Annotated in this window: 109 protein-coding genes, 1 tRNA gene and 2 pseudogenes (1 of these 112 only partly in view); 57 read left to right on the top strand and 55 right to left on the bottom strand. The window is 67.7% G+C overall.

Annotated features, from left to right (window positions below):
• The 4 genes from IU459_RS05655 to IU459_RS05640 form a co-directional block, all read left to right on the top strand.
• On the top strand, positions 1-679 hold the 3' portion of the coding sequence (locus IU459_RS05655; RefSeq protein ID WP_195128387.1) for a helix-turn-helix transcriptional regulator. It extends 209 nt beyond the left edge of the window; 679 of the gene's 888 nt are visible here — the last part of the coding sequence; the start codon falls outside the window, past its left edge; its stop codon occupies positions 677-679.
• A gap of 433 nt (positions 680-1112) precedes the next feature.
• The gene (locus tag IU459_RS05650) at positions 1113-2021 is read left to right on the top strand and encodes an EamA family transporter (protein ID WP_195128386.1); all 909 of its coding nucleotides are present in this window, start codon (positions 1113-1115) and stop codon (positions 2019-2021) included.
• Positions 2022-2221: 200 nt separating this feature from the next.
• Positions 2222-2620: a hypothetical protein gene (locus IU459_RS05645; protein ID WP_195128385.1), complete on the top strand. Its 399-nt coding sequence runs from the start codon at positions 2222-2224 to the stop codon at positions 2618-2620.
• Between the two features lie 94 nt (positions 2621-2714).
• On the top strand, positions 2715-3620 hold the full coding sequence (locus IU459_RS05640) for a universal stress protein (protein WP_195128384.1): 906 nt from the start codon (positions 2715-2717) through the stop codon (positions 3618-3620).
• 3 nt (positions 3621-3623) lie between these two features.
• On the opposite strand, the gene IU459_RS05635 is transcribed toward IU459_RS05640, so the two are convergent.
• The gene (locus IU459_RS05635; protein ID WP_195128383.1) at positions 3624-4079 is read right to left on the bottom strand and encodes a hypothetical protein; all 456 of its coding nucleotides are present in this window, start codon (positions 4077-4079) and stop codon (positions 3624-3626) included.
• Between the two features lie 153 nt (positions 4080-4232).
• Here IU459_RS05635 and IU459_RS05630 point away from each other — a divergent pair, with 153 nt between their 5' ends.
• Positions 4233-5195, top strand: coding sequence for a GlxA family transcriptional regulator (locus tag IU459_RS05630; protein ID WP_195128382.1), 963 nt, complete (start codon positions 4233-4235; stop codon positions 5193-5195).
• A 119-nt stretch (positions 5196-5314) separates the two neighbouring features.
• Positions 5315-5929: a dihydrofolate reductase family protein gene (locus tag IU459_RS05625; RefSeq protein ID WP_195128381.1), complete on the top strand. Its 615-nt coding sequence runs from the start codon at positions 5315-5317 to the stop codon at positions 5927-5929.
• Between the two features lie 71 nt (positions 5930-6000).
• Here IU459_RS05625 and IU459_RS05620 read toward each other — a convergent pair whose 3' ends face one another.
• Positions 6001-6441 carry a MarR family winged helix-turn-helix transcriptional regulator gene (locus tag IU459_RS05620; RefSeq protein ID WP_195128380.1) on the bottom strand — a complete coding sequence of 147 codons (441 nt, stop codon included), beginning with the start codon at positions 6439-6441 and terminating at the stop codon, positions 6001-6003.
• Positions 6442-6548: 107 nt separating this feature from the next.
• Here IU459_RS05620 and IU459_RS05615 point away from each other — a divergent pair, with 107 nt between their 5' ends.
• Complete coding sequence (locus IU459_RS05615; RefSeq protein WP_228837417.1) at positions 6549-7715, top strand: MFS transporter; 1167 nt, start codon at positions 6549-6551, stop codon at positions 7713-7715.
• Here the strand turns inward: IU459_RS05615 and IU459_RS05610 are convergent.
• The 5 genes from IU459_RS05610 to IU459_RS05590 all read right to left on the bottom strand — a co-directional run bounded on the left by IU459_RS05610 (position 7712) and on the right by IU459_RS05590 (position 12315).
• Complete coding sequence (locus tag IU459_RS05610; protein ID WP_195128378.1) at positions 7712-8632, bottom strand: hypothetical protein; 921 nt, start codon at positions 8630-8632, stop codon at positions 7712-7714. The two genes, IU459_RS05615 and IU459_RS05610, sit on opposite strands and share 4 nt — an antisense overlap.
• A gap of 67 nt (positions 8633-8699) precedes the next feature.
• Positions 8700-9215, bottom strand: coding sequence for an ester cyclase (locus IU459_RS05605; RefSeq protein ID WP_195128377.1), 516 nt, complete (start codon positions 9213-9215; stop codon positions 8700-8702).
• Between the two features lie 46 nt (positions 9216-9261).
• Positions 9262-9810 (bottom strand): thioredoxin family protein, encoded by a 549-nt coding sequence (locus IU459_RS05600; protein WP_195128376.1) that lies wholly within the window; start codon positions 9808-9810, stop codon positions 9262-9264.
• A gap of 139 nt (positions 9811-9949) precedes the next feature.
• Positions 9950-10888, bottom strand: coding sequence for a threonine/serine dehydratase (locus tag IU459_RS05595; protein WP_195128375.1), 939 nt, complete (start codon positions 10886-10888; stop codon positions 9950-9952).
• Positions 10879-12315, bottom strand: a complete 1437-nt coding sequence (locus IU459_RS05590; protein ID WP_324198753.1) for a bifunctional lysylphosphatidylglycerol flippase/synthetase MprF — start codon at positions 12313-12315, stop codon at positions 10879-10881. Before IU459_RS05590 ends, IU459_RS05595 begins: the two co-directional genes overlap by 10 nt.
• 307 nt (positions 12316-12622) lie before the next feature.
• On the opposite strand from IU459_RS05590, the gene IU459_RS05585 reads away from it, so the two are divergent.
• Both IU459_RS05585 and IU459_RS05580 read left to right on the top strand, forming a co-directional pair.
• Entirely contained in the window at positions 12623-13132 is a 510-nt protein-coding gene (locus tag IU459_RS05585; protein WP_195128374.1) for a hypothetical protein, read from the top strand.
• A 98-nt stretch (positions 13133-13230) separates the two neighbouring features.
• Positions 13231-13944: a helix-turn-helix transcriptional regulator gene (locus IU459_RS05580; protein ID WP_324198752.1), complete on the top strand. Its 714-nt coding sequence runs from the start codon at positions 13231-13233 to the stop codon at positions 13942-13944.
• Positions 13945-14020: 76 nt separating this feature from the next.
• On the opposite strand, the gene IU459_RS05575 is transcribed toward IU459_RS05580, so the two are convergent.
• The 3 genes from IU459_RS05575 to IU459_RS05565 form a co-directional block, all read right to left on the bottom strand.
• Positions 14021-14425 (bottom strand): VOC family protein, encoded by a 405-nt coding sequence (locus tag IU459_RS05575; RefSeq protein WP_195128372.1) that lies wholly within the window; start codon positions 14423-14425, stop codon positions 14021-14023.
• Positions 14426-14479: 54 nt separating this feature from the next.
• Entirely contained in the window at positions 14480-14893 is a 414-nt protein-coding gene (locus IU459_RS05570; protein WP_195128371.1) for an arsenate reductase ArsC, read from the bottom strand.
• A 235-nt stretch (positions 14894-15128) separates the two neighbouring features.
• On the bottom strand, positions 15129-16037 hold the full coding sequence (locus IU459_RS05565) for an oxygenase MpaB family protein (RefSeq protein ID WP_195128370.1): 909 nt from the start codon (positions 16035-16037) through the stop codon (positions 15129-15131).
• Positions 16038-16143: 106 nt separating this feature from the next.
• Here IU459_RS05565 and IU459_RS05560 point away from each other — a divergent pair, with 106 nt between their 5' ends.
• Positions 16144-16890, top strand: a complete 747-nt coding sequence (locus IU459_RS05560; RefSeq protein WP_195128369.1) for an SIR2 family NAD-dependent protein deacylase — start codon at positions 16144-16146, stop codon at positions 16888-16890.
• 42 nt (positions 16891-16932) lie between these two features.
• Here the strand turns inward: IU459_RS05560 and IU459_RS05555 are convergent, their stop codons facing one another.
• On the bottom strand, positions 16933-18231 hold the full coding sequence (locus IU459_RS05555) for a D-arabinono-1,4-lactone oxidase (protein WP_195128368.1): 1299 nt from the start codon (positions 18229-18231) through the stop codon (positions 16933-16935).
• Positions 18232-18285: 54 nt separating this feature from the next.
• Positions 18286-18963, bottom strand: a complete 678-nt coding sequence (locus IU459_RS05550) for a TetR/AcrR family transcriptional regulator (RefSeq protein ID WP_195128367.1) — start codon at positions 18961-18963, stop codon at positions 18286-18288.
• Between the two features lie 113 nt (positions 18964-19076).
• On the opposite strand from IU459_RS05550, the gene IU459_RS05545 reads away from it, so the two are divergent.
• From IU459_RS05545 to IU459_RS05525, 5 genes are all read left to right on the top strand, one after another.
• Positions 19077-20576, top strand: coding sequence for an MFS transporter (locus IU459_RS05545; protein ID WP_195128366.1), 1500 nt, complete (start codon positions 19077-19079; stop codon positions 20574-20576).
• Positions 20577-21013: 437 nt separating this feature from the next.
• The gene (locus IU459_RS05540; protein ID WP_195128365.1) at positions 21014-21373 is read left to right on the top strand and encodes a DUF190 domain-containing protein; all 360 of its coding nucleotides are present in this window, start codon (positions 21014-21016) and stop codon (positions 21371-21373) included.
• Positions 21370-21630: a hypothetical protein gene (locus IU459_RS05535; protein WP_195128364.1), complete on the top strand. Its 261-nt coding sequence runs from the start codon at positions 21370-21372 to the stop codon at positions 21628-21630. Before IU459_RS05540 ends, IU459_RS05535 begins: the two co-directional genes overlap by 4 nt.
• 47 nt (positions 21631-21677) lie before the next feature.
• Positions 21678-23321 carry a phosphoglucomutase (alpha-D-glucose-1,6-bisphosphate-dependent) gene (gene pgm, locus IU459_RS05530; RefSeq protein WP_195128363.1) on the top strand — a complete coding sequence of 548 codons (1644 nt, stop codon included), beginning with the start codon at positions 21678-21680 and terminating at the stop codon, positions 23319-23321.
• Positions 23311-24654, top strand: a complete 1344-nt coding sequence (locus IU459_RS05525; protein WP_195128362.1) for an MFS transporter — start codon at positions 23311-23313, stop codon at positions 24652-24654. Before pgm ends, IU459_RS05525 begins: the two co-directional genes overlap by 11 nt.
• 358 nt (positions 24655-25012) lie before the next feature.
• Here IU459_RS05525 and IU459_RS05520 read toward each other — a convergent pair whose 3' ends face one another.
• Positions 25013-25411, bottom strand: coding sequence for a GNAT family N-acetyltransferase (locus IU459_RS05520; RefSeq protein ID WP_324198751.1), 399 nt, complete (start codon positions 25409-25411; stop codon positions 25013-25015).
• A gap of 277 nt (positions 25412-25688) precedes the next feature.
• Between IU459_RS05520 and IU459_RS05515 the strand changes: the two genes are divergently transcribed.
• Both IU459_RS05515 and IU459_RS05510 read left to right on the top strand, forming a co-directional pair.
• Positions 25689-26390: a DsbA family protein gene (locus IU459_RS05515; RefSeq protein ID WP_195128361.1), complete on the top strand. Its 702-nt coding sequence runs from the start codon at positions 25689-25691 to the stop codon at positions 26388-26390.
• 402 nt (positions 26391-26792) lie between these two features.
• Positions 26793-26865, top strand: a tRNA-Ala gene (locus IU459_RS05510).
• 253 nt (positions 26866-27118) lie between these two features.
• Here the strand turns inward: IU459_RS05510 and IU459_RS05505 are convergent.
• A complete protein-coding gene (locus IU459_RS05505) occupies positions 27119-27958 on the bottom strand; it encodes a LysR family transcriptional regulator (RefSeq protein ID WP_195128360.1) in 840 nt (279 codons plus the stop codon).
• 105 nt (positions 27959-28063) lie between these two features.
• Between IU459_RS05505 and IU459_RS05500 the strand changes: the two genes are divergently transcribed.
• The 8 genes from IU459_RS05500 (at position 28064) to IU459_RS05470 (ending at position 34250) form a co-directional block, all read left to right on the top strand.
• Positions 28064-28789 carry an SDR family oxidoreductase gene (locus IU459_RS05500; protein ID WP_195128359.1) on the top strand — a complete coding sequence of 242 codons (726 nt, stop codon included), beginning with the start codon at positions 28064-28066 and terminating at the stop codon, positions 28787-28789.
• A gap of 67 nt (positions 28790-28856) precedes the next feature.
• Positions 28857-29780 carry an NADP-dependent oxidoreductase gene (locus IU459_RS05495; protein WP_195128358.1) on the top strand — a complete coding sequence of 308 codons (924 nt, stop codon included), beginning with the start codon at positions 28857-28859 and terminating at the stop codon, positions 29778-29780.
• A 97-nt stretch (positions 29781-29877) separates the two neighbouring features.
• Entirely contained in the window at positions 29878-30126 is a 249-nt protein-coding gene (locus tag IU459_RS40020; protein ID WP_369123090.1) for a Scr1 family TA system antitoxin-like transcriptional regulator, read from the top strand.
• 82 nt (positions 30127-30208) lie between these two features.
• Complete coding sequence (locus IU459_RS05490) at positions 30209-30391, top strand: hypothetical protein (RefSeq protein ID WP_195128357.1); 183 nt, start codon at positions 30209-30211, stop codon at positions 30389-30391.
• A 60-nt stretch (positions 30392-30451) separates the two neighbouring features.
• Complete coding sequence (locus IU459_RS05485) at positions 30452-31444, top strand: alpha/beta hydrolase (RefSeq protein ID WP_440446462.1); 993 nt, start codon at positions 30452-30454, stop codon at positions 31442-31444.
• Positions 31445-31803: 359 nt separating this feature from the next.
• Positions 31804-32883, top strand: coding sequence for an amidohydrolase family protein (locus IU459_RS05480; RefSeq protein WP_228837415.1), 1080 nt, complete (start codon positions 31804-31806; stop codon positions 32881-32883).
• Positions 32884-32902: 19 nt separating this feature from the next.
• A complete protein-coding gene (locus IU459_RS05475; RefSeq protein ID WP_195128356.1) occupies positions 32903-33697 on the top strand; it encodes a class I SAM-dependent methyltransferase in 795 nt (264 codons plus the stop codon).
• The gene (locus IU459_RS05470; RefSeq protein ID WP_195128355.1) at positions 33684-34250 is read left to right on the top strand and encodes a TetR/AcrR family transcriptional regulator; all 567 of its coding nucleotides are present in this window, start codon (positions 33684-33686) and stop codon (positions 34248-34250) included. Before IU459_RS05475 ends, IU459_RS05470 begins: the two co-directional genes overlap by 14 nt.
• 36 nt (positions 34251-34286) lie before the next feature.
• Here IU459_RS05470 and IU459_RS05465 read toward each other — a convergent pair whose 3' ends face one another.
• Both IU459_RS05465 and IU459_RS05460 read right to left on the bottom strand, forming a co-directional pair.
• Positions 34287-35795, bottom strand: coding sequence for a lipase maturation factor family protein (locus IU459_RS05465; protein WP_195128354.1), 1509 nt, complete (start codon positions 35793-35795; stop codon positions 34287-34289).
• 240 nt (positions 35796-36035) lie between these two features.
• The gene (locus IU459_RS05460) at positions 36036-37400 is read right to left on the bottom strand and encodes a flavin monoamine oxidase family protein (RefSeq protein ID WP_195128353.1); all 1365 of its coding nucleotides are present in this window, start codon (positions 37398-37400) and stop codon (positions 36036-36038) included.
• A 244-nt stretch (positions 37401-37644) separates the two neighbouring features.
• Here IU459_RS05460 and IU459_RS05455 point away from each other — a divergent pair, with 244 nt between their 5' ends.
• From IU459_RS05455 to IU459_RS05435, 5 genes are all read left to right on the top strand, one after another.
• The gene (locus tag IU459_RS05455; RefSeq protein WP_195128352.1) at positions 37645-38901 is read left to right on the top strand and encodes a cytochrome P450; all 1257 of its coding nucleotides are present in this window, start codon (positions 37645-37647) and stop codon (positions 38899-38901) included.
• A 130-nt stretch (positions 38902-39031) separates the two neighbouring features.
• Positions 39032-40288 (top strand): cytochrome P450, encoded by a 1257-nt coding sequence (locus IU459_RS05450; RefSeq protein WP_195128351.1) that lies wholly within the window; start codon positions 39032-39034, stop codon positions 40286-40288.
• Positions 40289-40352: 64 nt separating this feature from the next.
• The gene (locus IU459_RS05445) at positions 40353-41297 is read left to right on the top strand and encodes a metal ABC transporter substrate-binding protein (protein ID WP_195128350.1); all 945 of its coding nucleotides are present in this window, start codon (positions 40353-40355) and stop codon (positions 41295-41297) included.
• Entirely contained in the window at positions 41294-42049 is a 756-nt protein-coding gene (locus IU459_RS05440) for a metal ABC transporter ATP-binding protein (RefSeq protein ID WP_195128349.1), read from the top strand. The genes IU459_RS05445 and IU459_RS05440 overlap by 4 nt, the downstream gene beginning before the upstream one ends.
• Positions 42050-42074: 25 nt before the next feature.
• Positions 42075-42959, top strand: coding sequence for a metal ABC transporter permease (locus IU459_RS05435; RefSeq protein WP_195128348.1), 885 nt, complete (start codon positions 42075-42077; stop codon positions 42957-42959).
• 122 nt (positions 42960-43081) lie between these two features.
• Here the strand turns inward: IU459_RS05435 and IU459_RS05430 are convergent, their stop codons facing one another.
• From IU459_RS05430 to IU459_RS05410, 5 genes are all read right to left on the bottom strand, one after another.
• Positions 43082-44332: an ABC transporter substrate-binding protein gene (locus tag IU459_RS05430; RefSeq protein ID WP_195128347.1), complete on the bottom strand. Its 1251-nt coding sequence runs from the start codon at positions 44330-44332 to the stop codon at positions 43082-43084.
• Positions 44322-45293 (bottom strand): branched-chain amino acid ABC transporter permease, encoded by a 972-nt coding sequence (locus tag IU459_RS05425; RefSeq protein ID WP_324198750.1) that lies wholly within the window; start codon positions 45291-45293, stop codon positions 44322-44324. Before IU459_RS05425 ends, IU459_RS05430 begins: the two co-directional genes overlap by 11 nt.
• Before the next feature lie 104 nt (positions 45294-45397).
• A complete protein-coding gene (locus tag IU459_RS05420) occupies positions 45398-46279 on the bottom strand; it encodes a branched-chain amino acid ABC transporter permease (RefSeq protein ID WP_195128346.1) in 882 nt (293 codons plus the stop codon).
• Positions 46280-46281: 2 nt separating this feature from the next.
• On the bottom strand, positions 46282-47001 hold the full coding sequence (locus IU459_RS05415) for an ABC transporter ATP-binding protein (protein ID WP_195128345.1): 720 nt from the start codon (positions 46999-47001) through the stop codon (positions 46282-46284).
• Positions 46998-47756, bottom strand: a complete 759-nt coding sequence (locus IU459_RS05410; protein ID WP_195128344.1) for an ABC transporter ATP-binding protein — start codon at positions 47754-47756, stop codon at positions 46998-47000. Before IU459_RS05410 ends, IU459_RS05415 begins: the two co-directional genes overlap by 4 nt.
• Before the next feature lie 225 nt (positions 47757-47981).
• Between IU459_RS05410 and IU459_RS05405 the strand changes: the two genes are divergently transcribed.
• On the top strand, positions 47982-49283 hold the full coding sequence (locus IU459_RS05405) for a PucR family transcriptional regulator (protein WP_228837414.1): 1302 nt from the start codon (positions 47982-47984) through the stop codon (positions 49281-49283).
• On the opposite strand, the gene IU459_RS05400 is transcribed toward IU459_RS05405, so the two are convergent.
• Positions 49263-49913, bottom strand: a complete 651-nt coding sequence (locus tag IU459_RS05400; protein WP_195128343.1) for a TetR/AcrR family transcriptional regulator — start codon at positions 49911-49913, stop codon at positions 49263-49265. The two genes, IU459_RS05405 and IU459_RS05400, sit on opposite strands and share 21 nt — an antisense overlap.
• 129 nt (positions 49914-50042) lie before the next feature.
• Here IU459_RS05400 and IU459_RS05395 point away from each other — a divergent pair, with 129 nt between their 5' ends.
• From IU459_RS05395 to IU459_RS05385, 3 genes are all read left to right on the top strand, one after another.
• On the top strand, positions 50043-51527 hold the full coding sequence (locus tag IU459_RS05395; protein ID WP_195128342.1) for a long-chain-fatty-acid--CoA ligase: 1485 nt from the start codon (positions 50043-50045) through the stop codon (positions 51525-51527).
• Positions 51524-51976 carry a MaoC family dehydratase gene (locus IU459_RS05390; RefSeq protein ID WP_195128341.1) on the top strand — a complete coding sequence of 151 codons (453 nt, stop codon included), beginning with the start codon at positions 51524-51526 and terminating at the stop codon, positions 51974-51976. The genes IU459_RS05395 and IU459_RS05390 overlap by 4 nt, the downstream gene beginning before the upstream one ends.
• Before the next feature lie 197 nt (positions 51977-52173).
• Positions 52174-53316 carry an alpha/beta fold hydrolase gene (locus tag IU459_RS05385; RefSeq protein ID WP_195128340.1) on the top strand — a complete coding sequence of 381 codons (1143 nt, stop codon included), beginning with the start codon at positions 52174-52176 and terminating at the stop codon, positions 53314-53316.
• An 82-nt stretch (positions 53317-53398) separates the two neighbouring features.
• Here the strand turns inward: IU459_RS05385 and IU459_RS05380 are convergent, their stop codons facing one another.
• The gene (locus IU459_RS05380) at positions 53399-53956 is read right to left on the bottom strand and encodes a sugar O-acetyltransferase (RefSeq protein WP_195128339.1); all 558 of its coding nucleotides are present in this window, start codon (positions 53954-53956) and stop codon (positions 53399-53401) included.
• 229 nt (positions 53957-54185) lie between these two features.
• Between IU459_RS05380 and IU459_RS05375 the strand changes: the two genes are divergently transcribed.
• Positions 54186-55265 carry an ADP-ribosylglycohydrolase family protein gene (locus tag IU459_RS05375; protein ID WP_324198749.1) on the top strand — a complete coding sequence of 360 codons (1080 nt, stop codon included), beginning with the start codon at positions 54186-54188 and terminating at the stop codon, positions 55263-55265.
• 13 nt (positions 55266-55278) lie between these two features.
• On the opposite strand, the gene IU459_RS05370 is transcribed toward IU459_RS05375, so the two are convergent.
• A complete protein-coding gene (locus IU459_RS05370) occupies positions 55279-56196 on the bottom strand; it encodes a LysR family transcriptional regulator (protein WP_195128337.1) in 918 nt (305 codons plus the stop codon).
• Positions 56197-56329: 133 nt separating this feature from the next.
• On the opposite strand from IU459_RS05370, the gene IU459_RS05365 reads away from it, so the two are divergent.
• Positions 56330-57793, top strand: coding sequence for an MFS transporter (locus tag IU459_RS05365; protein WP_324198748.1), 1464 nt, complete (start codon positions 56330-56332; stop codon positions 57791-57793).
• A gap of 26 nt (positions 57794-57819) precedes the next feature.
• Here IU459_RS05365 and IU459_RS05360 read toward each other — a convergent pair whose 3' ends face one another.
• Positions 57820-58440, bottom strand: coding sequence for a TetR/AcrR family transcriptional regulator (locus tag IU459_RS05360; protein ID WP_228837413.1), 621 nt, complete (start codon positions 58438-58440; stop codon positions 57820-57822).
• 78 nt (positions 58441-58518) lie between these two features.
• Between IU459_RS05360 and IU459_RS05355 the strand changes: the two genes are divergently transcribed.
• Complete coding sequence (locus IU459_RS05355) at positions 58519-59946, top strand: MFS transporter (protein ID WP_195128336.1); 1428 nt, start codon at positions 58519-58521, stop codon at positions 59944-59946.
• 48 nt (positions 59947-59994) lie between these two features.
• Here the strand turns inward: IU459_RS05355 and IU459_RS05350 are convergent, their stop codons facing one another.
• Entirely contained in the window at positions 59995-60948 is a 954-nt protein-coding gene (locus tag IU459_RS05350; protein ID WP_324198747.1) for an alpha/beta hydrolase, read from the bottom strand.
• Positions 60949-61411: 463 nt separating this feature from the next.
• Here IU459_RS05350 and IU459_RS39940 point away from each other — a divergent pair.
• Both IU459_RS39940 and IU459_RS05345 read left to right on the top strand, forming a co-directional pair.
• Positions 61412-61636: pseudogene (locus IU459_RS39940) on the top strand (IPT/TIG domain-containing protein); the annotation flags it as partial.
• A gap of 27 nt (positions 61637-61663) precedes the next feature.
• Positions 61664-63130 carry an IPT/TIG domain-containing protein gene (locus IU459_RS05345; RefSeq protein ID WP_228837412.1) on the top strand — a complete coding sequence of 489 codons (1467 nt, stop codon included), beginning with the start codon at positions 61664-61666 and terminating at the stop codon, positions 63128-63130.
• A gap of 122 nt (positions 63131-63252) precedes the next feature.
• Here IU459_RS05345 and IU459_RS05340 read toward each other — a convergent pair whose 3' ends face one another.
• From IU459_RS05340 to IU459_RS05310, 7 genes are all read right to left on the bottom strand, one after another.
• Complete coding sequence (locus IU459_RS05340) at positions 63253-64209, bottom strand: alpha/beta hydrolase (RefSeq protein ID WP_228837411.1); 957 nt, start codon at positions 64207-64209, stop codon at positions 63253-63255.
• A 52-nt stretch (positions 64210-64261) separates the two neighbouring features.
• The gene (locus IU459_RS05335) at positions 64262-65191 is read right to left on the bottom strand and encodes an NAD-dependent epimerase/dehydratase family protein (RefSeq protein ID WP_195128333.1); all 930 of its coding nucleotides are present in this window, start codon (positions 65189-65191) and stop codon (positions 64262-64264) included.
• Positions 65192-65352: 161 nt separating this feature from the next.
• Entirely contained in the window at positions 65353-65754 is a 402-nt protein-coding gene (locus IU459_RS05330; protein WP_195128332.1) for a DUF6463 family protein, read from the bottom strand.
• Positions 65754-66299: a TetR/AcrR family transcriptional regulator gene (locus IU459_RS05325; RefSeq protein WP_195128331.1), complete on the bottom strand. Its 546-nt coding sequence runs from the start codon at positions 66297-66299 to the stop codon at positions 65754-65756. The genes IU459_RS05330 and IU459_RS05325 overlap by 1 nt, the downstream gene beginning before the upstream one ends.
• 253 nt (positions 66300-66552) lie before the next feature.
• Complete coding sequence (locus IU459_RS05320) at positions 66553-67074, bottom strand: DoxX family protein (RefSeq protein ID WP_195128330.1); 522 nt, start codon at positions 67072-67074, stop codon at positions 66553-66555.
• Positions 67074-67520, bottom strand: a complete 447-nt coding sequence (locus IU459_RS05315) for an ABA4-like family protein (protein WP_195128329.1) — start codon at positions 67518-67520, stop codon at positions 67074-67076. Before IU459_RS05315 ends, IU459_RS05320 begins: the two co-directional genes overlap by 1 nt.
• Entirely contained in the window at positions 67517-68479 is a 963-nt protein-coding gene (locus tag IU459_RS05310; RefSeq protein WP_195128328.1) for a hypothetical protein, read from the bottom strand. The genes IU459_RS05315 and IU459_RS05310 overlap by 4 nt, the downstream gene beginning before the upstream one ends.
• A 109-nt stretch (positions 68480-68588) precedes the next feature.
• Between IU459_RS05310 and IU459_RS05305 the strand changes: the two genes are divergently transcribed.
• From IU459_RS05305 to IU459_RS05290, 4 genes and pseudogenes are all read left to right on the top strand, one after another.
• Complete coding sequence (locus IU459_RS05305; RefSeq protein WP_195128327.1) at positions 68589-69248, top strand: MerR family transcriptional regulator; 660 nt, start codon at positions 68589-68591, stop codon at positions 69246-69248.
• 58 nt (positions 69249-69306) lie between these two features.
• Positions 69307-69873, top strand: coding sequence for a type 1 glutamine amidotransferase domain-containing protein (locus tag IU459_RS05300; RefSeq protein ID WP_195128326.1), 567 nt, complete (start codon positions 69307-69309; stop codon positions 69871-69873).
• 187 nt (positions 69874-70060) lie between these two features.
• Positions 70061-70525, top strand: a complete 465-nt coding sequence (locus tag IU459_RS05295; RefSeq protein WP_195128325.1) for a PaaI family thioesterase — start codon at positions 70061-70063, stop codon at positions 70523-70525.
• A gap of 879 nt (positions 70526-71404) precedes the next feature.
• Positions 71405-71737, top strand: a pseudogene (locus tag IU459_RS05290) (transglycosylase family protein); the annotation flags it as partial.
• Between the two features lie 329 nt (positions 71738-72066).
• On the opposite strand, the gene IU459_RS05285 reads toward IU459_RS05290, so the two are convergent.
• The 6 genes from IU459_RS05285 to IU459_RS05260 form a co-directional block, all read right to left on the bottom strand.
• Complete coding sequence (locus IU459_RS05285; RefSeq protein WP_195128323.1) at positions 72067-73116, bottom strand: ABC transporter ATP-binding protein; 1050 nt, start codon at positions 73114-73116, stop codon at positions 72067-72069.
• On the bottom strand, positions 73113-73925 hold the full coding sequence (modB, locus tag IU459_RS05280; RefSeq protein ID WP_195128322.1) for a molybdate ABC transporter permease subunit: 813 nt from the start codon (positions 73923-73925) through the stop codon (positions 73113-73115). Before modB ends, IU459_RS05285 begins: the two co-directional genes overlap by 4 nt.
• On the bottom strand, positions 73922-74698 hold the full coding sequence (modA, locus tag IU459_RS05275) for a molybdate ABC transporter substrate-binding protein (RefSeq protein ID WP_195128552.1): 777 nt from the start codon (positions 74696-74698) through the stop codon (positions 73922-73924). The genes modB and modA overlap by 4 nt, the downstream gene beginning before the upstream one ends.
• 5 nt (positions 74699-74703) lie before the next feature.
• Positions 74704-75102: a TOBE domain-containing protein gene (locus tag IU459_RS05270; RefSeq protein ID WP_195128321.1), complete on the bottom strand. Its 399-nt coding sequence runs from the start codon at positions 75100-75102 to the stop codon at positions 74704-74706.
• Positions 75103-75193: 91 nt separating this feature from the next.
• Positions 75194-75880 carry a hypothetical protein gene (locus IU459_RS05265; protein ID WP_195128320.1) on the bottom strand — a complete coding sequence of 229 codons (687 nt, stop codon included), beginning with the start codon at positions 75878-75880 and terminating at the stop codon, positions 75194-75196.
• Positions 75881-75932: 52 nt separating this feature from the next.
• Positions 75933-77180 carry a PucR family transcriptional regulator gene (locus IU459_RS05260; protein WP_195128319.1) on the bottom strand — a complete coding sequence of 416 codons (1248 nt, stop codon included), beginning with the start codon at positions 77178-77180 and terminating at the stop codon, positions 75933-75935.
• A 272-nt stretch (positions 77181-77452) separates the two neighbouring features.
• On the opposite strand from IU459_RS05260, the gene IU459_RS05255 reads away from it, so the two are divergent.
• From IU459_RS05255 to IU459_RS05230, 6 genes are all read left to right on the top strand, one after another.
• Positions 77453-78589: an esterase/lipase family protein gene (locus IU459_RS05255; RefSeq protein WP_195128318.1), complete on the top strand. Its 1137-nt coding sequence runs from the start codon at positions 77453-77455 to the stop codon at positions 78587-78589.
• Positions 78590-78755: 166 nt separating this feature from the next.
• On the top strand, positions 78756-80144 hold the full coding sequence (locus tag IU459_RS05250) for a lipase family protein (RefSeq protein ID WP_195128317.1): 1389 nt from the start codon (positions 78756-78758) through the stop codon (positions 80142-80144).
• A gap of 137 nt (positions 80145-80281) precedes the next feature.
• Complete coding sequence (locus IU459_RS05245; RefSeq protein ID WP_228837410.1) at positions 80282-81646, top strand: glutamine synthetase family protein; 1365 nt, start codon at positions 80282-80284, stop codon at positions 81644-81646.
• The gene (locus IU459_RS05240) at positions 81627-82373 is read left to right on the top strand and encodes a gamma-glutamyl-gamma-aminobutyrate hydrolase family protein (protein ID WP_195128316.1); all 747 of its coding nucleotides are present in this window, start codon (positions 81627-81629) and stop codon (positions 82371-82373) included. Before IU459_RS05245 ends, IU459_RS05240 begins: the two co-directional genes overlap by 20 nt.
• On the top strand, positions 82370-83731 hold the full coding sequence (locus IU459_RS05235; protein WP_195128315.1) for an aldehyde dehydrogenase family protein: 1362 nt from the start codon (positions 82370-82372) through the stop codon (positions 83729-83731). The genes IU459_RS05240 and IU459_RS05235 overlap by 4 nt, the downstream gene beginning before the upstream one ends.
• A complete protein-coding gene (locus IU459_RS05230) occupies positions 83728-84522 on the top strand; it encodes a 3-oxoacyl-ACP reductase (protein WP_436838032.1) in 795 nt (264 codons plus the stop codon). Before IU459_RS05235 ends, IU459_RS05230 begins: the two co-directional genes overlap by 4 nt.
• A 368-nt stretch (positions 84523-84890) precedes the next feature.
• Here the strand turns inward: IU459_RS05230 and IU459_RS05225 are convergent, their stop codons facing one another.
• Positions 84891-85928, bottom strand: a complete 1038-nt coding sequence (locus IU459_RS05225) for a HEAT repeat domain-containing protein (protein ID WP_195128313.1) — start codon at positions 85926-85928, stop codon at positions 84891-84893.
• Positions 85922-86599, bottom strand: a complete 678-nt coding sequence (locus IU459_RS05220) for a HEAT repeat domain-containing protein (protein ID WP_195128312.1) — start codon at positions 86597-86599, stop codon at positions 85922-85924. The genes IU459_RS05225 and IU459_RS05220 overlap by 7 nt, the downstream gene beginning before the upstream one ends.
• Before the next feature lie 499 nt (positions 86600-87098).
• Here IU459_RS05220 and IU459_RS05215 point away from each other — a divergent pair, with 499 nt between their 5' ends.
• Positions 87099-88391 carry an MFS transporter gene (locus tag IU459_RS05215; RefSeq protein WP_195128550.1) on the top strand — a complete coding sequence of 431 codons (1293 nt, stop codon included), beginning with the start codon at positions 87099-87101 and terminating at the stop codon, positions 88389-88391.
• A gap of 59 nt (positions 88392-88450) precedes the next feature.
• Here the strand turns inward: IU459_RS05215 and IU459_RS05210 are convergent, their stop codons facing one another.
• Positions 88451-88615, bottom strand: coding sequence for an HNH endonuclease (locus tag IU459_RS05210; protein ID WP_324198746.1), 165 nt, complete (start codon positions 88613-88615; stop codon positions 88451-88453).
• 118 nt (positions 88616-88733) lie between these two features.
• Between IU459_RS05210 and IU459_RS05205 the strand changes: the two genes are divergently transcribed.
• Positions 88734-89150 (top strand): hypothetical protein, encoded by a 417-nt coding sequence (locus IU459_RS05205; protein WP_195128311.1) that lies wholly within the window; start codon positions 88734-88736, stop codon positions 89148-89150.
• Positions 89151-89772: 622 nt separating this feature from the next.
• Complete coding sequence (locus tag IU459_RS05200) at positions 89773-90960, top strand: AAA family ATPase (RefSeq protein WP_324198745.1); 1188 nt, start codon at positions 89773-89775, stop codon at positions 90958-90960.
• Between the two features lie 62 nt (positions 90961-91022).
• Here the strand turns inward: IU459_RS05200 and IU459_RS05195 are convergent, their stop codons facing one another.
• The 3 genes from IU459_RS05195 to IU459_RS05185 all read right to left on the bottom strand — a co-directional run bounded on the left by IU459_RS05195 (position 91023) and on the right by IU459_RS05185 (position 92295).
• Complete coding sequence (locus IU459_RS05195; protein ID WP_195128309.1) at positions 91023-91259, bottom strand: hypothetical protein; 237 nt, start codon at positions 91257-91259, stop codon at positions 91023-91025.
• The gene (locus IU459_RS05190) at positions 91256-91639 is read right to left on the bottom strand and encodes a hypothetical protein (protein WP_195128308.1); all 384 of its coding nucleotides are present in this window, start codon (positions 91637-91639) and stop codon (positions 91256-91258) included. Before IU459_RS05190 ends, IU459_RS05195 begins: the two co-directional genes overlap by 4 nt.
• 86 nt (positions 91640-91725) lie before the next feature.
• On the bottom strand, positions 91726-92295 hold the full coding sequence (locus IU459_RS05185) for a TetR/AcrR family transcriptional regulator (RefSeq protein ID WP_195128307.1): 570 nt from the start codon (positions 92293-92295) through the stop codon (positions 91726-91728).
• Positions 92296-92394: 99 nt separating this feature from the next.
• On the opposite strand from IU459_RS05185, the gene IU459_RS05180 reads away from it, so the two are divergent.
• On the top strand, positions 92395-92832 hold the full coding sequence (locus IU459_RS05180) for a DoxX family protein (RefSeq protein WP_195128306.1): 438 nt from the start codon (positions 92395-92397) through the stop codon (positions 92830-92832).
• A gap of 311 nt (positions 92833-93143) precedes the next feature.
• Here the strand turns inward: IU459_RS05180 and IU459_RS05175 are convergent, their stop codons facing one another.
• The 7 genes from IU459_RS05175 to IU459_RS05145 are packed head-to-tail and all read right to left on the bottom strand — an operon-like array spanning position 93144 to position 106386.
• Entirely contained in the window at positions 93144-93947 is an 804-nt protein-coding gene (locus IU459_RS05175; RefSeq protein WP_195128305.1) for an SDR family oxidoreductase, read from the bottom strand.
• Positions 93948-93958: 11 nt separating this feature from the next.
• Positions 93959-94921: a DUF1702 family protein gene (locus IU459_RS05170; RefSeq protein WP_195128304.1), complete on the bottom strand. Its 963-nt coding sequence runs from the start codon at positions 94919-94921 to the stop codon at positions 93959-93961.
• A 15-nt stretch (positions 94922-94936) separates the two neighbouring features.
• Positions 94937-95440 (bottom strand): flavin reductase family protein, encoded by a 504-nt coding sequence (locus IU459_RS05165; protein ID WP_195128303.1) that lies wholly within the window; start codon positions 95438-95440, stop codon positions 94937-94939.
• The gene (locus tag IU459_RS05160; protein WP_195128302.1) at positions 95437-96603 is read right to left on the bottom strand and encodes an enediyne biosynthesis protein; all 1167 of its coding nucleotides are present in this window, start codon (positions 96601-96603) and stop codon (positions 95437-95439) included. Before IU459_RS05160 ends, IU459_RS05165 begins: the two co-directional genes overlap by 4 nt.
• Positions 96600-98612, bottom strand: a complete 2013-nt coding sequence (locus IU459_RS05155; protein ID WP_324198744.1) for a CRTAC1 family protein — start codon at positions 98610-98612, stop codon at positions 96600-96602. The genes IU459_RS05160 and IU459_RS05155 overlap by 4 nt, the downstream gene beginning before the upstream one ends.
• A complete protein-coding gene (locus tag IU459_RS05150) occupies positions 98609-100066 on the bottom strand; it encodes an aminotransferase class I/II-fold pyridoxal phosphate-dependent enzyme (RefSeq protein WP_195128301.1) in 1458 nt (485 codons plus the stop codon). The genes IU459_RS05155 and IU459_RS05150 overlap by 4 nt, the downstream gene beginning before the upstream one ends.
• Positions 100063-106386, bottom strand: coding sequence for a type I polyketide synthase (locus IU459_RS05145; protein WP_195128300.1), 6324 nt, complete (start codon positions 106384-106386; stop codon positions 100063-100065). The genes IU459_RS05150 and IU459_RS05145 overlap by 4 nt, the downstream gene beginning before the upstream one ends.
• A 450-nt stretch (positions 106387-106836) precedes the next feature.
• Between IU459_RS05145 and IU459_RS05140 the strand changes: the two genes are divergently transcribed.
• Positions 106837-107385: an ester cyclase gene (locus tag IU459_RS05140; protein ID WP_195128299.1), complete on the top strand. Its 549-nt coding sequence runs from the start codon at positions 106837-106839 to the stop codon at positions 107383-107385.
• A gap of 9 nt (positions 107386-107394) precedes the next feature.
• On the opposite strand, the gene IU459_RS05135 is transcribed toward IU459_RS05140, so the two are convergent.
• Positions 107395-108117, bottom strand: coding sequence for a TetR/AcrR family transcriptional regulator (locus tag IU459_RS05135; RefSeq protein WP_195128298.1), 723 nt, complete (start codon positions 108115-108117; stop codon positions 107395-107397).
• 717 nt (positions 108118-108834) lie between these two features.
• Here IU459_RS05135 and IU459_RS05130 point away from each other — a divergent pair.
• Complete coding sequence (locus IU459_RS05130; protein WP_195128297.1) at positions 108835-109980, top strand: MAB_1171c family putative transporter; 1146 nt, start codon at positions 108835-108837, stop codon at positions 109978-109980.
• On the opposite strand, the gene IU459_RS05125 is transcribed toward IU459_RS05130, so the two are convergent.
• Positions 109955-110356, bottom strand: a complete 402-nt coding sequence (locus tag IU459_RS05125) for a PaaI family thioesterase (RefSeq protein ID WP_195128296.1) — start codon at positions 110354-110356, stop codon at positions 109955-109957. The two genes, IU459_RS05130 and IU459_RS05125, sit on opposite strands and share 26 nt — an antisense overlap.
• 180 nt (positions 110357-110536) lie before the next feature.
• Between IU459_RS05125 and IU459_RS05120 the strand changes: the two genes are divergently transcribed.
• Positions 110537-111409 carry a cyclopropane mycolic acid synthase family methyltransferase gene (locus IU459_RS05120; RefSeq protein WP_195128295.1) on the top strand — a complete coding sequence of 291 codons (873 nt, stop codon included), beginning with the start codon at positions 110537-110539 and terminating at the stop codon, positions 111407-111409.
• Here the strand turns inward: IU459_RS05120 and IU459_RS05115 are convergent.
• Positions 111406-111777, bottom strand: coding sequence for a hypothetical protein (locus IU459_RS05115; protein ID WP_195128294.1), 372 nt, complete (start codon positions 111775-111777; stop codon positions 111406-111408). The two genes, IU459_RS05120 and IU459_RS05115, sit on opposite strands and share 4 nt — an antisense overlap.
• A 483-nt stretch (positions 111778-112260) precedes the next feature.
• Between IU459_RS05115 and IU459_RS05110 the strand changes: the two genes are divergently transcribed.
• Positions 112261-113604 (top strand): N-acetylmuramoyl-L-alanine amidase, encoded by a 1344-nt coding sequence (locus IU459_RS05110; protein ID WP_195128293.1) that lies wholly within the window; start codon positions 112261-112263, stop codon positions 113602-113604.
• Positions 113605-113699: the final 95 nt, after the last annotated feature.

The following is a 113699-nucleotide window of genomic DNA, read 5'->3' as shown; positions in this document are numbered from 1 at the left end:
GCTGGCGCGGGTGTTCGCGTTGGACGACGAGGGCACGGCGCATCTGCGCGAGCTGGCGCGACCCGCGGCGAAGCGGCCGAGAGGGCCGCGCCGCCCCGAACGCGTCGCGCCCGGATTGCTGCGGTTGATGAACGCGTGGCCGCACACACCCGCACTGGTGCTCGGCAAGTACCTGGACGTGCTGGCGGCGAACCCGCTGGCCGAGGCCGTCAACTCGTGCTCGGTTCCCGGGGTCAACCAGGTGCGCATGGTCTTCCTCGATCCCGAGGCGCGCGACCTCTACTCCGATTGGCCGACTATCGCGGCCGATACCGTGGCGAGCCTGCGGGCGACCGCGGGCGCCGACCTCGACGATCCGCGCCTGACCGAACTGGTCGGCGAGTTGTCGCTGAAGAGCGAGGATTTCCGGCAGCTTTGGGCGCGCCACGACGTCCGGGTGAAGACCGCGGGGGTGAAACGTTTCCGCAACCCGATGGTCGGCGAGCTGACGCTCTCGTACGAAACGTTCAGCGTGAACGGGGCGCCGGGGCAGATGCTCATCGCCTATCATGCGGAACCCGGTTCCCCCTCCGAACGCTCACTCGCCTTGCTCGGCAGCCTGATCGCGGACAAGGCGTCCGACGAGTACGGGGACGAACAACATTCCGCCCGGCAACTCGGTGCCCAGCAAAAGGATTGAGCTGAAGGGTCTCCATCCCGATTGTTGATGCGGTCCGGGGCGGCACGCCCCTTGTCGGCGTCCGCGCCGACGGCAAAGAACCGTTGCCGCATCAGCGAGTCATGACCGGCACTGCGAGCTGCGCCGGTGTCTGCCACGCAAGAGGCCGATTCCCGCATCGCTGCTCGTACTTTCGATGCCGGACAGCGATCGCCGATCTCCTCGCGGCGCGGGTTTGCACGCAGCTTCGTCGCCTTCCCTGTGGCTCTTGCCGATCTCCGATGGCGGCACGGCGTCCAGGTGATCTGCGCCGCGGGCGAGCCGGCCGGATGAATCGAGGACGGGAATGCGGCCTACAGACGATGTTTTCCAGGACGGGTGCGGCGCGGTTGGCCTTGTCGTACCCGCGTGATTGGCTGTGCTGAGCAGTCTTTCGAGTACGACGGAGGTGGGCGTGGTAGCGATCGACTTCGAGCGGGCGGGACGCGGGATCACTCCGGTATCGATCTGGCGTTCGATCACCGCTCAGGGGCTCGGTGGCGTGCCGCCCACAGCGCTGGTGCTGGCGGGGATCGTCAGTGTGCAGGTGGGGGCCGCGCTGGCGAAGCAACTGTTCTCGGCGACCGGTGCGGGCGGAGCGGTCATGTTGCGGCTGGTGTTCGCCGGCGTCGTCCTGCTGGTGTTCTGGCGCTCTTCGCTGCGGGTCGCGCGCGGTGCGCTGCCGGTGGTGCTCGGGTATGGCGCGGTGCTGGCACTGATGAACCTCTCCTTCTATGCGGCGATTGATCGGATTCCGCTCGGAATGGCGGTGACGATCGAATTCCTCGGACCGCTGACGGTCGCGCTGGCAGGGTCGCGGCGCTGGATCGATCCGGTGTGGGCGATGCTGGCCGGTGCCGGCGTGCTGCTGCTGACCAGGGCGGACGGCGACGTGGACTGGGTCGGCGTGCTGTTCGCGCTGGCCGCGGCGGTGTGCTGGGCGGGTTACATCCTGCTCAGCGCCGCACTCGGGGAGAGAACCGATGGCGGCGGCGGACTGGCGCTGGCCATGGCCTTCGGCGGGGTGATCATGCTGCCGGTCGGCATCGCCGACGCGGGGACCGCGCTGCTGCAGCCGGCGGTGCTCGCCGCCGGGTTCGCGGTGGCGATGCTGTCCTCGGTGCTGCCGTACTCCGTGGAGTTGGAAGCGTTGCGGCGGATTTCACCCCGCGTGTTCGGTGTGCTGATGAGCTTGGAACCCGCGGTTGCGGCGGTCGCGGGCTTGGTCGTTCTCGGCCAGGTGATGAATCTCGGACAGTGGACGGGTGTGGCGTGCGTGGTCGCGGCGTCCGCGGGCGCGACGCGGACCGAAGCGAAGGATTGACTCAACGGTTGCTCCGCTGCCGTATGTGGTGGCTGAGCGGCAGCCCGCCGCGAAGCGCGCCGTATCGCCCCAGCGGACGCCGCGGAGGTCGATGTTCGGCGGTTCGGACCCGGCGAGGCCGGGTGGGAAGGAGGATCTAGGTATCTCGCCGGTGCTGGTGCCCGGCGCCTGGACGACTAGCGAAGGGTAGGACCACCGGGATGCGAATGCGAGTTGGCGCGGCAGCGGCGGTATTCGGAGCGGCGGTGGCCGTCACGATCGGGGGCATGCCGACGGCGGGAGCCACGGTGACGCAGGTCGGGATGTATCCCGGCATCAACTACGGGTTGGGGACGAACTACGGAACCGGTTGCACGTACACCGCACGGGCCACCGTGACCGACGTCGTCACACCGGTCGTCTTCTACGACAACGGTGTTCCCTTCGGCGTGGTCCGCCCCTCCGGCGCCGTCGCTTTGATCAACTGGGTGCCCGCCACTCCCGGCCCCCACACCGTCAGCGCGGTGCAGGGGTCGGACGCGTCGTTCGTGGCGAGCATCGATATCGCCGTGGGCAACGGGGTCCATCTGGGGTACGCCTGCGCCGTTTTCGGCGGATGACCGAACCCTAGGGTTCGCCGGTCCATGCCCTGTGCCCCGGTAATGTCGATTCCGCGGTGCTGAGCTCGACCTTTCGTACTGGAAGGAAGTGATCATGCGAACCAACGGATCGATCGTGGTCGGAGTGGACGGGTCCGCGGGATCGGCGGCGGCGATCGCGTGGGCGGCGCAGGCCGCCGCACAGCATCGAGCGCCGCTGCATCTGGTGCACGTCCTCGATCCGGTCGCCGACTACGGGCCCGGCATCACCGAACCGCTGACGAGCACCGACTACGCGCGGATGGAGAGCCACGGCCGCTGGGTACTGGACACCGCAGCCCAAGAGGCGCTGATCGCGGTCCGCGGACTGCGCGACATCGAGGTGACCACCGAATTGGTGCACGAGCCGGTCGGTCCGGCACTGCTGGACCGCACGGGGGAGGCCCGGATGATGGTGGTCGGCACCCGCGAGCGCGGCACCATGCGGCGCGCCTTGCTCGGCTCGGTCAGCGCGGCGCTGGCACGGCGGGCGCACTGCCCGCTGGTCGTGGTCCGGGAGGGCGCGCCGCTCACGCAGGAAGCCAGGAAACAGCCGATCATCGTCGGGGTCGACGGCACCGAAATCAGTGAACCCGCCATCGAGGCGGCGCTGCAGGAGGCATCGGCGCGGGGCGTGCCGCTGCTCGCACTGCATGTGTGGACCGGTGTCGAACTGCCCGCGGCGGACGCCGAGCGCACAGCCGATCCGGAGAAGCAGCTCGTGCTCGCGGAAAGCCTGGCCGGATGGCAGGAGTGTTTTCCCGATGTCGAGATCCACCGGGAGATCGTCACCGACCGTCCGGAACGCTGTCTGCTGGAACGCTCCGAGCGGGCGCAGCTGCTGGTGGTCGGCAGCCGGGGTCGCGGCGGGTTCGCCAGCATGCTGTTCGGCTCCACGAGTCAGGCGCTGCTGCTGTCGGTGCAGTGTCCGATCATGATCGTTCGAGACCGCACGATCACGGTGCGGCACTTGCCCGACTGAGTCTCACGCGCCGGTCGTCGAGCCAGGGCGCACGATCATCAGGACGGTGACCACCGACCACAGCAGGTTGAACACCCCCGTGTCCCTGGCGAGGCGGCGGATCAGCGCCGGAGTGGCGCCGGTGAGGTCGGCGAGGATCTTCTGCTGGCCGGGCAGCACGAGCAGGGCGAGCACGCCCGCCGCGGCCGCGGTCAACCCGATCGACACCACCAGCCACGCGTCCCCGAGCACGCCGAGGCTGAGCGCGGTGAGCAGACCGAACGCCGGGACGATGATGCCGATCAGGGCATAGACCCGGCAGATGCGATGCAGTGTGCCGAGGACGGCAGGGCTGTGGTCGGTCGCGGTCGCGGCGAGGGCACGGCGGGTGGTGGCGGGAAACATGCTGGCCGCGACCGTCACCGGGCCTACGGCGATGATCGCGGCGAGCACATGGACCGAGAGCAGGAACTTCGTCACGGCGGTCGAGACTAGCCGGAGCGGCGTATCGAAGGAATTGGCGGAACTGCCATATATCGGTCGATTCTCGCCAAGTAGAGCGAACTGGGGCGATATGCGTATTGCCAGCTCGAATGCATTGGCTGGAATCGACCGAATTACTACGCTATGGCCATGCACACCGTGGCCGTACTCGCCTTGGACCAGGTGATCGCGTTCGACCTGGCCACGCCCGTCGAGGTGTTCGGTCGCACACGGCTGCCAGACGGGCGGCGCGCCTATCGCGTGCGGGTCTGCGCGAACCGATCGACCGTCGATGCCGGGGTGTTCACGCTGCGAGCGCCGTGGGGGCTCGAGGCGCTGGACGAGGCGGACACGATCATCCTGCCCGGCTGCGCGGATCCCGGCCTACCGGTGCCGGACGAGGTGATCGACGCGTTGCGCCGCGCCGCGGCCGCTGGTACCCGCATCGCCTCGATCTGCTCCGGCGCCTTCATCCTCGCCGCGACCGGATTGCTGGACGGTCACCGGGCGACCACGCATTGGCTCGCCACGGCGCAACTCGCCGCCGGCTATCCGGACATCGAGGTGGACCCGGACGTGTTGTACGTGGACAACGGATCCCTGGTCACCTCGGCGGGTGCGGCGGCGGGAATAGATATGTGCCTGCATCTGATTCGCCGCGATTACGGCTCGGCCGTCGCGGCCGACGCGGCCAGGACGTCGGTCGTCCCGCTGGAACGGGAAGGGGGACAGGCGCAATTCATCGTGCACGACCAGCCGCCGACGCCGCGCGGCTCGGCACTGGAACCGGTGCTGCGATGGATACAGGACAACGCCGCGCAGGATCTGTCCCTCGACGACATCGCCGCACACGCCGGGATGAGCACCCGCACACTGAACCGCCGCTTCCGCGAGCACACCGGGACGACGCCGTTGCAGTGGCTGCTGCGCGCGCGTATCCGGCAGGCCCAGCACCTGCTCGAAGCCACCAGCCACCCGGTGGACCGGATCGCCGGCCAGGTCGGATTCGGGTCACCGACCGCGTTCCGCGATCGCTTCAAGCGGGTGGTCGGCACCAGTCCGCACAGCTACCGCGCGGCCTTCCACGGCTCCGGCGGAGACCGACCTGGGTAGCGGTCGCGGCCGGTGCGTGAAACCGGCAAGGGCCGCGGCGTGTCGGCGACCGATGAATTCCCGCGTCACACTCCGTCGGATCAAGCGACACACGCACACACTGATCCAGGAGTAACGCGATGAGGAAAATCACCGCAGGTCTGTTCGTTGCGCTCGACGGCGTCGTCGAGGACCCGCAGGACTGGCACTTCCCGTATTTCGACGACGACATGGGCGCGGCCGTCGACGCCCAGCTCGGCGCCGCCGACACGCTCTTGCTCGGGCGCAAGACCTACGACAGCTTTGCGGGCGCATGGCCGGAGCGGGAAGCCGCGGGCGGACCCGACGCGCCGTTCGCCGAGAAGCTGGGCAACGCGCGCAAAATCGTGGTGACACACCAGGATCTGGAGTTCGGCTGGCGCAACTCCGAAGTGCTGAAGGGCGATCTGGTCGAGGCAGTGACCGCGTTGAAGAGCGAGCCGGGCGGCGAAATCGGTATGAGCGGCTCGGTTTCGGTGGTTCGTCAGCTCCTGGACGCGGGCCTGCTGGACGAACTGCACCTGCTCGTCCACCCGATCGCAGTCGGCAAGGGCGAGCGTCTTTTCGAGGACGGCGGGCCCACTATCCCGCTGCGCCTGCTGTCGTCGCAGACTTTCGCAACCGGCGTGCTCCACCTGGTCTACACCCGCGACGAGGCTGCGCCCGCCGGAACCTACGAGGACGCGAAAACGCATCTGTCGCAAGGCGACCAGTAGCGGCCAGGACGTGCGCTGCGGCGGGTGCGAGACCGGGGTCCAGGGCATTGCCGGTACGGATCGGCTTCCGGTCAGCGCTCGGCGTCGGCGGCCATGGTGAGCAGCAGGTCGCGTAACGCCTGCTGCTGAGTTCCGGTGAGCGAAGTCAACGGGGAGCTCGCGCCGAGCAATTCGAGCGCGTCATCGCGTCGGCGCCGACCGGCTGGGGTCAGCACGATCTGTTTGGCCCGGCGGTCGGTGGGGTGTGGCTCGCGGCGGATCAGATCTTGCTGCTCCAGCCGGTCCAGCACGAACGTCGCGTTCGACGGCTCACAGGACATCCGCGCCGCCAGCTCCCTCGCGGTGATCGGTTCGGACAATTCGCGCAGCGCGATCACCTGCGAGGGGGTGAGTTCCAGCTGTTCGGCGACGCGGCGGACGTGCACATCGAGCCGATGGGTGAACTGATGCACCAACTTGCACACATCGCGGTCGAGTTCGGTGTCCACCACGGGATCGGGCTGCCGCGTCATTGCTCCGAGTCTAGCGCCTTCTGTTCGAACTGTGATAGTTCTAGTTCGTATCATTCGAGTCATAACTATCTGGAAGGCATGTGATGCGGCCCGCAGTGTTTTCTCTGATGCTCGTGGTGTTCAGCCTGACGACCGGCGAGTTCGTGATCGCGGGCATCTTGCCCGAGGTCGCGAGCGGCCTGGCGGTTTCGGTGGCGTCCGCGGGAGCGCTGGTGACGGCCTATGCGATCGGCATGATCATCGGCGGTCCGGTGGTGACGGTGCTGACCGCCAAGGTGGCGCGCAAGCCTTTGGTCATCGGATTGGTGTCGATCGCGATACTGGCCAATCTGGGCTCCGCCTTCGCGCCGAATTACGCTGTGCTGCTGGCCATGCGAGGTGCGGCGGGCTCGGTCGTCGCCACCTTCTTCGCGGTCGCGGTCGCCACCGCGGTGTCGACCGCCCAGCCGGGTGCCGAGGCCACGGCGGTGGCACGCGTTGCTCTCGGCATGAACCTGGGTATCGTACTCGGCACTCCGCTCGGCGCGGCCATCGGCCAAAGCCTGGGCTGGCGAGCGACTTTCGCAGCCGTCGCCCTCTGCGCGGCGGCCGCGTTGCCGCTGGTGCTGCGTTTCCTGCCCGATCAGCCGGGCTCGGCGGCGGCCTCGATCGGAAATGAACTGCGCGTTTTCGCCGACCGTGACGTGCTGTGGGCGATCGCGCTCACCGCCGTCGGGAATGTCGGAGTCGTCATGGTCTTCACCTACATCACGCCGCTGTTGACCGAAGTCGGCGGCTTCCCCACGGGCGCGGTGCCGATGCTGCTGCTGGTCTACGGCGTCGGCGCCGTGCTCGGCAACCAGCTCGGCGGCAAGCTCGCCGACCGGTCCTTGTTGCCCTCGGTGACCGGGCTGCTGGCCGCGCTCGCCGGAGTGCTGGTCCTGTTCTGGTTGGCGGGAGGTGTCCGGATCGTCGCGGCCGCGCTGACTTTCGTGTTGGGCGCACTGGCCTTCGCCATCATCCCCGGCATGCAGGCGCGAGTAGTAGCCACGGCCACGGCCGCGCCGACCTTGGCCATCGCGGTGAACGCCTCCGGATTCCAGCTCGCTGCGGCGGGCGCGGGACGGATCGGCGGATGGGTGATCGGCGACGGCGCGGGCCTGCGGTCGCTCTATCCGGTGGGCGCGGTGCTGACCGGATGCGGGGTCGCCGTGGCGGGTTATCTGCTGTGGCGGGACCGCCGAGTGCGGTCGCGCCGCGAACCGGACCGGCAGCCGGAATTCGAGAACAATTAATGCCCGAGCGCTTTCGCGACGATGCCGCCGGTGACGGCTTTCGTCAGATAGTTGGTGGAGTCGTGCGGCGACGCGCCGTTGTCGAAGTGCTGCTCGGTGACCGGGGTGACGGCGGCGCCGGGGCAGGGCGGAAAGAACGGGGCCAGGTCGAGGTGGGCGGCAACGAGATCGTCCTCGTCGACCACGTTGTGCCAGCCCGTCACCGATTTCGGCACGGTGCTCGGCTGCGGGCGCAATCTGTCGTAGACGACGGTGCGCAGGCCGAGCGGCGACCCCATGGTCAGCAGGGTTACCGGGTGCTCGGCGCGGTGCAGGGCCTCATAGGCGACCACGCTGCCGAGCGAATGGGCGATGACCAGCCGGGTGTCGGGACCGACGTGGCCGAGCACCTGCTGCTGGGCATACGCCCGGACCTCGTCGTCGGTGAAATAGCGGGCGACTTGGGACAGGGCGCTGATGACGAACTTCTGCGCCAGCCCGAAACCGAACGGCGCGAACCAGCGCAATCGCATCAGCGCGTTGAGGGCGGGCCGCAGTGTCGCCTGCGCTCCTTGCGCCACCGCGTCCGGCGGCGGGGGAGTGCCGAGCCTGCGGGCGGTCGCACGGTCGCGTGCGTCGCCGGCGTGCACGGCCGCCGTCGCCAGCCATTCGCCGGCGAGCGCTTCCATCAGGTCCAGTTGTGCGTCGTCGAGTTCCGTCCCGGCGCCCTGGGCGCCCTTGGTCAGGAATTGATCGCCGTAGAACGCCATCCGGGCCGAGATATCTCCAGCAGACCCATTGCGCCACAGTCGATCCGCCAGGTCCGGTGCACCGTGGTTGCGTACGCCTCCCGCGAGGCCGGGCAGCCAGCGCGCCTCCAATGTGTCGGCCGATTCCTGTTCTTGCGCTATGCCGTGTACGAGGACGATCGTCGCCAACGTCCCACCCCTTCTATGTCCCCGGTGTCTTGGACAGTGTCCCTCATCGGAGCCGGAATCGGCAGGGCTATTTTCCAGACCGGGTGCGGGAACGGATCGCTTTGCCCAGCGGGGCAATGGAATTGGCGAGCCCGAACAGTACTCGCTCGGCGATCGAATGCTGCGGCGGCAGAACGGCGAGCTGCCGGGCGAGGTCGAGTCCGTTGACGATCGCGGTGTTCGAGACGATCAGCCCGTCGCGGACGACGAATACGTCGGTGCCGAGGAGGTCGAGCTGTCTTCCGTTCGGTGCCAGCCCGATCAGCGGCGCGGTCCCGTCGAACCGGCCGCGCATCCGCCAGTGCACCACGGCGCGCTCGTCCTGTGCGGTGACCGAGACTATCTCCAGTGTCAGGTCCGGCAGGGCGGCATGGACATCCCGGAAGAAGGCCACTATCTCGTCGGGAGCGCGCAGGTCCGCGACGCCGACGAACACGTCGAGCGCGCCGGACTGCCAGCACTCCGCCACGGTCTCCCAGTCCTGCGCGCCGATCGCCTCGAGGTAGCGGCGTGCGACCGAGCCCGGGTCGGCTGGTTTCGTCACCGATGGTCCTCTCGTCGCGAGGTGATGCGGTCGGTTTGCCGTGGCTTCAGGCGTCCCGCCATTTGATCGAGCAACCCATGCTGGGCCGGTGCGGTTCCGGGACCGGCTTGCCGTCCAGCACGGCCTCGACAGCGGCGCGCAAGTCGTTGCCGGTCAACGGTTTTCCATTGCCCGGGGTCGACTCGTCGAAGGCGCCGCGGTAGGCGAGTTCGAGGTTCGCGTCGTAGAGGAAGAAGTCCGGGGTGCACGCGGCGCGAAACGCCCGGCCGACCTGCTGGTCCTCGTCGACGAGATAGGGGAAGGTCCAGCCCGCCCGGATCGCTTGGTCGCGCAGCCGCAGCGGCGCGTCGTCCGGGTAGGCGATCGCGTCGTTGCTGCAGATCGCCACGGTCGGCATGGACGGCAGCGAGTCGATCAGTTCGCCGAGCGCCGCCTCGATGTGTTTGACGTAGGGGCAGTGGTTGCAGGCGAAGACCACCAGCAGTCCGGGTCCGCCCGCGAAGTCGTCGCGGGAGTAGATCCGCTGGTCGAGGTCGGGAAGCGAGAAATCGGGTAGTGCGGTGCCTAGGGGAACCATGAGAGAGGTATGTGCCATGGTGTGCCTTCCGTCCGGATCGAAGACGACAGCCGGAGCCTAACCCCGTGTCGTCCGATTCGTCGGAAATACGCTGATGAACCGTCACACGGCGTGGCGAGAGTTCGAGCCGGAGCGAATGCGGAGGGCGGAGGTACGCCTACCGGGCCAAGTCCGAAGGATCGGTATTCGCCCCGCAGAGCACCACGCACACCCGCTCGCCGGGGGCACGCCGGAACGTCGGTTCATCGCCGAGAATCGCGGCCAGAGCGGTCGCCGCCCCGTACTCGACCGCGATGCGGCGCTCCTCCCACAGTGTTCGGCGGGCGGCGATGATCCCGGGTTCCTCGACCAGCACCGACTCGACGTCATACCGTCGCGCGGCCGCCAGCGCCATCTCCGAGGTTCGCCGGGCGCCGAGCGAGTCGGCGGCGATCGAGTCGACCTCCACGTCGACGACCCGTCCCGCCGCGATCGCGGCATGCAGAGCGCGGCAGCGGGCGGGCTCCACGGCGACGGTGCGGACGCCGTAGTGATCGGCCGCGGTGGCGACGCCGGAGAACAATCCGCCTCCGCCGACCGCGACGACGACGGTGCCGAGATCAGGGATCCGCTCGTTGACTTCCGCCATGAGCGTGCCTGCTCCCGCCGCGATGAGCGGGTTGTCGTAGGCGTGCGAGGGCAGGGCGCCCGTGTCGTCGGCGAACTCGCGGCTGGCGGCGAGCGCGTCGGCGTATTCAGTACCCACCAATCGGACTTCGGCGCCATAGGACGTGAGCCGCTCCACCTTGACCCGCGGGGCCGTGGTCGGCACGAATACGGTCGCCGGAATGCCCTGGTTGCGAGCCGCCCACGCGCAGGCCAGCCCGGCGTTGCCGCCGGAGGCGATCGTCACGCCCACTGGCGGCAGCGTGCCGTTCTCGCGGTGGGTGAGCAGGAAGTTCAGCGCCCCCCTGGCTTTGAAGCTTCCGGTGTGCTGCAGGAACTCCAGCGCGAACCACAGCTCGCCCGCGCTGTCGGCCTGCGCCACGGCGACCGGCCTGACCCGGCCCGTCACTCGCTCGGCCGCGGCTTTCACGTCGCTGTGGGTCAGTTCCATGACGCTCCTCCGGATCCGGTCGGGGTGCCGCGGGGGTACTCGCGGCGGTGCGGCGCGAACTCCAGTGTCAGCAGGGCCGCGGCGGCGACCACCACCTCGCGCCAGCGGACCAGAACATAGCGCGGCCGCGACAGCGCGTGGAATTTGCGCAGGAACCGGTAGAGCGATTCCAGCCGGACCAGCGGGTCGCACAGGTGCACCACCAGGAAGAGCAGCTTGGCCGTGCGCGATCTCCGCTTCTCGGCGAACAGTTCCGGAAACGGCGCGAAAGCCAGCGAGATCCGGTGGATGTCGTGCGCTCTCGCGTAGTCGACCAGATCCAGGATCATGCGTTCGTCCAGCCCGTTGGGCGCGTCCTTGCGCCGCCACGGGACGTCGAGGCTCAGCTCCCGCCCGTGCCCGGAGGTGCCGTAGCGCTGGAAGCCCGCGGCGCGGCCCTCCGGATGATCGGCGATGACGATCAGCATGCCGGGATGCCGTCCGTCGAGCAGGTGATCCAGGATCATCGAGAAGCCGCGGTTCTGCCTGCCCTGTCCCCATTCGTCGACGATGGAGAGCAGTTCCCGGCGTCGTCTCTCGCTCAGCGCCGACTCGTGCACCACCTCGGTGGTGACACCGGCGTTCTTGGTGCGGCTCACGGCTTGGCGCAGGTTGCGGAACTTGCGCCCGACGAGAGCGAAACCGTCGACGTCGAGCACCACATCGCGGCCGATCGGCACCGCGTGCAGCCCGCGGTGCTCCAGCGCGCGCAGCCGCCACAGCGCGGCCAGTTCGGGGCTCGCCCCCATGACGGCGACGCGCCAGCCGCGGTCGGCGGCGAATTCGGAGAACGCCGTGACCAGCTCGGGGAACGCCGCGCGGTCGCCGATCGGGTCGCCCGCGACGGCCGCGATGCCGAAGCGGGTCCGATAGCCGATCGCCGCGGTAGACGACGCGTCGAAGAAGTAGGACTTGGACGAATGCAGCGCGAACGGCGCCAGCGGGTCGCCCTCGGTGCGGCCGACCAGTTCGGCCACCCGAGCCAGCTCCTCGGGCTGTGGTCTGCTCGACAGCGGCAGCACCAGCACGAAGCCCGTGGCGGACAGCAGGACGAAGCCCGCACCGGGATGTTCCGCCTGGTAGGCGAGGTGGGCGAGCACCAGAACCAACACCGCGGACGTGCCGTGCGGGAGGGTGACCGGACGACGCAGATGCAGCCCGCGGGCGACGAACACGCCGGAGAGCGCGAGAGCGGCGAACCAGCTGCGATCGACGCCGTCGTACGAGGTCGTCCGGGCCTGGTAGGCCAGTACGACGGCGATCAGGAGCACCGCGATGATCAGCACCGCCCGCGCGGCGGGCGTGACGGTGACCGCGGCTTGCCGGTAGCCGCTCAGTGTGGTGGTGCGCAGCGTGCGCGAGCCGGTCATGCCATGTCCGTCAGACACGGGCGTGCTCCGCCCGGCGTCCCCCCGCCCACGAATGTGTCGCCATTGTGGCCTCCCGATGATCACCTCACCAACCCACTATGCAGACCCGGCGGCGTCAGGGGCAATGCCCTTCTGGGACCCCGGCCGCGGATGCGACGGCCGGAGTCACCGAAAAGCACGGTCGAAAGGCGATTCGGACGATTGCCGCCCAATTGCCGATTTCTCGGCGTGTAGCCAGGATTTTCCCTGTAGACGTTGTCATGCTCAGTGCTCCGGCTGATCCGAACCAATCGCCTGGCGAGCGGGCGCGACGAGAGGTCCGACTGTGAAACTGAGCTGGCTGGCGCTTCCCGCGCTGTTCGTCGTCACCGTGGCGGGGTGTTCCGACGACTCTCCCGCGAGTAAGGAATCAGCGGCGACGAGCGCGGTCGCCGCCGCGAGTGCCGCGGCGACGACGACAGCCGCACGCGACCATGACGAACCGGGTGGCGTGGTCCGCGTTTTGCTCGGTGAGACCAAAAAAGTCCCGGTGCCCGCCGACGCGGTGCTCGATATCCGGGTACCGGCCACATGGGGGCAGGCCGCCAACGGTATTCGCTGCACGGTTACCGCTAGTTCCGGACAGAATGAAGATCTGCGTTCGTCGGACGTGAAGAAGATCGAGATGGTCGGCGGGACGGAATGGATGACGCTGTGGACGTTTTCCTCCGCGCCGGACGGCGACGTCATCGTTGTTTGCAAGGATCCGGCATCGAAAATCGCCGCTGCCCACCCCCATCCCTACCTTCGGGTGGTCCCGCGCGCAATCGTCCCGATCCCTCCGCCGGCTCGCTGATCCCGACGTCGACGCCGACCTCGGAGGAGGTCGAGGTCGCGCCGAATGCGCGGGTGAGGGCGGGCGTCATGTCGGTGGGCCGGCGTAGCGTCCGCAGGGTGAACGAGGTGGGTGCCGGCGCTTACCGGGAGCGGAGATCGCGGTACGAGGGCGCCGTGCTGTGGACCAAAACCGTCGACGGCCGCACCTCGGCACTGCCCGTGCTGCCCGACGGGTGCATGGATCTGATCTGGATGGCGGGACGGCTGGTAGTCGCGGGTCCGGACACGCAGGCATACCACCCTGCCGAGCCGCGCACCGGCCGGTACGTCGGCATTCGATTCTTCCCGGGTACCGCGCCCGCTCTGCTCGGCGTCCCGGCGCATGAACTGCTGAACCAACGGGTCGATCTCGCGGACCTGTGGCCTTCGGCGGCGGTCCGGCAGCTGATCGGTCAGCTCGAGCGCGCCGACGATCAGAGCACGGCGCTGGAACGAATCGTGCTGCGGCGGTCGACCGAGGCCGAATCGGCCGATCCGCTCATGCGGCGAGTGGCCGCCGCGCTGGCGACCGGCCGGTCGGTGGCCGCGGTCGCCGAGGCGGCGGGGCTCGGCGAGCGGACCCTGCACCGGCGCTCGCTGGCCGCCTTCGGCTACGGCCCGAAGACTCTGGCCAGGGTGCTGCGCCTGCAACGTGCGCTGGCCTCGGCGCGCGACGGTGTTCCGCTCGCGGAAACCGCGATGCTGGCGGGATTCGCCGACCAGGCGCACCTGTCCCGAGAAGTGCGCGCACTGGCCGGAATTCGGTTGGGGGAGTTGCTCGCCCGGTCCTAGGCGGGCCGAGCGCACCTGGTCCGCTGGTGGTGACCGAGGCTATCGGCGCGCCGACTTAGACGGCCGTGGCAGGCGGTTATCCGGCGGCCGTGGGAAGCGCGGCGTACAAGTCGACGCCGTTGCCGTCCGGGTCGTGCACCACCGCGTACCGCTGCCCCCAGAAGGCGTCCCACGGCTTCAATTCGCCGTGGTATCCGGCGCCCACCAGCTCCGCGTACACGGCGTCGACCTCTGCGGGGTCGGCGCAGCGGAACGCGATGCCGAGGCGGCCGGCTCGGGTCGGAGGCGTCCACTCGGAGTGGAACGACTTGATGACGGCCTCGGTGTCCAGCGTGAGCCGCAAGCCATTCGGCAACGCTGCTTCGGCGTGTCCTTCCTGTTCGGAACCCGCGGGGAAATCGAGGCCGAGACGGCGGTAGAAGGCCACCGAGGCGGCCATATCGGTGACGATGATGCCGATGACGTCGAGTTGTGGAGTCATACCGGCAGGGTAGGCAGCGGCGCGCCGGACAGTCTTGAACGAATCGGACAGTGCTCAGCGCGCGGGCGCGGGAACCAACTCGGCGATCAGGTTCTCCACCAGGATGCGGATGCGGTCCCGGATGGTGCGCACCACGTCGATGCTCTGGTCAGCGGGGTCCGGCAGCACCCAGTCGCGGTAGCTGATGCCGGGGAAGAACGGACAGGCATCCCCGCAACCCATGGTGATCACCACGTCGGAGATGCCGACCGCGTCCATGGTGAGCGGCTTGGGTGCGTAGCCGGAGATGTCGATGCCGATCTCGGCCATAGCGTCGACCACGGTGGCGTTGAGTTTCTCGGCGGGTTCGCTGCCCGCCGATCGCACGTCGAACCGGTCCCCGGCGAGGGCGGTGAGAAACCCGGCGGCCATCTGCGAGCGGCCCGCGTTCTGCACGCAGACGAACAGCACACTGGGCTTGTGGGACATGCGAACGCCTTTCGATGAACAGGGTAGAGCCTGCGTGTGCCGGCCGTCGGACGGGCCGTCCGGTGTGGTGGTGGAGCCGAAACGCTGTCGTAGCGTATGAGATACGTATACCAGCGTGCCGCGAAGTGTTACCGCTGGCCGTGCGTTGACGCGACTAAGCACGGAAAGATCGCAGGTCATCGGCCCGAAGGCGTTGTCGCGCAGCTGTTGCTGCGGTGTGGTGTGGCGAAGCGCGTCAGATCGGACGCATATCGATCATCTTGCGCAGTCGCAGGCGGTCGCGTTCCAGGCGGCGTGCTTCATAGGCGATCGGGAAGTAGCGCAGCCGTTCCGGCAGCAGCGGGACGATCCGTGCGATCAGCCAGCCGAGTGCCCGAAGTTTGCGCTCATCGGACGCCGTCCAAGTCAGCCCCAGCTTCTCGCGCGCGGCCTCGGGGGTGGTGCCCACCGTCACGAAGTACTGGAGCCATCCCACGGGGGCCACCGCCGCCTTCCAAGCCGGTCGTAGGGCACGCGGCAGCTGCCTCGGTGGCGCGACCGACCGGATCACCCGGAGGTAATCCCGTGCGGTGCCGGTCGCCACCAAGTGGTTGGCGACCATGTCGGCGAAGAATTCCTCGAACGCGGCGTAGTTCGCCGGAATCTCCTTGGGCGGCACGGCGAAATTGCGCATCAGCTGCACCGTCTCCTGCAAGTACGCCTCCTTTTCGGCCGCGGTGAGCGGGCGGCGGGCGAAGTACTCCGCGCTCTCGGTGAACGCGAAGGTCCCGGTGTGCAGCACCCAGGCCCACGGGCCGCTGGACAGCGCGGTGTGCCGCACGCCGTGGGCGTCGGTGGTGTTCAGCGACGCGTGCAGTTCCCGGAGCCGGTCGGCCTCGGCGAGTGCCTCGTCGCCGCCGTAGATCCACATCATCACCGAGGCGAGGCTGCGCGCGGCACGGCCCATCGGGTCGGTGCGGAAGGTGGAGTACTCGTCGACCACCGCCGAGATGGTCGGCTCCATGGTCTGCAACAGGAAGGCCGAGCCCGCGGTGAGCGAGAACGTGATCAGCCCGGTCTCGTCCCACATCCGAGTGCCGGGTTGGATCGGGCGGCGGGGCGGAAGCGTGCGTTCGGTGGCTGCGCGCGCGACGGACGCGGTCATCGTGATCTCCCTTGATCGACGAGCTCAAGACAGTGAGATGATAACAGTAACAATCTCTCATCGTCTATTCCTGCCACGTCGCCCGGCTGCTCCTAGGCTGGCAGGCATGACGACCGAGTGGCGCAGTCGTACCGGCCGGATCGGAGTGCTCACCGGCGCCGGTATCTCCACCGATTCCGGTATCCCGGATTTCCGCGGCCCGCGCGGGGTGTGGACGAAAGACCCGATCGCCGAACTGCTTTCCACCTATCAGAACTATGTGGCCGACCCGGATCTGCGGAAGCGGGCTTGGCTGGCCAGGCGGGACAATCCGGCGTGGCGAGCGGTACCGAACCCAGCGCACAACGCGCTGGCCGATCTGGAACGGGCCGGTCGGGCGGTCACCATCATCACGCAGAACATCGATCGCTTGCACCAGCGGGCGGGGTCCTCGCCGGAGCGGGTGGTCGAGATCCACGGCAACATGTTCGACGTGGTCTGCATCGGCTGCGACTACCAGACCACGATGGCGGCCACTCTCGAGCGCGTGAACGCGGGAGAGCCCGATCCGCCCTGTCCCGACTGCGGCGGCATCCTCAAGGCCGCCACCGTGATGTTCGGCCAGCAGATGGACCGGCGCACCATGGCAAAGGCCATCATCACCGCGGAGACCAGCGACATCTTCCTGGCCATCGGAACGTCGCTGCAGGTGGAACCAGCAGCGTCGATGTGCGCGGTCGCCGTGCGCGGCGGCGCCGACCTGGTCATCGTCAACGCCGAGCCGACGCCGTACGACGAACTGGCCACCGAGATCGTCCGCGAGCCGATCGGAACCGCCGTCCCCCGACTCGTGGCCGAGATTCTCGCCGTCTGATCGCTGAATCCGCCAATGGCCGCGGCCCTGGCGTCTCTCGCGTCAGCCGACCGGGCCGAGCACCCGATCGAGGTAGGCGTTGGCGAAACGTCCCTTGGGGTCGAGTCGGCGGCGCACCTCGGCGAACCGATCCCAGTACGGGTAGCGGTCGCGCAGGGTCGCGGCGGTCTGGAAGTGGCGCTTGCCCCAGTGCGGACGTCCCTGGTAGCGATCGAAAACCGCTTCGCAGGCACGGAAGTACGGTTCGAAGTCCATGCCGCGGTACTGGTGCACGGCGATGTAGCAGGTTTCCCGGCCGCCCGCGGGGGAGAGGAACGCGTCGTCCGGCGCGACCCACCGCACCTCGATGGGCATCGGCGTGTCGAATCCGGTGGCCAGTTCCTTGATCTCGCGGATGGCGTCGGCGGAGTGCTCGCGCGGGATGGCGTACTCCATCTCGGTGAAGCGGAGCAGCCGCGGCGACGCGAACACGCGGTAGGACCGGTCCACCTGGCGGCGGTAGCTGCCTGCATAGGCGGCGCTGCGGTGGATCAACGGGACCAGGCGCGGCTGTCTGCGGCTCAACTTGCACAGGCCGTCGAACAGATAGTTGGACATCAGGATGTCGGCGAACCAGTCGACGGACTTGGCGCGCGGCCGCTCCGGCAGGGTCACGCGGTTGTTGCGCTTGGTCAAGGCCAGCGAGCTGTGCGCGAACATGTAGAACTCGAAATGCTCGTTGCCGTCGACGAACGAATCCAGGTCGGCGAGCACGTCGTCCACCGGGACCGGGCGCTCGATGCCTTCCAGCACGAAAGAGGGCGCCATTCGCAGCGTCACGGCGGTGACCACACCCAGGGCGCCGACGCTCACCCGCGCCGCGCGCCAGCCGTCCGGGTCGGTTTGCTCGTTCAGCTCTACCCGGCTGCCGTCCGCGAGCATCAGTTCCACGGAATGCACCGCGGCGGAGAGATTCTGCAGCCTCGCACCAGTGCCGTGGGTGGCGGTGGCGGTGGCGCCTGCCACGGTCTGCACGTCGATGTCGCCGAGGTTCGGGAAGGCGAGGCCGTGTTCGTGTAAGGCGGTGCTCGCGGCGTTCAGGGTGATGCCCGCCTCGACCCGGACGAGGCCGGTCGCGCGGTCGACATCGAGAACGCGGTTCAGTCGCTCCAGGCTCAGCAGCATGCCGTCGGTGAGGACGGCGTCGCTGAACGAATGACCGGCGCCGGCCACCCGCACGGTGTGTCCCTCGGTCTCGGCGTTGCCGAGCAGATCGGCCAGTTCGTCGACCGAACGCGGCGTGGCCACAATCGCGGGCGCGCACTGCTGATCGCCGGCCCAGTTCACCCACGAATTGGTCATGTGACCAACTCTACGGGAGCGATCGTGACGCGCGCTACTTATGTGGTGATTTCGCTACCGCTTGCGGCTTCCGCAGGCGTGCTGCTTGGCGTGTTCGACTTCCTCGTCGGTCAGCGGCGGGACGACGAGATGCTGGCGCGGCGTGCCGTCCGCGCGTACGCCGTTCAGCGCGATGGCCATATAGCGCTGCCACACATCGGGATTGACCGGCCTTGCGAACTCGGCGACGCCGTCGACCATGTGCACGAGCGCGAAGAAGTCCGACGGCTCGATGCCCTCGGCGAGGACTCCCGCGTCGCGCGCCCGGGCGCAGATGGCCGTCACGGTGGGCTTGATTCGATCACGCACGACGACGAAACGGTCGGTCTCGTCGTCCTCGAGTTCGAGCATCACCTCGCTGAACCCGCGATTGGTGGCCATGTGCCGGCAGGCGTATTCGAAGAACTCGACCAGCCCGAACCAGGGATCCGGATGTCGGTAGGCGGCGTCGGCGGCATCGGCGAAATCGTTCAGGTTCTGATCGAAGACTTCGACGATCAGTTCCTTCTTGTTCGCGAAGCGGCGGTAGACCGTGCCGACGCCGACACCAGCGCGCTCGGCCACGTCGTCGAGGGTGATCTCGAGCCCGTGGTCGGCGAACAGTTCGCGCGCCGCGGCGATGATCCGCTGTTGATTGCGCGCGGCATCGGCCCGCAGGCGCCGGGGTGGAGAGGCGACCGTGGCGTGATTCACATAGCCATTCTATCAATCCCCGGGATTAAGTGGAGGCGTTGTCTCCGTTAAAGTGATAGATTCCATGGTAAGCGGAGGTAGTGCCTCCGGATCATCTTCAGACAAGGGGACACATGACTACCGCGATCGACCGTGGGGCGCCCGCCCCCGAGAAGACGGGAAGCGGCAGGCGCGGCTCGCACGCGCTGCGCTGGTGGGTCCTCGCCGTCCTCGGCGTCGCTCAGCTCATGGTCGTGCTCGATGCGACCGTGGTGAACATCGCCCTGCCCGCGGCACAGCAGGACCTCGGCTTCAGCGACGGCGACCGCTCGTGGGTGGTCACCGGATACGCGCTGGCGTTCGGCAGCCTCCTGCTGCTCGGCGGACGTCTCAGTGACCTGTTCGGCAGGCGCAACACCTTCATCGTCGGCCTGGTCGGCTTCGCGGTCGCCTCCGCCGTCGGCGGCGCGGCCACCAGCTTCGAGATGCTCGTCGCGGCACGCGTCGGTCAGGGCGTCTTCGGCGCGCTGCTGGCGCCCGCCGCCCTGTCGCTGCTCACCGTGACCTTCACCGAACCCTCCGAGCGCGCCAAAGCATTCGGCATCTTCGGCGCGGTCGCCGGTACCGGCGGCGCCATCGGCCTGCTGCTCGGCGGCGCTCTCACCGAGTGGGCGTCCTGGCGCTGGGTGATGTTCGTCAATCTGGCCTTCGCCGCCGTCGCGTTGGTCGGCGCGGTGCTGCTGCTGGCCAAGCACGCGAGCACCGAGCGGCCGAAGCTCGACATCCCCGGCACCGTCGTGGTCACCGCGGGCCTGTTCGGCATCGTCTACGGGTTCTCGCACGCGGAATCGGACGGGTGGACCAACGGAGTGACCCTTGCCTTCCTGATCGGTGGCACCGCGCTGCTCGCGGTGTTCGCCTGGCTGGAGACGCGGGTCGCGCATCCGCTGCTTCCGGTGCGGATCGTGCTCGACCGGATGCGCGGCACCTCCTACCTGACGGTCTTCGTCATGGGCATCGGGATGTTCGCGATCTTCCTGTTCCTCACCTACTACATGCAGCTGACGCTGGGCTACTCGCCGATCATGACCGGTGTGGCGTTCCTTCCGATGGTCGCCGCGATGATCGCTTCGTCCACGACCACCCCGTCGCTGCTGCTGCCGAAGATCGGACCGAAGATCGTGGTGAGTGGCGGCTTCCTGGTCGCGGCGGCGGGCATGCTCTGGCTGACCCGGATCGGTTTGGACACCGGCTACACCACCCACATCCTGCCCGCCCTGATCCTGTTGGGTCTCGGCCTCGGCGGCGCGATGGCGACCGCCTTCCAAGGCGCGACCTCGGGCGTGCAGCACGAGGACGCGGGCGTGGCCTCGGCCATGATCAACACCAGCCAGCAGGTCGGCGGGTCGATCGGCACGGCGCTGCTCAGCACCATCGCCGCCTCCGCGGCCAGCGACTACCTGTCCGCCCGGAAGCCGGATCCACTGACCATCGCGCAGTCCGCGATCGAGAGCTACACCACCAGCTTCTGGTGGGCCACCGCGATCTTCGTCGCGGGTGGCGTCCTCACCGCGGTGCTGATGCCGAGCACGGTACCCGTGCCCGCCGAGGGTGAGCCGGTCCTCGCTCACTGACGGAATACGGCGCCGTCGATCCGGCGCACGAAGCAACGGCCGCCGCTCCCGCGATCTCGTCGCAGGGGCGGCGGTCGTTTGTCTGGATCGGCCTCGCCCAACGGCGGGGAGACGCCCCCGTCCGACTCACACCGTAATTGTCGTGGGATGCTTTGCAATCGGAATCCCGATGATTCCGGCCGCCGCGGCGTGGGTAGCTAAAAGACTGCTACGTCCCCTTCTGGGGCACCGGCGTGCACGGCGGCGGCACCACCCTCTCCACCCGACCCGCGAGGTTCGTAGACTCCTCGGATCTACCGCGGTGCTCCTCGCGCTCGTCCGCCAGGGAGTGGCGGTGGCGTAGCCGGGGCGTCGAAGCCCGGCGCGGGGCAGGCACGGCGGCTACCTGGTTCGGCTCGGCGATCGACGGGAACGGCACGACGAAAGGGGGTCAGGCAGTGAGTAGTCCGCAAACGGGTTCCCCAGCGGGACAGTGGCGGCCGGCGGCACGGCTCACCGTGCTGCTCGACGAGGACGACAAGTGGCGGCACACGCCCCTGTACCACGAGATCGTGCGGCGGGCCAGGGACGCCGGACTGGCGGGTGCCAGCGTGTGGCGCGGCATCGAGGGATACGGCGCGTCCTCGCACGTCCACACCACCCGGATCCTGGATATGGCCGACCATCTTCCGCTCATGCTGGTGCTGGTCGACGAGCCGGACCGCCTGCGCGCGTTCGTCGAGCAGAACGCGGAACTGTTCGCCTCCGTCAACGTCACGATGGCACCGGTGGAACTGTGGCAGGGAGGTGGGCGATGACAGTACCGTGCGGCGTACCAGCGGATTTCGACGCGCCGATGCCGAAGGGGGCTTCGACCGTTACCATTGTCGGTTCGGCGCGGCTCGGCGATCGCAGCGACGCGAGGACTGGCATGCGGCGGTTCGCCGCCGCGGGACCGGATGCCCGCACCGCGCCGACCACGTGCAGCACGTTCGGCTACCAGAGGATCCGGCTGGTGGCCGACGTGATCGACGTGGCCGTGGGGTCGGCGGTGACCAGGCGGTCGTGGACATGATTCTGATGACGAGCCGGGCACAGCCGATCCGGAAGGGAGACCCGAGCATGGCCCACGATCGAGCCGGGCGTCCCGCACGTCCCACCGATCTGGAGGACATCGCGCGTCTGGTGACCGCGTACTACAGCCGCGTCCCCGATGTGCTGGACCCGGCCCAGCGTGTGGCGTTCGGTACCTCGGGGCATCGCGGCTCCAGCCTGGACAGCGCCTTCAACGAAGCGCACATTCTGGCGATCACCCAGGCGATCGTCGAATATCGCGCCACCCGCGGCATCACCGGACCGGTCTACCTGGCCCGGGACACCCACGCGCTGTCCGAGCCGGCGTGGACCACCGCGCTCGAGGTGCTCGCCGGCAACGACGTCACCGCGGTGATCGACGCGCGCGATCGCTACACCCCCACCCCGGCGCTGAGTCATGCTGTGCTGCGGCACAATCGAGGGGGCGCCAAGCACCAGGCCGACGGCATCGTGGTCACCCCGTCGCACAACCCGCCGCGCGACGGCGGCTTCAAATACAACCCGCCACACGGCGGCCCGGCCGACAACACTGCCACCGACGCCATCGCCGCCCGCGCCAACGAACTGCTGCTCGGCGGGCTGGCCGAGGTCAAACGCACCGCACTGCGGCGTGCGCTGGAAACCGGCGTGGAACGCTACGACTACCTCGGCCACTACGTCGACGACCTGCCCAACGTGCTGAACCTGGACGCCATCCGCGGCGCGGGCATCCGGCTCGGCGCCGACCCGATGGGCGGAGCAAGCGTCGACTACTGGGAGGAGATCGGTCAGCGGTTCGACCTCGAACTCGAGGTGGTCAACCCGTTCGTGGATCCCACTTGGCGGTTCATGACGCTCGACAGCGACGGCAAGATCCGGATGGACCCGTCCTCGCGCTACGCGATGGCTTCGCTGATCGCGATCAAGGACGACTACGACATCTCCACCGGCAACGACGCCGACGCGGACCGGCACGGCATCGTCACGCCCGACGGCGGGTTGATGAATCCGAACCACTTCCTGGCGGTGGCCATCGAATACCTGGTCGCCAACCGGATGGGCTGGGACGCGCTGACCAAGATCGGCAAGACCGCGGTGACGTCGTCCATGGTCGACCGGGTGGTCTCCGTGCTCGGCCGGGACGTGCACGAGGTGCCGGTCGGATTCAAGTTCTTCGTGCCCGGATTGTTCAGCGGCAGCCTGGCTTTCGGCGGCGAGGAGAGCGCGGGCGCGTCGTTCCTGCGGATGGACGGCACCGTGTGGACCACCGACAAGGACGGCATCCTGCTGGCACTGCTCGCGGGGGAGATCGCCGCGGTCACCGGGCAGAGCCCCTCGGCGCGCTACGTCGAACTGGAACGCCGCTACGGCAGCCCCGCCTACGCGCGGATCGACGCTCCCGCCACCGCGGAACAGAAACAGCTGCTCGCGAAGTTGACTCCGGACATGATCACCACGAAGGAGATCGCCGGAGAACCGGTCACCGCCGTGCTCACCAGGGCGCGGGGCAACGGCGCGCCGCTGGGCGGCCTCAAGGTGACCACCGAGAACGCGTGGTTCGCCGCCCGCCCCTCCGGCACCGAGGACAAGTACAAGATCTACGCGGAGTCGTTCCACGGCCCCGAGCACCTCGCCGAGGTGCAGACGGCCGCGGAGGAATTGGTCGGGCGGGCGCTGTCCGGTGACCAGTAGATCCAAGCCCCTGCCCACCGAGATCTGGGTGCTGGTCGGGGGCGCGTTCGTCATCGCCATCGGGTTCGGTCTCGTCGCGCCGGTGCTGCCGCAGTTCGCGCGGGGGTTCGGCGTCGGCGTCGCGGCCGCTTCGGCGATCGTCTCCGCGTTCGCATTGATGCGGTTGCTGTTCGCGCCGGTGAGCGGGCGGCTGGTGCAGCGGCTGGGGGAGCGGTCGGTCTACCTCGGTGGACTGCTGATCGTCGCGCTGTCCACCGGCGCCAGTGCGCTGGCCCAGAGTTATTGGCAGCTCATGGTGTTGCGGTCGCTCGGCGGCATCGGGTCGACCATGTTCACCGTGTCGTCGCTGGCGCTGGTGATCCGGATGTCTCCGCCCGAACAGCGCGGCCGGGTATCCGGGCTGTGGTCGACCAGCTTCCTGGTCGGCTCGGTGAGCGGTCCGCTGGTCGGCGGCGGGCTGTCCGGCCTCGGGTTGCGGTGGCCGTTCGTGATCTACGCGGTCGCGCTGCTCGTCGTCAGCGTCGTCGTGCACCTGAGCCTGCGGAATTCGGCATTGGCCGCGCCCGAGCCGGTCGGCGGCGTTCGGATGATGTCATTCCGGGAGGGATGGGCGCGGCCGGAGTACCGGGCGGTGCTGCTGTCGAACTTCGCCAATGGCGCGGCCGTGTTCGGTGTGCGGATGGCGTTGGTGCCGCTGCTCGTCGTCGAGGTGCTGCACCAAGCGCCAGGAATGGCAGGCGTTGCGCTGACGGTGTTCGCGGCGGGCAACGTCGCGGTGCTCTTCGCCTCGGGACGGCTGTCCGATCGGTGGGGACGGAAACCATTCGTGATCGTCGGCTCGCTGGTGTGCGCGGCGGGCACCGCGGGACTCGGCATGGCGACGAGCCTGCCGTGGCTGCTGGCCACCTCGTTCCTCGCCGGACTCGGTTCCGGCATGTTCACCCCGACCCAGCAGGCGGCGGTGGCCGACATCATCGGCCCCAAAGCGCGCGGCGGGCCGGTTCTGGCCGGTTTCCAGATGGCCGCCGACCTCGGCACCGTCGTCGGCCCGGTTGCCGTCGGCGCCCTCGCGCAGCAGGTGTCCTACGAGCTCGCCCTCGGCGTTACCGGTGCGCTGCTCGCTGTCGCCGCGATCGTCTGGTCCGTCGTTCCCGAGCCGCTGCGCCGCCGTCCCGTGCATGCGGAAAGCCCATCGGATCGGCTCGGCGGTGATTTTCAGGCCACGGCTGTCGGCGAGGCGGTGAGCGGCCCGTCCGGCGCTTCGGTGGCCGACGAGCCGGTAGCGGCGGGGTCCGGAACGTGCGTGCGGTTCGTCGGGAGACTCGGCGTGTGATCCTGGAACAGCGACGGTTGATCACCGAGCGGTGCTGGGTGAGCCCGCGACGGTCGGCGGTGGACAGGACGCGCTGGCAGGTAGACAAGGCGATCGTCCAGCGGTAGGAAGCGATTTCCGAGCAGCATTGGCCGGGCCTGGTACAGCAGTTGCCGAATCGGAAGTGTCACCCACCACTCCGCGCCGTGCGATCTCCCGCCGCGAACGCCGACGTTCCGTCCCACGAGGCGGTCGCAATCGGTGAAGCGAATCTCGTGATCGTCGCCGCGCCCATGCAACGGCAGGTTGCCCTCGCATGAGGAGGGCCGGGAAGGAGGACATCGAGCGGTCGCGGCATTCGTCGCGGCCTTGTTCGAGGTCAGTTCAGGCGTAGCAAGCCCGCGTCGGTGGTCCGGAATCCGCATGTGTCGCGATAGAAGCTGTCGAGGTGCGGTTCGTAATCGACGTGGAGCCATTCGATACCGCGTTCGCGTAGGTCGCCGATGAGAGCCGCGACCAGGCTGGTTCCGATGCGCAGGTGCCGGAGGTCCGGGGCGACCATGGTGTCGAGGAGGAACGCATGTCGACCGCCATCCCAGACTGCGTGCACGAACCCGACAAGCCGATCGCCGATGAATGCGCCGACCCACGATCTGCTGTGCCGTTCCAGACGCGCTCTCCAAGGGCTCAGCACGTGGTCAGCGCCGAATGCGTAAGCGTGGAGCTGCGAGAGCATCTCGTCGTCGACAGGGAAACGGATGCGGAGGTCCGCGATCACGCGGGGGTCCTCTCAGCGCAGATCGTGATGACGAATGGAATCGGATCACCGTGGCAGCACGGCGATCGAAGATCAACCTCTTTTGCAAGGGCTGTGTGGCTCAGGCCGTGGCGGACTTCGCAGTGGCGGTGGGCCCGCAGCGTGCCTCCATACGTGCTGCCACATCAAAGGAATGCAGCTGCCGTTTGCGGATGTACCGCCCGACGGCGGCTGGGGAGGTTCGGTGGGGCAAAGTGTCAATGTGAGCGAATCTCGTTCGAACTACACGCCGCGGCCGATGTCCAGTACGACTACCTATGCGTTGGCTGCGGTTGCCCTCGCGTTGATCGTGTTGATCGTGATCGCGGCGATCCGCTGGGGTCGGGACGAACCGACGGTCCGCAATGACGGCTACGGTCCGGTGCGGGATCTGGCGGTGCACTCGGTGCTCGAGCCGAATGGCTCGATCCTGCTCGGCCGCCCGGACGCGAAGAAGACCATCGACATCTTCGAGGACCCGCTGTGTCCCGGCTGTGGCAACCTGGAGCGCATCTACGGCCAGGAAATAGCCCAGAAGATCGATACGGGCGCGCTGGCGGTCCGCTACCGCCTGGTGAACTTCCTCGACGCCCGCTCCCAGAGCAAGGACTACTCCACCCGCGCAGTCGCCGCGAACCAGTGTGTGGCCGAAGCCGGATCCGGCCCGGTCTACTCGAAGTTCCACACGGAGCTGTTCATCACGAAGCGCCCCAGTGAGGGCGGCAGCGACCTGAACAACGAAGCACTCGCGGCCATCGCCCGGGACGCCGGTGCCCCCCAACCGGTGCTGCAGTGCATCACGACCGGTGCCAAGCTCGACTTCGCACGAACCACCGCCATGGCGCAGACCGCCGCACTCGGCGAGGCACTCGGCGGCTCCGCGGCCACACCAGCGGTCTTCGACGGCACGACCAAGGTCGACGCCAACGACGAGAACTGGGTGATCTCACTCACCCAGTGATCTGTGGATGCTTCCGCGGCCCCTGGTGTACGGGACATCCGCTCGACCCAACGGAAGGGCCGGGACGCCGATTCCACCAAATCGACGCCCCGGCCCACTCGACGGCGCAATCCGACCTCCCAGCCCCCGAGATCGCCCACCGAGCTTTCAGTTGGTCAAGGGGCCGGGCGTCGGCTCCACCTGCCGACACCCGGCCCGCGCACTCGACAGCCCGGTCTCACCCCCTGTCCAAGACCGCACCTCGAGGTGCCATATCGCTCCCCACCCATGATCGAACACATGTTCGACTATACATCGTTGGTTCAGCTCTGTCGCCCCCGAATCGAGGCGATTTGGTCGCCGACACACCGGTGGTGTAACTTCATTCAAGCGCGGCGGGGAAGCCCGGAGCGCAACCCACCAGGGGCTATGGCGCAGCTGGTAGCGCACCACACTGGCAGTGTGGGGGTCAGGGGTTCGAGTCCCCTTAGCTCCACAGAAAACCTAGGTCAGGACCGGTATTGCACCGGTACTGACCTGTTTTTATTTGGCCCAACCCCACGAAAATCTCACGGCTTGCATTCTGGTTCGTATCGGATGGGCCGGTGGGTGTGGTGATCCTAGGCATCCGAAAGTGCACAGCCGAGTTTCGGTGCGCCCGGTATGCGGCATTTCCAGATGTATCCCGAATCCGGATGTATCACGAAGGATTGGTGATGCTCGATACGGTCGGCGAACAGTGGTGTCGGTTAGAGGCGTGTCGCGGTGTGGACGAGGTCGGCAATGGCTTTGGATCTGCTGTGTGGCGGCCAAGCGATGACGGTCGTGACGGCCGGTGCGTCTGGCACGGGCACGACGGCATGATCCTCGCGTAGCTGGGTTCGCAGCGACTCGGGCACGACCGCGCAGGCCAGTCCGAGCGCGATCAGTTGGAATAGTTGGGTATGGTCGCGCACCTGCGGGCCGGGGCCGTCCGGATAGCTGCCATCCCGTCCAGGCCAGCGCGGCAGGGGCAGGTTCGTCAGGGTGTTGACCTCGGCCAACGTCACATGCGCCCGGTTGGCGAGGGGATGCCCCGCAGGCAGGACAACGACCTGCTGTTCGGTGCTCAGATCCTCGGTGTCGAATCCGGCTGTCGTGTCGTAGGGCCGGTGGAGCAGAGCAACGTCGGCACGCCCGTTGCGCAGCAGACTTTCCGGCTGGCCTGGGCCGCACAGCATCACCTCGACTGCCACGGCGCCCGGTTCGGCGGCGTAGGCGTGCAGCAGCTTCGACAACAGTTCGCTGGACGCTCCGGCCTTGGTGGCCAGCACCACACCGGGCTGGTCGGCCGCGGCACGGCGGGTTCGCCGCTCGGCGGCTTCGACCGCGTCGAGCGCGGTCCGGGCCTCCCGCAGCAGTACCGCCCCGGCCTCGGTCAAGGTGATGGCGCGAGCGGTGCGGTGCAGCAGGACGACTCCGAGCCGCCGTTCGAGCTGCTGGATGGCTCGCGATAGTGGTGGTTGCGCGATCGCGAGCCGTTGTGCCGCCCGCCCGAAGTGCAACTCCTCGGCGACGGCGACGAAGTATCGCATCTCCCGCGTCTCCACCGGGTCATGGTATCCGGCGATGACCACGACCAATACCCGTGCGGTATCGCCGCCCACCCGATCGGTCTTGGACGCTGCACCCGGAGCCGCAGCAGGATCGGCGGTGTGAGTGAACAGACGATTGCGCTGGTGACCGGCGCGAACAAGGGAATCGGATACGAGATCGCCGCTGGCCTGGGCGCGCTCGGCTGGCGCATCGGTGTGGGCGCGCGCGATCGGCAACGCCGCGACACCGCGGTGGAGAAGCTGCGCGCGGCCGGGGCCGATGCGTTCGGTGTGCCGCTCGACGTGACCGACGACGCAAGTGTGGCCGCGGCGGCCGAATTGATCGCCGACCATGCAGGAGGGCTGGATGTCCTGGTCAACAACGCCGCGATCACCGGCGGTATGCCGCAGACACCGACCACGGTCGATCCCGCGACCGTGCGAGCTGTCGTGGAAACCAACGTGATCGGGGTCATCCGGGTCACCAACGCGATGCTGCCGATGCTGCGCGCCTCGGCCGCACCGCGGATCGTCAACATGTCCAGCAGCGTCGGCTCGCTCGCCCTGCAAACCACACCCGGCATCGACATGGGCCAGGTTCCCGCCGCCTACTTGGCCTCGAAGACCTTCCTCAACGCCCTCACCATCCAATACGTCAAGGAACTGGGTGATACCAACATCCTGATCAACTCCGGCTGTCCCGGTTTCACCGCCACCGACCTCAACGGCTTTCGCGGCGTCCGTACACCGCAACAGGGCGCGGCCATCGCGATTCACCTCGCGACCCTGCCCGACGACGGACCGACCGGCGGATTCTTCGACGACGCCGGAACGGTGCCCTGGTGACCGGCACACCGGTGCCCCCATTCCCGTTCCCGAGGTCAGCCGCGCGTCGCACATCGGAGGAGAAGCAATGGCAAAGGCAGTCAGATACGACGAGTTCGGCGGAATCGAGGTCTTGCGGGTCGACGATGTCGACCGCCCCGTGCCCGACGACGGGCAGGTCCTGGTTCGGGTAAAGGCGGCAGGCATCAACCCCGGTGAGGCGGCCATTCGGACCGGCGCGATGGCCGGCATCTTTCCCTCGACGTTTCCGTCCGGGCAAGGCAGCGATCTTGCCGGGGTTGTCGCCGAGGTCGGCGTCGGAGTCGACCGATTCTCGGTCGGCGACGAGGTGATCGGGTTCTCCGAGAAGCGGGCCGCCCAGGCCGAGTTGGTCCTGGTCGACGTCGAAAACCTGACACCCAAACCGAACGGCGTCCCTTGGGCGGTGGCCGGCGGCCTGTACGTCGCCGGCGTGACTGCCTGGGGGGCAGTACATTCCTTGCAACTCGGCAAGGGGGAGACCGTTGTCGTCTCCGCAGCAGCCGGAGGAGTCGGCTCGCTCGCTGTTCAGCTCGCTCGTCGTGCCGGAGCCACTGTCATCGGCCTGGCGAGCCGGCACAACCACGAGTGGCTGCAAAGCCACGGCGTGATCCCGGTCGCATACGGTGACCGCGCCATCGACCGGATCAAGGCCGCCGCACCAGGCGGCATCGATGCCTTCATCGACACCCACGGCGGCGGGTACGTCGAACTGGCCCTCGCCCTCGGCGTCGCTGTCGAGCGGATCGACACCATCGCCGATTTCGCAGCGGCCGCGAAATACGGAGTCAAGACCGAACCCGGAACCAACGCCAGGCCGGGCGCCGAGGTACTCGCCGAATTGGCCGCCCTGATCGCCGAGGGACACCTCGAAGTCCCGATCGCGAACGTCTACCCGTTGACACAGGTCCGCCAGGCCTACACCGAACTCGAACGCCGGCACACCCACGGCAAAATCGTGCTCGAGCCCTAACCTGTACCAACACAATGCAGCCCGCTACGAGCGAACCTGCACAGCTGCGCTCGATCCCATTCGGGCGCGGTGCTCACGTCTTGGTCGATCCATCCGAATGCGGTCGGGCGCATCGTATCCCCTCGATGACCTGGACACTGCCGTCGCGGCACGGATGGCACGCCAGGACATATTGCGTACGCGCGTGGCCGTGCTGGTCCACGAGGCGGCGCTATACACCACGCTCGGCGACGATGAGGTGACCGCCGGGCAATTGCGGCATCTGCTCGATGTGGCGTTCGATAATCCCCGCCTGTTCTTTCGGTGTCATCCCACTATGAGCCGGGTTCGTCCACCTCTCCGGTAGCTTCCACCTGTTCGATCGTCGGCAAGCCCTGATCGAAACCGCCAGCGCCGAACTCAGCATCACCGCGCCGAGCGAGTTGGAGTTGTACGAACGTCTGTGGGGCGGGCTGCGTGTCCACGCCGTCTACGGAGACGCCGCCCGCTCGCTGATCACGTCAGCGCTGGAGGGGCGGCGCGGCTCCCACCTGATTCAGAAGTACGAGCACCTGGATTGCAGCCTTGTGGTCTTCCCGGTCGTGGGCGGGGCGCAAACCCGCAGGAAGTAATCTGAACAACAACCGATTCGGATATCTTCGGTGACTTGCCGGGGAAGTAGGAGGTGCGGGGTGGCTGCGGCAGTGCGATCTGGGAACCAGCGGGTGCGTGGTTGGTTGAGGAAGACCGGTGCTGTCGTTGCAACAGCTGCGCTGGTGGCAGGAATCGGTGGGGCGGTGGCCAGCGCCGCGCCGACGCACGCGCCGGTATTGCGTGCGCCGGCAGGTGGTTACCAGGATCTCTTGGTGCCGTCCAGCATGGGGCCGATCAAAGTGCAGGTGCAGTGGGCGGCCCGGGGTGGGAGTGCGGCGCTCTATGTGCTCGATGGTCTGCGTGCACCGGGTGATCACAATCAGTGGACGAGTGATACCGATGCGCTGCGCCAGTTCACAAGGGACAACGTCACGTTGGTGTTCCCGGTCGGTGGTCGCTCGAGCTTCTACACCGACTGGTACCGGCCGAGTAGTACGAACCGACAAGCGACGACGTACAAGTGGGAGACCTTCCTCACCAAAGAGCTGCCCAACTTCTTGGCAGGGTATGGCGTGTCGCGAACCAACAACGCCATCGTCGGGGCATCCATGGGCGGCAACGCCGCTCTGACGTTGGCCGGGCACCATCGCGACCAGTTCAAGTTCGCCGGATCCTTCTCAGGGTTCGTGCACCCGACGTTTCCGCTCTGGAACGAAGCGATGCGCGCTGCCATGTGGGACGAGGGCAACTTCAATGTGGACGACATGTGGGGTACGGCCGGTGATCCAGCCTGGAATCGAAACGATGCCACTGTGCAGGCCGAATTGTTGCGTGGGCTGCCGATGTACGTCTGGACGGGTAATGGCGCGCCCGGGCCGCTCGACGTGCCGTACGGGGTCGGCAACACGGTGAACGCGATGAGCCTGGAGGCCATGACGCTGGCTGCCGCCCAGATGTTCCGTGATCGAGTCGCGGCGTTGGGCATCGCCGCTCGCGTCGACTTCGTCAACGGGACGCACACCTGGCCCTACTGGCAGGAAGCTCTCGCGACGGCGCGCCCGATGATCCTCGACGCGCTGCGCGCACACTGACACGGCTGTCCCGGGCTCGACGTATAGCTTGCGACGACGAGGGTCGCACAGTGGTTCGGTGAGCGCTCCGAACGGAAAGATCTGGTGCGGACGGCAACTAGCTCCTGACAGGGTGGGAGCGATGGGCTGTGGCCAGCAGGGCGTGCGGACGATCGCGCCCGCGAATACGGCGGCGCGCCCGGCGGCTCCGATTTGCGGTGGCGACCCGGGTCCGCCGGAGCGGCCCACAGCCGGAAACCCACAGCGCAAGCCTGCCGTCAGGACTTATATGTGAACTAACAAGTATCTCAACTCTCGTCCTTTATCGTCGATATAGGTACGATTTCGTACTTAAGATCGACCAAAGGGGAGTTGGAGTGATGGGATCCTTGTCGCGACGCCGGGCGTTGACCGTCACCGCCGCCATGGCGGCGGTGACGGCCTGCGGATTCGGCGCGGCCGGTGTCGATGTGGGGGCGCACGATCGCTACGGCGAGGTCCCGGGTGATCGGCGGGTGGATGTCCACCATCACTTCGCGCCGCCGCAGTGGCTGGATTGGGCGGAGGCGCGGGGATTGGTGATCCGTGCGGTGTTGCCGTGGTGGACACGGTGGGACCTCGATTCCGCGCTGTGGGCGATGGATTCGGCGGGCATCGAGACGGCCGTGGTGACGGCCGCGACACCAGTACTGCGCTATGCGGACCCCGGCCAGCATCGGGAGAGCCTGATCATGGCCTACGCGGCCATGGTCGACCTGGTCGCGCGAGCGCCGGGCCGGTTCGCCTTTTTCGCGCCTCTGCCGCTGGACGACCTCGAGCTGGCCGCATGGTCGGCCCGATATGGGCGAGACGCCGGAGCCGTGGGCGTGAACGCCATGACCCACAACGCGACCGGGGTCTACCTGGGCGATCCGGTATTCGACTCGTTGCTGGCCGAACTCGACAGCGGCCCAACGGTGATCAACCTGCACCCCACTGAGCTGCCGGGCAGCTCACCACTTGCCCCAGCTCTGCCCGGTGTTCCGAGTTTCCTGTGCGACTATCCGCTCGACATCACGCGCGCCGCCGTCAACATGACGGTGCACCGCACGCTTGATCGTTTTCCGAACCTGTCGTTCATCCTGCCGCACGGCGGCGGATTCCTGCCTTACATCGCAGGCCGGCTCGGCTCCGGCGGCGGCTATCTCGCCCCCGCGGTCGAGCCCGAGCGGGTCGAGAATTATCTGCGCCGCTTCCACTACGACACGGCAGCGCCGATGTCGCCCGCCTCCACCCCGACGCTGCTGGCCGTTGCCGACCCGGCCCGCATCCTCTATGGCAGCGACTGGCCCGCCGCCCACACCGATCTCGTCGCCGGGGCCGCATCCGCCCTCGATTCCGACTCCGCATTGACGATCGGTCAGCGAAGAGATATCGACCGGCACAACGCACTTCGGCTGTTCCCTCAGTTGCGATCCTGACCCGAGGAAGAGGACCACAATGGACAACCCCGATACTTTCCCGCCCACCGCAGCGGCAGCCGAACGCGGAGCGCAGACATACAAACCGGCGCTGCTCGCCTGCTACGACACCCTCGTGCTCGGCCTCGTCTGCCGATTCGTCTGGCGCGCTCCGCGTAGGCACATGCGGGCCCTCTATGAGCGGAACGTGAGCGCGCGGCATCTCGAACTCGGTCCCGGGACCGGGTATTTCCTGCGCCGCTCGCTGCGGCCGGGCCTGTCGACGCGGCTGGTGTTGGCCGATCTGAACCCTTCCGTGCTCATGCACTGTGCGCACCGGCTGGCATCCCACCGGCCCGAAACCTATCGGCGCGACGTTCTGCACCCGTTCGACATCGAGCCACCGCTGTTCGAGTCCGTCGGCGCGAATTTTCTCTTTCATTGTGTGCCGGGCAGTTTCGTCACCAAAGCGATCGTCTTTGATCACGCCGCCGCCGTCGCCGCACCCGGGTGCCGGATCTTCGGCAGCACGATCCTGGGCCGTCACGCTCGACACACTCTGGCCGCGCGCCTGATGTCGGGCTGGTTCAACCGCACGGGATTGTTCTCCAACACCGAGGACAGGATCGAAGACATCGAGACCGAACTCGCCCGCCGGTTCGTCGACTACCGGCTGACCACCCGCGGGTCGGTGGCGTTCTTCGAGGCACGATATGCACAGGACTCGTCGACAACGACGTGGCGACAGACAGAGGAGGGCACGAGCGGTGACAGCCGGAACACCGGAAGGCACGCGCCGCCGCAACAAGGAAGCTCTGCGCATGGCGGTCTTTGAAGCCGTGATCGCAGGACTGGTCGACAGCGGATACGGTGGCCTGACCATCGATGGTGTGGCCGCCCGTGCCCACATCAGCAAAACCTCTATGTACCGCTACTGGCCGAGCAAGGAAGAACTCGTCCTCGACACGATCCGCGGATATTTGCCTCCGATCCAGGACGTGCCCTATAGCGGCAGTATCCGCGAGGATTTCCTGCAGATGCTGCGCAACACCTCGGCTCTGGCCGCGAGCCCCACCGGAATCGCGATCGCCGGACTCCTCACCGAAGCACACCGTCATCCAGCCCTCGCCCGAGCGGTGTTCGAGCAGATCATCGAACCGCGCCAGCGCATCATGCTCGAATCTCTGCACCGCGCGGCCATCCGCGGTGAGATCTCACCGGGCGCAGTCACCCTCCTGCCGATCCAAGTCGCTGTCGGTGTCGTCAACATCCACCAACTGCAGTTCGGCGCTCCGCCGAGCGACGACGAACTGATCCAGATCGTGGACCAGGCCGTCCTGCCCATCCTTGGGCTCACCCCAGACCAGAAACGACCCGACATCGCATAACGTGCGCCACGGTGGACAACATGGACACCCGCTACCTCATTCGGCTTCCCCAGAAGGTCGATCGGCCGGACTCGACGCCTCCGGTTCGGCGTCCGGCGCCGGTGCAGCCCGGTCCGTATCCGGGGTCGCGCGCAGCGTGGCAGGCGGCAGGTATTCACCGACGCAGCGGCGGGTCCACCAAGCCCCGGTGCGGCGGCGTTCCTCGCGCGTGGTGAAGCGGTAGACGTAGAGCAGAATCCGCACGTACTTCGGCGGTCGCTCGGGGAAGGGATTCGTCGCAAGCAGACGCAACATGGCGGTGTCGCCTTGCAGCAGTTGGACCACCATCGTCAGAAGCCAGGATTCCGCGTAGAGCGGTGACATGGCCGCGAACCACATCAGCCAGTCCAGCCGCAGGTGATAAGGGGCCACCTGCCTCGGGCGGCGGGTGAGGGTCCCGGGCTTGGCCCGGAATTCGTACGCCTTCCAGGTCGCGTCCGGCTCGGGCCGGTCGTCGGTGCCTTCGATGACCAGCTCGAGCCGCGTGCGGGTGACGTGTCCGAACAAGCCGTAGGTGTTGCCCAGATACAGCCGGTTGAAGGCGGCGTTCATCACCTGGTGCCGTGACGCCATATTGCGAACCGGTGCCCAGCTCAGCACCACCATGGCCACCGTAAGGATCGACACCATGATCGTGAACCACAGCGGTCCCTCCGGCGCCGGTGCTGGCTCGACAGGAACCAGCGCCGCGAGGAACCGGCCGTCGAGCGCCAGCGTGGCCAGTGCGATCGTGAGCAGGTTCAGCCACGCGAAGTTCCCGCTGACCATCAGCCACAGCTGCGTCACGATGATGATCCCGGCGGACACCGACGCGATCGGCTGGGGGCACAGTAGCCCGAACGGAACGATCAGCTGCGCGACATGGTTGCCCAGCACCTCCAGGCGATGGATCGGCTTGGGCAGATGGTGGAAGGACCAGCTGAACCGGTTCGGGATCGGCTGGGTCTCGTGGTGGTAGTAGAGCGCGGTGCGATCCCGCCACGCCGGATCGTTGCGGATCTTGATCAGGCCCGCGCCCACCTCGAGCCGCACCAACACCCAGCGCAGTAGGAACACCACCGCGATCGGTGGGGCCGTGTCCGCGTTTCCGAGGAAGATCGCCAGGAAGCCCGCCTCCAACAGCAGCATCTCCCACACGAAGCCGTAGAAAGTCTGCCCGGCATTGACGAACGACAGGTACAGCACCCACAGCGCTGCCCACACCGCCATTGCCACCGGCAGCGGCACCATGTCGGTCAGGCCGAGCACGACCGCGCCGGACAGCACCACACCCAGCGCGGCCAGAGCGGCGGCCAGCCGGTCGGAGTAGTGGAGGTGGAGCAGGCTCGGCGACCGCCGGAACCCCGCCGCCCGCAGATACCGCGGCGCGGGCAGCAAGCCGCGCGCACCGCACAGTGCCCGGAATTGGGCCAAGGTCGACAAAAATGCGATCAGATACACCAGGCCGAGCAGCCGCTCGAAGATCAGCCGGGCCAGTACGTAACCGGAATCGTAGAACTCGAACATCGCTGGTCGCCCACGCTCGAATACGAAGCTCCTGATCAGGACAACGCTCGGAGCAGCCGTATTCTTTCCGGCATCTCCCGGAAATCGGTCCGGACGCAGGCGCGTCATCCCGCCGTCGAACCCGGCGATGACCGATCCCCGACCGAACCGATGAGCACGCGCCGAGCCTCATCCACGTCCGCAGGCAGCATGCGTCAATGGTGCCCATGCGTACGGGGAGTGGCTGCGGTGCGACGTTTCTCAGCCCACCGTCGCCGTCTCGTGTTCCAGCACTTCGCTGGCCGCCCGCTCGCCCGAGCGGATGGCGCCGTCGATCCAACCGCACATGACCGCGGAGCTTTCCGTTCCGGCCCAATGGATCCGGCCGCAGGGTTCGCGGAGGGCATGGCCGAACTGGGTGAGCACGCCGGTCGGTGCGTGGCTGAGCATGCCGCCACCGGAGTAGCGCTCGGCGCTCCAATTCTGCTCGATGTAGTCGATGGGGGATCTCGCCTTTTCGCCGAATCGATCGCCGAGTTCGCCGAGTATCGCCTGCTTTCGCTCGGTCGCGTCGAGTTGTCCGACCTGCCGCGCGATGGGGCCCTCGATGATGACGCACAGGACTCCGGGCCGTCCGGTGTCCGTGCACGAGTCGATCGTGATGGTCGCGGGGGATCCTGGCGAGACCGATTGACCCGACAACCCGTCGTGCCGCCAGAACGGTTCGTCGTACACGAGGGAGATCTTGATGATAGAGCCGCTCGGCATCCGCTGGTGGAGGAACGAGCGATCGACCGGCAACATGGGTTCGTAGCGAATCTGGCTCGCGACCGCCAAGGGCACGGCCACGATCGCCCGGCGTGCGCGCACGCTCACCTGATCGGTGCGAACCGTCACCCCGTCGGGATCCTGCTCGATGCGCCGGACCGGCTGGGAGAGACGGATCGACTCGCCGATCTCGGCGGCCATGGGCCGGTAGATGGCGCCCATGCCGCCGACCGGGCGGGCGTCCTGCGCGCCGTCCTTGACGCCGAGGACGAAGCCCGGCCCGCCACCCGAGGCCATCTGGTAGAGCACGAAGAGCATCGACACCTCCGAGGCGGCCGAGGTGTAGCAGCCGGCGATGGCGGTCTCCAGGAGCTCATGGGCGGGTTTGGACAGGAGGTTGCCATCCAGCCAATGCGCCAGACTGACCTGATCCCACTTGTCGGCCTTCTTCGCTGCCCACGGAGCTTCCAGCGGGACCGACTTGCACAGGTGCCCCAGCTCGAGCAAGACCGCGCCGAGGTTCATCGCCGCCCACGGGCTCATGGTCCACGGAATCGTGCCCGTATAGCGGTGCTGCTTGCCGTCCACCACCATCATGGCCTCGCCGTCGGTGTACTGCTTGTAACTCGGTACCCCGAATTCGTTCATCAAGGCCTGGATTCGGTCCTGCCCCGGCCCGATCCAGGCGCCGCCGCGATCGATCCACGACCCGTCCGGACGCATTTCGGTGAACGTCCGCCCGCCGAGCCGGTCGCGCGCTTCCAGCACGACCACCGATCGGCCGGTCTGTCTCAGCCGCAGCGCGGCCGTCAATCCGGCGAATCCGGCACCGATCACGCAATAGTCGACGTCTGTCATGAAAGCCGCCCTCGTGTTGGAGTTCTGCGCGCGACGCCCCGCGGTTGTCGCGCGATCGCGGCACCCGCGAAACAGCGGGTGCGATCAGCCTTCGATCAGGCGTATGAGTCGAATATCTAGCAATTCTATAGCAAATTCCGTGGTCCGGCCGGTCCGGCGACCAGACCCGTCGGTTCCGGTGCGCGCGCTGCGCAAGCTGCTTAGGCTCACGGGGCTTGTTGTTCGACCGCCTGGAGTTTCTTCGATGACGATGTCTTCGTCCCCAACGCACAGCTCGTCCGGCCGCACACCGCACGGTTCACCGATCGATACCGATGGCCCGCGGATTCCGCTGTACGCACCGGAGTTCGCGACGGATCCGCACGGTGCCTATCGCGAGATGCGCGAACGGTACGGGTCGTTGGTGCCGGTCGAGTTGGCGCCGGGCGTGCCGGCGACCTTGGTGATCGGGTATTACACCGCGGTGCGGATCCTCAACGACCCGGACCATTTTCCGGCCGATCCGCGCATCTGGCAGCAAGATATTCCGCCCGATTGCCCCGTGCTGCCGATGATGGAGTGGCGGCCGAACGCGCTGCGGAATGCCGGCGCCGAGCACGCTCGCTACCGGCAGATCAACGTCGCGGGTCTCGGCAAGGTCGATCAGTACCGCCTGCACGACACCGTGGCGGAGATGGCGATCCCACTGATCAACTCGTTCTGTGCGGACGGGTCCGCGGATGTGGTTCGCCAGTACGCGTTTCCGCTCGCCTTCGCGGTGCTGAACGCCTTGCTCGGCTGTCCGGCCGAGATCGCCCAGGGCGCCGCGAGCGGTATGGCCGCGATCTTCGAGGGCATCGACGCGGAGCGCGGAAACAAGATGCTCATCGATGCGCTGCTGGAGCTGACCCTGCTCAAGCGCGCCGAACCCGGCGACGACGTGACCACCCGGATGCTCCAGCACCCGGCCTTGCAGAGCGATACGGAAATCGTGCACCAGTTGGGCACGCTGTACGGCGCGGGCATCGAACCGCAGCTGAATCTGATCGTCAACACCCTGCTGCTGATCCTCACCGACGAGCGGTTCGGCGGCAGTGTGCTCGGCGGGAGCCTCTCCACCCGCGATGCCCTCGACGAGGTGTTGTTCAACGACCCGCCGATGGCGAACTTCTGTTTCAGCTTCCCGAAGCAGCCGATCCTGATCGAGGACTTCTGGCTGCCCGCTCACCAGCCGGTCGTGATCAGCATCGCCGCCTGTAACACCGACCCGGCGATCAGCTCGGACCGGTTGGCGGGCAATCGCGCCCACCTCTCTTTCGGGGGCGGGCCGCACTCGTGTCCGGCCAGTTCGCTGGCCTACCTGATTGCCCAGGATGCCATCGACCAGCTGCTCGACGCCTTGCCGGAGATTCGCCTCGCGGTGCCAACGAGCGAGCTGACCTGGCGACCGGGCCCGTTTCACCGAGCATTGACCGCACTGCCGGTCGTCTTCCCGGCGTCGCCTCCGCTGCCCGCTCGGTAGCGGCGGGAACTGCGTGGCAAATTCCGTGGTCGGGTCAGACCGCTGACCAGACCCGTCGTTTTCGGTACGCGCGCTGCGCAAGCTGCTTAGGCTCACGGGGCTTGTTGTTCGACCGCCTGGAGTTTCTTCGATGACGATGCCTCCGTCCCCAACGCACAGCCGATCCGGTCACGGGCCGCACGGCTCACCGATCGATGACGACGGTCCGCGGATTCCGTTGTACGCACCGGAGTTCTCGGCGGATCCGCAACGCGCCTATCGCGAGATGCGTGATCGGTACGGGTCGTTGGTGCCTATCGAATTGGCGCCGGGTGTTCCTGCGACGTTGGTGATCGGGTATTACACCGCGGTGCGGATCTTCAACGACCCGGACCATTTTCCGGCCGATCCGCGCACGTGGCAGCAGAGCGTTCCGGCCGACTGCCCGGTGCTGCCGCTCATGCAGTGGCGGCCGAACGCGCGGCGGAACGACGGCGCGGCGCACGCCCGCTACCGGCAGGCCAATGCCGCGGCTCTGGACAAAGTCGACCGGTACAAACTGCACGACACCGTGGCGCAACTGGCCATCCCACTGATCAACTCGTTCTGTGCGGACGGGTCCGCGGACCTGGTCCGCCAGTACGCGTTTCCGCTCTCCTTCGCGGTGCTGAACGCTCTGCTCGGTTGCCCGGCCGAGATCGCGCAGCGCGCCGCGGCCGCGATGGCCGCGATGTTCAACGTCGTCGAAGCGGAGCGAGGGAACAAGCTGCTGATGGCCGCGCTGGCGGAATTGATCGAACACAGGAAAGCCGAACCCGGCGATGACGTGACGACTCGAATGCTGCAACATCCGGCTGAGCTGACCGATGTGGAAATGGCCAATCAGGTGGGCACGATGTACGGAGCGGGCATCGAGCCGCAGCAGAATCTGATCGCCAACACGCTGCGGCTGATCCTCGCCGACGAAAGGTTCGGCGGCAGCGTGCTGGGCGGGAGCCTCTCGACCAGGGACGCCCTCGACGAGGTGTTGTTCAACGACCCGCCGATGGCGAACTTCTGTTTCAGCTTCCCGAAGCAGCCGATCCTGATCGAGGACTTCTGGCTGCCCGCCCACCAGCCGGTCGTGATCAGCATGTCCGCTTGCAATACCGACCCGGAGATCAGGACGGACCAGTACGCGGGCAATCGCGCCCATCTGGCCTTCGGGGGCGGGCCGCACGTATGCCCCGCGCGTTCGCTGGCTTACCTGATCGCCCAAGACGCCATCGATCAGCTGCTCGACGCATTGCCGGAGATTCGCCTCGCGGTGTCGCCCGACGAGCTGACCTGGCGGCCGGGCCCTTTCCACCGCGCATTGACCGCTCTGCCGGTCGTGTTCCCGGCGTCACCTCCGTTGCCCGTGGAGTAGCGGGCCCAGATTTCAATGACTCCAACTTGAAAGTTAGGGCAGGCGAACATTATGATCTCGGTGCATGAAGGCTCGGCTGCACTGTTTGGTTGCTCTCCCCCCGCGCCGGTTGGTCGCGGCCGCCACCGTGAGTGTCCTGGCGCTGGTCCTCACCGCGTGCGGGGCAAGTGAGGCCGGGCGTCACGATCGACCGGTGGTGCTCACCACGTTCACGGTCCTCGCGGATATCGCGCGGAACGTGGCCGGCGAGCACCTGACCGTCGAGTCGATCACCAAGGCGGGCGCGGAGATCCACGGCTACGAGCCGACGCCCGGCGACATCAAGAAGGCATCGAAGGCCGATCTGATCCTGGACAACGGCCTGAACCTGGAGGCGTGGTTCGCGCAGTTCGTCTCGGATGTGCGTGTGCCGCACGCGGTGGTCAGCGATGGCGTCGATCCGATCGGCATCAGCGAGGATGCCTACCAGGGCAAACCGAACCCGCACGCGTGGATGTCGCCGCGGAACGCGCAGATCTACGTCGACAACATGGTGCGCGCCTTCGAGGAGCTTTCCCCGCAGCACGCGGCCGATTTCCGGGCCAACGGCGAGCGGTACAAGACCGAACTGCGCAAAGTGCACGACGAACTCCTCGGCACCCTGAGCGCGCTGTCGCCGGACGAGCGCGCCTTGGTGACGTGTGAGGGCGCGTTCTCCTACCTCGCTCGCGACGCCGGTCTCACCGAGAAGTACATCTGGGCGGTCAACGCCGAGCAGCAGGCAACGCCGCAGCAGATCGCCTCGGCCATCGACTTCGTCCGGCAGCGCCGGGTGCCTGCGGTGTTCTGCGAGTCCACGGTGTCGGACGCGCCGATGCAGCGAGTGGTCGAGGCCACCGGCGCCCGGTTCGGAGGCGTGCTGTACGTCGATTCGCTGTCGGAGGCCGACGGGCCCGTGCCGACCTACTTGGAGCTGATCCGCCATGACGCGCGGACGATCGGTTCCGCACTGACGGGGCGCAGGTCATGAGCGAGCGAGCCGTCCACACGACCGCGCCGGCGATCGAGGTGCGGGACGTCACCGTCCGCTACGGTGACGTGCTGGCGCTCGATGGGGTCGATCTAGCCCTGGATTCGGGCCGGGTCTGCGGGCTGATCGGCATGAACGGCTCGGGCAAGTCGACGTTGTTCAAGTCCATCATGGGGCTGGTCCAGCCAGATCGCGGAACTGTGCGAATCAACGGTGACGCGCCGGTCGCGGCGCGGCGGGCGGGCGTCCTCGGCTATGTGCCGCAGAGCGAGGATGTCGACTGGAGCTTTCCGCTCTCGGTGCGCGACGTGGTGATGACCGGTCGTTACGGCCGCATGGGGTTCACCCGCCGCCCACGCAAGGCCGACCGCGAGGCCGTCGCGCACGCGCTGGAACGCGTGGAGCTGACCGACCTCGCCGACCGGCAGATCGGCCAGCTGTCCGGTGGGCAGAAGAAACGCGCCTTCGTGGCGCGCGGCTTGGCGCAGGGCGCGACCGTTCTGCTGCTCGACGAGCCGTTCGCCGGGGTCGACAAACGTTCCGAGGCCACGATCACCACGCTGCTGCGTGAGCTGGCCGCCGATGGCGCCACGATCCTGGTGTCGACGCACGACCTGAACGCCTTGCCCGGTCTCGCCGACGAGGCGGTGCTGCTGATGCGCACGGTGCTCGCGCACGGCGATCCCGATTCGGTACTGCGGCCGGAGAACCTGGCGAGGGCGTTCGGCCTGGATGTGATGGACCGGGTGTGAACCCGGCGGAGCGCGAGACAGACCAATGAATCCGACTGAATTCTTCATCGACCCCCTGCGCTACGAATTCATGGTGCGCGCGCTGGCGACCACCGTGACGGCGGCGGTGGTGTGCGCGGTGTTGTCCTGCTGGCTGGTTCTCATCGGGTGGTCGTTGATGGGCGACGCGGTCTCCCATGCGGTGCTGCCCGGTGTGGTGCTGGCCTACATCGTCGGGCTGCCGTTCGCGGTGGGCGCGATCGTGTTCGGGTTCCTGGCGGTCGCGCTGATCGGGGTGGTCCGCGACACCAGCCGGATCAAAGAGGACGCCGCCATCGGCATCGTCTTCACCACACTGTTCGCGTTCGGGCTGGTGCTCGTGTCGGTGACGCCCAGCCAGACCGACCTCAACCACATCGTGTTCGGCAACCTGCTCGGCGTCAGCCGTGGCGAGCTCATCCAGGTCGTGCTTCTCGCGGCTATCACCCTCGCCGCGCTGATCCTCAAACGCCGCGATTTCACGCTGTATGCCTTCGATCCCACGCACGCGCACGCCATCGGCCTCAGTCCCCGGCTGCTCGGCACCGCCCTGCTCGGCCTCTTGGCCTTGACGGCTGTCGTCGCCCTCCAAGCGGTCGGCGTCGTTCTGGTGGTCGCCATGCTCATCATCCCGGGAGCGACCGCCTACCTGCTCACCGACCGTTTCGGCCGCATGCTGATCATCGCCCCGACCGTCTCGGTGGCCTGTGCGGTGACGGGTCTGTACGTGAGCTACCACCTCGACACCGCGCCGGGCGGCATGGTCGTCGTCGTCCAGGGCCTCGCCTTCACCGCCGTCTACCTGTTCGCGCCGCGCCAGGGCGTCATCGGGCGGCGCCTCTCCGCGGCCCGTCGGCAGCGGAGCGCGAACTCGCTCAGCACCGCCGAGTGATCAGCTGACATCGCGATAGCGCTCGAAGATTGCCGCGATGCCGTGGCCGCCGCCTATGTGACCCACTGGGTGACCGCGCCGAGCCCGCCCCGGAGAGCTCCGGGGCGGGCTCGGGGGAGTGCCTACTTGCCGGTCTGGATGACTTCGCCGGTGAGCACCCAGTGATCGCCCTCGAATCGCATGAGCTGCACCGCCTCCATCGGGAAGGCGTCGCCGGGGCCGGTCGAGAGCTTGACGCCGGGCAGCAGCAGGTCGACGCCGACGTTGTTCAGCGCGCGCATGGAGTCGCGAAGGCCTTCGCGGGTCGGGCATTTCGCGGCCGCCATGGTCTTGTGGAAGCTCTCCGCGGCCGCCCAGCCGAAGATCGTGTACTGGTTGGTCGGGTCGATGCCCGGCGCGTACTTCGCCAGCTTCTCCTTGTAGGCGCGCATCGCCGAGTCGGTCGTCCACTGCGGGTCGGCCGGGTCCTTGACGAATGACGCCGACACCACGCCCTGCACGTTCTCGAAGCCGACCGGCTTCAACACGGTGAGGGTGTTGGCGACCTGCGAGACGATATGCAGCGGATTCCAGTCGGTGTTGCGCGCCTCGGCCGCGAGTGCCTGCGAGGCGAACTTGGGCGTGGAGAAGTTCAGCAGCACATCGGCTTTCGAGGAAGCCAGGTTGCGCACCTGTGGATCCACGGTGGGATCGGTGACCTCGTAGCTCTGCTCGGCGACCACCGTGACGCCGCTGCCCGCCACGGCCTTGGTGAAGTTGGTCAGCAGATCCTTCCCGAAGTCGTCGTTCTGGTAGAGCACGGCCACGGTCGCGTTCGGCCGCTGCTGGCGCACGTACTGGGCGAATGCGAGTGCTTCGGTCCGGTAGCTCGGCTGCCAGCCGATGGTCCACGGATGTTGGTCATCCGCGCCCCACTTCGTCGCGCCGCCCGCCACGAACACCTGCGGTACCTTGCGCTGGTTCAGGTAGTCCCACACCGCCGAGGAGGTCGGCGTGCCGAGCGTCTGGAAGAGAGCGAACACCTGGTCCTGTTCGACCAGCCTGCGGGTCTCCTCCACGGTCTTGGGTGGCTGGTAGCCGTCGTCGCGCACCAGGTATTCGACCTTGCGGCCGTTGATCCCGCTCTGCTCCGCGTTGATGTAGTCGAAGTAGGCGCGGACACCCTTCGGTATCTCGCCGTACGCGGACGCGGGCCCGGACAGCGGATAGATCCCGCCGAGTTTGATACTGGTATCGGTGATGCCCGTGGTCTGCTGACCCCGGCAGTCGCCCTGTCCGACGCTGCCGCCGTCGTCGCCGCGGCCGCCACAGGCGGTGACCGCGAGCAGAACGGCAGCCGCGACTCCTGCGGCGCGGATCGCTCTAGTGCGCATTGGTTTTCCCTTTCCGAACGAGGTGTACGAGCCAGCGCGCCGCCCGGCCGGCGAGTCCGGCCAATCCGTTCGGCGCGAGGTACATGACCGCGATGATCAGCAGTCCGAAGGTGACGCCTGGGGCGGCCTGGTTGACGTCCTGGGCGAAGCTCGGCACGTACATCACGAACAGTCCGCCGAGCACAGGTCCCCAGTACGAACCGAGCCCGCCGACGACCAGCCCGGCCAGCAGGGTGACCGACAGTCCGATCGCGAACGAGTCGGGGGAGACGAACCCGATCACCCAGGTGTAGACGCAGCCCGCCACCCCGGCGAGCATCGCGCTGAAGGCGAAGGCGAGGGTCTTGTAGAACGCCAGGCGCACTCCCATCACCTCGGCGGCGATCTCGTTGTCGCGAATGGCGTGCAGAGCCCGGCCTACTCGGGACCGTAGGATTCCGGCGACCAGCAGGAAGCTCACAGCCATGGTGACCAGCGCGAGGAAGTACAGCCACTGGTCCTCGGCCAGGCCCGTCCACGCCGGTGCGGTCGGCTTGGCGAGCGTCAGGCCCATCGAACCGCCGGTGAGGAATTCGCCGCGTTTCAGGAGCGGGACCAGGAAGATCGCAATGGAGAGGGTGACCAGTGCCAGATACAGTCCGCGCAACCGCAGCGCGGGTACCCCGAGGGCGAGTCCCAGCGCGAACGTCACCGCCGCGGCGACCGGAATCGTGGCGAGATACGGTGCGTCCCAGCGGTCCATCAACACGGCCGCGCTGTATGCGCCGACACCGAAGAAGGCGCCGTGCCCCAGCGAAATCTGGCCGGTGTGGCCGACCAGCAGATTCAGGCCGAGCAGCGCGATCGCGTAGATCATCGCCATCGCGAGCTGGAAGGTGCGGAACGGCACCAGCTGGAACGGCGCGGAGCAGGCGAGGACCAGCAGGGCGGCGATCGCCAGCGTCTGCCGGTGCGAAGTCACCAGTTCGAGCAAACCCGACCTCTTCGTGAAAGGCGGTGTGGCTCGGCTGGGCTCGTCATCCGTGTAGGACGAATTGGTCATGGTGTTCGGAGTTTGCATGTCGCTTATACCCTTTCCACCGCTGGTCGGCCGAACAGACCCTGCGGGCGCAGCAGCAGGACACCGAGGATGATCACCAGCGGCACGCCGATCTTCAGTTCGGTTCCGATGACGTCCAGGTAGGCGCCGGTGAGGGTCTCGGCGACGCCGACGATCAGCCCGCCGGCTACCGCGCCGCCCGGGCTGTCGAATCCGCCGAGCGTCGCCGCCGCGAAGGCGTAGATCAGCACTCCGCCCATCATGTTGGGCTCCAGGAAGAGCAGCGGCGCCGACAGCACTCCGGACACCGCACCGACGAGGGCGGCAAGGCCCCAGCCGAGCGCGAGCACCGTGCCGACCCGGATGCCGACCAGCCTGGCGGACTGGGGATTACACGCGACCGCACGCATCGCCAGCCCGATCTTGGTGTAGCGGAACAGCAGGTACAGCAGCCCCATCACCACGCCGACCACGGCTACCACGCCTAGGCTGCCGTATCCGGCCGAGACCCCTCCGACGCGCAGCGCGCCCTCGGGAAATGGATTCGGGAACGACTTCACCTGAAAGGACCAGATCCAGCCCGCCGCCGCGTTGACGAAGAAGAACAAGCCGACCGTCACGATCACCAGCGTCAATTCGGGCGCGCCCTCGACCGGCCGGATGATCACCCGCTCGATCAGCATTCCGCCGGCGAAAGACACTGCCAGCGTGGCGATCAGCGTCAGCCAGAACGGCATGCCGAACTGGGTGAACTGCCAGGCCAGAAAAGCCGAGAACATGGCGAGCTCGCCCTGGGCGAAGTTCACTATCCCGGTGAACCGGTGGATGAGTACCAGTGCCAGCGCGAGTCCGGCGTAAATGGCTCCGGCGGAGAGACCTTCGATGATCTGCTGTAGGAATCCGGTCATGGTCAGATCCGGTATCCGAGGTAGGACTGCGCGACCTGCTCGTCGGCGCGGATCTCGGCTGCGGTGCCGGACAGGACGATTCGGCCGGATTCCAGGACGTGCGCGTGATGTGCGGTCTCCAGCGCTAGGTGAGCGTTCTGCTCGACGACGATCACGGTGGTGCGTTCCTCTTCATTGATGGTGTGCACGATCTGAAAGAGCTCCTGGGTGACCAGGGGGGCGAGGCCCAACGACGGCTCGTCCAGCAGCAGCAGCCGTGGGCGCAGCATGAGCGCCCGGCCGATGGCCAGCATCTGTTGCTGCCCGCCGGACAGTCCGCCCGCGGGCTCGCGCAGCCGGTCCTTCAGGACCGGGAAGTAGTCGAGGACCCGCTGCAGATCGGCTTCGATACGTACCCGATCGCTGTGCCGGTAAGCGCCGAGCCGCAGATTCTCCTCGACGGTCAGTGGCAGGAATGTCCCGCGTCCCTCGGGCACGTGCGCGACACCGGTTCTGGCCATGGCCTCCGGTGCACGTCCCGCGACCTCGACGCCGTCGAGGCGCACGGTGCCGCGGGCCTTGACCATGCCGCACAGGGCGCGCAGCAGTGTGGTCTTCCCGGCCCCGTTGGGGCCGAGGATCGCGCAGATCTGCCCCTCGGCTACCTCGAAGGTCAAGCCGTGCAAGACTTTCGCGCCCCCGTAGCCCGCGTGCAGGTCGGTGACGGTGAGAAACGCGCTCATGCCGCCGTCCCCAGGTAGGCGCGGATGACGGCCGGATCGCGCTGCACCTCTTCGGGTTTGCCTGCGGCGATCACCCGGCCGAACTCCAGGCACACCACGCGCTCGCAGGTTCCCATGACGAAGCCCATGTGGTGCTCGACGACGATCACGGTGAGGTCCAGCTCGGCGCGCAGGGCCCGCAATCGGTCGGCGAACTCGCCGACCTCGCCGTGACTGAGCCCGTTGACCGGTTCGTCGAGCAGCAGCAGCCGTGGCCGCACGGCCAGGGCCCTGGCCAGCTCGATCCGCTTGAGTGTGCCGAAGGGGAGCCCGGCGGCCGGCTGATCGGCCACCTCGGCGAGGTCCAACCGGGTCAGCAGCGCATCGACCTGCGTACGCAACTCGCGCTCCTCGCGCCGCACCCGAGGAAGTCGCAGACCCGCGGCGACGAATCCGGCCCCGGCGCGGTGGTGCGCGCCGACCAGCACGTTGTCCCGGACCGACATGCGCGGGAACAGCCCGAGATTCTGGAAGGTCCGGGCGATGCCGAGTCCGGCGAGGGCGTGCGGTGCCGCCGTCAGCAAGTCACGATCCTGATACCGGATGGTGCCCGTGGTGGGCTGATAACGCCGGGTCAGGCAGTTGAACAGCGTCGTCTTGCCCGCGCCGTTGGGCCCGATGAGTCCGACCATCTCGCCGGGATCGACGTGGAACCCGACCTCCTGCAGGGCGGTGATGCCGCCGAAGCGGACAGTGAGGTTGGTTATCTCGAGCATGCGTCCTCCGGCCCGCGTCCGCTCGCGGACGTGGGTGTCATTCAGTGCGGGGACAGCGCCGTCGGGTGACCGGCGTGTAGAACGTGGTCAGCGTAAATTTGCAGATTAAGATGCACATTGGGCGTGGTGGCCCAATCTCCGGCGTCCGGTTTGTCCGTTGCGGACACTCCGGGAGCACGGCGGATCGGTTGACATATCCGGTCAGGGCCATGGAGCATGCCCGATATGTCAGCTAGATCACACTCGATCGGCGCGATGGGTTCGGCGAGCGTGCTGGCCGAGCGGACGCGGATCATCAGCAAATTGTTCGACCACGCCGACGACATGGCCGATGCCGGGATGTCCGCCATCATCGCCCAGATTCCCGCGTACGCCGCCCGTGATCTGAGCTTCCAGGCCGATGTGCACGACCAGGTGGCCCAGCTGTGCCGGACCGGATTCGGCGCACTGCTGGAACGGCGCAAGGTCACGATCGACGACGTCGCCTCCACCCGGCGCGCGGCTGCCCGCCGTGCCCAGTCGGGGATCACCCTGGTGGATTACATCAACGCGTTCCGGCTGGGTCAGCAGGCGGTGTGGAAGTCGCTGGTTGCCCATGCCGGACATTCGGAGGCGGGGCGCGAGGCAGCCCTATCGATGGTCACGCCGCTGGCGCGGTACTGCGATCTGATCAGCACCCAGGCGGCCAACGCATATCTGGAGTTCCAGCAGTACATTGCCGCGGAACCGAGCTGGGACAGCGCGCACCTGATGGAAAGCCTTCTCGATGGTGCGCTGCCCGAGCGCGGCTCGCTACTGACCACGGCGCAGGGCCACGGGATCGGCCTTGCGAAGTCCACGCCCATGGTCGTCGTCGACGCGGTCGTGCTGAAGGTGACCGGCCGTGGCCACGGCCGGTGCGTGACATCCGAATCCGTTATGCAGGCCAGGCATCTCGCATCCGCGGCGATCGCACGCGCTGGCGTCAACGGGCTGCGCACACTGTCGGTGGTGCGCGGGTCCGACATCGTCGCGGTACCCGCGCTCGGCCGCAGCGGCACCGCCGCGGAGTTGTGCGACCGGCTGCGTGCGATGGCGGAACGATTGCGTGGGGAGGGCATCACGCTCGGCATCGGAGTCAGCGCGGTCGTCACCGACATCGGAGAAATCCCCCAGGCATATCAGCAGGCACGTGCCGCGCTGGAACTGCTACCCGAGGACGGCGGCCTCATGGCGCTGCCGTGCATCACGCCCTTCCGGTATCTGATGTTGCGTGCCGACGACACCGCGCGGCGGCTGGTCGACTCGCGAATCCGCGCGCTGCTTTCCGACGACAGCGCTCGCGGCGGCGTGCTGGCCGAGACCATCCGTGCCTTCGCCGCCGCCGACATGAATCTGCGGGACGCTGCGGATGCGTTGCGCATCCACCACAACACCGCCAAGTATCGGCTGCGCCGCGTCCAGGAGCTCACCGGACGGAATGTGCGCAGTGTCGAGGATCTGGTCGATCTGCTGGTGGCGATCGAGCTACACGCCACCGGCAAGTAGCTGGTACCGGCTCGTCAAACCGTCGAGCAGCGATTCCAGGCCGACCTCGAAGGCATCCCGATCGATCCGCTGCTGCCGATCGGCCAGCAGGTGGGCCTCGTTCAGATGCGGATACGCGTCGGCGTAGACGGCCGCGTCGGACGGGAATCCTCCGGCGAACGAGCCCAGGGACGCGCCGGTGAGGAAATAGCGCATGAGCGTGCCGACGGTGGTGGCTTCGCGGCGCGGCCAACCGGCTGCGACCAGTCCGCCGAAGACCGCGTCGGCCATGCGCAGTGCGTTCGGCCGGTGCCCTGGGCCGCCTGCGAGGGCGGGGACGATGCGGGGGTGCGCGGCCATCGCGGTGCGATAGGAGCGCGACCAGGCGAGCAGTGCCGATCGCCAGTCCGGGTTGTCGGCGGAGAGTTGGTCGAACATGGAGATGTCGACTTCGCCGAGCACCGCGTCGACCACGGCGTCGATCAGGTCGTCCTTGGTGCGGACGTGGTTGTACAGCGACGGTCCCTGCACGCCCAGTTCGGTGGCCAGCCGCCGGGTGGAAACGGCCGCCAGCCCTTCGGCGTCCACGAGGGCGAGCGCGGTCTCGATGATGCGCGCCCGGGTCAGCAGCGGCTTGCGCGGTCTGGCCATGGGCCTCCTTTCGATCCTCGCATTCTCGCAGTACTGCTTGCGCCGCCGGTTTCCGTGTCTTACGGTGAAGCGGAAACTTGCACTGCTAGTTTTATGGAGAGCGATGTCGAGATTCATCAGGTGGTCGGTATGAACGCGACGCTGTCGGTGGCCAGCATCCTGGCCGAGCAGGCGCGGCGGCGCCCGGACCGGACCGCGCTGATCGACGGATCGCAGCGAATCACCTTCGCCGAGTTGTGGCATCGAGCGCGCGGGCAGGCCGCCGCGTTGATCGAACTCGGCGTGCGTCCCGGGGACCGAGTGGCGCTGATGTGCCCGAACGTGGTGGATTTCCCGATCGCCTACTACGCGATTCTCGCCGCGGGCGCGGTGGTGGTCCCGGTGCACCCGCTGTCCACCTCGAGCGAGGCGGAGCACCTGCTTCGCGATAGCCGGGCCCAGATGTTGCTGTGCCATCCCGTGTTCGCCGAGTCGGGCCACCCGGCAGCCGCGACCGTCGGAATCCCTTGTCGCGAACCGGGTTCCCTGGTCGCGCAGCCGATCGCGTCCTATGTTTCACGCCAGCCCGCTGACCCCGCGGTCGTCTTCTATACGAGCGGCACCTCCGGCACGCCCAAGGGAGCCGAGCTGAGTCATCTGAACCTGGTGATGAACGCGACGGTCAATGCCTTCGACGCCAACGACGTACGCGTCGACGACGTGGCGCTGGGCGCGCTGCCGCTCTCGCACGTGTTCAGCCAGACGGTCTCGATGAACTCGACCTGGCGCGCGGGAGCCACGCTGGTGCTGATGCCGCGTTTCGACCCCGCCGAAGCGATCCGGCTCATGGTCGACCACGGCGTCAATACTTTTCACGGTGTGCCGACAATGTACGTGCGCTTGATCGCCGCCGCCCGCGAGCTGACTGCGCTGCCGAAGTTGCGGCTGTGCATTTCCGGTGGCGCCTCGCTGCCGCAGCCGGTGCTGGAGGCGTTCGAGGAGACGTTCGGTGCGCGGATCCTGGAAGGCTATGGGCTGTCGGAGACTTCGCCGACCGCGGCGGTGAACCAGCCGGATTTCGGGCCGCGGGTGGGCACCGTCGGGCACTCCATCTGGGGCGTCGAGGTGGAGATCGCCGATCCCGACGAGCCGCGGCGCATCACCTTGCTGCCCACCGGTGAACTCGGCGAGGTGGTCATCCGCGGGCACAATTTGTTCAACGGCTATACCGGGAATCCGGCCGCGACGGCGGCCGCGGTCGTCGACGGATGGTTCCGCACGGGGGATCTCGGCGTAAAGAATGCCGACGGCTATATCCGGATCGTGGACCGGATCAAAGAGATGATCATCCGCGGCGGGTACAACGTGTATCCGAGCGAGGTGGAGGCGGCGTTGCTGCGGCATCCGGATATCGCCGCCGTCGCGGTCATCGGCATACCGGATGAGGTATACGGCGAGGAGATCTGCGCGGTGATCGTTCCTTCTGGTCCGATTACCACCGATCAGGTAATCGATTTCGCGCGTGAGCATTTGGCCAAGCACAAGTATCCGCGCCGGGTGGAATTCGTGACGGAACTGCCGCTCGGGCCGAGCCACAAGATCCTCAAACGAAAGCTCGTGGAGCAGTTCGCGTGAGGGCGTTCGAGGATTTCGACGCCCTGCGCGCGGCGGTCGGAGCAGACCTGGGCACCAGCGATTGGATCACCGTCGATCAGCATCGCATCGACCAATTCGCGTCGGCTACCGGCGATTTCCAATGGATTCACGTCGACGCTGCGCGCGCCGCGCATGGCCCGTATGGGCGCACGATCGCGCACGGATTCCTCACTCTCGCGTTGCTCGTCCCGATGACTCAGCAAGTGTTGTCGGTGACGTGCGCGAAAATGGCCGTAAATTATGGACTCGGCAAGGTCAGGTTCATCACTCCCGTTCCGGTCGGCAGCCGGGTACGCGGCTCGGTAACGCTCACTTCGGTGACCGATATTCCTGGCGGCGTGCAAACCGAGCGCCGCATAACTATCGCCGTGGAGGGAGCGGAGCGTCCCGCATGTGTCGCCGAAAGCCTTGTGCGCTACCTCGGCTGAGTTTGCGGATTCCTGTCCTCCATAGCACTTCGGTTCTGTTCCGGTACCTCGGTGAACCACGCCGGTCCGGTTTGTCATCGGAGCCAAAATTCGGCTCGTGACTTATGTGGGTGGCGCAGTGACAGTGCTCGCTCGATCGTTCAGGATGAAAGCGTCCGTATCACAAATTAATTACGGACGTTCGTGAAAGGCTTGCAATGAAGCACCGAATTCGTCGCCACATATTCGCCGCCGCGGTTGTCGCCGGCGTCACCACACTCGCCATGAGCCTCGGCGTCGGCGCCGCCGGCGCGGAACCGGGCGCAAGGTCCGCAGAGCAGCAACTCGTCGAGGAGCTGAACGCGGGACTGGGGCCGGCGCCGGACGGCAGGCAGCCGAAGGCAATTGTCGACTCCGGCAGCAGCTCTGGTTCGGCCTCGCGCAGTTACGCATCCGCCGCGATCGGCGAAGGTCCTGAGATGCCCGCCTATCTAGCGGCTTTCATGCACGGACTGGCGCATCCCGACGCGGCGCCACCCGGCGCCAACCGGCCGAACTGCACCCCGTCCCCGGCGCACCCGCGGCCGGTCGTGCTGGTGCACGGAACCTGGCTGAACGCCTACGACACCTTCGCGTATCTCTCGCCGCGGTTGGCACGAGCCGGATACTGCGTCTACGCCTTCAATTATGGTCGATCGGGTCTCTTGGAGGGCGGTGGCATCGGCCCGATCATGCCCGGCCGCTACGGTGTCGGTCCGATGGAGGATTCCGCGCGGCAATTGCGCGATTTCGTCGAGCAGGTGCGCGCGCAGACCGGCGCGGATCGAGTCGACCTGATCGGGCACTCCCAGGGCGGTCCGGTGTCGAGTCACTACATGAAGTTCGAGGACGGCGCCGACAAGGTAGGGAAACTGATCACCTTCGGAGCGACCCACCACGGCACCTCGCTGATGGGAATGGCGACCCTGGGCCGGCTGATCACCAATCTCGGCATCAATATCCTGGGTTTCTACGAACCGATCGTGGGCCACGCGAATATCCAGCAGGCGGTCGGATCGAGGTTCTACGCGAAATTGAACGAAAACGGTGACACTGTTCCCGGAGTCGAGTACACCTCCGTCGGCACCCGGCACGACGAGATCTCCAACCCCTACGAATGGACCTTCCTCACCCCGGGACCGGACGCGACGGTACACAACATCACCCTCCAGGACGGCTGTGCCGAGGACTGGTCCGACCACCTCACGATCATGTACTCCCCGCGCGCGGCCTCGATCGCCCTCCGCGCCCTCGATCCGGACGCGAACCCGAACCTCACCTGCGCCTTCAACCCGTGGATGATCGGAGGCGCAAGTCACTGAGCGACTGAAGCTTTCGGCCCGGGATCTTGTCGCGGGTCCGCTCGCTCACGCGGAGCGGTCACGGGGGGACCAGATCCCGGGCCTACAGCTGCCGGATGACCCGGCACGGATTGCCCGCGGCGAAGACCCGCGCCGGCAGATCCCTGGTGACGACGCTACCGGCGCCGACGACGGTGTTCGCGCCGATCGTGACGCCGGGGCAGACGATGACGCCGCCGCCGAGCCACGCGTTGTCGCCGATCTCGATCGGAGCGGCGGTCTCCCAGCGTTGGCGGCGCAGCTCGTGGTTGTGCATCGGATGCAGGGCCGTCAGTAGCTGAGCCCGAGGACCGATGGATACGTCATCGCCGATAACGACCGGAGCGCAGTCCATCACGATCGCGTCATAGCTCAGAAAGCTGTTGCGACCCAAGCGGATCAGATAGCCGTAGTCGCACTGGAAGCGCGGCATGATCCACGAGCCCGCACCGATGGCGCCGAGCAGCTTCTCGAGTATTTCGCGGCGTTCGTCGTCCTCGCCCGACCGCGTCGCATTGAAGCGATCCAGGAGCTCCTGACAGGACCGGCGTTCGGCGATCAGTTGCGGATCGTTGTCGCGGTAGAGCTCCCCGCGCAACATGCGGTCCTTGTGTGTTGTCATGCAACGATCCTGTCCGATCTCGATGAGCACGTCAGCTTCGATATCGGGCGCCCGACAATCGCTCTGTTCAGGTAATCTCTTGTCTTCCAAGAATATTCGAGCGGATTGCCATGCCGCTGGCCGCTGGATATGCGGTGGCCGCCTTCCCCTGGAAACGCGGGCTCTCCGGCCTGGACGTCGAGGGCTGCGGTGGTGGGGTTCGTGTGGGCTGGATGCGATGATGGGGTTCGTGGTGGATTACACGAGGGTTTTCGACCGGGTCAGGGGTTCTCTGCTGGGTGGGGCGGTCGGTGACGCGCTCGGGTGGCCGATCGAGTTCCTTCGGCTGGAGCAGATCCGCCAACGGTACGGGGCCGACGGGGTGACGGGTTTTCTACCGCAACATATCGCGGATGCGCCGCAGCAGATCACCGATGACACCCAGATGACCTTGTTCACCGCTGAGGGGCTGTTGCGGTCGGAGCCGGGCGCTGACCCGGTGCCTGCGCTGCGCCGGGCGTACCTGCGCTGGTTGCAAACCCAGCGACAGGACGAGCCAGCGGCGCAGGCGGATGGGTGGCTGGTGAGTCTGCCGTTTCTCTATGCGGTGCGTGCGCCGGGGAATGCGTGTATGTCGGGGCTCGGTCAGCAGGCACGGGGTTATCTCGCACCGCGTCCGATCGGTGCGGCCGGTCGGGTGAATCCAGAGTCGAAAGGATGCGGCACGGTGATGCGGTCCGCGCCATTCGGACTCGCCGGGCTTGGGCCTGATCGTGCGTTCACCGCCGCCGCACGGGCCGCGCAGTTGACCCACGGGCATCCGACCGGATATATCGCCGCGGGTGCGTTCGCGGCGCTGGTCGATCGCGTGGTGAGTGGTGTCGAGTTGCCGATCGCGGTGCAGGAGACGGTCACTCAACTCACGGCGTTACCCGCGAGCGAGGAAACGACGGCCGCGCTGTCCCGAGCCGTCGAGCTGTCCGAGCAACCGGCCGCCGCCGAGCTGGTCGAGCAGGTGGGCGCCGGATGGGTCGCCGAGGAGTGCCTGGCCATCGCGGTGTACTGCGCGCTGCATGCCGCCAGGACCGGTGATGTGCGCGCGGCGCTGCTGCTGTCGGTCAACCACTCCGGTGACTCCGACTCCACAGGTGCCGTCGCCGGCAACCTGATCGGTGCAATCCATGGTGTTTCGGCGCTGCCGTTGGACTGGTCGGGCGCGGTCGAGGGCCGCGACGTGCTGGTCCAGGTCGCCGACGATCTGGTGATGAACTTCGGTCTCGGCGATCGGTCCGCCCTCGGTGCCCGATACCCCTTCGACGAGGGTCTGTGACGGTCGCAGGCGATCAGGGCGAGGTGACGTCGGGTTCGGTCTGCCGCCGGCACACGTCGAGCACGCGGCTGCGCAGCCACCGGTGAGCCGGGTCCGCGTCGAGCCGGGCGTGCCACAGCAGTGACACCGTCACCTCCGGAGCGCGGAATGGCAACTCGAAGGAGTGCATTCCGCGCCGCAGGTCGGTGGTATGCCGTCCCGGGACCGTGGCGACCAGATCGGAGGCTCTTGCCAGAGCCAAGGCGGCGCTGAAGCCGTCCACCACGGTCACAATGTCGCGCTGGCGTCCGGTCGGGTGCAGTGCCTCGTCCACCAGCCCCTCGGTGAGCCCGCGCCGGGAGACGTGCACGTGCCGTGCCGACGCATACCGGTCGGTGGTGACTTTCCCGGTACTCAGCGGGTGCTCGCTGCGCACCACACCGATGAATCGGTCGGTGAACAGCGGGCTGCTCATGATGTCGGGAGGCGGAGCCTGGTCGATGACGCCCGTCTCCAAGTCGACGCTGCCATCCCGTAAGGGACCGACATCTTTCTTCGTCTTCTGCACGAAACGCAGCCGCACATCGGGGGCGGCGGCACCGACCTCCGCCACCAATTCGGGTCCGAACCGCTCCACGAATCCATCGCTGCTGCGCACGGTGAAGGTTCTGTTCAGGGTCGCTGGATCCAGCTCTTCCGCAGGCCGCAGCACCTCTTCGGCCGCACGGACCAGGCCGTGGACCCGGTCGCGGAGCTCCAGGGCGCGCGGCGTGGGCACCAGCTCCCGGCCGGCCCGCACCAGCAGCGGGTCGCCGGTGGCTCGCCGCAATCGAGCCAGCGCACGACTCATCGCGGACGGACTGAGCGCGAGCCGTTCCCCCGCCCTGGTCACGCTGCCCTCCTCGAGCAGAACGTCCAGGGTGACCAGCAAATTCAGATCGGGCCGCGCCATGCGCACACGATCTCACAGATCGGCCATACATGGCGTCGCATGCACAAATACCTTTCCATCTTTGCGTCTTCCGCCAGGTCATGTGGAGACCTAACGTCCATGACGACCCCTTGACTCCAAAGGAGGACCTCCCGTGAGATCCGCCACGTCCGAAGCTCATCGGGCATCGCCCGCGCAGCGTCCACCACTGGGGTGGACGCTGACCGCCCTGTCGTTGTCCATGCTTCTGCCCTCGCTGAGCATCAGCATCGCCAACGTCGGCCTGCCCGCCATGGCCGTGGCATTCCACGCGTCCTTCAACGAAGTCCAGTGGGTTGTGATCGCCTACCTGCTGGCCATCACGACGCTGATCGTCGGGGCAGGCCGACTCGGTGATCTCGCCGGCCGGCGTCGCCTCTTGCTCGGCGGTATCACCGTGTTCACGATCGCGACGCTGCTGTGCGGTCTCGCGCCGAATCTGGTCTTCCTGGTCGCGGCCCGCGCGCTGCAAGGCGTCGGCGCCGCGTCGATGATGGCGCTGACCATGGCATTCGTCGGCGAAACCGTGCCGAAGGACCGCACCGGCAGCGTCATGGGGCTGCTCGGAACGATGTCGGCGATCGGCACCGCGCTGGGACCCTCCGCCGGTGGAGCCCTCATCGCCCTCTTCGGCTGGCGCGCGATCTTTCTCATCGGTGTGCCGCTCGGGCTGCTCGCGCTCGTGCTCACGATATGGGTGCTGCCCGGCTCGGCACCGGTAGCGAGTTCCGCGCGACGGCGTTTCGATGTCACGGGTACGGCGTTGCTGGCGATCACCTTGGGCGCCTACGCACTGGCCATGACTGTCGAAGGAAGCGACTTCGGCCCACTCGCCATCGGATTGCTCCTCGCATCCGGGGCAAGCCTCGGCCTGTTCGTCCTCGCCGAGAGCCGCGTCGCGTCCCCGCTGCTCACCCTGTCGATGTTCGGTGATCGCGTTCTGGCCGCCGGCCTGACGGCCAGTGCGCTGGTATCGACCGTCATGATGACCACACTCGTCGTCGGCCCTTTCCACCTCGCCCTGGCGCTCGACCTCGATCCGGCCCTCGTCGGGCTGGTGATGTCGGCGGGCCCCGCGGTGTCCGCCCTCACCGGTGTCCCGGCCGGACGTGCCGCGGATCGCTTCGGCGCCGAATTCATGGTGGTCGCCGGGCTCGGTGGCGTCATCGTCGGCACCACCGTGCTCGCGCTGATGCCAACGGCCGCGGGCGTCCTCGGATACGTCCTGCCGCTGGTCGTCACGACTGCCGGCTACGCGACATTCCAAGCGGCCAACAACACCGCCGTCATGAAGGACGTCGCCGCGGACCGGCGCGGACTGGTGTCGGGCATGCTGAATCTGTCCCGGAACTTGGGTCTCGTCACCGGCGCATCGGTCATGGGCGCGGTCTTCGCCTCGGCGGTCGGCACGAGTGATGTCACCGCGGCCGCCTCGGCGGAGGTCGCTCGGGGAACTCAGCGGACCTTCGCCGTCGCGGCTGTCCTCGTGACGCTGGGCCTGGTCGTGGTCCTGTGGCTTCGCATGCCCCGACGCGATCTGCTACGGCCGACCCCCGCCCGGACGAACCAAGGGAAATAGCGCGACCCCCCGCGCGCATACCTCCCTCACGGCAACAGTTGCCGGGCAAGCGCGTCGGTGGCCCAGTCCTCCCACTCCTCGCTGGTCCAGCCGCGCTCGTGGATCAGTAGGTGGTAGGTCTCGGGCGCGAGGACGGCCAGGGCGATGTCGGCGGCGCGTCCGGGGTCGATTCCAGTTCGCAGGACGGTCTTGGCCGCCAAGGCCTCGCTGAGGCGCAGCTGCACCGTGTGGCGCTGGGCGATGTTGGTCTGCCACAGTTCGGCCAGTTCCGGATCGGTGGCCGCGGCCGAGCGGACCGCCTCCAGCAGGGGAGTGACCCTGCCCAGGATCGCGCCGGCCGCGGCCACCTGAAGCCGGATCTGTTCGGCCGCAGGGGCTTTCACGGCATCGGCGAACCAGGGCCGGTCGAGCGTGGCGACGGGCTCGGTGTCGCCCGCGATCTCGACGTCGAGCAGCTCGGTCAGAATCGCGCGCTTGGTGGCGAAGGTGAAGTACAAGGTCTGCACCGCCATTCCGGCTTCCTCGGCGATTGCCTTCATGGTGGTCGCGGTGTAGCCGCGTGTGGTGAACAGTTCCCGCGCGGCCGCGAGCATGCGGGCACGGTTGGCTGAGGTCCGGGCGGCGCGCACGCCGGTGTTCTTCGGCATGGATCAGATGCTACTTGACTGGAGTGTGACTCCAGTGGAACATTTCACTAGATCTACACTCTAGTGAAAGGTATGGAGATGGGTGAGAGAGGGCGGTTGCGACTGCTGCTGATCACCGTTGTCGAGCTGGTGATCTTCTTGGACACCACCGTGTTGAACGTGGCGCTGCCCGAGATCGGCAGACACTTCGACCTGGGTGAGGCGGGACTGGGTTGGGTGACCAACGCCTATCTCCTCGCCTTCGGCGGGTTCATGCTGCTGGGTGGTCGTGCCACCGACCTGTACGGTCCGCGTCGCATGTTCGGCATCGGGTTGGCGGTCTTCACCGTCGCCTCGGCCCTGGCTGGGTTCGCGAACACGGCGTGGCTGCTGATCGCCGCGCGTGCCCTGCAGGGGGTCGGTGCGGCCGTGGTGATTCCGGCACAGCTGGCCCTGCTGACCGCGGCGTTCACCGAACCCGCCGCGCGGCGCCGGGCATTCGGCATGTGGAGTGCGATGGGCGCGGCCGGTGCGGCGATCGGCACCGCGGTGGGCGGGCCGCTGACCGATGCCTTCGGCTGGCCGTCGATCTTCCTGATCAACCTGCCGGTCGGTGTGCTGGCGCTGGCGTCGCTCCGCTCGCTGCCCGCGGATCCGCCCGCCGCGGAACGGGCCGACGGGCGGCTCGACGTGCCCGGCGCCCTCACCGGAACGGCCGCGCTGCTGATCATCGGATACGCGATCGGCGCCTGGGGCGATCCCGGCACCCGCGTTCTGGCCTCGGCCCTGCTCGGAATCGGCGTCGCTCTCTTCGCCGCTTTCCTGGTCATCGAGATACGCAGCTCGCATCCGCTGATGCCTTTGCGGCTGTTCGCGATCCGACAAGTGACTGGTTCCTCGGCGGTGAACGCGCTCGTCGGTGCGGCGCATGTGCCCGCGTTCGCGCTGCTCGCGCTGTACCTGCAGAACACCCAGGGCTACAGTCCGACATCGTCCGGGTTGGCGGTGCTGCCGGTCGCTGTGGTGAACATCGCCGTCTCTCGCACGTTGATCCCGTTCGCGCTGGCGCAGATCGGTCCGCGTGGCGTGCTGGCTGCCGGAATGGCGTTGCAGGCCGCGGCATTGGCGTGGTTCGCCAGGCTGCCCGATCACGCCTCGTACGTCACAGATGTGCTGCCCGCCGCCATCGTGTTCGGCATCGGGCTCCCCGCCGCCTTCGTCGGTGTCACGGTCCCGGCCGTCACCGCGGTGGAGGAGGCCGATCGTGGCATCGCGGCGGGTGTGGTCAACACCGCACAGCGCGTCGGATCTGGGATCGGTGTGACCGCCGTGCTCCTGCTCGCCCAAACCGTGACCGAAAGGTCAACGGGCAGTGCGCCGTTCGTCGACGGGATCCGTGCCGGGTTCGCCGCCGCGTCCGGGCTGGCGCTGCTCGGTTGCCTGCTCACGGTCTTGGTGTTACGTGTTCCGCGCACCGATACCGCTGCGCCACAGGATAGCGAGGCTGCGCCATCCACCCAGCGCTGACAGCGGGAGCCGAAATGCGCCGTCCCGAAGTGTGCCTAGCAGCGCATTTCACGCACCGAGCGCGCGGGCCAGGTAGGGCCAGGAATCGTGCAGGTCCGCCTCGAACTGGCCCCAGGTGTGCGCGCCCTCCGGCCGGTTGACATGGATCGCGGGTAGGCCGAGGTCGGCGAGGCGGTCCGCGAAGGCCGCCGTGCACGAGCTCGCGATCGCCTCGATCGGCGGGAACGGCAGGCCGCCTCGATCGATCTCGCCGGGAGTGCCGGAGGCGGCGGACAAGTAGATGGTCTTCCCGGCGAGAGCGGACGCATTGGCGAACGCGTCGTGCACCCGCCAGATCGCCTCGCCGGGCGCCCCCCACATGTTCGCCGGGTTCGCTCCGCCGCGAATCACCTGCGCGCTGATCATCGCCACGCCGGCGGCGTCGGCGGCCCAGGGGCACCCGCTGTAGGCCGCCACGGCGCGGTATGTATCGGGCGCTTGGATCGCGAGGTCGATCGCGGAGGCCGCGCTCATCGAGACCCCCGCGATCGCGTTTCGTCCGGTGGCGCCGAGCTCGTGGTCCAGGGTTGCCGGAAGTTCTCGGGTGAGATAGGTCTGCCACTGGTTTCGACCGACCGCTGGGTCGTCGGCGAGCCAGTCGGTGTACATGCTGTAGGCGCCTCCGACCGGCATCACCACGTTGACATGCTTGTCGGCGAAGAACTCTCGGACGTCCGTGTCGTCCCACCACGAGATCCCGTCGACACCGCCACCGATGCCCGTGAGCAGGTACAGAGTTGGCGCGGGGCCGTCGCCCGCGGCCCGGATCACCCGATGGGTGACCACGCGATCCATCGCGGGCGAGTAGACATCGATCTGCGATACGGAGCCGCCGAGGGGAGTCTCACCGACCACGTGGGCTCGCGTGGGGGTGGCCTCGGCAGGGCTGACGGAGAACACGGACGCCGCGACAGCGGTCGACAGCGCGCTGAGGAGCGCGCCCAAATACTTTGAAGCACTCACGATTCCGTTGTACCCATCCGTCGGCGATGCACTCCGGACATCGGCCGGCGTACGCATCAGGCCAGAGGCGGGTCGAACCGGAAAGACGTACGGGGGCGTTATTTTCACGGTCGACATCGTGCGCGGCATGCGCCAATAGCGCAGCACATCGAAAACGCCGTGCAGCTCGAACGGCGATGGATCGGCTCGCCTGCAACGGATTCCGACAGCAGCGTGTTCAATGTTTGCCTCGTCACACATGAAACCGGATATCGGATTTCGCAGCGAACGCTTGCCGAGAAGCAGCAATATCCAAGCGCGGAGCGATTGTCAACGCGCAGTAGCAAATCCGAAAACGGACAAAATCGGAGCGGCGCATGCATTGCCCCAGTGCTGGTCCTGGGCAGTTAATGGTGTAGAGCCGGGTCACCGAAAGGTCGCGCACCCCCCGGTGCACTGGAACCAGCAATAAGGAGGCAGCGTCATGCCTACTATCACTTCTCTATCTCCAACCTCGGGGCCGACTTCCGGGGGCAACAGCGTGGTTATCAGCGGTAGCGGGTTCACCGGACCGACTACGGTCCGGTTCGGTACGACCGCGACCACCTTTACGATGGATTCTCCTTCGCAGATAACGGCGATCGCACCGCCGGGGACGGGGACGGTGCAAGTCACCGTCTCCAACGCAGGGGGAACGAGTAATGGGTTTCCCTATACCTACGCTCAGGTTCCTTCGTTGACCTCGCTCACCCCCACCGGAGGACCGGCTGCCGGTGGGACTCCGGTGATTCTGACCGGTTCGGGTCTCTCCGGTGCTACCGCGGTCAGTTTCGGCGCTACGCCGGCGGCTTCGTTCACGGTGGTGTCGGACACGCAGGTCACGGCGGTCGCTCCGCCCGGTGCGGGCACGGTGCAGGTGACGGTCACTACGCCGTCGGGTTCGAGTAATGGTCTTCCGTTCACATACGTGGGGGTTCCCGTGATTGCTTCGATCAGTCCCAGTACGGGTCCGGTGACCGGCGGGGTCCTGGTGACCTTGACCGGCACAGGGTTCACCGGCGCTACCGCCGTGAATTTCGGCGCTACTCCGGCGACGTTCTACGCCGTGTTGTCCGATACGTTGATCGTTGCGATCGCTCCGCCAGGAACGGGGACGGTTCCGGTCACGGTGACGACCGCGGCGGGTACGAGTGCCGGGGTCTCGTTCACGTATGTGCCGGCTCCCACGCTGACGTCGATCAGCCCCACTTCCGGTCCGGTGACCGGAGGAACCACGGTCATTTTGACCGGCACGGGGTTCACCGGCGCTACCGCGGTGTTCTTCGGAATCCTTCCGGCGACGTCGTTCACGGTCAACTCGCCTACGCAGATCACTGCGGTCTCTCCAGTGGGGATCGGTACGGTGCCCGTCACCGTCACCACCCCAGGCGGTACGAGCAACGGTATTCCCTTCACCTACGTGCTGCCGCCGATCCTGTTCTTCTTGAATCCGTTGGTGGGACCGCAAGCCGGGGGCACTACGGTGACTCTCACCGGCGTCGGTCTGTCCGGCACCACCGGAGTCAATTTCGGTGCCACGCCCGCGACTTCGTTCACCGTCGTGTCGGACAACCAGGTCACGGCGGTGGCTCCGCCAGGAACGGGGACGGTGCAGGTGACGGTCACCACACCGTCGGGTCCGAGTAACGGGTTGCCGTTCACGTATGTGGGGATTCCCGCGATTGTGTCGATCAGTCCGAGTACGGGTCCGGTGACCGGCGGGGTCCTGGTGACCTTGACCGGCACGGGGTTCACCGGCACTACCGCCGTGAATTTCGGCGCCACTCCGGCGACGTTCTTCATCGCCTTGTCCGACACCTCGATCATTGCGCTCGCTCCTCCGGGAACGGGGACGGTGCCGGTCACGGTGACGACCGCGGCTGGTACGAGCGCCGGGGTTTCGTTCACGTACGTGCCAGCTCCGACCTTGACGTCGATCAGCCCGGCTACGGGTCCGGTGACCGGAGGAACCACCGTGACGCTGACCGGTACCGGATTCACGGGTGCCACTGCGGTGTTCTTCGGAATCCTTCCGGCGACGTCGTTCACGGTCAACTCGCCTACGCAGATCACCGCGGTCACGCCGGCGGGCCTCGGTACGGTGCCCGTCACGGTCGCCACCCCAGGTGGCATCGCTACCGGCGTTTCCTACACCTACAGCTGACGGAATTGCCCGCACCGGCCCCGCTCTGAGCGAGGCCATGTGTGAGCACCGAAGGGACCGACTCGGATTCGCGGGCCGGTCCCTTCGGCCGCGTTGCCCGTTCCGGCCGGGATGTACACATTTCAGTCGCCGATGATCCGGTCGACCCGCAATGCCTGAGCGAGGAATTCGAGGACGGTTTCGGTGTAGGTGCGCGGTTCGGTCTTCAGTCCGGCCAAGTGTTCGACGCCGGGCAGTATGAGGGCTCGGAACCGTCGGTACCGTCCGGCGAAGGATCGGACCGAGTCGGGGGATATGATCCGGTCGTCGCCACCTGAGATGAGCAGGGCGGGCACGTGTTCGAGGGCTGGCGTCGGAGCCGGAGGCCAGTCGACACCCAGCATGAGCAGCGCGGTGGAGCTCATCGAGGCGGCCGTGACCTTTCCGGCGGGACCCGCCGATAACAGGCCAGGCAGCGGCAACGCGCCGACGCGGAGGAAGCTCTCGAAGATCTCGCGCCCGTCGTCACCGGGTCCGCTGTCGCAGACGATGGCGTCCACCGAGAACTCTTGGCGGGTCAGGGCGTTCACCGAAGGAAAGGTCGAGAACGAGAACCCGTACAACGCGATCTTGGCCGAATGATACGTCGGCGATCCGCGCAGTGCTGACACCACGGAAACGATGTCGGTGGTGAAATGCTCACCGACCCGCCGGAACCGGCGATCGGCGCTGCTGGCGCCATGGTTGCGATGGTCGAACAGGCACACCGTGTACCCGGCCTCGTGCAAGAACTTCGCGTGGGCGAGTGACGCCGACTTGCTGAGCCCGACCCCGTGACCGAGCACCACGACCCGATCGGCATCGCCCTCGCACAGCCACAGGTGGATGTGCTTGCCCGGCGCGAACTCGACTGTTCGCTCGATCGCGTTCAGCCCGAAATCCTCTGGCGAACGATGGTGTTCGCGCCGCGGCGGGTGATACATGCGGAAGGCCAGCACGGCACCGAGGAGAGCGCCCGCCGGAGCCGCCGCGAGCGACAACGCCTTGCGCGGCAACGACATCGCCGATACGCCGGGATCGGTCGCCGCGATTTTCTGCATAGCTGGCGGATTCATTGCTCGTCACTTTCGTGTCGTTCGGATCAGGGCTCGGTCATCGAGATTCCGTCATGGCGGCGAGGCCGTCGTGCACCGATGGGAACTGCGGTGTCCAGGCGAGTTCGTCCTTCGCCTTGGCGTTCGACAGCCGGATCCGGCTCCGCACCATCAGGGCGTACATGTACGGAAGCGGCCGCAGAAACAGTGCGGGCATCCGCGGCGGCGGCGGTGCGGCCGCGGCCGTGGCCAGCGCTCGGACGTACTCGGCGAACGGCAGCGGATGATCGTCGGCGATGTTGTATGCCGCGCCGGGCCGTCCGCGTTCGAGGGCGGCGACGGTCGCCGCCGCGGCATCCGCGATGTGGATCGGCGAAGTCGTCCCGCCGGGCCGGACGATCGGAAGCCGCCGGGCACGGGCCATGTCCATCAACGCTCGGGTGCTCGGTTCGGGTCCGTAGAACAGTCCGTAGCGCAGCGCGACCCCTTCGATGCCGTGGGCGTCGCGCACCTGTTGCTCGTTGGAGCGCATCGATCGCGCATGTCGTTCGAACTCGCCGCGCGCGGGCGGGGCGAAGGGCTCGTCCTCGGTGACCGGTTCGTCCCCGTGATCGTGATAGCCGTACCCGAGGAAGAAGGATTGTGTGACGAAGCGCCGGGCGCCGAGTTCTTCGGCGGCGCGGAGCAGATTGGCGGTGCCCTCTTCACGCAAGGCGTCGGTGGCGTAGAGGTCGCGATGCCTGCGCGGCAGGGTGGACAGCGCGGTCGCTTGGTGGATCACCGCGTCGGCGGTGCGCCCGTCGACGGCTCGCAGCAACGCCTGCCGATCCATTACGTCGACCACCAGCGCGGACGCACCGGCACGGCGCACGCGCCGCGCGCCGGTCGTCGACCGTGTCAGCGCCGTGACGCTGTGACCGGCGGCCAGCAGGAGGGGGAGCAGTTGCGATCCCAATGTTCCGGTCGCTCCCGCGAGTACAACCCTCATGGGAAGTCCTTTCGATTGTTGTTCGCGCGCGACAGCGCTACCCCGGTTGCATGTGGTGAATGACGTGATGACCGCCGGGATCCGGGGTCGGCGAAGCGGCTGGGCGCGGGGAGATATCGCCAGGCCGAGTTCGCAACAGTTGCGTTGGAAGAGAAGCCGGATCAGGTCGCGTGTTGCCGCCCGGTGACCGAGCGGCGCGCGGCCCCCAGCGCCACCGCCCCGATACCCAGGATCAGCCATCCGCCCGTGACGGGAAAGTAGATGACAGTCAAGGGAATTCCGATCGCGACCAGGTACCACCCGACGTGGCCGGGAACGCGTCCGGTAGCGGACAGCGCGTCCCGGGTGAGCGCGCCGATGGACAACAGCGCGATTCCGCACATCATGAACCACACGCTGGCGTCGCGTGCGAAGTAGTTCGGGTCGTCGACATCGACGGCCGTCGCCCAGAATCCTTCTCCCGCGATGCCCGCCCAATCGTTGGGCTGCACGAAAGCCCACACGAAATGGATGGCTGCCGTCGCGAAGATCAGCCGCGGTACCCAGGGACCGAGTGCAGGCATCACTTCTCCTTCTTCGTCGCCAGTCGCCTGACGAAGGCATAGATCTCGGCGATGTCCTGCGGGGGCAGCGGCGGAATCACCTGCTGCGCCCCGATCAGCGCGAGGTAGTACAGGCGCGCCAAATGCTGTGTCTCGTCACCGAATTCGCCGATATCGCGCAGCAGTGCCTCGACGTAGTCGACGCGCCGCTGGTCCACGCGCTCGTGGAGTCGGTATACCTCGGGATCCTGCATCGCCCAGGCACGCATCGCGATCTCCACCGCGCGCTCCGCTTCGTGATCCGCGAGGATGCGATTGCGCAAGCGAGCCAGCTTCTCGTGCGCGGGGGCGTCGCCCTGTTCCGCCTCGGCGATGTAGCGTCCGGTGAACTCGGTCTCGAAATGCTCGAGCAGGGCGGTCTTGTATCCCGACATGCCCCGGAAGTGGTGGTAGAACGACCCTTTCGTCAGCCCGAGGTCGGCGCATAAACGATCGACCGTCAGGGCGCGCGCCCCGTCTTCGGCCAGCACCGCGAACCCCGCGTCGAGCCAATCGCGCTTGGTCATCGGAACCTCCTCTGCCGCCTGTGTCCATACCATACCGTATGGGATGTCCGTTGCAGTGTGCGGTCCGTCACCGCAGGCGCGGCGACCGGCCGGTGTTCGGACTCCACACGGCTGTTCCCGCTGCTGCGCGCGGGCGCTCCGGAATCGAGGCGGGCTGGACTTCATGGCTTCCGGCCATTGAAGAACGCGACGGACGCGCTAAAGCACCGAGGCCCGCTGAGCGAGCCTCGGTGCGGTCTTGCGTCGGCTGTGGTCAGGCGGTCACGTGGTTTTTCGCGATTCGCGTGCGGCCTCGTCGCGGGAACCGCAGCACTCCCGCTGCCCACAGGGCGACGCCGATGTACAGCACCTGCTCGGGGATCCGCGCCCACAGCGGTGTCGCGGGTGCGCCGTTGAACGGCACGTCGGACACGGCGGCGTAGATATTGGCGGGCAGCATAACGACGAACAGCGCGACCAGCCCGACCCCGGCGGGGCGGCGGGTCTTCGTGCGGAACAGGCCCAGCGCGCCGAGCAGTTCCAAGACCCCGGTCAGATAGATCATGAGACCGGGCAGCGGCACGAACGGCGGCACCATGGGGATGAAGTCCGCGTGTGTGGGCGCGGGAGAGTCCGCGAATGCCTCGGGAAGGAAATGCGTGGTGCCGGTCATGATCAGCATCACGCCGAGGGCGTATGCGGCACAGGTGGGCCAGTCGGTGAACCGGCGAGCGCCGAGTGCGCCTGCCGCGCGCAGCACGAGCAGCGTGGTCAGTAGAACGAGCAGGGTTTCCATCATGCCTCCATGGGGACGGATTGATTGGGCGCCGGAGCTTTGGTGAGCCGGATGAGCAGGTAGAGCAGCACGCCGATCGGCGCGAACAGGATGGTGAGCAGCAGCAGGGGACTGATCAGTAGCGGCGGCAGCCCACGAGTGCGGCTGTCGAGGAAGATCCATCGCCCGAGGAACAGATCGAATCCCACGAAGTGTGCCCAGGCGGCCGCCGCGCCGGAGCCGCTGCCGAGGACGCTCTGCAGCCCGGGCAGATTCGGGTTGATCAGGACACTGGCGAACGGGCCGAACTCGGGGACGACCAGCGCCGCGTAGATGATCAGCGGTGGAAGGCAGATGAGCGGTGACGCGACGACGGCGCTCGTCCGCTCCCATCTCGGTGCCAGGATCATCAGGGTCCAGAACGGCGCGGCGAACCAGAAGATGAGGTCGAAAAGAAGGTTCGTCATCGGCTGGTCCCTACTGGGACGCGGTCCACAACCACCGGCTTCGGCCGCAGTGCCGCAGCCGTCGAACCCGCGGCGGCAACGGTGATCACACCGAAGGCGACCAGCGTCGGCGCATCGGGATGCACCACCGACTGCCCCCGCAACGCCTGCCAGGTAAGCACCGCCAGCACGGCGCCATAGGTCGCCGTGACGATCTTGACGAGCGTTCCTCTGGTCTCCATTGATCGCAGTACCGGAATCCGCCGCGCCGCGAGTTCCACCGCGAGCAGAACCAAGGGAAGCACCTGTAACGCATGCATTCCGAGGAAATGTGGAATCCGCAGATCGCCTCCGGCGGTGCTCCAGCCGAGAATCGGCAACCCTGGTCCGCCATCGGGAAGTCCGACCGTGTGGGCCCCGCTGATCGAGCCGCCCGCGGCCCGCTGTTCCGGCGTCTCCCGAAGCATCAAGAAGCCGAGCGCTGCGCCGGCGAGCGCCAGCACGGTGCCGCACCGGATCGCCGCGTTGCGGGCGTGGTCGGCCGTCGGATTTACGAACAGCACCGCCGACACGACCAGCGTGGCGATCCAGACCACCACGATCGATGAGCCCATCGTCTCCCACAGCACCGCGTTCAACGGCGTCGTGAAATTGAAGTGACTGGTGGTACCGCGCACGATCTGGGTCACGATGATGGCCAACTCCAGCGCGAGGCCGAGCGCCGCGATGGTGCCCGCCCACCACGCGGTCCGCCGCCAGCGGGTGAGCTGCGCGATCAGCCATGCCCAGGTCACGGCGTAGACCAGCACGGAAAGGGCGAACTTCGCCGATTTGGCCCAGATCGGCAGCCCCGTGAGGGTGCGATCGTCGAGCACCATGCCCGCGATCGACCAGACGACGAGCAACGCCATCGCGACGGCCAGCAGCATCAGGGGGCGATGCCAGGACAGGGCGGGATAGCGCTGGAAGAGGGCGGTCACGAGTTTGCAGCCTTTCAGAACTGAGACTATCGATAGTTGTACTATCAGCATAATTATGGATAGCTGTACTTTCCACTGTCAATACATCGACCGAGACCGAGGAAGTCCGATGCGGATCGCCGAACTCAGCCGCGTCAGCGGCGTCTCTCCCGCGACGATCAAGTACTACGTGCGTGAGGGGCTGCTGCCTTCAGGCCTGCGAACCCATCGCAACCAGGCGGAATACGGCGACGACCACGTCAGCCGCCTGCGGCTGATCCGGGCGCTGCTCGATATCGGCGGCCTGTCCATCGAGGCGGCCAAGGAACTGCTCGCGGTGCTCGACAGCGGCAGCCTGTCCGCGCGCGACTCGCTCGGCCACGTGCAGTACGCGCTGGGCGGGCGCAGGTCGCCGGTCGGTGACGAGCAGCGGGAGGCGGCCGCCCGAGACGTCGCTGCCCTGCTCGACCGGCGGGGCTGGCAAATCCACGAAGACAGCCCCGCGCGCGGCACCCTCGTCGACGTGTGCGCCGCGTTGCGCCTGCTGGGCCACGTGGACGTGGTCGCGGCGATGGACGACTACGCGGGTGCCAGCGAAGCCATCGCCGCCACCGACATCGCCTTGGTCGGCAACGAACGCGGTCTCGAGCGGATGACCGAAACCGCAATCGTCGGAACGATACTCGGCGACACCCTGCTCGCGGCGCTGCGCCGCCTGGCGCAGGAACATCTCTCCAGCACGCTGTTGCCGCCGATGGAGCCCACGTCTTCCGCGTCCGGCGAGGTTTAGCCGGGACGTCGAGCGGCATGTCCGAAGCAGGACCACTTCCGATCGAAAGGAGTCGCTCATGACCGATCAGCTCGACGGCACGAGGGTCCTGATCATCACCTCGAACATGGGGGTGGAGCGGGACGAACTGCTGGTGCCGCGCGATGAGTTGCGCGAGCGGGGCGCGCGGGTCACCCACGCCGCGCCCAAGCGCGAAGAGGTCCAGACGTTCCGGCACGACGTGGACAAAGACGCGGTCGTGCAACCGGATTCGTCGCTGCACGAGGTCTCCGTCGACGACTTCGACGTGCTCGTGGTGCCCGGCGGCACGGTGAACGCGGACCGGCTGCGGGTCACCGACCGGGCGATCGAGCTGGCCGAGGAGTTCGCGGGCGCGGGCAAGACGATCGCCGCGATCTGCCACGGCCCCTGGCTGCTCGTGAATGCCGAGCTGGTCCGCGGCAAGACGCTGACCTCGTACTTCTCCTTGCGCGCCGATCTCGTCAACGCCGGCGGCGCGTGGGTCGACGAACCGGCGGTCCGCTCCGCCGAGGACGGCTGGACGCTGCTCACTTCACGCAATCCGGGCGACCTGCCCGATTTCGTCACCGCCATCACACGGGAACTGGCTCCCGCTTCCCGCTGAGGTGACGAGACCGACGGGGCGCGCACTCGGTGGTCGCGCCGACCGGCTCCAGTAGCGAGTGTTGGCAATGTGCCAATACTCTGTCGACGCGGCCGCCGAGCGCCTACGCTTCGCTGAGGTCCACCGAGGTGGCCGTGGCAGAGACAACGAGGTGCTGGCCACCTCCGGGTGAAGGGATGGTCGCGGGATGAGCGGCGTCGATACTCCTCCGTTCAAGGACATCGTCAACGGGGCATTGGAATTCACCATCCCGATCGCGCACAAGATGGGCGTCCAGGCAGTCGAGGTGCGACCCGGTTTCGCGGCGACCTCGGTGCCCGTCGAAGGCAACGGCAACCATTTCGGCGTGATGTACGCGGGCGTGCTGTTCACCGTCGCGGAGATCCTCGGCGGCGCGATCGCCGTCGCCACCTTCGACACCGCGGCGTTCTATCCGCTGGTGAAAGACCTGCACATCTTCTTCCGCAAGCCGGCCAAGACCGACGTGCGCGCGGAGGCGGCCCTGTCGGAGGACGAGATCGCGCGCATCACCGCCGAGGCCACCGCGAACGGCAAGGCCGACTTCACTTTGCGGGCGGTGGTCACCGACGCCGACGGCGTGGTGGTGGCGGAGACCGAGGGGCTCTATCAGTTGCGGGCGCACGGGAAGTAGCGCGTCGTCGAGAGGGTCGCCGGCGCCGGTTTAACGTCGCTGATACCCCGGTGTGTGGCGCAGGCTGCGGTAAGAGGTACCGGCGGCGTCCCCGAAGCGGCGGCGCAGATAACGAATCGACCCTCGGACATCGGCGTGCCGCGCTGATCGACGAGTGTCGCCGTCCCCGGCCCGTCGCGCAGGTTACGAATCGACGTCAGGCGCCGGTGACGCCCGCGCTGACAGCGAGGTGGTGCAGGCCGCGGAGGTGGGTCACGGGGGCCGCTGCACAGGCCGTCAGATGCCTTGACGCCCGTGCTGACCAGCGAATTGCGCAGGCTGCCTGGATGGCCACGGGGCCGTTGCCGGCCCCGGCATGCAGGTAACGAATCGAACGTCGGACATCCATGACGCCCGCGCTGACCAGCGGCTCGCGCATGCTGTGATGCGTGGTCACGGGACCATCCCGACTCGGCGGTCGAGATAACGAATCGCACTTCGAGGTTCCGGTGACCCAGCGCGAGGTCGCTCGCCGAACGTGGATGTGTCCTTCTCGTGGCTTTCCGACCTGCGGAAATGCGACCCGTTTCACGATTTCGCGGTGATCTCCATCACATAACGGCCTGATAACAGCCAATCTGTATCGGCGTGTTTCCCGCAATCGACCAGCGGGAATGGCTATTAGTCTCGACCAGTGGTTCACGCAATCCGGACGTTATCTGCACGTGATCTGTCGCGACTTCTCCGCTAACGTCGGTCACGGCTCGGAGCAACACCGAGATCGAGCTCGAATCGCTGAACGCCGGAAACCCTGTCCCGCGGTTCGAGCATCCCCGACATCACCTGGGGACAGGGACGCGGCGAACTTCGCCGAGTCGGTGGGCGCAGGCGGGAATCCACATGTCGCAAAACCGTAAATTCACCACTCGTGTCCTTGGCTTCACCGCGGCTCTCGGCGCCCTCGTCGCCGTTCCGTTCGGTCTGTCCACCGCCACCGCCAGCGCATCGTCCCACAACTGGGATGCCGTCGCGCAGTGCGAGAGCAGTGGTAACTGGAGCACCGACACCGGTAACGGTTTCTCCGGTGGTCTGCAGTTCACCCAGAGCACCTGGGAGGCCAACGGTGGCACCGGCCGCCCGTCCAACGCGAGCAAGGCTGAGCAGATCCGCGTCGCGGAGAACGTGCTCGCCACCCAGGGCCCGGGCGCTTGGCCCGTGTGCGGCGCCTACCTCTGATGCGTGATCCGGCGCCTACCGTGCAATGCGGTAGGCGCCGGGCTATTTCACAGCGACACTGCTGATCGCCGTATTCTCGCGGTGCGTCCGCAATTCGCAATTCAATTGTCGAGCCGAATCCGGATATCGCACGCGAGGATTCGGCATCGTCTTCGATACCGGATCTCCCCGGCTCGGTCGCGGCGCGGTAACGCGCTCAGTACCGGCAGACTCGAGCTTGGCCGGTTCGGCCTCCAACTCCTGCTGCCAGACCAGCGGAGCCGCGCGAACGCCTCGTTGACCTCTACGTTCTTTCCTTATGCATGCTATGTCCTCCCGAGGACGTCTCAGGCGGGGTAGGTGTGTGTTTCGGTGGCCTTGACCGCGGCCCACAGTCGCATGCCCGGCCGTAGGCGCAGCTCGGCGACGGTGGCGGGCGTGACGTCGGCGAGCACGGGCGGGCTCCCGTCCAGGCGGACCCGGATGGTGTGGGCGTGCTGCTCGATACCGGAGATCGTGACCGGCCAGGCGTTGCGTGGGCTGCCCTCCGGCGGCGCGGGATGCAGACCGACCGCGGTCGGCGGGAAGGCGATGTGAACTGGTCCTCGGCCGGGCTCGGCCACGGTGAAGCTGCCGCCGTCCACGAGCTCGACGGTCGTGCCGCGCGCGGTGCCGCGATAGAGATTGAGGCCCACCAGGTTGGCGACGTAGTCGGAGCGCGGCCGCCGGGCCACCTCGGCGGGCGGTCCCTCCTGCACCACGCCGCCGTGCTCGATGATCACGAGACGATCCGCGAGAACCATCGCGTCGAGCGGATCATGCGTGACGAGCACGGTGTGGCCCGGGTAGTCGGCGAGATGGTGGGCGAGATCCGATCGGACCCGCGCACGCGTGCTCGCATCCAGCGCGGCCAGCGGCTCATCGAGCAGCAGCAGCGCCGGTTCGGTCGCGAGCGCCCTGGCGAGCGCGACTCGCTGCGCCTGGCCACCGGACAGGGTGCGCGGTTTGGCGCCGGCCTGCTCGGCCAGGCCGACGCGCCGCAGCCAATGCGCGGCGCGGTCGCGGGCCGCGGCGCGGCGATGCCCGCGGGCGCGCAGGCCGAACGCGACGTTGTCCAGCGCACTCAGATGCGCGAACAGCAAATAGTCCTGGAAGACGACGCCGACCCGGCGACGCTCGGCAGGCAGGAACACCTTCGGCGGTTCGTCCCAGATGTCGCCGTCCAGGCGGATCGCTCCTCCGGTGAGCGGTGTCAAACCGGCCAGCGCGCGCAATGCCGTGGTCTTGCCCGCGCCGTTGGGGCCGAGCAGGGCGACCACCTCGCCTGCCGCGACGTGCACCGGGATGTCGAGCCGGAACTGCGACCGGGTGAGCCGCAGCTGCGCTTCCAGCGTCATATCGCCCCCTGGATCCACCGCTCCCGCAACGCGACCAGTACGGCCACCGAAACGGCGAGCAGCACCAGGCTCAGCACGATCGCGTCGTCGGGATCGGTCTCCAACGCCAGGTAGACCGCCAGCGGCATCGTGGTGGTCCGGCCGGGGAAGTTGCCCGCGAAGGTGATGGTGGCCCCGAACTCGCCGAGTGCCCGCGCCCAGCACAGCACACCGCCCGCGATGACGCCCGGCAATACCGACGGCAACGTGACCCGGCGGAAGGTCAGCCAGCGTGACGCGCCGAGCGTCGCGGCCGCCTCCTCGAACCGCGGATCGGCGGCCCGCAGCGCACCCTCCACCGAGATCACCAGAAACGGCATCGCCACGAAGGCTTCCGCCACCACCACGCCCGCGGTCGTGAAAGGCAATGCGACGCCGAACCATTCGTAGAGGTACCGGCCGACCAGCCCGCGCCTGCCGAGCACGAGCAGCAGGGCGACGCCCCCGACCACCGGCGGCAACACCAGCGGCACCGTGACCAGCGCCCGGATCAGCCCACGCCCCGGCACCTCCCCGCGAGCCAGCAGCCAGGCCAGCGGAATGCCGAACACGAGGCAGAGCACTGTCGCCAGGCTGGCGCACAGCAGCGAAAGCCGCAGCGCCTGGCCGACTTCGGCGGTCAGCAGGCGATCGGGCAGGGTTCGCCACGGCGCCCGCAGCAGCAGCCCCAGCAGCGGGACGACCAGGAATGCCAGCGCGCACAGTGCCGGCAGCACCAGAACGAGCGGTCGTCGGCCCGACGACGCCCGGCGCCGCGCCGATCGGATCACGGTGTGTCGAATCCTGCCTTCGCGAACACCGCTCGCGCCTCGTCGGATCGCACGTACTCGACGAACGCGGCGGCCGCCGCGTTGTTGGGCGCGTGCGCCAGCGGCGCGACCGGGTAATCGTTGACCGCCTTGTCGGCCTCCGGGAAGGCGATGCCCTCCACCTGGCCGCCGCCTGCTCGCACGTCGGTGCGATAGACCAGGGCCGCGTCGACTTCGCCGAGCTTCACCTTGGTGAGGACCGCTTTCACGTCCGCCTCGCGGGTGTCGGGCTCGGGGTTGATGCCCGCCACCTGGAAGACCGTCTTGGCGGCGACCCCGCACGGCACCTGCTCGGCGCACAGCGCGATCTTCGGCTCGGTCTTGCCGAAGTCGGCCAACCCGGTGATCCGGCCGGGGTTGCCCTTGGGCACCGCGATCTCCAGCCGGTTGCGCGCGAAGGTGGCCGGGACGGCGGTCACTTCGCCTTTGTCCACGACCTGCTGCATGTTCTTCGGCGCGGCCGAGGCGAACACGTCGGCGGGGGCGCCCTGAATGATCTGCTCGGCCAGCGCGGAACTCGCGCCGAAGTTGTAGACGACTCGCACTCCGGGGTGCGCGGCCTCGAACCGGGTGCCGAGTTCGGTGAATGTCTCGGTCAAAGAGGCGGCGGCGAATACCGTCACGGTGCCGCCGATCCCCTCCGAACCAGCGGGGCCGGCCTGGTCGGGGCCGCAGCCCGGCAACGCCACGGCGGTGATTCCCGCGGCAACCACCACGTTCAGCGAGCGCATCATCCTGGTCAACTTTCCGGTACCTCCACCACGACGTGCGTCGATTTGACCGACGCCACCGCGACGCTGCCGACCTCGAGCCCGAGTTCGTCGACCGACTCCCGGCTCAGCAGCGACACCAGCCGGAACGGACCCGCCTGCATCTCGACCTGCGCCATCACGGTGTCCTTCACCACCCGCGTGACGATGCCGCGCAGCCGATTGCGGGCCGACGCCGCCACGGTGACGCCGGGCTCCGGCGCCTCCGCGTTGGCCCGGAGGAATTCGGCGAGTTCCCGGCCGCTGACGCCTTTGCGTCCGCTGTCGAGCTGGACGGCGGTCAGCTTGCCCTGCTCGATCCAGCGCCGGACGGTGTCGTCGCTGACCCCAAGCAGCGCCGCCGCATCACTGATCCGCAAATTCGACATGAAGGGCAGTTTATTGCCGCATCTGCGGAAATCAAGCGGATCATGATGCTCTCCTCCGTCGCGGGAGGCCGGCACTGCGGAGCGTGGCTGCTCAGGATGCCGTCAGCCGCAGCACCGAGGTGGACCCGCGCTGGAACTCGAAGTCGACCGGCGTGATGTCCGACCGGATTCCTTCGGCGGACAAGACGTCCCGGAGACGGGCGAGCAAGTCGTCCAGCCGCTCACCCGAATGGTCGATGAGCGGGAACACCCGGACCTCGCGGCGGGTCAACCGGACGAGTTCGCGCAGCGCCGCCAAGTGGAAGTCGAAGTCCAGCCGGTCGGCGTAGGTGAACAGCAGATGCGAGCTCAGCACCAAGTCGAACGCGTGATCAGGAAAATCGAGCGCGGGCAGCATGCCGAACCGGTAGCGCCGCGGATTGGCGCGCAAATCCTCGGCGAACCGCCGCGCGGCGGTTTGCCGCAGCCGCCGATGACCTTCCGGGTCGCCGTAGAAGGCCCACACGAAGCGGTCGGCGGATGCGGTCGTCCACGACGCGTTGCGGTCCAATTCGGTGGACGCCAGCGCGGTCAGCTCGGCGGCGGGCATGCGATAGACCGGGTCGACCGCGACCACCTCGGCGCCGAGCGCCGCCGCTTCCGCCGCGAAGCTCGCGGCTCCACCGGGGCAGTCGAGGATCCGTCCGCGCAGGTCGGCTTCGGTGAGCGCGAACATCGCACGGTATTCGCTCAGCGAGCGCCCGGTTAGCAGATAGCGCCCGACAGACTCGTCTTCCATCCCGACCGACGGTATCGACGGCAGATCCGATACGCGAGCGAGTTTCCGCGGGCTAACTCTGGCCGGAGCCGGTCGGCTGGCCCGGATACAGGCGCTGGATCGTCAGCGCGGCGGCCAGCAACCGTGAGTCGTGCGGATCGGTGGGATCGACGCCGGTGAGTTCGGCGACGCGGCGCAGGCGGTAGCTGAAGGTGTTGGGGTGCACGTGGATCTCGGCGGCGGCGGCCTTGCGGTCGGAGCCGTGGCGCAGGTGCGCGTCGAGCGCTTCGAGCAGGTGCGGGCTGTCCAGGATGGGCGCGATGCGCTCGGCCAGCCGGGCGCGGGCGGTGCCCGGTCTGGTGAGCTGGTATTCCAGCAGAAGGTCGTCGAGCTGGTACACACCCGAGGGCCGGCCGAGCAGCCGGGCGAGTTCGGCGAGGTCGGTGGCTTCCTTCGCGGTCTGCGGAATGTCGTGCATCGGCACGGAGGGGTATTCGGCGAGGAACACCGGCACGCCGAACTGTTCGGTCAGCTCCGCGGCCAGCCGCGCGTAGCGCGTGTCGTCGAGCCCGGTCTCGGCGGCGCTGGGCAGCAACGCGATACCCGTCCAGCCGTCGAAGGTGGCCAGCGTCGTCGTGCCCGCGAGAGCGTCCAGCGCGCGGTGCAGGATGCGGATGCGGCGGCGGCCGACGAGCGTCGCGACCGTGCTTGGCTGGTCGTCGTGCTGGACATGGATCGCGAGCACGGTGTAGTGCTCGGCCAGGGTGGTGTCCGCTCGCGCCGCCAGCTCCGAGGCGGGCAGCCCGTGCAGCAGCGCCGAGCACAGCGCGCGCCGCGCTTCCCGCTCGGCGTTGTAGATGGACTGCTCGACCTCGGTGTAGGTCTCCACGACAGTGATGTTGATCTGCATCAGTAGATCGAGCAGGTGGCTGCCGATGAGGACGAGATCGTCGAGCTCCTCGCGGGAGGCCAGGGCCGCGGCCTCTTGCAGCACCGACTGTGCGGAACCGTGAATGGCCTCGATCAGGATGGGCAGCGGAAACCGGTCCTCGGCATGCCGTTCGGCCACCGGGGCGACGAACGTCGCGACCTCGGTCTTGGTGAAACTGCGCTGCTGGCCGATCGCCTGCAGGACCGCGCGGCCGCAAGCGTAGATCGCGGGCAGCACCTCGGCGGTGAAATGTCCTTCCGGCATATCGGCGGCCGGTGGGGTGGTGCCGAGCCCCGCGGCGAACATGCGCTCGGCGATCTGCGGCCAGCGGGTGAGCAGCCGGGCAACCAAAGGGGCATCACCGGTAACCGGGGACAACGCGACGGACATGGGCCGATTGTTTCCGACCACAGAACCCGCGGCAAGGTTCTGCGAGGCAGCCCCCGAATTTTGGTTCCGGCACCAATTTCCGGTCGGAATCTTCTCCTCGCGGTGCAGTGACACCGGGCCGGGCCTCGCCATAGATTCGGACCGCGGCTCCTGAATATGGTCTCGATCACATCGCCGGGCGAATGTGGCGTGGCAAACAGGGTGGGGCGGTGGTCTATTCGGCGCCGGGCCGCGCATCTTCGGCGTGAATGGAAGTGAATCGGATGTTGGCAATGAGGCACAACGCTCGGCGAGCAATTGCGGGGGCCGCGGTGATCGCGGGCATGACCATCGCGACGGCCCTCGGTACCGGGGTGGCGCATGCGCAGGAGGAGATCGAACCGACACAGCAGCAGCTCGCGGAGTACATCGACGCGGGCTTGGCCCCGGCTCCCGACGGCAGGCAGCCACGGGCGATCGTGGATTCCGGCTCCTCGGGGTGGGCGACCAGCGTGGCTTCCGACGCGGTGGGGGAGGGACCGGAGATGTCGGCGTATCTGGCCGCGTTCGCCTACGGCCTGACCCATCCCGACGCCGCGCCGCCCGGCGCGAATCGCTGGAACTGCACTCCGACAGCCGAACACCCGCGGCCGGTGGTGCTGATGCACGCCACGTGGCTGAACGCCTACGACAGCTTCGCCTACCTTTCGCCGCGTCTGGCGCGCGCCGGTTACTGCGTGTTCGCGTTCAACTTCGGGCGCTCCGGTCTCATGGAAGGCGGCGGGCTCGGCACGATCATGCCCGGCCGCTACGGCGTTGGCCGGATGGAGGAATCGTCACGTCAGCTGCGCGATTTCGTCGACCGCGTGCTCGCCGCGACGGGCGCGCAGGCCGTCGACATCGTCGGGCATTCCCAGGGCGGCACGGTCGCCAACCACTATCTGAAATTCGACGGCGGCGAGGGCAAAGTCGGCAAGCTGATCAGTTTCGGCGCCACGCATCACGGCACCTCCCTGATGGGGATCGCGTCGCTCGGACGGGCCATCAACAACCTGGGTGTCGACATCCTCGGCTTCTCCGAACCCTTGATCGGCATGTCGAATATCCAACAGGCGGTGGGCTCGCCGTTCTACGCCAAGCTGAACGCGCAGGGCGACACGGTGCCCGGGGTGGCCTACACGTCGGTCGCCTCCCGGTACGACGAGATCGCCAACCCCTACCACTGGGCTTTCCTGCAGGCGGGATCCGGCGCGACGGTGGACAACATCACGCTGCAAGAAGGATGCGAGCAGGATATGTCCGACCATTTGACGATCATGTACTCCCCGCGTTCGGTATCCATCGTTTTGCACGCACTCGATCCGGTCGCGCACCCGACGCTGGAATGCACCTTCAATCCGTGGATGGTCGGCGGGAACGGCAGCCTGTGAATGATGCTGTCACTGCATCGACAGGAGAAACCACGACCCGCTAATTGGCACTCGGGACAATTCTTTTCCGGCCGCCGCATTGGTTGAGTGGAGTAAGGCATCCGCCGCGATTATCGGCGCGGCGATGCCGGAAACCACGGCGTCGCCGTAGGAAAGGATGAATCGGATGAGTGTGGAGCCCGAGTGGGATGCAGGTGCGGTGCCGCCGGATCCGGCGGCGTTCTCGCATCGGCCGATACTGCCCGAAGACGATCCGTTCTACACGCCGCCACCCGCGGTCGGGCGGTTGCGCCCCGGGGCCATCGTCCGCTCGCGCGGAGTGGAGATCGGCTTCTTCGGCTTGGTGCGCCAGCGTATTTCGGCGTGGCAGCTGCTCTATCGCACCTGTGATCTCGACGGCGTTCCGGAGGTCGCGGTGACAACCGTGCTGCTGCCGTGGGGCGCGGATCCCACCGAACCGCGGCCGCTGGTCTCCTTCCAGTGCGCGATCGACGCGGTCGCCTCGAAATGCTCTCCTTCGTATGCCCTGCGGCGCGGTGCCCGGGCTCCGGGGTCGATTCCGCAGCTCGAGCTGCCGCTGATCGTCAGTGCGCTCGCACGAGGCTGGGCGGTGTCGGTCCCGGATCACGGGGGAAACGCGGGCCGTTTCGGCGTCGCCAGGGAGCCGGGGTATCGCGCGCTCGACGCGGTCCGCGCGGCTCTGGCCTTCGCCCCGCTCGGGCTGGACGCGACGACATCCGTTGCGCTGTGGGGATATTCGGGCGGGGGATTGGCGACCACCTGGGCCGCGGAGATGGCCACCGAATACGCGCCCGAGCTGAACATCGTCGGCGCGGTCGCCGGATCGCCGGTCGGCGACCCGGCCGCCGCGTTCGTCCGGCTCAACGGCACGTTGTTCGCGGGGTTCGCCGCCGTTTTCACCGCGGGACTGCGGCGCGGATATCCGGAACTGGACCGCTTGCTGACCGCGCACTTGGACGCGAGGTACCTCGACTGGATGGCCCAGGCCGAGAAGTCCGCGACCTTCCCGCTGCTCTACCGATTCGCCCGGCGCGACGTCGAAAAGCACAGCGGGAAGAGCCTCGACGCCATACTTTCCCAGCCCGGATTGCGGCGCATTCTCGACGACATCCATCCCGGCCATCGCGCCCCTGCCATGCCCGTATTCGTGCTGCAGGGCGTAAACGACGAGGTGATCGCGGTGGAGGACGTCGACGGCCAGGTGGCGCGCTACGCCGAAGCGGGCGTCCACGTGCGCTACCTGCGTGATCGGCTCAGCACGCACCTGCTGCTGCAATTCCAGGCACTGCCGGTGATGGTCGACTGGATCGCGGCCCGCTTCGCCGATCGCGACCTGCCTCCCGCGGGCACCGAGACCGTCTGGTCGCTTGCCTTCGCCGGACCGTGGTTGACCGGTCATTTGCGCTTTGCCGGCCTGCTGGTCCGGATGTGGCTCGGCCTGCCCATCCGCGCGCCGCGCCTGCCCGTGGGGCCGCGTATCGGTCCGCGCCGCGTATCCCTCCTTCCCGCGGCACTGCGCAGCCCGCTGTCCTGACCTGCGCCCTCCTCGCATATCGACGCTGAACAGGCACGATCACGCAAGACGTCACGGCCGGAAGATTCGTGTGTCAGGTCACGAACGTGTCCGTTTTGCTCTAGCGTGAGCACGGTTGGTGCCGAGAGGGGTCGTGGATGCGTAGCGGGATGCTGAGTGTGGCGCAGTTGCGGGACCATGTCGACACGGGGGAGATCGACACCGTGCTCGTCGCGATGACCGACATGCAAGGCAGGCTGCAGGGGAAGCGCTGCGCGGCACGCTATTTCCTGGACGAGGTGCTCCAGCACGCGACCGAGGCGTGCGGCTACCTGCTCGCGGTGGACGTGGACATGGCGACAGTCGACGGCTACGCCCTCTCGTCCTGGGAGACCGGGTACGGGGACGTCGTGCTCCGGCCGGACCTGCGCACGCTGCGGATGGTGCCGTGGTGGCCGGGCACGGCGCTGGTGCTGTGCGACGTGGAGCACGTGGTGCCGCAGGGGCGGCCGGTCGCCGCCTCGCCGCGCCAGGTGCTGCGCACGCAGCTGGACCGGCTGGCCGAGCGTGGACTGCGCGCGTTCGTCGGGACCGAACTCGAATTCCTGGTGTTCGAAGACAGCTACGAGGCGGCCTGGAACGCCGGGTACCGCGGGCTGACACCGGCCAACCAGTACAACGTCGACTACTCGATGCTCGGCACCGGGCGGATCGAGCCGCTGCTGCGGCGCATCCGGAAGGAGATGGACGGGGCGGGGCTGTACGTCGAGTCGGCCAAGGGCGAATGCAATCCCGGCCAGCACGAGATCGCGTTCCGGTACGACGAAGCCCTGGTCACCTGCGACAACCACAGCATCTACAAGACCGGCGCGAAGGAGATCGCCGCCCAGGAGGGGCGCAGCCTCACGTTCATGGCGAAATACAATGAGCGCGAGGGCAATTCGTGCCACATCCACCTGAGCCTGCGGACCGAGGCGGGTGAGCCGGTGTTCGCGGGCGACGGAGCCGACGGAACGTCGGCGCTGATGCGGCATTTCATCGCGGGCCAGCTGGACTGCCTGCGCGAGTTCGCCTACCTGCTGGCCCCGAATATCAACTCCTACAAGCGATTCGTGGCGGGCAGCTTCGCGCCCACCGCGATCGCGTGGGGCCGCGACAACCGGACCTGTGCGATCCGCGTGGTGGGCGAGGAGCACTCGCTGCGGTTGGAGAATCGCGTGCCGGGCGGGGATGTGAACCCGTATCTCGCCGTCGCCGCGCTCATCGCGGCGGGCCTGCACGGCATCGATCGGCGCCTTCCGCTGGAGCCGGAATTCCACGGCAACGCCTACCGCTCGGAGCGCCCGCGCGTGCCCCACACGCTGCGCGAGGCGGCCCAGCTGTTCGGGGACAGCACGGTGGCGCGCGCGGCGTTCGGTGATGATGTAGTGGAGCACTACCGCAACGCGGCCCGCGTGGAGCTGGACGCCTACGACGCCGCGGTCACCGACTGGGAGCGTATCCGTGGTTTCGAACGACTCTGAGGTCGCGGGAGCCCGTCCCGTGATCGGCTTGCCCACCTATGTGGAGCAAACCCGCTTCAACGCGTGGGAACTGCCCGGCGCGGTGCTGCCGCACGCCTACGTCGACATGGTGGTGGCCGCGGGTGGCATCCCGGTGTTGCTGCCGCCCGCAGGGCCGGCGCGTCCGGAGCTGGTGCGGCGGCTCGACGGGTTGCTGCTCACGGGCGGCGCCGATATCGATCCGGCCCGCTACGGTGGGTCCTCGGCGGGGCTTCCCGGCTACACCAGGCCGGATCGCGACGAATCGGAGTTCGGTCTGTTCGCGCTGGCCAGAGCCGCAAGCATGCCGATTCTCGCGGTGTGCCGCGGGCTGCAGCTGGCGAATGTGGCACTCGGCGGCACCTTGATCCCCCATCTGCCCGACGCCGTCGGCCACGAGGAGCATTCCGGCGTCGCGGGCGGATTCACCGCCACCCGTGTGCTGACCGCCGCGGGCAGCCGGGTCGCGGAACTCGCCGGTCCGGAGGTGAAGGTCTCCTGCCACCACCATCAGGCCGTGGACCGGCTCGCGGACGGTCTGACCGCCACCGCTCACGCCGCCGACGGCACGATCGAAGCCGTGGAGGCATCCGACGGGTCGTTCCTGGTGGGTGTGCAATGGCATCCGGAGGCCGACGCCACCGATCGCCGGTTGATCCGGGCCCTGGTCGAGGCGGCGGACACCTACCGAAGGGAACTCGACTCATGACGACAGCGCACGTGGTCAACCCGGCGACGGAACAAGTCGTCACGTCGGTCGAGCTGCTCGGCGAAGCGGAGACCGACGCAGCCATCGCCGCGGCCCAGCGCGCTTCGGTCGCGTGGCGCGAGGTGGCGCCGGGCGATCGGGCCCGGCTGCTGCGCCGGTTCGCGGAAGCGGTCGACGCGGACATCGAGCACCTCGCCGGGCTCGAGGTCGCGAACGCCGGGCACACCATCGGCAACGCGCGCTGGGAGGCGGGCAACGCCCGCGACGTGCTGCACTACGCCGCCGGGATGCCGGAACGATTGCTCGGCAATCAGATCCCGGTCGCGGGCGGGGTCGACATCACGTTCCATGAACCGCTCGGCGTGGTCGGGGTGATCGTGCCGTGGAACTTCCCGATGCCGATCGCCGCGTGGGGGTTCGCGCCCGCGCTCGCGGCGGGCAACACGGTGGTGCTGAAACCCGCCGAGCTCACGCCGTTGACCGCGCTGCGGCTCGGGGAACTCGCGCTGGAGGCGGGACTGCCCGAGGGCGTGTTCCAGGTGCTGCCCGGCAAGGGCTCGGTGGTGGGGCAGCGGTTCGTCACCCATCCCGCGGTACGCAAGGTGGTGTTCACCGGCTCCACCGAGGTGGGCAAGCAGATCATGGCGAGTTGCGCGCGCCAGGTGAAGCGGGTGACGCTGGAACTCGGCGGCAAGAGCGCGAACATCGTGTTCGCCGATGCCGACTTGGAGCGGGCGGCGGCGACGGCGCCGTACGGCGTCTTCGACAACGCCGGGCAGGACTGCTGCGCCCGCTCTCGGATCCTGGTGCAGCGCAGTGTGTTCGACCGTTTCCTCGAATTGCTGGAACCCGCGGTGCGTGGCGTCCGGGTCGGCGATCCGTCCGACGAGTCCACCGAGATGGGCCCGCTGATCTCGGCTGCGCACCGGGAGCACGTCGCCGAGTTCGTGCAACCGTCGACCAAGGTGGCGTTCACCGGGAACGCGCCGGACGGCCCCGGATTCTGGTATCCGCCGACGGTGGTGCTGCCCGGCGCGCCCACCGACCGGGTGCTCACCGAGGAGGTGTTCGGCCCGGTGGTGGCGGTGCTCCCGTTCGAGGACGAGGCCGACGCGCTGCGGATCGCCAACGACACGGACTACGGCTTGTCCGGGTCGATCTGGACCAGCGACGTGGGCCGGGCGTTGCGGGTGGCGCGCGGTGTGGAGGCGGGCAACCTGTCGGTGAACTCGCATTCCTCCGTGCGGTATTGGACGCCGTTCGGCGGTTTCAAGCAGTCCGGGCTGGGGCGTGAACTCGGGCCGGACGCCGCGCTCGCGTTCACCGAGACCAAGAACGTCTTCCTCGCCACCCAGTGACCCCAGCACATCCGACAGGAGATACGTTGCAGCGCTTACAGGATCGAGTCGCCGTCGTCACCGGCGGCGGGAGCGGTATCGGTCTGGCCACGGTCCGCCGTTTCGCGGCCGAGGGGGCGAAGGTGGTCGTCGCCGACATCGACGCCGAGACCGGCAAGGCGGCGGCCGAGGAGGTCGCAGGGCGGTACGTCCAAGTGGACGTCACGGACGAAGCCCAGGTCGAGGCGCTGTTCCAGACCGCGGTGGACACCTACGGCGGGTTGGACATCGCGTTCAACAACGCGGGCATCTCGCCACCGGACGACGACTCGATCCTCACCACCGGCATCGATGCCTGGCGCCGCGTCCAAGAGGTCAATCTGACCTCGGTGTACCTGTGCAGCAAGTACGCGATCGGGCACATGCTGGAGCGCGGCAAGGGGTCGGTGATCAACACCGCGTCGTTCGTCGCGGTGATGGGCGCGGCGACCTCGCAGATCTCCTACACCGCTTCCAAAGGCGGGGTGCTGGCCATGAGCCGGGAACTCGGGGTCCAGTTCGCTCGCAATGGCATTCGGGTCAACGCCCTGTGTCCCGGTCCGGTGAACACGCCGCTGCTGCGCGAATTGTTCGCCAAGGATCCCGAGCGCGCCGCCCGCCGCCTGGTGCACGTGCCGCTCGGGCGGTTCGCGGAACCAGAGGAAATCGCGGCGGCCGTCGCGTTTCTGGCCAGCGACGATTCCTCGTTCATCACCGCCTCGCAGTTCCTGGTCGACGGCGGCATCGCGGGTGCGTATGTGACGCCGCTGTAGTTCGGCATACGCGCTGGACGTCGGCAGACGCATCGCCGTATTCTGCGGATCGGGTTGCATGTCCGAGAGTTCGCGCGCCGACACCGGGTCGCCGTCGATGAGCCGGAATTCGGCCGGGCGCTCGACCCGCGACATGCGACGCACACCCGGGCGTGGCCTCCGCTGCCCAGACCTCCGTCCCGGTAGTGCGACGCGCCCGAACCTCCGATGTGCCCGAGGTCTAGTTCGTATCAGTCGGTGGTGTCCAGCTGCGACCTGCGACCGAACATGTGCCTGTGCGGCGGCGGTGTGGCGTGTCGGGCGGTGACTGCTGGAGTTGTGTCGGTGCGCTGGTCTCTGTGGCGACACCGCGTAGGCCGATACGTTGTTTACCGACCTGCGGTGTCTCGGGTTACCTCGTCCAGCCGTTCTTCGAGCATTACCACGAGGGCCGAGGCGATGTGGGCCACGGCCCGATCATCGTCGTGGACCAGTTGCCGCAGGACTTCCAGCGCGATGGTCCCCGGCATCTCGGCAAGGGCCTGCGTCAGTCGAATCCGCACCCCCGAGTCCGCAGTGTGTGCGGTGAGTTCGCCGACCAGCGCACTCATGATCCGGTCTGCCCACTCGGCGTCCCGTGCCAGGGTTCCCAGGATTTCGGCCGCCTCGACGTCGTTCGGGCCCTCGACCACCGTGTCGACGAGCGTCGGCACGGCGCAGGTCATGCCCCGCGCGCCCAGTGCCAGAGCAGCGCGTCTGCGGATGGTCGGGTCGGCGTCCGCGAGCGCGTCCGTGAGCACCGCGGTCGCCTCCGCGCCGGACAGCTCCGCGAGCGCTAGGACGGCGCGCCGCCGGACGTCGACGTTCTGCGAGCCCATGCCGGAGGCCAGGCTCGCCACAGCGGAACCCTCGGCCCGCGCGAGGGCCCACCTGAGGGCCCCGGCGACGTACGGATCGGATTCGGTGAGGACGGCCTCGGCCAGCAGCTCGGCGGGTACCGAAACGTCCTCGGCCGGGGACAGGATGGCCTGCTGCCGCCGGGCGGCGCTCGGTGAACCGAGGCCGTGCAGGAGCTCGACGAGGCGCAGGGCGTCCTGCCAGTCGGCGGGTTCGGCCGCATCGACCGCGCGCAGACGCTCGAGGAGCTCCCGCTCCCGGTTCAGTCGTTCTTCGGTCTTTCGGATGAGGTCGCCTACCAGTGCGGACGGGGTGAATCCGGGATCGTCGAGAGCACGTCCGATCTGGCTCAGTGAGAGTCCCAGGGATCGCAGCCCCTCCACGTGGAAGATCCGCCGGATGTCTTCGGGGGAGTATTCCCGGTAGCCGCCCACGGTGCGGCCGGTCGGTCGTACCAGCCCGAGAAAGTCGTAGTGCCTGAGCATCCGGGCACTCACACCCGAGCGGCGCGCCACTTCACCGATCAGCACGCAGTTGCCTCCTCCTTGTCCGGACCGAGCGCGACGACCCGTCTCGCCTCATCGACAGCGAGGTAGAAACCGGAATCCGGGTCGCGCAGCAGCCGCTCGGTAGCGCTGGCATGCGCACGCACCATCGGGTCGTGACTTGTCATCGCGGTTTCGAGGACCGGCTCGATCACGTCGCCGAGCGCGACGAGGGCACGGCTCAGACTCAGCCGTACCTCCCGGTCACCGCGGCCGAATTGAGTGGCAAGTTCCGTGGCCAGACCTTCCTCCTCCCCGTCGGGCACTAGCACAACGGCAGCGCGCCATGCACTCCTCGCGACCTCGTCGTCGGCGTCGTGCAGCAATGACTTTGTGATTGCCGGCCACGCGTTCGGGTCCCCGATCTTGGACAGCGTGTGCAACGCTTGGCTGCGGGCCTGTGCGCCTTCGGAACCAAGTTCCGCGCGGAGTTTCGGAACCGTGATCTCCGACGGGATCCTGGTCAGCGCCCACGTGAGCATATCGCGCACGAAGAAATCCGGCTCGATCGCGCACCGTTCTACGAGCGCATCGACGTAACCGAGCTGGGGATGCGTGCCTGCTGCCAGGGCCGCCGCGAGCCGCGTCGACGAGTTCTCAGCGGCCAATGCGTCGAGTAGCCGTGTGCCTTGTGGATTCCTGTGTGTCGAATTCATCGGGACCACCTCCGGCAGCCAGTGAAGACCTTGTCACAATGACAATGTCAAGCTCACGGGCGGTCTGTCGCACTCGATTGCGTTGCGTCGGTGGATCGCGGAAACCTTGTGCCACAGCGTCGACCACGTGCCCGCGGTATTGCGTATCGGCCGAGGGCGTCCGGCGGCATTCTTCGACTGGAATGCGTCTGCATCGGGGCGTGTTGGTCGGGAGGGCGCGACGCCGCGTTCTGTCGGGCCCCCACGCACGGGTGGCTCATTTGTGACTGGCGTCACAAAGTTGGTGAATCGGCAGTTCATCGCGGCTATTCCAGAGTTCGTCCCGGGGTGCTCCTGTTTGCTGAGTGGGAAACCTGGGTATCGCCCTGTTTCGTGCCGAACCTCCGGAAGCCAGGAGCCGGAGGTGGAACGAATCAAGGTCCGTGTACGGGCTGGAGAGGACGTGCACGTGACCACATCCGAGAGTTTCCCGCTGCGACGGTCCGTGGCGGCCTCCGCCATGGGCAACGCCACCGAGTGGTTCGACTACGGCGTCTATGCCGCCACCGCGACATATCTCACCGACGCGTTCTTTCCCGGGGAATTGGGGACGCTCGGCACCATGCTCGGCTTCGCAATCTCGTTCGTGCTCCGGCCGCTCGGCGGCATGGTGTGGGGACCGCTCGGTGACCGGATCGGTCGAAAAGCCGTGCTGGCCACGACGATTCTGCTCATGGCCGCGGCAACCGGCGCCATCGGAATGCTGCCCACCCATGCGACCGTCGGTGTGCTCGCGCCGGTCCTGCTGATCACCCTGCGTGTGGTGCAAGGGTTCTCGACCGGCGGTGAATATGGCGGCGCCGCAACTTATCTGGCCGAATGCGCGACCGACCGCAGGCGCGGGTTCCTCGGCAGTTTCCTGGAGTTCGGCACGCTCGCCGGTTTCGTCGGCGGGTCCGCGACGGTGCTGGCCTGCCAGCTCGTCCTCGGCTCGGACGCCATGCACGACTGGGGCTGGCGCATCCCCTTCCTGATCGCCATCCCGCTCGGCCTGACCGGCTGGTATCTGCGGGCCAGGCTGACCGAGAGCCCGGTGTTCAGCGAGGTCGCCGAGCACAAGCATCCGCCGGGCGGGCTGCGCGAAGTGCTGACCACCTACCGGCGCGAGACTCTCACACTGGCCGGATTGGTCGTCGCGCTCAACGTCGTGAATTACACGCTGCTCACCTACCAGCCCACCTATCTGCAGCACACGATCGGCATGGGCGAGTCGGCGACCACCGCGATGATGCTGGTCGGGCAGCTGGTGATGATGCTGGTGCTGCCGTTCTTCGGCCGGCTGTCCGACGGCGTCGGGCGACGCCCGATGTGGCTGTTCTCGCTGGTGGGTCTCGCGGTGCTCGCGGTGCCGATGTACTGGCTGATGGGTCAGGGCACCGGCTGGGCGATCACCGGGTTCATCGTGCTCGGGTTGTTCTACGTGCCACAGCTGTCCACCATCAGCTCCACCTTCCCGGCCATCTTCCCGACCCACGTCCGCTACGCTGGCTTCGCGCTGGCCTACAACGTCTCCACCGCGGCCTTCGGCGGCACCGCCCCCCTGATCAACGAAGCGGTGATCGAGGCCACCGGCTGGTCTCTGTTCCCCGCCGTCTACATGATCGGCGCGTCCCTCATCGGCCTGATCGCCTGGACCTTCCTCCGCGAAACAGCCGGAACCTCCCTGCGCGGGACCGGGGTTCCGGACGCGGGCGAGCCTGTCCCGAACGTGCCTGCCCAACCGGCATCCGGGGTCGCTTCACCCGCTCCGTGAACTCCTCAGATGTTCCTGTACATGCGAGGAAATGAGCGCTTACCGCGGGCATAATCCGGTCAGATGCGGGCTCCCTTTTCGAGATTGCGTCTTCGGCACAGGATTTGGAGGTTCGCGACGCTTGTAGCGCCACCTCGGCTCAATGGGATTATGTGGTCGAATTCGAGGTAGTGGTCAGCATTGGCAGCACTTGCCGCCAACTCGCTGCCAGATTCTGATTTCACGTCCGGCGGTATCGCCCGGGGGCAGCGGTGATCCAGAGCATGGATACAGCCGGTCACGCATGGTGACCGGCACCATGATCGCCTGTTCGCGCCTACGCTGGCGTGTGCGAGTCTCCGAGTGACCGAGCGACACTGGGACGAGGCTGACACCACCGCAAGACGGCTCGGCCACAACTATCACCATCCATGGACGATGTTCGGGACCGCCAACGTCAAGCTGCACGGAGTGACCCTCGCAGCCGACCTCTCGAAAGCGTCGGAAGCCCGCCACCGCGCCGAGAATATCGACCCCGATGAGATCCCGAGCAGGGAGCGACGGGGGCGGCTCGGTGTCGAGATTGCTCGGAGCTATCACCAGCGGCGCGATTATTCAGCGATGCTGCATTGGCTCGAGCAGGCTTACCAGACCTCGGCGGATTCCGTGCACTACTCCCCGTCTGCACGGCAGATGATCGCCGAGGCAGTGGATAGGGGTGGCGTACTCATCAGTCGGCGAGCACGGTCGATGGCCGGCAGTGTCGGTCTGACCCGCTGACTTGGGGGTGCACACTGCACCCCCTCCCGCACAGGATCACTGCGCGGCCCCGCCAGTTGCACGAGCATCGGATGCTGATTCGGCCTCGACGCGAGATTGACCCCGCGAATGTCTTTCTGCGGCTGGGGTCCTCGATCCATGACGAACTGCACCCAGGGGGTTCTATGTCCACGCCGGCAATCGCGGAAGCGCTCGGCCGCTGCCACTACCCGCTTCGACTACGCCGCCTGCCGCACTGCCGCACTCCGCTTCATCGAAGAATGGCACGCTGCAGAAATACGACCCTGAGCTAGTTTGTAGTGGTACAGTTCTATAAACTGCAACCCTACAAACTGTGAGGAAGGTCGTGCGGAAACCTGCGGACATGTTCGATCGTGACTACGAGTGGTCGGCGCTGACCCGCTTCGTCTCGGACGAGCAGCCAGGTGCGACGCTCGGAGTGGTCTCGGGCAGACGCCGCCAGGGCAAGACCTTCCTGCTGGAAGCGATCTGCCAGGCGGCGGGAGGGTTCTACTTCGGTGCGACCGAGGCCACCGACGCCGAATCGCTGCGGCGCATCAGCACTGCCTTGACTGCTCATGTCCGGCCTGCGAGCCCGTTCCATTTCCATGATTGGGCGGAGGTGATCGACACGCTGCTCAGCCTGGGGGTTGAGCGGCCGGTTCCCGTCGTCATCGACGAGTTCCCCTACCTCGCGAAGGCGAATCCGGAGCTTCCGTCGGTCATTCAGGAGGCCCTGCGGCCCTTGCGGGAACAGCGAAAGAACTCACGGACTCGGTTGCTGCTGTGCGGGTCCGCGCTGTCGTTCATGGGACGAATCCTGTCTGGTAGCGCGCCTTTGCGTGGCCGCGCCGGGCTCGAGTTGCTGGTTCGTCCGCTCGACTATCGTTCGGCGGCCGAGTTCTGGGGAATCACGGACGCCCGTCTGGCGCTACAGGTCAATGCCATCGTCGGAGGTACCCCTGCGTATCGGCGGGAGTTCGCGCGTGGCGATGCCCCTACCGGCCCCGAGGATTTCGACGACTGGGTTGTTCGAACTGTCATGAATCCGGAGACGCCGCTGTTTCGCGAGCCGCGATATCTGCTGGCTGAGGAACCTGAATTGCGGGACACCGCGCTGTATCTCTCCGTGCTCGGTGCTGTCGCGGACGGCAATGCGGCGCGCGGTGGCATCGCGAGCTACCTGGAGCGTAAGGCGGCCGATATCGCCCATCCCCTCAATGTTCTCGAAGATGTCGGACTTCTATACCGTGACGCCGATATCTTCCGCGACAACAGATCCGCATATCGCATCTCTGAGCCGCTGATTCGGTTCTACCACGCGATCATGCGTCCGGTCTGGGATCAGCTCGAACGCCCTGGAAGTGCGAACCGCGTGTGGCGTGCGAGCGGCCGCAGGTTCGCCAGCAACGTATTGGGGCCGCATTTCGAACAGATCTGCCGGGACTGGGCGCTGCACCACGCCGATCCTGAACTGTTCGCCGAAATCCCGGCCAAAGTCGGCCACGGGGTAGTGCACGACGCCCGCACTCGAACAAATTACGAGATCGACGTCGCCGTCATCGGGATATCGGACCGGGGCAAGCCGCCGCTCCTGGCGATCGGTGAGGCGAAGTGGAACGACACGATGGGGCAGGGCCATCTCGATCGTCTCAGGCACATCCGGGATGTCGTCGCCCGAAACGGCCGGTACGACACCAGCCGAACTCGACTGCTGTGCTTCACCGGTGGCGGTTTCAACGACAATGCTAGAAGGGCGGGGGAGTCGGGCGACGTCACACTCATCGACCTGCCGACGCTATATGAATGAGTGCACGACATGCCTCTGCATGCGGGCAAGCGAGCGTGTATGCGAGCAATGGGCGGGACACCTTAGCTGGTGGCGGACCAGACTGTCACCACCGCCGTATAGGCATAGGTGGCGTCGTTGAACGACAGTTCAGTGATGAAGGCGATGGGATTGCCCACGGTCTTGACGCAGTAGCCGCTGTCCTTGCTGAGGGCTACCGATTCCACGGCCTGGGTGGAGATGACATCTGCGCACTGCTGCCTGGTGGGCTTGGTCAGGGCAATGAGTTCCCGGGTATGCGATGTCGAATTTCCCTTCATGGAGAGGGTGACTCGGTGCCCGCGGGCTGATCGTCCTCCTCCGGCCAACCGTCCTCGATGACCAGCCGCCCGTCCTGGAGTGCGTCCGTGTACTGGTCGGCGACCATCGTGGCCGGGTAGGTGGGCCAGTAGGAGACCGCGCCGGTGGCTTTGTCGATGACGCAGACCGAGCCGCCGACTACCACCGGCGCGTTGGGGTCGGCATGCGGCGGCCTGTCGAAGACGGCGACGGCGACGAAGCAGATATCGAATTCTGTTATGCGGTAGGTGATTCCGTGTGCGGCGTGGTCGGCACCGGCGAGGTAGCGGTCGGCGATTCGGTGCGCCTCGGGGAGGTCCACCGGCGTCGGCGCCTCGGTCGGGTAGGCGTGGATGTCCATGTGTCGACGGCAGCCGGGGTGGGGCCGCCTGCTCCTTCCGGATGTCCAGCTAACACGGTGGCGGCTCGGCGCACGACGGTTTCCGGTCAGTCGAGCCGGACGGTGGACAGCATCGTACGTGCGAGGACCTCGGGATCGGGATCGGTGACGAGCGCTGAATTATGCAGGGCCCCTTCGCGCCACAGCGAAGCGAAGCCGTGTACCAGGGACCATGCGGCGAGCTGGGTCGCCTGCTGGTGCTTGGGGCTGTGCTCCGGCTGGATCGCCGAGACGCCCGAGCGCAGGGCCGTGCCCGAACGTTCCCGCGCCGCCTGTAGTTTCGGGTCGTCGGCGTGCAGAAGGCTGTGGCGGTACATCACGTCGAAGTGCCCGGGATGCTCGCGCGCGAAGCGAATGTAGGCGACCGCGACCTCGCGGAAGTCCCCGGCGGCCTGTTCGAGTCGTTCGGCCAGCAGCGCGAAGCCCTCGGTGGCCAGCGCCGTGAGCAGGCCCGCTCGATCGCCGAAATGATGGGCGGGCGCGGCGTGCGAGACGCCCGCGTGCCGGGCCAGGTTGCGCAGGGAGAGTGCGTCGACGCCGTCGGCGGCGATGCGCTCGGCGGCCGCGGCCAGCAGTGCCGCGCGCAGATCGCCGTGGTGGTAGCTGTCCTTCGCCATACCTCGATGGTGACGGATCATCTAGACATTGACAAGTTCATGCGCATGAGCCTAATCTTGCCACTGTCAAGATTTGCTCTCGATCCCACAGGAGTCCCGATGGCACCGCTGGTTGTCCTCGCCGTCGTCACCGCAACCGCCCGGCTCATCGGCTGGCTGATCGGCCCCGGCTGGCTCGATTCCTGGGCGCACGCGACCGCGCTCGGGCTGGCCGCGATGTTCGTCCTCACGGCGAGCGCGCATTTCCTCCAGCCGCGTCGCGACGCGCTGATCGAAATGGTGCCGCCGCGACTGCCGAATCCGCCCGCGCTGGTCACGCTGACCGGCGTGCTGGAAGCCGCGGGCGCGGTCGGCCTGCTCATCCCCGCGACTGCCGACCTGGCGGCGGCCTGCCTGATCGCGCTGCTGCTGGTGATGTTCCCGGCGAACGTCCGCGCCGCCCGCGCCGACCTCGGCATCAAGACCATGCCGCTGCCGCTGCGGACGCTGATGCAAGTCGTCTTGATCGGGGCTTGCGTGGTCGTCCTGGTCGGCTGAACACGACGAAGGCCCGCCCGCGCACCGGAACCCGATGCGCGAGCGGGCCTTCGCCGCCGACGTGTCCACCTGCACCGTGCTGCGGCGGCTGACCGAGCCCCCCGGAACAGCACAATGCCACTGGGACCTGCCTGGCCGGGTATCGGCGGCGGACGCCGACCGGCGCGAACGTTCACTCCGGACCGATCGCCTTGCCGACGTGACCGCCTGCACCGTGCTGCCGCGGCTGACCGAGGCCCCAGAACAGCGCAATGCCACTGGGACCTGCCTGGCCGGGTACATCGGCGGCGGACGCCGACCGGCGCGGACGCTCAGTCCGCCCCGAGCGCCTTCGCGATGGTCCGGCGCAGGAACGGCCGCGCCAGATCCTCGGGCAGGTTCGCCCAGGCCAGGAAGAACCGGGTCAGCGGATCGAGGGCGATGTGGTGCTGCCCCCGCTCCAGCCCGCGCACGGCGGCCTCGGCGACCCGCTCGGCCGACATCGGCTCGATCGATCCGGTGACGGCCTTGGTCTCCACCGGCTTGCGCAGGTTCTCCTTGGCCAGCCCGGGTGTGTCGGTGTCGGCGGGGTAGATCACCGTGACGTCCACGCCCTTCGGCTCGACCTCGTAGCGCAGACAGAGTGCCAACTGCCGGATGCTCGCCTTGGTCGGACCGTAGCCGCTGTAGCCGGGGATGCCGAGGAACGCCGAGGTCGAGCTGACGAGAAGGATCTTCCCCCGCGACCGTTCGACCATGCCGGGCAGGACCTGACGTACCGCATGCACGGCGCCGAGGTAGTTCGCCGACATGTGGACCTCGAACTCGCCGGGGTCCACCTCGAGAAACCGGCCGGGCAGCGTGAGTCCCGCGCAGCACGCGATGACCTCGCACGGGCCGTTCCGATGCTCCAATTCGGCGATGGCGGAAGCGAGTTGGTCCGGACGCGTCACGTCCGCGGCGGCCCAGTCCGCACCGAGATCTTTGGCGGTGTCGCGCAGCGGCAGTTTCCGGCGCGCGATGATGGAGACTCGCGCACCACGCCGCGCGAAGGCGCCAGCCACCGCGGCGCCGATCCCTTCCGATCCGCCCGTGACGATGACGTGCTTGCCGACCCAGTCGCTGCCCCGTGCCATCGCGGCGATCCTCAGGCTCGGCTCGCGGTGACGATCTCGGCGATCCGGTCCCGCCACAGCAGGTAGGTGCCGGACGTGCCGTCGTCGGGCAGGCCCTCGAGCGAATTCTCGATCAGCGCATCAGTTTTCGCGACCGTAGTGCCGCAGAACACTTGCGCGGCCGCCTCGCTGTGCTCGTTGACGCTGTCGGTCTGCTGCCGGATCCGCGCCACCATGGCCGAACCCAAGGAGAGCTGCGGACGGAATTCACCGGCCAGGTCCCAGACTTCTTCCATGGCGTCGGGTGTGACACCGCCGGCGAAGGTGACCGCGATGCCGACGCCGCTCCACAGATCGGCGTGGCGCTTCGGGTCGAACTCGTTGATCATCCGCACGACACCGGCCGGGCTGCCGCCGCCGATGAACCACAGCGCACGGCCGGTGCCCTGAGTCATGATGCGCTGGAGATTTTCTCGGTCACCGAGCCAGCCGGGGAACCGGTTCTCGACATGCTTGTCGCGCACGTACCGCTGCATCTGGAAGAACGCCTTGAAGAAGCCATAGCCGTCGATCGCGAGCCAGCGGAACAGGGGTTGCTCCGGAAAGACCTTGCTCCACCGGAACTTCGGGATCTTCGCCATCGCCAGGCCGACCCCGACGTACATGGTCAGGGCGTACTGACTGGCCGGGCCGCTGATCAGTTCCGCGGCCCGGCGGCCGGGGGACAGCGAGTCGATCGCGGTGAGACCGACCGCGGCGCCCTCGTAGGCGAACCCGCGGTACTTCGGCGGCACCGCGAGCAGCGCGGCGATCAGCTCGTCATTGTTCGAGCTGCGCACCGCGGAGTCGATGCCGCTGACCAGATGCATGGTCACCTGCTCGAGCTCGAGCGCGGTCGCCTGGTCGGGCTGCTCGAATCCGCTCATCACTCGACGGACACTGGCCGGGCTGGGGACGAACAGGGCCGCGCGCAGCGGACCCAACGGCGAGGACATGGGGTTCTCCAATCGTCAAGGGATTCGAGGGATGAGAGGACGAAAGCCGCCGTCGAAGAACGTCAGCGCTCCCGAGGCGGCCAGTTCGGCGTCACGTTCGGCGTGTACGACTTCGCCGATGACGATGCTGTGGTCGCCGCTGTCGAAGACGGTGTCGAGCTTGCACTCCAGGCCCGCGGCCGCGTTCGCCAGCATCGGCGCGGCGGTGTGCGGTCCGGGAAACCACTCGACCTGGTCGAATTGGGCGCTGCCGTCGGGGCGCGCCGAGTCGGCGAAGTACCGTGCCACCGGCTCCTGTCGGGCCGAGAGCACCGAAACGGCGAACGCGCCCGCCTCGTGGATCGCCCGGTGCAGGCGCGCCGTGTGGGCGACGCACACCAGGATCAGCGGGGGATCCAGCGAGACGGACGTGAACGCGTTGGCGGTCATCCCGTGCGGCCGTGGCCACCCGGTGGTGACCACGGTGACACCGGTGGTGAAAGCGCCGAGCACGCGGCGCAGCTCGGCGCTGTCGGTCATGGGCGGGCCGCCTCCGTCGCCAACTCGGCGGGCTCGTCCTCATCCGGGGCGACCGGGCCTGACGGCTCCGGTGTGCTCGGCGTCTCCGAGCGCTGCTGCCACCATTCGACGCCACTGCGCACCCACCAGTAGATGCCGCGGGCCGAACACACGATGACCAGTGCGAAGAACAACCCGTACGAGATGTGCAGCGCGGTGACCACGCCGTACAGGATGCCGACCGACGCGCCGAACATGATCTGCTGCTTCTTGCCCGACGGCGTGGTGCCGGGGTCGGTGACCATGTAGTTGGAGAACAGCACGAACGCCAGTCCGGTCATCATGCTCAGACTTGCCAGGATCGAGATGTTGGGTTCGAAGATCCCGCGCACGATGGCCTGTAACGCGAACGCGGTCACCCACGCGAAGATCAGCGGCATCTTCTTCGTCAGCTTGGCGTTCAGCATGGTGCCGGTGGTCAGCAGGAGCAGCACGATGATCGCGTCCGGCGGTCCGGAGATGTACTCGGTGAAGTGGTACGGCGGCGCCACCGAGATCATCGGGAATACCAGGAAGGCCACCACGATCCCGAAATTCGACGGGTTCATGAAGTGCCGCCACTTGCCGTTGATCTTGGCGCGCAGCACCCACTTGGCGCCCACCGCGACCACGATGCCGAAGATCACCGGCCACAGCTTGTCGTGTGCGAACACCAGGAAGTTGAACGCCAGGCCGGTGATGTGCGCGGGCAGCAGGAACTCGAACATCCCGCGCGGGCCGCGGCCCATGAAGGCGGGCGGCCGCTTGTACGCCCAGGCGGCGAGGACTTCCAACCCGATTTCGGTGGAGTACGCGGTGGCCAGCGCGATGAACGGCCACAGGAACGGCTGCTCGAAACCGAGTAGCGGGAAGCCGATCACATTGAAGATCGTGATCGAGATGGCGAAGTTGCGCAGCGCCAGGTATCGCGGATCTTTCGTGGGCGCGGGCGCTTCCACCCACTCCTTGGCGAACTCGGTGCCCGATTTCTGCAGGGCCGAGATACGTTCCGCGGTGGTGGTGGGGGTGCCGTTGCCGCCGTTGGCCGCGGCGCTGCCGTTGCCGTCCCGGCTGCCGGTGGTTTCGGGATGTCCGTTCGACGCGGCCACCGCGTCGCCCGGATCCTTCTTGTCGTTGTCGCTCATCGCTGCTTGACCTCCTGCGCGTCCGAGGCGAGGTTCACGGTGTGCCAGCCCGGCGCGAGCTGGAGGGTTTGTTCGTGCGGTGTGCCGTTGTTTTCACGCCAGCGGATCACGACGTTCAGCGGGGCGGCCGGATCGACCTCGCCGAGGCCGAGATGCACTTCGGTCGCGCGCTTTCCGGTGTGCCCGCTGCCGCCGTCGACGTAGCTGGTGATCAGCCGGCCATCCGGCGTGCGCACCTCGACTTGGGCATCCACCGCGGGAATGCCCTGGACCGGGAGCCCGGCCGCGGTGGTCGTGGTGGTGGTGCCCTCCCAGGTCGGCTTGACCAGCTTGAGGCCGAGGAACTGGCCGTTGTTCGCCTTGTTGTTGTGGTAGAAGGTCGGATCGCCCCACTGACGGGCGACGGCGAAGCTGAGCGCGCCGTTGCCGGAGGTGTCGCCGACGGCGATGCCGCGCGAGGGAACCGGGGTGTCCATCCCGAGCGCGTGGGTGAGGTTGGCGAACTTGCCGTCGTCACCGCGGCTGAAGAAGCCGACCGGATCACTGCCGGCCAGATCGGCGTCCGCGCCGACCACCGGCCAAGCCCACGGGTACTTGACCAGTTCGTCGTTCATGGTGCCGAGTTCCTGGATCTGCGGCCACCGGTTGGTGTCGCCCTTGATCATGCCGGTGGCCTGGATCAGCTCGTTGCGGCCGTCGTTGTCGAAGTCGCCGGTCTTGGCGTCCCAGCCCCAGGTCTCCCAGGCCAGGCCGACATCGGTGCCGCGGTTCTCGAACGGCGCCACGCCCTCGGCCAGCTGACGCGCGGCGTCCGCGGTGTCCTCGGCCGTGTTGTACCAGGCGAAGTGACCTTCCATCAGCGCGAACCGCACCGCGATGTTGCTGACGAACAGGTCCGGCATGCCGTCGCCGTTCAGATCGCCGAACTCCGCGGCCATGCCCTTGTCCGAATCATGGCCCATCACATACGACTTCGGGTCGGTGAGGCCGCGCTGGCCTTCGGCGAGATGGAATCGGATGTCACCCGGCTTGGACTGGTTGACGAACAAGCGGTCGCGCCCGAAGTCGTTGGCCACGTAGAGCTCAGGGAGCTGATCGCCGTTGAGGTCCCTGGACGCGGCGGCCAGCGCCCATCCGGTGTCCGTGCCGATCGGGAACGGATTGGCCACCTCGCGGAAGTCGGCGGTCGGCTCGTCGCCCGACTTGGCGGAGGCCAGCGTGAAGATCCTGGCCTTGCCGCCATTGCGCGCGTTGGACAGCGAGTCGCTCATCCGCAGCGCGAGCTTGGCGTCGTCGGTCAGCACGTCCATGTCGGGGAAGTACTGGCCGAGGAAGATGTCCGGCTTGCCGTTGCCGTCGAAGTCGGCGACCGAGACCGCCGCGGTGATCCAGCGCTGACCGTTATACCTGCCCGCCGGGGCGTCGGAAGATGGAACCAGGTCCACCGGACGGAATGCCTTGGTGTCCAGTCGGTTGGCGTTCGCGCGCTGCAGGTAGAGGATCGGCGTGCGGCCGTAGAACTGAACGAGCGCATCCATCCGGCCGTCACCGTTGAAGTCGCCGGGGGTGCAGCCCGACGGCACGGTGGACTCGTCGATGGGCAGCGGCTTCGGGTCCAGCACGAACGGCTCGTAGCGGCTGGTGTTGCTGTCCGGCGTCGGGCTCAGGAAGACGGTGTCCGAGCGGGGATCGACGACGCACAGATCGTCGGCCAGCCGGTTGCCGTCGAAGTCGTTCATCGCGATGGCCGCGCCGATCGAGGAGATCCAGGCCGCCAGGTGGTCGTAGGCCGGACGCACGTCGCGAATCTTGCGATCGGTCGGCAGGCCCTTGGGCTGGGCGATGGGCATCGCGGTGAAGTCGAACTTGCTCGCGATCGGCCCGCCCGCTTCGTCGTGGATGGGCAGCAGCGACGAACGCGCAGGGATGAACAATGAGCCCATCAGCAGCAGTGCCACCCCGGGCACCACGGCTTTTCGGAGGAGGGATCGGTTGATGGGAATTTTCACGAGCGCTGTTCCTCCTCATGGGCGAGAATGAGTTGCTTTCCCGCGGTGTCCGCGAGACCGTCGAGCACCTCGCGCAGCGTGGCCAGCGCCTGGTCCATTTGCTGCTCGGTGTGCCTGCAGTTGATGAAGAACCGCAGCCTTGCCTCCCCGGCCGGGACGACCGGGTGGGTGATGGCGTTCACGCTGAAATCGCGCTGCAGCATCGCCAGCGCGGCCAGCACGGCCGGTTCGTCGGCGCCCGTCATGACCGGGATGATCGGCGAATCCTCGGACGTGCCGATGTCGAAGCCGTATTCCTTGGCGCGGCGGTGGAAGTACTCGCTGTTGTGCCGCAACTGCGTCACGCGCTCCGGCTCGTCACGCAGTACCTCTAGCCCGGCCAGCGCGGCCCCGATGGCCGAGGGCGCGGGCGCGGCGGTGTACATGCTCAATCCGCCCGCCACGTATTTGAATCCATCGACCAGCTCGCGGTTGCCCGCGAGATAGCCGCCGACGCTGCCCAGTGCTTTGGAGAGGGTGCCCATCCAGACGTCAACGGCGTCGCCGGGCAGATCGAACAGTTCGCGCACTCCGTGCCCGGTGGCGCCGAGCGTGCCGAACGAATGCGCCTCGTCGATCATGATCGAGCAGTCGTAGCGCCGGGCCACCTCGATGATCTCCGGCAGGCGCACCACGTCGCCGTCCATGCTGTAGAGGCCCTCGATGATCACCATTGCGCGGTCGAAACTGCGCCGTGACATCTTCAGGATCGTCTCCAGCGACTCGGGGTCGTTGTGCCGGAACGAAACCCGCTTGCACCGCGCCCACTCCGTGCCGGAGACGACGCTGTGGTGGATCAGTGCGTCGCAGACGGCGAGATCACGCTTGCCGAGCAGGAATCCCACCGCGGCGGCGTTGGTGAGGTAGCCGCTCGCGGTGACCAGTGCGGTCTCGGTGTCGTAGATGCGGGCGATCTCGGCTTCCAGCTCCCGGTAGATCGGCAGCTCGCCCGCCACGATGCGGACCGCGGCGGCGGAGGTGCCGTACTGGTCGATCGCGTCCTTGGCCGCCTGCCGCACCCGCGGGTCGGCGGCCAGGTCCAGGTAGCCGAAGCTGCTGAAGTTCACCACGTCCCGGTCGGCCATCCTGGTCACCGCGCCGCTGACGCCCTCGTGCGGCAGGTAGTACGGGTTCACCAAGCCGATCTGCTGGACCCAGGTATCGAACCGCCCGAACCGCTGCCCGGCCTGCAGCACGCCGGGGTGGTCCCGGAAGGTGGTGTGCGCGACCCCGCGTCCCGCACCGTTGCCGTTCGTCGCCGCGGTCGAGGTGGCGGTCGCGGCGCCGTTCGCGACGTCGGCGGAGCCGTTCGCCGCATGCGCCCCGTTCGCGGGCGCCGTAGCGACGCCCGTTTCCCCGCCCGTGTGCCTGGCCAGCAGTGCCCGGGCCAGGTCACGGGAGTTGTTGCCGGTCAATTCGTCCTCGCTCTCGCCGCACGCTCTTCTTCTTGGGCAATCTGCTCGGCTATTCGCGCGCCGAGCCCGCGCAACGTCAGGCCGATCACCGCCAGCACCGACAGCTGGGTACCGAGCACCTGCACGACACGTGCGGCGAACTCCATACCCATCAGTGAGTCCATGCCGAGCTCGGGCAGCGGAGTGTTCAGATCCACGGTCTCGGCGTCGACTCCGAGCACCGCGGCGAGCTGTTCGGCGAGCAGGTAGGCGACCACCTCGCCGCGCTGCTCGACAGCCAGCTGCAGGATTTCCGCCCGCAGCGCCCCGGCCCCGGATGCGCTTCCGCCCGCGGCCGCGACCTGCTCGGCGAAGCGCGGCGTGCGCGCGGACGCCTGGTGCGCCAGTGCCCACTGGCCCCAATCCACGTCGAACACCACGGCCTGGGGCAGGTCCAGCCGCAGGCATTCACCGAGCAGGTCGGTGGCCAGATCCATGTCCACCGAGCGGTAACCGGTCCGCTCCGCGTACCGCATGACCGCCTCGTAGTCCGCCATCCCGCCGCCACCGCTCATGAAGCCCCAGTTCACCGCCAGTGCGGCGGCGCCGCGGGCGCGCCGGGCGGCAGCGATCATGTCGAGCACGGAATTGGCTGCCGCGTAGCCGAATTGCGGCAGGATGCCGATGACGCTGCTCGCCGAGGAGAACAGCACGAACATATCGAGGTCGATGTCCGCGGCGGTGATCGCGGTGTCCAGGTTCAGCGCACCGGCCACCTTCGGCCCGAAGATCTCCGCCAGCGACTCGGCGGTGATCTGCGGAACCTCGCGGTTGTTCACCACTCCCGCGGCGTGGAACACCCCACGCAGCGGGTGGCCGCTGCGCTGGATGCGCTCGACCAGCGCGGCGACGGCATCGTAGTCGGCCATGTCGAGGCGTTCCTCGACGACCTGCACTCCGGCGGCGGCGAATTCGGCCATCGCGGCCCCGGCCGCATCCCCGCTGGCGCCGCTGCGCCCCGCCAGCACCAGGCGACGGGCGCCGACGCGGACCAGCCAGCGCGCCGTAGCCAGACCGAACGCGCCGAACCCACCGGTCACCAGGTAGCTGCCTTCGGGATCGATGCGCACGCCGGGCCGCTTGGGCAGCACCACCGGATTCGGCTCGCGCAGATCGAGGACCACCCGGCCGGTGTGCTTGGACCGCACCACGGTTTCGAATGCCTCGGCCGTCGCGTCGAGCGGAAACGCGGTGTAGGGCAGGTATTCGTAGATGCCCCGGACGCACGCTTCGGTCACCCGGCGAATCCCGTTGCGGACGATTTCCGGACGCACGGCCAGGATGCGGTCCATGTCCACGGCGAAGAACGACAGATTGCGGTCGAACGGGCGCAGGTCGATGGTCCCGCCGCCGTAGATGTCGGCCTTGCCGATCTCGATGATCCGCCCGAACTCGGCGGCCACGCGCAAGTTCTGCTGGAGGATCTCGCCGGGAGCCGAGCTGTAGACCACGTCGACGCCGCGCCCGCCGGTCAGGGCGAGCACATCGTCGACGAAGCTGATCGAGCGCGAATTGATCACCTCGTGCGCTCCGAGCGCCGTGGCCATCGCGCGCCGCTCGTCCGAGCTCGCCGTCGCGATCACCCGCGCGCCGCGGTTCACCGCGACCTGGACCGCCGCCATGCCCATGCCGCCCGCCGCGCCGTGCACCAGCACCGTTTCGCCTGGTTGCAGGTGCGCGAGGTCATCGAAGGCGTACTCGGCGGTGAGGGCGGGCAGCGCCGAGCTCGAGTGGCAGGGGTCGATCTCCGCGTCCACGAAGTCGAGCGGCATCGTGGCGCCGTCGTCGGGCCGGATGGTGAGGTAGCGCCGGACCATGTCCCTCGTGCACACCGACATCCGGTCGCCCACCGCGACTTCGGTAACGCCGGGGCCGACCCGCTCGACGACGCCGTAACCGTCCATGCCCAATGTGGTGCCGAAATACGTTCCGGCCAGCTCTTTCTCGGTGAGCACGCCGAGCACCTTCAGCGCGTCCTTGTAGTTGAGGCCGACCGTTTCCACCCGGATCTCGATCTCGCCGGGCCCCGGCGCGACCCGGTCCGCAGCGCGCCAGGCCAGATCCGTCAGCATGCGCGAACGCGGAATCTCCAGGCGGAAAGAGGATTCCGGATCGGCCAGCGGCGCCGGCTCGTCCCAGCTCGCCAGCCGCTCGCGCAGGGACCGGCGTAGGTGCAGAGCCCAGCACGCGCCCGCGCGCAGCGCGACTTCGTCGGCCGACCCGTCGCCGAGCACTTGATCGACGATGTCGGCGGCGCGGGTGGTGGGTTCGGTGTCCACCAGCCGCCACTGCACCGCGGGCTGTTCGTTGCGCAACGTGCGCCGCGCGCCGGTCAGCGCCGCCTGTGCGGGCTGCGCGAAATCGTCGGTCGGCAGGCAGAAGGCCCGCTCGGTGACGACCACCGCGCGCACCTCGGCATCCGGGGATTCGCGATCCTCCTCGCCCATCACCAGCTCGCCGACCGCCTTGGCGACCAGGGCGAGCCCGTAGGCGTTGGGCACGGCGTCCAGTTCGGCGCCGGATACCACGACGAGGCGTGTGCGCGCCACGTCGGATCCCTGCGCAGCGGCGTGCAAAGCGGCGAGCACGTGGTCGGCGGCGTCGGTTTCCTCCGGCACCAGGGTGAGGATCTCGGACGCGGTACGGGCGCCGGCGATTTCCTTCGCCCGCTGCGACACGGTGCTGCCCAAGCTGACCACGAGCAGGAACTCCGCGCCGTCCGCTGGCTCGTCGGTGGCCGGGGCGTCTTCGACGATGGACCACACCGGCTCGTAGAACAGCTCGTCGAGCTGGTCGTGCAGATCCGGCTCGGCCGCGAGGCGCGCGAACCGGACGCCCGAAAGCGTCAGCACGACAGCGCCTTCCGGCGACGCGACGGTGATGTCGGCGCACAGCGGATCGCCGTCGACCCGGCGGACCAGGACCACGGCCTGCTCCGGCAGCGGCCCGGTCCAGCGGACCCCGGCGACCGAGGACGGCACCACGACGCTCGCACCCTGCGCGGTCTGGGCGTAGAGGGCGGCGAAGCACTGCAGCGCGGCGTCGACGGCGGCGGGATGAGCCAGGTGCGGCACGCTCGGCGCGCTGGCGGTCAGCGGGGTGAGATCGAGCCGGGCCAGCACGGCGTCCGCGCCGACCTGAGCCGCGGTGATCAGCCGGAAACTCGGGCCGTAAGCCAACCCGTGCGCGGCGAGTCCGTCGTAGAGCGTCGCCGCCGCCACGTCCACCGCGCCCACCGGCGCGGTGAGGTCGATCGTGCGCGCGTCGACGTCCGCCTCGATCAGCCTGCCGTGCGCGTTGACCGTCCAGGTGGTGCCGGTGGCGGTGCGGGAGTGCAGGGTGAACCGGCGGGTGGTCTCCTCGACGGTGAGGCGCAGCACCGGCACGTCGTGGCGGCCGATCACCAGCGGCGCGACGAACTGGACCGATTCCAGCCCGAACGTCGAGCGGCCGGTGCGGACCGCGACGGCGCTGAGCGCGGCGTCCAGGTAGGCCGCGCCCGGTAGCACGACCGACCCGTCCACCACGTGGTCGGGCAGCCACGGCAGGGCGGCGACGGACAGCTCGACCTGCCACTCCGGCGCGGACGCCGCGGTGCGCTGGCCCAGCATGACGTACCCGTCGGTGGCGCCGAGGCGATCGGCTTCGGTGGCGGGGTCCTCGCTCCACAGGGTGCGCCGCTGCCACGGGTAGCGCGGCAGATCCAGATGCGGCGCAGGGGTTTCCGCCGCGCCGGGCGCGGACGTGGTGTCCAGCCCGCCCGCCTGGTACAGCTGGCCCACCGCGCGCAGCAGATTGTCGTGGTCGTCGGCGTCGCGGGAAAGCGTGCTGATCGCCGCGCCGTCCAGGCCGCGACGCACGAACGCCTCCCGGATGTTGCCGCTGAGCACCGGGTGCGGCCCCACTTCCAGGAAGACGCGGTGACCGGCGTCGAGCAGGCTGTCCACGGCAGCGCCGAACAGCACCGGCTCGCGCACGTTGCGGCACCAGTAGGCAGCGTCCCAGTCCGGACCGGAGAATTCGCCGCCGGTGACGGTGGACCAGATCGGCACCCGCGCGGACTGCGGCGCGAGATCGGCCAGCACCGTGGTGAGATCACCGAGAATCGGGTCCATCAAATGGCTGTGGTACGGCACCTCGACACGCAGCGCCTTGGCGAAGACGCCCTCGTCGGTGAGTTCGGCCCGGATCCGGTCCAATTCGGCCGGATCGCCGGACAGCGTGGCCGCGGAATGGCTGTTGACCGCCGCGACGCAGACGCCGTCGACGCCCGAGAGACGCTCCCGCAGTTGCTCTTCCGACAGCCCGACGGCGAGCATGCCGCCGGTGCCCGCGGTGGTCGCCTGCAGCCTGGCGCGGTGGTAGCTCACCAGCAGCGCGTCGCGCAGCGACAGCGCACCCGAGACATACGCCGACGCCACCTCGCCGACGCTGTGGCCGACCACCGCGGCGGGGCGGATGCCCAGTTCGGCCAGTTCCGCGGTGAGCGCGGCCTGTACCAGGAAGTTCGCCGGCTGGGCATAGGCGGTCTCGGTGATCCGCGACTCTTCTTCCGGACGCAGGAGTTCCTCGACGATCGACCATCCCGCGATCGCACGGAAGACCTCGTCGATCGAGCGTGCCGCGGCGGCGAAGTGACCGCCGGCCTCGAGCAGGCCGCGAGCCATGCCCCACCACTGCGGGCCCATCCCGCTGAACACGAATACCGGCTCGGTGGATCCGGCGGTGAGTGCGCGGGCGGGCGACTTGCTCGCGCCCGCGGCGAAATCGGCCAGCTGGGCGCGCAGGTCGTCGCGGTCGCGGTAGGCGAACGCCGCGCGGATCGGATGATGCGCGCGCTGGGTCCATGCCGCCTCGGTCACCGCGCCGACGGGCGCGGTCTCGGTCAGCTCGTGCAGCTGGGTGGCCATGGTGCGCAGCGCGGTCTCATTGCGCGCCGACAGCGGCAGCACCGTGATCGAGCTCCGCTCGGCATCCACCCCGGACGCTTCGGGCGCGCGGGTGAGGATGGCGTGCGCGTTGGTTCCGCCGTAGCCGAAGCTGTTGACCGCCACCGCGGCCTGCCCGTCTGAGTTCGGCAGCGGCTCGGTTTCCAGCGGAATCCGTACCCGCAGCTCGTCGAACCGGATCTCCGGGTTCGGGTTGTCCAGCCGCAGCTGCGGCGCGATGACGCCGTGGTGCAGCGTCAGCGCCGCCTTGATGACGCCCGCGACGCCCGCGGCGGCTTCGGTGTGCCCGATGTTGTTCTTCACCGAACCGACCGGCAGCGGCTCGTCGCGGCCCTCGATCGCGCCGTACACCGCACCCAGCGCGGACAATTCGAGCGGGTCGCCGACCGGGGTTCCGGTGCCGTGCGCCTCCACGAAGCGGACGTCGTGCGGGTCGATGCCCGCCAGCCGGTGCACCCGGCGGGCCAACGCCGCCTGCGCGTCCGGGTTGGGCACCGGGATGGCCAGCGTGCGGCCGTCCTGGTTGACGCCGCTGCCGCGCACCACCGCGTAGATCCGGTCGCGGTCGCGGACGGCCGCCTCCAGCGACTTCAGCACGACCGCGCCCGCGCCCTCGCCGCGGCCGTACCCGTCGGCCGCGGCGTCGAAGGACTTGCACCGGCCGTCGACGGAGAGGAAGCGCCCCTTGCACATCGAGATGAACGCCTCCGGCCGCAGCATCGCGTTGGCGCCGCCGACGATAGCCGTCTCGCATTCCCCCGACTCCAGGGCGAGCACCGCCTGGTGCAGTGCGACCAGTGACGACGAGCAGGCGGTATCGATGGTCATGGTGGGACCGAGCAGGTCCAGCAGGAACGCGATGCGAGCCGACAGCAGGGTGTGCGAGGAACTGGTCGGGCTGTGGCTGTTGATCGAGGCGCGGGACACCGATCCGCTGCGCACCAACGCGTTGTCGTTCATGAAGCCGCCGACGAACACGCCGACCTCGCGGCCGCTGACCCGCCCCGCCATCCCGGCGTCGTCGAGCGCTTCCCAGGCGACCTCGAGCAGCAGCCGCTGCTGCGGGTCCATGATGGATGCCTCGCGCTGAGAGATGCCGAAGAAGTCGGCGTCGAACTCCCACAGCGGCTGGGTCAGGAATCCGCCGTGCCTGGTGTATATCCGGCCCGGCGCGTCCGGGTCCGGGTCGTAGAACTTCGCCAGATTCCAGCGGTCCGGTGGCACTTCCACGATGCCGTCGCCTTTGCGCACGACGAAGTCCCAGAACGAGGTCGGTCCATCGATGCCACCCGGAAAACGGCAGCCGATACCGACAATTGCTACATTGGGCATGCAAAATCCCCTGATGCTCAGGTATTCGAAAAACGCCCGCGGTTTCGGATACGGCGCCATCGAATCAGCGTGGAGACAACCGGAATGAGACGCCGGCAAACATGTTGCGTCGCAGGCGCCGTCCGGAGGTGAAGTAGTTCCGTGGTCGGAGGTCAGTGTCCACCCATGGTAGGAGCGCGGATTCGCGAAGGTCAATACGGAATCGTGCGGTACACGGGCGAAAACCCTTGGGTCCTACGTTGATATCAAATTGATCATCACCGCAGCTCAGGGCGGATATGACAGCATTATTCCCCTGTTATTACAGGGTTATTCGGGCTGCGTGCGACAGTCGATTACATTGTTATTTTTCCGCTGCCGCACCCGCTCGGGGGAAGATGTTGAGCGCGCGGCCGATTCATGGCTACCATGGCTCCTCGATTACGCACTCCGGGTGAAAGGCGATGCGCCGTGGTTCCGTACAACACCGGACAGTTCCGAATCGAGGCCGAAGCCGAGCCCATCGAAAGCGTGGCATGGCTGACCGAATTCACCGAAGGGTATATCGCGGGTTGGAACAGCGCGGACCCGGCGGCTGTCGCGAAATACGTCACCGAGGACACCATCTGGCACGATCCGTCGATGTCCGAGCCCGCGCGCGGTCGCGCGGGAGTCGAGAAATTCGTCGCCGACACGGTGCGTTCGTTTCCGGACGTGGCCTATACCAATCCCTTTCCGCCGGTGCTGGCCGCGGACAATCGGCTCGCCATCGTGCCGTGGCGGATGACCGGCACGCATCTCGGCCTGATCGACCCACCCGGGTTCGCCGCCACCGGCAAGAAGTTCGACGTGCTGGTGATCGATCTCTGGCAGTTCCGCTCCGGGCTGATCTGGCGCAGCCAGGCTTCCTGGGATCTGCAGGAGATGCTGCTGCAATTGGGCCTGATGCCGCCGCGCGGCAGCGCCGCCGAACGCGCGATGGCGCGCGCCCAGCGGGTCAGGTCCCGGCTGCCGTTCTGAGCCGGGGGATCAGTCGCCGGCGGTGAACCGCTCCATCGCCATGAGGACCGCGGCGCCGACGGTCTCCAGTTCGGCGCCCATGCCGACGAGCAGATTCACGATGGCGGGCACCAGCACCTCGAGCACGCCGTCGTCGCCCAGGTGTCCCGCCATCTCCAGTTGGATGAAGCCGAACAGGCCCATCCACAGCTGCGCGGCCGCCGAACGGACGTCGGCAGTTTCGATCATCCCCGCGTCCTGTGCTCGCCGCACCGCCCCGACCACGTGGTCGAACGTTTCCTGGTAGTGCTCGAACTCCGAGTCATGCCCGGCCACCAGCACATTGCCACGGTTGATCTTCATATCGATGCGCGTTCCGGTACCGAACATCAACTGGAACAACTCCGGCCTGCGCCGCGCCTCGTCGCGGAACGCCAGGCCGAGCACCAGAAGGTCGGCGATCGGCTGGTCGGTCACGCCCGCAGCGGCCATCCGCTCGCCCAATTGCGCGAAGCCCGCGGAGCCCGCGGCGCGGATCAGGCCGGGCATGCCACCGAAATTGGAATACACCGCCATCGTGGAGACGCCGCACATGCGCGAAACGCGGCGGACGGTGAGCGCGTGCAGGCCCTCGGTCGACACGACCTCCACGGTCGCGTCGATCAGGCGATCGCGCAGTGCGGTGTTCATCGCCTCCGGTGCGGCGCGCGGGCGCACGGCTAGTTCGGTCATTCCGGCAGTTTGCTTGCTCATCGCTTCCGCTTCCCCGAACCCGGTCAAGCCGTGACGCATAGGCCCGTTAGGGCGATGTGCACTCGGCCGCGTCGCTGAAGGAGTGCCAGGGAAACGACTTCGGTTCCGATCGATGCACCATCGATTCGCTCGGTCCGGGAAGCTGATCGTGGCTCATCGCGCACAGAAATCTCCGTCCTTGCCGCACGAACAGGCGGGCAGAGCATGAGGTGGTGCCGCGTTCGCGGGCTACGGGAAGCGGGCGCACCCGCAGGGAACTGCGTGTCGGAGGTGAGTGTCGTCACTGAGACTCTATGTGATAGAGAGTAACACCCACGGCCGTTACACCAAATGGTTTGCGTCCTATCCGAATTCGCGCTGTAGCGCTGCGCTGTGACAGCCGACGATCGAGACGCCGCTGTCCTGGGTCCGGTGACAAGCGGGCTCCGTCTCGACCCGGCGAACGCCTGATAATGCCTCGACTCGGACTGATCAGGCAGGTGCTCGATGGGTGTGGTAGCGGATCGCGTACTTGTCAAGATCGACCTCGGACTAGCGGGTGTGGAGCGAGCCGCCTCGTGGATCCGGGCGTGGTCCGGATCCGGAAAGACGAGAACGCCAGGGCAGGGATGACGCGCCTCGGTGGCCGGCTGCTGCCGGTTCTTTATGGGGGCGGTCACAAACACCCGGCAACGGTATCGTCCACGGGGGACAGTTTCGTGGGTGGGAGGTCTATCGATGTTGTCACCGATTCCGGGAGTCATCGCCTGGCCTGCGATCGGCCTCGTCGCCGCTGTCCTCGCGGGCCGGTCGGTGCTCGTGCGCGACACTGTCGTCGATCAGCTGCTCAACCGGCTGTTCCTGTGGGGTTTGCTGAGCTTGCTGCTGTACCGCTGCACCATGACGCCCGGTCTCGCGAGCCTGGCCCATCAGCTGGCGCTCGGTTGCACGGTGATGTCGTCGATGTGCCTGCAAGGGATCGTCCGTGTCTGGGCCTTCGACGCGGACCCGGTCTCGGTCTGGCGCAGGCACCGCGTCTGTGGTGTGCTCGCCGCCGCATGCGCCGCCACGATCCTGCTGGCGGGCACGTCGGCGCGCCAGGAAGGGCGACTGGTCGACCTGACCGCAAGCCCGGGTGACATCGTGGTGTGGACCGCGTTCGGCCTGCCTCTGCTGGTGAACACCTCGCTGCTGGCCCGGATGTGCGTACGGGAGCTACGGTCCGGTGGAATCGGTGTGGAGGGAAAGCTGGTCTCCGGGGGAATGGCCTGGGCGGCAATCCTCTTCGGCATCAATCTGGCGCTGTCACTCGTCCAGATGGTCACCGGGTGGCAGGGCGGGGGAGCGCACCTCGCCAGGGTTGAAGCGTCGGTCACCGCCTGCCTCGTGCTCGACGCGATGTTCATTGCCATTCCGCTGGTGAAGTCGCAGCTCGCCGCGGCGGAGCTCGACCGCGCCGGGCGAACCTGCCGCAGGTTGCGCCCATTGTGGCGGGATCTCACCGCGGCGGTTCCCGAGATCGTCCTGCGCCCCGGCCCGGAGGACCGCACCGATCCGAAGTCCCGGCTGATGCGGATGACCGTGGAGATTCAGGACGCCCTGTTGCACCTCGGCCGGTACGCTCCGGCCACCGCCGGGCCGGCCGGGTCGGGCTGTCCGCTGACCGACTACGCACGCCAGGTGGCGCAGGCGGCGCTCGCGCGGAAGTCGGGGTCCGCGCCGGTCGGATCGCCCCCGGCCCGATTGCCCGTGCCCGCGAAGGACTTCGACGCCGGGCTGCGGCAACTGCTCGATCTCGCCCGGGTGTGGCCGGCCGCCCGCGCCACGGCGGGGGTGATCGCCGCGGCCTCGCCTGCGCCTAGAGCACTGCTTGGGTCTGGGTGATCTTGGCGACCAGCTTTTCCGCGTCATCGTGGATCGCCGTCTCGACCACGATGAACGAACGTCCGGCGTGCAGCGGAATCGCGGTTGCCGTGGCGTAGCCGGAGCGGACGGCGCGCAGGAAGTTCGTCTTGGACTCGACCGTGGTGGTGCCCTGCTTGCCTTCGGGCAGGTTCAGGAACGCGCACACCGCGCCGGTCGCGTCGGCAAGCGACATCAGCGCCCCGCCGTGCAGCACGCCACCGAGGGTGCACAGTGACTCGTTCCAGGCCAGTCGGCTGCGTACCAGCTCGGGTCCGTGTGCGAGGACCTCGATGCCGAGACGTTCGGTGAACGGCATGGTCTGGTGGAAGAGCGCGGTGCCCGTTTCGTCGATCATGGGCGCGATCCTGCCCGACGCCATGTCCGGAGTCGATTACGCCGTAGGTAATCGGATGCCTCCCCATGTGTTGTGCAACGGAGACCTCGGCATCGGTTCGGTATCGGTGCCCCGCGGGCCGAAACGCTTCGCCATGCGCGCGGGTATCCGGATATGAACCCGTTGAACAGGAGAAACGCGATGACCGACCTCCGGCCGTTCTATCGGCAAGTGCAAGAGCACTACGACGTCTCCGACGCGTTCTACGCGCTGTTCCTCGATCCCTCGATGACCTACAGCTGCGCCTATTTCGAGCGCCCCGACATGACGCTCGAACAAGCGCAGCGCGCCAAGATCGATCTCGCGCTGGGAAAGCTCGACCTGCGACCGGGAATGACGCTGCTCGACATCGGCTGCGGCTGGGGCGCGACCATGCTGCGCGCCGCCACCGAGTACGGCGCCAAGGTCGTCGGCCTGACGCTCAGCCGCAATCAGTACGACTATGTGCAGGCCATGATCGACCGGAAGCGCCTGGCGGGCGTCGAGGTCCGGTTGCAGGGCTGGGAAGAATACGACGACAACGCCGACCGCATCGTCAGCATCGGCGCGTTCGAGCATTTCCGGCGCGAGCGCTACGCGACATTCTTCGAACGCTGTCATCGGATGCTGCCGCCGGGCGGGCGGATGCTCCTGCACACCATCGTCGGCCACACCCTCGCCGATCTCCAGCGCATGAATATCCCGGTGACCAGGGAGCACGCGCTGTTCCACATCTTCATCAAGCGGGAGATCTTCCCGGGCGGCCAGCTGCCGCAGCCCGCCGAGGTGACCCGGCTCGCCGGTCGCGCCGGCCTGGGCACCGAGAAGATCCAGGAACTGCGACCGCACTACGCGCGCACCCTCGACTGCTGGGCGCAGGCGCTGCGCGAGCACCGTGCCGAAGCGATCGCGATCGCGTCCGAAGAGGTCTACGAGCGATACATGAAGTACCTCACCGGCTGCGCGGCGAACTTCCGCAGCGGGCATATCGACGTCATGCAGTTCACGCTGGTGAAGGAGGGTGTCTCCCGCTAGCCGCCGAACGATCCGGTCTGCGGCCGCGCGGACAGCAACCGCCAGGGGCCGCAGTTCTCGGTCCGGAACGCGACGTCGGTCGGCTTGATCTCCACGCGAACCGGGCTGAGCCGGGTGTAGTTGTTTGCGATGATGTTCTGCAGGTTCGTGTTGTCCCCCTCGACCTTCCACAGCCTGCGCCAGTCGCAACCGAAGGCCGGATCGGGAGTCCCCGGCGCCTCCCACACACCGGGGAGGATGTCTACGCCGACCAGGTAGACGCCGTCCTGCGGCATGGTGTTCGCGGGTTCGGCCGCCGCCGTTCCGGCGGCGAGCAGGGTGACCGCGGAGGCCGTGGCCCCCGCGAGTTGAAGCGTGCTTGCACGCATAAGGGTGTTCTCCTCGACTGTGCTACCGCCGCGTCGCGGCTGCCGTTCTCCCGCCATCGCGGCGGAATCGGGAGATCCCCGCATCTCCGCGCGGCCACACTTACCAGAACAGACCCGGTGGTGTGCCCGAAATCAGGGATTCCTGTGCTGTGGGACAACGCCGCGCGCTGAATCGCGCGATACCCAGCTATTGGCGCTGCTGCTGTCGCCCTGGGGGCACACCTGACCGACGTCATCTGGTGCTACCAGCGAGTTGCCGACGCATTCGGCGTGCCGGTCGGTACAGTCCTGAGCTTGGTGCTCTACGCTCTGCGACCTCTGCGCAAACTGCCGGAGCGCGCCTGATGGCAATGCGCGGCGCGGACTGTAACACTTCGATAACGCGCCTTGCCTTGCTGAGACAGGCGTTGCCAAAGTGAATCGTGGGTTTGGTGTTACAAGTGGGAAGGGAGGGGTGCCCCGTCCCGGGGCACCGACCGCACTATGAAGCCAAGCATCATCAAGGCCGGTATCTGTACCGCCGTCACGGCCGCGGTAACGATGACGGTGTCCGGGTTGCTGCCCGCCACCGCGCAGGCTGCACCGACATCGCCGAACATGGCGAACAAACTCGCAGGTAGAACCGTATTCCTCGACCCGGGACACCAAGGGTCGAATCACTCCGAAAACCTTGCCAGACCGGTCGGCGACGGTCGTGGCGGTACCAAGGACTGCCAGACCACCGGGATGTCCACGATCAACGGCGTTCCGGAGCACACCATCACCTGGAACGTCAGCCAGATGGTCAGAACCGCGCTGGAGGGACTGGGCGCGCGGGTGGTGCTGAGCCGCCAGGACGACACGGGCTGGGGTGGCTGCATCGATGACCGGGCGAACGCGGCGACGCAGTCCGGCGCCGCCGTGGCCGTGAGCATCCATGCCGACAGTGCCCCCGCGGAGTATCACGGCTTCCATCTGATCGTTCCCGAACTGCCCATCCCGAACGCGATCGTCAATCAGGTCCAGTCCGGAGCGGGCCTGGCCGCGTCGCAGGCGGTGCGCGACGCATACCGGCAGGCAGGCTTCGTCCCGGCGAACTACGGCGGCGTCGCGGACGGACTGCAGACCCGCAAGGATGTCGCCGGGCCCGCGCTGACCGCGGTGCCGCTCGTCTTCCTGGAGATGGGCAACGGAGCCAATTCCGAGGACGCCGCGCTGCTCGAGACGCCGCAAGGCCAGCTGAAACACGCGATCGCCCTCACGACCGGGCTGGTCGGCTACCTGCTCGGCACACCGCAGGCGGGTGCGCCGTCGGATCAGTCGGCTGTGCAGCCCATTCCGCAACCCGGCACGCCCTCCGACCGTCCGGCGGGGGAGCAGAGCACGCCGCAGGGGCAGACGAATCCGGGCACGCAGCAGGGACAGACGGTCCCTGGTGTGCCGCAGGGGCAGGCGGTGCCGGGAATGCCGCAGAGCCAGGCGGTGCCGGGACTGCCGCAGGGGCAGACGACCCCGGGCATTCCACAGGGCCAGACGATCCCAGGTGTGCCGCAGAGCCAGACGGTGCCGGGAATGCCGCAGAGCCAGGCGGTCCCGGGCACACCACAGTCGCAGTCCACGCCGGGCACTCCGGCGATACCGAACGCGCCGGGGTCGCCGGGCACCGCCCAGTCGCCGAGCGAACCGTATTCGCAGGAAGTACCCGGATTCACCGTGACACCGGGCTCGATCATGGAGTTGCTGCTGCCGCTGGCGAAATCGCTCGGCATGGATGACAACGCCGTCAGCGCGGAGTTGATCAACCTGGCCTACACCCTGGCGGGCATGCTGCTGGGCCCCGCGAAATAGTCCGCACACCGAACCCACCGGACGCCATCCTCGCCCACATCGAGGATGGCGTCCGGCTTTCTCTCCCGCTCCTGCCGCGCAGTAGGGTGAGCGGA

The organism is Nocardia amamiensis, assembly GCF_015477605.1.
In the GTDB taxonomy this organism is placed as follows: Bacteria; Actinomycetota; Actinomycetes; order Mycobacteriales; family Mycobacteriaceae; genus Nocardia; species Nocardia amamiensis_A.
This window is presented reverse-complemented; position numbering and strand designations above follow the sequence as displayed.

Coding starts and splice junctions, on each gene's coding strand:
- IU459_RS05165 (WP_195128303.1), bottom strand. CDS start 95,440: ATGACCGACAGCGCCGAGCTGCGCCGCGTGCTCGGCGCTTTCACCACC.
- IU459_RS05465 (WP_195128354.1), bottom strand. CDS start 35,795: ATGTTCGAGTTCTACGATTCCGGTTACGTACTGGCCCGGCTGATCTTC.
- IU459_RS05305 (WP_195128327.1), top strand. CDS start 68,589: ATGCGGATCGCCGAACTCAGCCGCGTCAGCGGCGTCTCTCCCGCGACG.
- IU459_RS05300 (WP_195128326.1), top strand. CDS start 69,307: ATGACCGATCAGCTCGACGGCACGAGGGTCCTGATCATCACCTCGAAC.
- IU459_RS05170 (WP_195128304.1), bottom strand. CDS start 94,921: ATGTCCTCGCCGTTGGGTCCGCTGCGCGCGGCCCTGTTCGTCCCCAGC.
- IU459_RS05645 (WP_195128385.1), top strand. CDS start 2,222: ATGCGAATGCGAGTTGGCGCGGCAGCGGCGGTATTCGGAGCGGCGGTG.
- IU459_RS05160 (WP_195128302.1), bottom strand. CDS start 96,603: ATGAGCGACAACGACAAGAAGGATCCGGGCGACGCGGTGGCCGCGTCG.
- IU459_RS05325 (WP_195128331.1), bottom strand. CDS start 66,299: ATGACCAAGCGCGATTGGCTCGACGCGGGGTTCGCGGTGCTGGCCGAA.
- IU459_RS05400 (WP_195128343.1), bottom strand. CDS start 49,913: ATGGCCAGACCGCGCAAGCCGCTGCTGACCCGGGCGCGCATCATCGAG.
- IU459_RS05340 (WP_228837411.1), bottom strand. CDS start 64,209: ATGCAGAAAATCGCGGCGACCGATCCCGGCGTATCGGCGATGTCGTTG.
- IU459_RS05640 (WP_195128384.1), top strand. CDS start 2,715: ATGCGAACCAACGGATCGATCGTGGTCGGAGTGGACGGGTCCGCGGGA.
- IU459_RS05285 (WP_195128323.1), bottom strand. CDS start 73,116: ATGACGCTGGAAGCGCAGCTGCGGCTCACCCGGTCGCAGTTCCGGCTC.
- IU459_RS05445 (WP_195128350.1), top strand. CDS start 40,353: ATGAAGGCTCGGCTGCACTGTTTGGTTGCTCTCCCCCCGCGCCGGTTG.
- IU459_RS05415 (WP_195128345.1), bottom strand. CDS start 47,001: ATGAGCGCGTTTCTCACCGTCACCGACCTGCACGCGGGCTACGGGGGC.
- IU459_RS05430 (WP_195128347.1), bottom strand. CDS start 44,332: ATGCGCACTAGAGCGATCCGCGCCGCAGGAGTCGCGGCTGCCGTTCTG.
- IU459_RS05180 (WP_195128306.1), top strand. CDS start 92,395: ATGGCACCGCTGGTTGTCCTCGCCGTCGTCACCGCAACCGCCCGGCTC.
- IU459_RS05295 (WP_195128325.1), top strand. CDS start 70,061: ATGAGCGGCGTCGATACTCCTCCGTTCAAGGACATCGTCAACGGGGCA.
- IU459_RS40020 (WP_369123090.1), top strand. CDS start 29,878: ATGCGGTCGGGCGCATCGTATCCCCTCGATGACCTGGACACTGCCGTC.
- IU459_RS05145 (WP_195128300.1), bottom strand. CDS start 106,386: ATGCCCAATGTAGCAATTGTCGGTATCGGCTGCCGTTTTCCGGGTGGC.
- IU459_RS05195 (WP_195128309.1), bottom strand. CDS start 91,259: ATGAAGGGAAATTCGACATCGCATACCCGGGAACTCATTGCCCTGACC.
- IU459_RS05470 (WP_195128355.1), top strand. CDS start 33,684: ATGGCGGTCTTTGAAGCCGTGATCGCAGGACTGGTCGACAGCGGATAC.
- IU459_RS05380 (WP_195128339.1), bottom strand. CDS start 53,956: ATGACAACACACAAGGACCGCATGTTGCGCGGGGAGCTCTACCGCGAC.
- IU459_RS05475 (WP_195128356.1), top strand. CDS start 32,903: ATGGACAACCCCGATACTTTCCCGCCCACCGCAGCGGCAGCCGAACGC.
- IU459_RS05625 (WP_195128381.1), top strand. CDS start 5,315: ATGAGGAAAATCACCGCAGGTCTGTTCGTTGCGCTCGACGGCGTCGTC.
- IU459_RS05215 (WP_195128550.1), top strand. CDS start 87,099: ATGGGCAACGCCACCGAGTGGTTCGACTACGGCGTCTATGCCGCCACC.
- IU459_RS05615 (WP_228837417.1), top strand. CDS start 6,549: ATGCTCGTGGTGTTCAGCCTGACGACCGGCGAGTTCGTGATCGCGGGC.
- IU459_RS05355 (WP_195128336.1), top strand. CDS start 58,519: ATGGGTGAGAGAGGGCGGTTGCGACTGCTGCTGATCACCGTTGTCGAG.
- IU459_RS05620 (WP_195128380.1), bottom strand. CDS start 6,441: ATGACGCGGCAGCCCGATCCCGTGGTGGACACCGAACTCGACCGCGAT.
- IU459_RS05395 (WP_195128342.1), top strand. CDS start 50,043: ATGAACGCGACGCTGTCGGTGGCCAGCATCCTGGCCGAGCAGGCGCGG.
- IU459_RS05265 (WP_195128320.1), bottom strand. CDS start 75,880: ATGGAAGACGAGTCTGTCGGGCGCTATCTGCTAACCGGGCGCTCGCTG.
- IU459_RS05435 (WP_195128348.1), top strand. CDS start 42,075: ATGAATCCGACTGAATTCTTCATCGACCCCCTGCGCTACGAATTCATG.
- IU459_RS05130 (WP_195128297.1), top strand. CDS start 108,835: ATGTTGTCACCGATTCCGGGAGTCATCGCCTGGCCTGCGATCGGCCTC.
- IU459_RS05545 (WP_195128366.1), top strand. CDS start 19,077: ATGACTACCGCGATCGACCGTGGGGCGCCCGCCCCCGAGAAGACGGGA.
- IU459_RS05420 (WP_195128346.1), bottom strand. CDS start 46,279: ATGACCGGATTCCTACAGCAGATCATCGAAGGTCTCTCCGCCGGAGCC.
- IU459_RS05385 (WP_195128340.1), top strand. CDS start 52,174: ATGAAGCACCGAATTCGTCGCCACATATTCGCCGCCGCGGTTGTCGCC.
- IU459_RS05315 (WP_195128329.1), bottom strand. CDS start 67,520: ATGACGAACCTTCTTTTCGACCTCATCTTCTGGTTCGCCGCGCCGTTC.
- IU459_RS05190 (WP_195128308.1), bottom strand. CDS start 91,639: ATGGACATCCACGCCTACCCGACCGAGGCGCCGACGCCGGTGGACCTC.
- IU459_RS05250 (WP_195128317.1), top strand. CDS start 78,756: ATGAGTGTGGAGCCCGAGTGGGATGCAGGTGCGGTGCCGCCGGATCCG.
- IU459_RS05600 (WP_195128376.1), bottom strand. CDS start 9,810: ATGGCACATACCTCTCTCATGGTTCCCCTAGGCACCGCACTACCCGAT.
- IU459_RS05360 (WP_228837413.1), bottom strand. CDS start 58,440: ATGCCGAAGAACACCGGCGTGCGCGCCGCCCGGACCTCAGCCAACCGT.
- IU459_RS05110 (WP_195128293.1), top strand. CDS start 112,261: ATGAAGCCAAGCATCATCAAGGCCGGTATCTGTACCGCCGTCACGGCC.
- IU459_RS05480 (WP_228837415.1), top strand. CDS start 31,804: ATGGGATCCTTGTCGCGACGCCGGGCGTTGACCGTCACCGCCGCCATG.
- IU459_RS05320 (WP_195128330.1), bottom strand. CDS start 67,074: ATGGAAACCCTGCTCGTTCTACTGACCACGCTGCTCGTGCTGCGCGCG.
- IU459_RS05450 (WP_195128351.1), top strand. CDS start 39,032: ATGACGATGCCTCCGTCCCCAACGCACAGCCGATCCGGTCACGGGCCG.
- IU459_RS05460 (WP_195128353.1), bottom strand. CDS start 37,400: ATGACAGACGTCGACTATTGCGTGATCGGTGCCGGATTCGCCGGATTG.
- IU459_RS05595 (WP_195128375.1), bottom strand. CDS start 10,888: ATGGAACTGACCCACAGCGACGTGAAAGCCGCGGCCGAGCGAGTGACG.
- IU459_RS05560 (WP_195128369.1), top strand. CDS start 16,144: ATGACGACCGAGTGGCGCAGTCGTACCGGCCGGATCGGAGTGCTCACC.
- IU459_RS05495 (WP_195128358.1), top strand. CDS start 28,857: ATGGCAAAGGCAGTCAGATACGACGAGTTCGGCGGAATCGAGGTCTTG.
- IU459_RS05125 (WP_195128296.1), bottom strand. CDS start 110,356: ATGATCGACGAAACGGGCACCGCGCTCTTCCACCAGACCATGCCGTTC.
- IU459_RS05335 (WP_195128333.1), bottom strand. CDS start 65,191: ATGAGGGTTGTACTCGCGGGAGCGACCGGAACATTGGGATCGCAACTG.
- IU459_RS05260 (WP_195128319.1), bottom strand. CDS start 77,180: ATGTCCGTCGCGTTGTCCCCGGTTACCGGTGATGCCCCTTTGGTTGCC.
- IU459_RS05220 (WP_195128312.1), bottom strand. CDS start 86,599: ATGAATTCGACACACAGGAATCCACAAGGCACACGGCTACTCGACGCA.
- IU459_RS05535 (WP_195128364.1), top strand. CDS start 21,370: ATGACAGTACCGTGCGGCGTACCAGCGGATTTCGACGCGCCGATGCCG.
- IU459_RS05120 (WP_195128295.1), top strand. CDS start 110,537: ATGACCGACCTCCGGCCGTTCTATCGGCAAGTGCAAGAGCACTACGAC.
- IU459_RS05115 (WP_195128294.1), bottom strand. CDS start 111,777: ATGCGTGCAAGCACGCTTCAACTCGCGGGGGCCACGGCCTCCGCGGTC.
- IU459_RS05630 (WP_195128382.1), top strand. CDS start 4,233: ATGCACACCGTGGCCGTACTCGCCTTGGACCAGGTGATCGCGTTCGAC.
- IU459_RS05555 (WP_195128368.1), bottom strand. CDS start 18,231: ATGACCAATTCGTGGGTGAACTGGGCCGGCGATCAGCAGTGCGCGCCC.
- IU459_RS05370 (WP_195128337.1), bottom strand. CDS start 56,196: ATGGCGCGGCCCGATCTGAATTTGCTGGTCACCCTGGACGTTCTGCTC.
- IU459_RS05330 (WP_195128332.1), bottom strand. CDS start 65,754: ATGCCTGCACTCGGTCCCTGGGTACCGCGGCTGATCTTCGCGACGGCA.
- IU459_RS05270 (WP_195128321.1), bottom strand. CDS start 75,102: ATGTCGAATTTGCGGATCAGTGATGCGGCGGCGCTGCTTGGGGTCAGC.
- IU459_RS05185 (WP_195128307.1), bottom strand. CDS start 92,295: ATGGCGAAGGACAGCTACCACCACGGCGATCTGCGCGCGGCACTGCTG.
- modA (WP_195128552.1), bottom strand. CDS start 74,698: ATGATGCGCTCGCTGAACGTGGTGGTTGCCGCGGGAATCACCGCCGTG.
- IU459_RS05255 (WP_195128318.1), top strand. CDS start 77,453: ATGAGGCACAACGCTCGGCGAGCAATTGCGGGGGCCGCGGTGATCGCG.
- IU459_RS05515 (WP_195128361.1), top strand. CDS start 25,689: ATGTCCAGTACGACTACCTATGCGTTGGCTGCGGTTGCCCTCGCGTTG.
- IU459_RS05570 (WP_195128371.1), bottom strand. CDS start 14,893: ATGTCCCACAAGCCCAGTGTGCTGTTCGTCTGCGTGCAGAACGCGGGC.
- IU459_RS05405 (WP_228837414.1), top strand. CDS start 47,982: ATGTCAGCTAGATCACACTCGATCGGCGCGATGGGTTCGGCGAGCGTG.
- IU459_RS05235 (WP_195128315.1), top strand. CDS start 82,370: ATGACGACAGCGCACGTGGTCAACCCGGCGACGGAACAAGTCGTCACG.
- IU459_RS05410 (WP_195128344.1), bottom strand. CDS start 47,756: ATGCTCGAGATAACCAACCTCACTGTCCGCTTCGGCGGCATCACCGCC.
- IU459_RS05565 (WP_195128370.1), bottom strand. CDS start 16,037: ATGACCGCGTCCGTCGCGCGCGCAGCCACCGAACGCACGCTTCCGCCC.
- IU459_RS05135 (WP_195128298.1), bottom strand. CDS start 108,117: ATGAGCAAGCAAACTGCCGGAATGACCGAACTAGCCGTGCGCCCGCGC.
- IU459_RS05440 (WP_195128349.1), top strand. CDS start 41,294: ATGAGCGAGCGAGCCGTCCACACGACCGCGCCGGCGATCGAGGTGCGG.
- IU459_RS05175 (WP_195128305.1), bottom strand. CDS start 93,947: ATGGCACGGGGCAGCGACTGGGTCGGCAAGCACGTCATCGTCACGGGC.
- pgm (WP_195128363.1), top strand. CDS start 21,678: ATGGCCCACGATCGAGCCGGGCGTCCCGCACGTCCCACCGATCTGGAG.
- IU459_RS05455 (WP_195128352.1), top strand. CDS start 37,645: ATGACGATGTCTTCGTCCCCAACGCACAGCTCGTCCGGCCGCACACCG.
- IU459_RS05575 (WP_195128372.1), bottom strand. CDS start 14,425: ATGACTCCACAACTCGACGTCATCGGCATCATCGTCACCGATATGGCC.
- IU459_RS05245 (WP_228837410.1), top strand. CDS start 80,282: ATGCGTAGCGGGATGCTGAGTGTGGCGCAGTTGCGGGACCATGTCGAC.